Source organism: Amycolatopsis sp. NPDC004169 (assembly GCF_040610315.1).
GTDB lineage: Bacteria > Actinomycetota > Actinomycetes > Mycobacteriales > Pseudonocardiaceae > Amycolatopsis.
Map to the genome: position 1 here is coordinate 57092 of NZ_JBEXMD010000010.1, position 115343 is coordinate 172434.

Sequence of the window (115343 nt, forward strand, 5' to 3'; positions counted from 1 at the left end):
CGCGCGCAGTGACTGTGCGGTGTCGTCCTGCGACACCAGTACCTCGACCACGTCGCGACCCATGCTCCGGAGCCGCGGCCGGACGGCGGGCTCGGACACCGAAGCGCACATGCGCTCCAATGCGTCCGCGATCAGGGTCCGGTCCCGGCGGAACCGGATCCCGGCGGCGACTCGCGCGCCGCCCAGCACCACCAGCGCGGCCGTGACCGTCGCGGCCGCGATCCACTCGAGCTCCTCGGTGTTCCACTCCACAGTCCGGTTTGACGGACGGCTGCCCGTCAGCGTCCGAGGCACGCGAAACCACCCCAGTTCGCGATGTCGGCCGGGTTTTCGAGGTGACTCACCGACAGTCCCGGCTGCGGCAACCTCGCCGGGTCGAGCATCCACAGTTGCGCCCGGCGAAGAGCTCCCGCGGGGTTCGCCGGCTCCATGCGGAGGAAGTGCCGGAACAGCGGGAAAACCATCGAGTCGCCGGCGGTCGGCCACAGTGCACGCACCACCGTGCGCGTGCCCTCGATCAGCAGTGCGCTCGACGGTTCGTGCGCCTCGTCGTAGTCCGATCGGGACAGGTCGTCCGCGTCACCCGGCAGGAACACCGGTTCCCCGTCCCCGACGCCTGCCGGGGCGAGCAGGCGTGCGGACGGGACACTGGTGATTTCGACGTCCTCGACCAGATATCGGCGACCGTCGTCCGTCTCCCGCCAGGCCGCGGCCCAGGACACCCGGCCTGCGGAGCCGGCCGGTACCAGCGCGACGCGCGGAACTCCGGCCGGTCCGGAGGGTTTCGCGGCTTCGGCAGCGGCCAGCACGGCAGCGCCGGCGGCGAGCCACGCCCACCCGCCCACGGCGTCCGGCGCGGCGGACTGGAACCATTGCCCGCTCAGCAGGGGCAGGCGGCGGCAGCAGACCGGGCCCCGGGCCGGAACGACCACCAGCGTGCCGCCGACGGTGGGCTGCCGGGGTATGAGGTACACGAGCGCGTCCAGCTCCGACTCGGTCAGCGCGAGCCGGATTTCTTCCGGTCCCCAAGGCTCGGCAAGGCTCTGCTGGTCCTCAGCGGACAGACGGGCGTGCAGGTCGCGGCGACGCTGGTCTCGGACGTCACCGGTGCTGCTCGCCGTCACCCACTCTTCGGCGAGTCCGGCGCGGCCGGTACCCACCAAGTGACTGCGGACCAGCTCGGTCCCGGCGCCCCGGGCCAGCGCCGCCCCCCGCTCGGTCTCGACGATCCGGACGAGGTCGTCGAGGGCGCCGTCTTCCCGGCACCAGTCGATCGCCAGCCGGGTCAACCGCAGTGCCGAGCGGTCGTCCTCCCGGTTCGACCGGACCAGGGCATACCACGTGTGCTCGGCCAGCACGCGCAAGGCCAGTTGCCTGCTGCGGGCCACGTCTCCCGGGGCGTCGCGCCGGCGGAGGAGCTGGCCGAGCTGCTCGGTGATCTGGATACGGTCCCAGCCTTTGCCGGAGTGTTCCAGCGCGTGTTCCAGGTCGTCGATGGCGAGTTCTGCCTGGTCGTCGTCATGGCCCCCGACGGTCATCTGCGCGGCCAGCACGCCGCGGATGCGCCGGACGAACGGACTCGAGGTCATGTTCTCCGGCAGTTCGTCGCACATCCGGATGATCTTGCGGTAGCCGGCGGACCGCGCTGCGGTGTCGCCGTTTTCCACCAGGCCGGCGGTCTCGGCGATGGCTGCCATGACGGGGATGATGGCGCTCATTCCCGTCTCGGGTGCCAACAGGCCGGTTTCCGTCACCAGTTCCTTGAGCTGCGCTGCCACCGGTTGTCCGTTGGCCGCCATCGCCTGCAGCTCGCCGAGCTGATCCAGCCACTTCAGCAGATCGTCCGCGTCGTCCATGCCCTGCAGGCTCACGTCCTGAAGGGCGGTCTGGAGCTGTTCCGGATCGCGATCGCCCATGAGCACCGGGACCATGTCCTCGAGAACGGTGGCGACGGTGTCGAGTTTGGGCTTCGAGTCCGCGTCCGCGTGATCGCGCACGCGGTGCACGGCATCGGCCATCTCGACGGAGGTGGCTTGCAGCAGGTCCACGTCGAGCGGGAACCGGTCGGCTGTCCACAGGCCGCGGAACCGGGCGATCTGCAACTCCAGTTCCGCCCGGGCGGCGTCCGCACCGGCCAACGCTTCCGCGCGGGCTTCGGCGACGATCGTTTCGACGTCGCACCGGACCGCGACCTCGTTGCCGCCGAATGCCTTCAATGCCGCCTCGAGCCCGGCGACCCGGCAGGCGTGCAGGGGCACGACGACCTCGGGCCCGGGATCGGGCCCGGCCAGTGCGCGGGTCGCCCAGTCGATGGCCGGCCACGCGTGCCGAGGGCCGACGAGGTTGACGAGAAGCTCGTGCAGGCCGGCGAGCACCACCTCCGCTCCTGCTGCCCGTTCCGGGGTCTCCAGAACTTCGACGGCGGCGGTCAGCGCCGGGGCGTCTTCGGCTGTACAGCCCCGGATCTGGAGCAGCAGCCCGTACGAGACGGTTTCGTCGTCGTCCAATCCGAGCGAGGTGCGCTTGGCCGCGTAGGCCGTGACCGCGGTTTCCAGGGTGGCGGTCGCCTTGCCATCGGTGTTCCAGAAGATCTCTTCGGCCAGTTGCGCGACGACGGCGTGGGCTTCGGGCAGCCCCTCGTCGTCCTCCGGCAGCAGTTCGCGCACCTTTTCCGCGGCGGCCAGCGCTTCCTCCAGCAGCTCGTGGTCGCCGCTGTCGAGGTGCAGGTGCTTGAGCAGCATCGCGAGGAGTTCCCACTCGCCGATGCAATCCTGCTCCGCCTCGGGCGGCTTCGGCGCGGCCAGCGCCGGGCGCAGGATGTCCACCGCGCGCCGGATGTCCCCGATGTCGTCGGTCACCGGGTAGGCCCAGCGCAGCGCCCACGCGTGCGCGAAGTCGAAGCTCGTGGCGTCGACCTCCCGCGCCCAGGACAGCGGAATCCCTTCGAGCGCCTCGATCAGCTGTCGCGCCCGCTCGGCGGTGACGGCTTCCATGCGCAGCAGAGCGCCGGTCAGGTACGCGGTCTCGACGGCGGCGTGCTCGGCGACCTCGGCCGGCGCCGCCGGCGCCGATGCGGCGGTGAGCGTGCAGGCGATGGCCTTCTCGAATTCCGCGGCGGAGTCGGTCTCCTCGGCGATCCAGCCGTGCGCGAAGCCCAGCTCGCCCCACCACTCCGGAGCCGAGGGGTGATCGGGCGCGGCCCGCAGGGCGAACCCGATCAGGCCGGTAACGAGGTGTACGGGCTCGAGGCCGGTGTCGGTGTCGAGTTCGTGGAGTAGCGCGATCCCGGTTTCGGCCGCCACCGCCGGGTCGACATTCTCCGGGTTGTCCCGGATCCGCCCGGCCAACCGGCCGGCGTCCTCATGTGCCGTGTGCGCGTCAGCCACGGTTCACCCTTTCGCCTCGCATCTCGAGGATGGTTTGGACACGAGACATCACGTCGTCCATCCCATGGGGGTCGGACAGCAGCGTCTCCGCGCGGCGCCGGGACAGGAAGCCGCGGTCGGCCAAACCCAGCAGCGTCGATCGCAGGACGCCTGCCCAGGCTGCCGGAGACGACTCGGCGAGCAGGTTCACCACCGTGTCGACGACTGCCGAGTCCGGGTCCGGGTCGAATCCGGCGGTCTCCACGGCGGCGAAAGCGGACTGGGCGCTCGGGTCGGCGACGTGGTCGCGGCCCCACAGGGAGGCGTTGTCGTCGGACAGGGAGGTGATCGCCGTGTCCGGCCTTCGTCCCAAGGGACGATCGATGTAGGCGTCGTACCAGGTCACGTACTCCGGGGCGGCCTTGGTGCCGACGTTTACCCGCGCGCCGGCCCGGCACACGCGTTGGATGGTGTTCAGCATCGCGGGCAGCCGTTCGAGGTAGTAGGACACCGGCTTGTCGAATTCGGTCGCGCACCGCTCGGCCAGCCGGCGCACGAGGTAGCCGCCTCCGGGCAGCGGAGCGGAGTAACCCGCCTCGTCGACCAGGTGCCCGAACACCGCACGGTGTTCCTCGTCGGGCATCGCCCGTCCGTAGCGGTTGCCGCGCGCCTGCTTGGGCTTGGCCTGGGCACCACGCGCGCAGCGGTAGGACCGCAACACGTCGTGCACGCGTTTGCGCACGTGGATGCGCGCCGCACCGGGCGGGTTGCTGATCGTGGCGCCGTGCTCCGTCAGGTACGTGGTGACGACGTGCAGTACGTCGGCCAGGAGATCCCGGCACACGCAGTCGCCTGACAGCACCAGCCCGTTGTGGCCCGAAGCGCCGGGCGCGGTCGGGCCGTAACGCAGTTCACGGAGGGCGATGCACAGGTCGCACCGTGAGACCCGGTGGCTCGCGTGCAGCTGGTCGCGCACCTCGCCCAGCTCGGCGAACACCGCACGGACCACTTCGGTGGTCAGTTCGGGGGTGGATTCGGAGGACCGAACGGGGGACGAGGTCGCAACCATGCAGAGCTTCCTACACTAGCAGAGAATTTTATGCCAGCACGTCGCTGAACTGTGATCGATCCACTTGAGGACCGGCTTTTCCAGGAGCTGTGTCACCATGGGGCTAGCGGAAGGTGGAGTGCAGGATGGTGTTGCTGCCCGCAGTGGTGCCCCAGCTGGTCGAGAAAAGATCGGAGCTCGTGCCCGCTCGGTTGGCCCGCAAGGTCGCGCCCCTCTTCGGCGTTCCGTTCGACCACAACCCGTTCCATCCCTTGACCTGGGTCTGCGACTTCACCGCGATCACCGTCTCGGAGATCGCGCGCGGTGCCCCGCTGCCGACCAGGGCAGCTGCGGCCCGGCTACGAGGCGAGCGGCACGACGGCGAATGGTTCGTCCACGATCGCGCTGTGTTACCCGGCGACCGCGGAGCGCTGCCCAACGAGATCGTCGCCGCGACGATCAACCGCTTCGGCCCCGACACCAAGGCCGCCATCGTGCTCACCGCGACGAACGTCCTTCTCGCCCCGGTGGCCGACGCCATCCGGACCGCGCTGGGAATGCTGCGCACCGCGGACGGCGGTGAGCTCGCGCCTGTGCAGTGGATCGCCGCGTGGGCCGCGACCGCGGTAGAGGTCTACCGGTCGCAGCCCGCGCTGGTGTCCGCCGCGCTCACTGCGCGGATGATTCAGCGCGCGTCGCTTTCTGCGCCGCAGTTTCCGTTGGCACCGGGGATCTCGGAGCAGGCGAGAGCTCGGTGCGAGATCGGCGCCGCGCCGGCCGGGCGCGCGTTCGACCCCGTCACCCACCCGAAAGATCTGGAATTCCTCGACGGGATCGCGGCGGCGCGGCTCAACGCCAGTGGCATCCTGCCGGAGAATTCCACCGGTGAACCCGCGGGCTCGGCCGCCGGTGTCGGCGACAGGATGGTCGACCAGCTCATCGGATTGTTCGTGGAAATGGGCACCCGCGACGGCGTGGCCCACATCTGGGTGACCGAACGCGTCCCGGGGCAGGAACTGGTCTGTGCCATGGTCCCGAGTTCCGGGATCGTCCGTGAACTGGTCGAGACGTGGGCGTACGGGCGGGCTTCCCTGCCCCGGCCGGACGAGTTCGGGGACGCATTGGCCGATGCCATGGCGGCGCCGTTCCGGCTGCCCCGGCCTGCCGAACTGGCCGGGGTGCCGCTGCTCGCCCGGCGGGCGTTCGTTCTGGCCGCGATGGGAATCGTCCGGCAGATGGGCCTGCTGGCACCCTCCGCCTGGCTGGCCGGGCCGGAATTCGCCGACTTGGTGACGAGTCTGTCCGATTTGCTCGATCAGGTCTTCGAACCCGAGGACCCGGTGGTGGTGGATACCCGGCTGCGGCTGGCGGTGCAGCGGACCGGCGCCGAGCGGCACGCCGGGCGCTCCACACCGGCTTCCGCGGCGGCGGTGATGGCTGCTGCCGACGCCTGCCTGGAAGCGGGCGCCGCGGACCGGATCGACCCCGGATTGCTCGCCGATCTCCTGGCAGTCGCCTGCATCGAGCTCAACGCATTGCGGTCGGCGGGTTCGGACCGTCCCGAAGTCGGTACGTCCCTGCGCCGGTATTGGGCGGCCTTCGCAAAGGCTGTCGAGGTCGATCTGTTCGCAGGGGACGGCGAGTACGGCGGACTCAGCTTCCAGTTGCACAACTACGCGGCCTTCCTCGGGGCCAACAAGGGCAGTGCCGAGGACCTTCGCGCCGCCTTGCACCTCTTCACGACATCCGTCATTCCCGCCCGGACCCGGTTGTACAACCAGGATCGTGACATCCGGCCACTGGCCCGCAGCTGCTATCTGGCTGCCGACGCCGCCTCCGGCCTCGCTTCCCTGTTGACGGACAGCGGCGAGGACGTCGAGGCCGCACAGTGGGTGCGCCAGGCTCACGCCTGGGTGCGTCGGGTACTGGCGGATCCGCTTTACGAGCCGCGCCGCCTCCGGCCCTCGCTGGACAACTGCATGTTCGCCCTGAGGGCTGCGCCGGTCCTTGTGCAGGCGGTCGAATACGGAGTCGCGGAGAACCCGGCGGAGAACGCGGCCCAAGCCGACGAGCTGGTCCGGTTGGTCGAGCGCTGGTTGAAGGAGACGACGGACGGCGCCGTCGAGCAATCCGGCTACCGGTCCGTGCTCGCCGACCTGCGCACAAGGCTTTCCGCACTCGGCTTTCCGGGCTGAGACCATCCTGTGCTCCTCTCCTGACCAGGTCGGTTGATCCTCGATCGACGATTTCGAAAGCGCGGCGGCGCGGCCGGACCGTCCATGTTCCGGCGGAGGTGATCCGCGATGTCGGGTGGCGGCGGAAACGGCGACGACGGCAATTGATCAGAAAACAATCCTTCGATGGCAGTACGGGTTGATCGTGGGTCGGAGTCGGGAGTGATGTCGGGACGAATCACCCGATTCCGGCCACGCAAGCGTTAATGAACGAAGCGGTCAGGGAGTCGCTCGGAATCCGAGATGTGTTACACCTGCGAGCCATCGGTGAAGTCCCTGCGAAGAGGGGCGGATCGATTGCGATGACTGGTCGCGGTGGAATAATTGCCGTTGGATAACAATCCATTGGTTGTGTACGGTTTCGGCGCCCGATGACGTTATCTCAGGCGCCGTCTGCCCACGGTTCTGTGAGTGGTGGGGAGGGAGTCGGTGTGGCGGGCGTGGAGGGCTGCTCACGCCAGGCTGCGACCGGCGCTGTGACGAGTCGCCGATCGTCGTCGGCTGATCCCGATCTTGAGCACGATCGGATGGTTGTCGACCAGAGCACGGTCGCCTGGACGGGTGAAGCCTTTAGCTACACTCCGATGCCGTGCACCCGTTTCGTCGCCTGAACCGGCGACCCGCTCGTGCCCTTCTCGCCAGCTTTCTGGCCGGGCTGCTGCTCGCGGGCTGCACCGAGGGTTACGCCCAACCACAAGCCGGCGAGCATCCCGTGCAGCAGACCGCCGTCCCGGCGCGGCCCAGCAACGTCAGCCTCGCTTCGGGTTACCCCCGGCAGAGTGGTGGTGTCGTCGCCGCCGGTGGGGCTGATGCCGTCTACAACTACGGGCCCTCCGTCATGGTCGATCGGGGGCAGACCCGGATGTGGTGGTGCAGCCAGTACGGCGGGGCCGGGCCAGCCGGGGACGACATCCTTTACGCGCAGGCGCGGTCGGCGAACGGGCCGTTCACCGGGCCGGGTGGCGGGATCCCGGCCGCCGTCTTCTCCGGGGCGCCCGGGCAGTTCGACGGGATGCACACCTGCGATCCGTCCGTTCTGCGCGTCGGCTCCACCTACTACCTGTACTACACCGGCGCCGCCGGGGATCACGCTCTCGGCAACGCCGTCGGGCTCGCGACCAGCACCGATGGCATCCACTGGACGCGCGCGGCCGGCGGGAAACCGATCCTCGGGCCGTCGCACGACGTGCACCGCGCGAACGTCTACGGGGCCGGGCAGCCGTCCGCGGTCTACCTCGACGGCTGGTTCTACCTGATGTTCACCGACACCACCGGCCGCGCCGCCGGGCCCAACGGTGCCGGTCAATTTCTCCTGCGCTCGCACGACCCGGCCTTCGGGTCCGGGGTGCAGGCGCTGGACGTCGGCGGGTTCGTGCCGGTGGCTTCGACTTCGGCGCCGCGGGCCCGGTCGGTCGTCGACGGGTTCAGCGCCGACCTGATGTGGGTGGGTGCGCTGGCCGCGTTCGTCGTCGCGCACGAGACCGAGGGCGGGACCACCCTGACGTTCTGGACCGCGGACTTCACCGACCACCCCTACCAGCCCGTGGTGATCCCCGGGCCGTGGCGGGAAGGGCCGGGCCTGGTGCGCCGGCCGGACGGGCACGCGCCGCTGTCGGCGGCCGATCCGTGCGACCGGGTGCCGTTCGACCTCGTGCGCGCGACCGGGCTCGGTGGCGCCGGCGCCCCGACCGACCTGCGGCACTTCGGGCTCGACCTGCTGGGCAGCCAGGCCTGCGCGAACCCCGGCCGGGTGGCCGCGACGTTCGACGGCGTGACCGCGCCCTCCCCGGAACGGACGATGGACCTGGTCCGCGCCGGTGGCCGGGTCCGCGTGGACCGCCGCGCGGTGGCGGCGGCGCTGGCCGGCGAGGTCCTCGACCGGACCCCGCCCGCGTTCGCGACGCTCCCGTTGACGACCCGCCTGCGCTCGGGCGCGGAGGCGGTCCAGGCACCGGACCGCGGCTTCGCCTTCGTCCTGGACGGCCACCGCTGGCCGGTCCCCGGCCCGGCGGCCGTCGGCGACAACGGCTCGACCGCCCGCCCGGTGCCGGCACGCCAGTGGGACGGCTACCCGGCGGGTGCCTCCCTGGTGGGCTGAACGAGCGCGGGCAACCGGACCCGGCCCGCGAGCAGCGCGGCCAACCCGCGCCGCCGCCAACGGGCACTGGCCCGCGCCGCCGCTCACGGGCGCTGGCCCGCGCCGCCGCTCACGAGCACTTACCTGCGCCGCCGTCAACGAGCACTAACCCGCGCCGCCGCTCACGAGCGACCGCAGTCGCGCACTCAGCGCTCCCCTTCGGCGCTCGAAGACCGCCCGATCCGGCCGCCGACGAACAACCCCAGCCCCGCCGGGACCAGCACCAGCAGCGCCGAGAACGCCGCTCCGCCGGTGAGAGCGCCGCCCAGTTCCGACACGCCTGTCTGGTCGACGAACACGGCGCGCCCGATCACGTAGAGGATGCCCGAGACCACGCCCGCGACCAGCGCGGCGATGAACCAGGCCCGGCCGCGGTCGGGGACCCCGCGCCACGCGTCCAGCGCGCTCCACAACGCCGCCGCCCCGACCAGGACCGCCAAGGCCAGTGACACCGGGAGCGCCTGGTCCGTCGGGTGGTAGACGGCGTACTTGGCCAGCAGCGTCAGCGCGACGCCGTGCAGCACCGCCATCACCAGTCCGCGAATCACCCAGGCGCTCATCCTGCGGAGTGTAGGCGGCCTACTGGCGAGTCGCTTCCCCCGGCGGGCCCGCACACTAGGGTGGACGGGTGCCTGAAACCCATGGACGACGTCGCGCCGCTCTGCGTGGGCTCCTGACCGGAGCCGGTGTCGATGCGCTGCTGGTCACCGATCTGCTGAACATCCGCTACCTGACCGGGTTCACCGGGTCCAACGCCGCCGTGCTGCTGCACGCCGGCGGGGACGACAAGACGCTCTTCTGCACCGACGGCCGCTACACCACCCAGTCGGCCGTCGAGGTGCCCGACCTGGACACCGTCGTCGACCGGGCCAGCGCCGCCGCGCTCGTGGCCCGGGCCGCCAAGGACACCGCCACCTACGGGCAGGTCGGGTTCGAGAGCCAGCACGTCAGCGTGGAGACCTACGAGGCGCTGCAGCAGCAGGTGCCGCTGAAGCGGACCCCCGGCCTCGTCGAACGGCTGCGCGAGGTCAAGGACGAAGCCGAGATCGAGGCGCTGCGCCAGGCGTGCGCCGCCGCCGACCGGGCGCTCGACGACCTGCTCGCCGCCGGGGGGCTGCGGCCCGGGCGGACCGAGCTGGAAATCGCCCGTGACCTGGAGAACCGGATGCTGGAACACGGCTCGTCCGCGCCCAGCTTCGCCTCCATCGTCGCCGCCGGCGCGCACTCGGCCATCCCGCACCACCAGCCGACGCACGCCGAGCTCCGGCGCGGCGACTTCGTCAAGCTGGACTTCGGCGCGACCGTCGACGGCTACCACTCGGACATGACCCGCACCTTCGTCATCGGCGAGCCGGCGGACTGGCAGCGGGAGGTCTACGACCTCGTGCACGCGGCCCAGGCGGCGGGCGTCGACGCCGTCCGGCCGGGTGCCGAAGTGTCCCATGTGGACGCCGCCGCGCGGGACGTGATCAAGGACGCGGGTCACGGCGAGCACTTCGCGCACGGCCTCGGGCACGGCGTCGGCCTGCAGATCCACGAGGCGCCCAGCTTCGCCGCGACGGGCGTCGGTACACTGGCCGCCGGTATGGCGGTCACCGTCGAGCCCGGCGTGTACCTCGCGGGACGCGGTGGCGTGCGCATCGAGGACACGCTCGTCGTGCGGGCTGGGGAGCCCGAACTCCTCACCCTGAGCACCAAGAACCTCGTGGTCGTCTGACGGCGGCCCCGAACACCGGAAGATCGACACAGGAGACTGCAAGCTCGTGGCCACGACCAACGACCTGAAGAACGGGCTCGTCCTCAACCTGGACGGCCAGCTGTGGACCGTCACCGCGTTCCAGCACGTCAAGCCGGGCAAGGGCGGCGCCTTCGTGCGCACCACCCTCAAGCACGTGCTCACCGGCAAGGTGGTCGACAAGACGTTCAACGCGGGCACGAAGGTCGACACGGCCACGGTGGACCGCCGGAACATGACCTACCTCTACAAGGAGGGTCAGGACTTCGTGTTCATGGACGGTGACACCTACGACCAGATCACCGTCCCGGCCGAGGTCGTCGGCGACAACGCCAACTACATGCTCGAGAACACCGAGGTCCAGGTCGCGGTGCACGAGAACGAGCCGCTGTACGTCGAGCTGCCGACGTCGGTCGAGCTGGTCGTCCAGCACACCGACCCCGGCCTGCAGGGCGACCGCTCCACCGGCGGCACCAAGCCGGCCACGCTGGAGACCGGCGCGGAGATCCAGGTCCCGCTGTTCCTGTCCACCGGCGAGAAGATCAAGGTCGACACCCGCGACGGCCGTTACCTGGGCCGTGTCTCCAGCTGATGCCGACGTCGAAACCCCACCCGAACCGCGGCGGCGCGATCAGCCGCCGTCAGGCACGCCGCCGCGCGGTGGAAATGCTGTACGAGGCCGCGCAGCGCGACACCGACGCGGTGACGCTGCTGGCCGACCGGGTCGGCGCGACGGACGTCGACCCGATCGCGGACTACACGATCAGCCTGGTCGAGGGCGTCACCGGGCGGAAGGCCCGGATCGACGAGCTGCTGGCCGAGCACGCGCAGGGCTGGACCCTGGAGCGGATGCCGAAGGTCGACCTCGCGGTGCTGCGGGTCGGGGTATACGAGCTGCTCTGGGCCGAGGACGTGCCGGACCCGGTCGCGATCGACGAGGCCGTGGGCCTGGCGAAGGAACTGTCCACGGACGACTCGCCGCGGTTCGTCAACGGCGTCCTGGGCCGGATCGGCACGATCGCCGACCGCCTGCGCGCGGTCCTGTAGTTCCCCCGGTCAAGTGACCGGGGAGCGGGCTCGCCCCCGAACGAGCCCCCCGACGAGTCAGTGAGCGTCTCCGGTGCCCCACCGGGGGACGCTCACTGCGTCGGCGTGCCACACCCGGAATCAGTCCTCCTTGGAAGGACGGGCCTCCGGCGGCAGGACGCCCCAGTCGATGAGCTGCTCGGTCAGCTCGCCCGGGGTCATGTCGTAGATGATCGCCAGGGACCGCAGGTCCTCGGTGCGGATCGAGAGCACCTTGCCGTTGTAGTCGCCGCGCTGGCTCTGGATGGTCGCGGCGTAGCGGGCGAGCGGGCCCACCTTTTCGGCGGGCAGCTGCTGCAGGCGCTCGAGGTTGATCACGATCTTGGTGGCGGGCTCGGCACCGGAGGGGACCCGGCCCTCGGGCAGCAGCTCGACCACCGGCACACCGTAGAAGTCGGCCAGCTCGGCCAGCTTCTGAACGGTGACGGCGCGGTCGCCACGCTCGTACGAGCCGACGACGACGGCCTTCCAGCGCCCACCGGACTTCTGCTCGACCCCGTGCAGGGACAGACCCTGCTGCTGGCGGATCCCGCGGAGCTTGGCCCCGAGCGCCTTGGCGTAATCGCCCATCTGGTCGTTCTCCGTTCTTCACCCCCTCCCGGTCGGGGTGACCGGGCCGGGGGACTCGCTGAGTCGAATACTCAGAGTAATGGTTACGCATTGTTGTCACCAGGTCAAGCGCGAGCTTGTCGCGAATCACCTCACACCACCCGGAAGACTGAGCAAAGTGCCTGCTACTGTCGGTGCGAAAGCCCCGACCAGCAGGGGAACAGACGTCCTTTAAGGACCCGTCCGGTGAGGCGGGGAAGGAGTCCGGTTTGTCGTCACGCCCGCGTGACGCGGCTGGTTCGGCTGGGGAGCGCGAGCTCCTGACGGCCGGCGATGTCGCGCGCACGATCGCCCGAATGGCCCATCAGGTCATCGAAAAGACCGCGAACGGTGCGGAGAGCACTACCCCGCCCGTGTTGCTCGGCATCCCGTCCCGGGGCACGCCGCTCGCCGTCCGCCTCGCCGACAAGATCGGCGAGTTCTCCGGGGTCCGCCCGCCGGCCGGCGCCCTCGACGTCACCCTCTACCGGGACGACCTCCGCCGCCGCCCGCCGCGCGCGCTCGAACAGACGCAGCTGCCGACCGACGGCATCGACGACCGCGTCGTGATCCTGGTCGACGACGTCCTCTTCTCCGGCCGGACCATCCGGGCCGCCCTCGATGCCCTGCGTGATCACGGCCGCCCGCGCGCGGTGCAGCTGGCCGTCCTGGTCGACCGCGGTCACCGGGAGCTGCCGATCCGCGCCGACTACGTGGGCAAGAACGTGCCGACGGCCCGCTCCGAGGGCGTGTCGGTCCTGCTGGCCGAGATCGACGGCCGGGACGCGGTCCTGCTGCGTTCGGCCGACACCGCTGCTGGAGAGGACTCGTGAAGCACCTGCTCGCCACCGACGGCCTGGACCCGGCGCTGGCCACGGCCGTGCTCGACACCGCCGACGAGCTCAAGCACACGCTGCTCGGCCGCGAGGTCAAGAAGCTGCCGACGCTGCGCGGCCGCACGGTGATCACCCTGTTCTACGAGAACTCGACCCGCACCCGGGTGTCGTTCGAGATCGCCGGGAAGTGGATGAGCGCCGACGTGATCAACGTCTCCGCGTCCAGCTCCTCGGTCAACAAGGGCGAATCCCTGCGGGACACCGCGCTGACGCTGGCCGCCGCGGGCGCCGACTGCGTGATCGTCCGGCACCCCGCCAGCGGCGCCGCCCAGCGCCTGGCCGGCTGGCTCGCCGAGCCCGGCACGTCGGTCGTCAACGCCGGCGACGGCACCCACGAGCACCCGACGCAGGCGCTGCTCGACGCGGCCACCCTGCGGGAGCGCCTCGGCTCGCTCAAGGACCGGCGGATCGCCATCGTCGGGGACGTCCTGCACAGCCGGGTCGCCCGCTCGAACATCCACCTGCTCTCGGCCCTGGGCGCGGAGGTGGTGCTCGTCGCGCCGCCGACGCTGCTGCCCTACGGCGTCGAGAGCCTCCCGGTCACCGTCTCGCACGACCTGGACGCCGAGCTGCCCGCGGTCGACGCGGTCATGATGCTGCGTGTCCAGGCGGAACGCATGCACGGAGGTTTCTTCCCGTCCGCGCGGGAGTACTCCATCGCGTACGGCCTCTCGGAACGGCGGCAGAAGCTGCTGCCGGACCACGCGGTCGTGCTGCACCCCGGCCCGATGCTGCGCGGGATGGAGATCGCTTCGGCGGTCGCCGATTCCCCGGCCTCGGCCATCACCGAACAGGTCCGCAACGGCGTCCACGTGCGCATGGCGGTCCTCTATCACCTCCTGGCCAGCGAAGGAGCCGCCGCGTGAGCACCGTGATCAAGGGCGCCCGCCCCTACGGCGAGGGCGACCCGGTCGACGTCCTCGTGGAGGACGGCGTGATCACCGCGATCGGCGCCGTCGACGTCCCCGAGGACGCCGAAGTCATCGAAGCGAACGGCCAGGTGCTGCTGCCGGGCTTCGTCGACCTGCACACCCACCTGCGCGAACCCGGCCGCGAGGACACCGAGACGATCGACACCGGCTCGGCCGCGGCGGCGCTCGGCGGCTACACCGCGGTGTTCGCCATGGCCAACACCGACCCGGTCGCCGACAACGCGGTCATCGTCGAGCACGTCTGGCGGCGCGGCCAGGAGGCCGGCCTGGTCGACGTCCACCCGGTCGGCGCGGTCACCGTCGGGCTCAAGGGCGAGAAGCTCGCCGAGCTCGGCACGATGGCGAACTCGCAGGCGCGGGTGAAGGTGTTCTCCGACGACGGCCTCTGCGTCGCCGACCCGCTGCTGATGCGCCGGGCGCTGGAGTACTCGACCGCGCTCGACGTCGTCATCGCCCAGCACGCCGAGGAGCCGCGGCTGACCGTCGGCGCCCAGGCCCACGAGGGCGAGCGCGCGGCCCGGCTCGGCTACACCGGCTGGCCCGCGGCCGCGGAAGAGTCCATCGTGGCCCGCGACTGCCTCCTCGCCTTGCACGCGAACGCCCGGCTGCACGTCTGCCACGTCTCGACCTCGGGCACCGCGGACGTGCTGCGCTGGGCGAAGGACCGCGGCACGAAGGTGTCGGCCGAGGTCACCCCGCACCACCTGCTGCTCACCGACGAGCGCCTGGCCACCTACGACCCGGTCAACAAGGTGAACCCGCCGCTGCGCACCGAGTCCGACGCCGAAAAGCTGCGGGCCGCGCTGGCCGACGGGACCATCGACTGCGTCGCCACCGACCACGCGCCGCACGCGGTCCAGGACAAGGACACCGAGTGGAGCGCGGCCCGGCCGGGCATGCTCGGGCTGCAGACGGCGCTGTCCATCGTGGCCGAGACCATGGTCCGCACCGGCCTGCTCGACTGGCGCGGGGTCGCCCGCGTCATGAGCGAGCGGCCCGCGGAGATCGGGAACCTGGCCGACCACGGCCGTCCGATCGAGGTCGGCGAGCCGGCGAACCTGACCCTGGTGGACCCGGACGCCGAGTGGACCGTCCGGGGCGCGGAGCTGGCCAGCATCGCGGCCAACACCCCGTACGAGGGAATGCGGCTGCCCGGCGTGGTGACCGCGACGCTGCTGCGCGGGCGGATCACCGCGCGGGACGGGAAGATCTGCTGATGGAGCGCTTCTGGCTCGTACTGGCGATCTTCGCCTTCTTCCTGCTCTGCCTCTGGGGCATGTACGTGGGCTGGCGGCGCAAGGCGCGCTCGCAGAGCGTGCAGGTGCCGCCGTTCCCGGCCATCCCGGACGACCCGGGCGAGGTCCTGCTGGCGTCCACCGGCGTCTACCTGGCGACGACGATCGCGGGGGAGTGGCAGAACCGGATCGTCACCCGCGGCGCGGGCCTGCGCACCGGCGCGGTTTGGCGGTTGCACGGCGGGGGTGTCGCGGTCGAACGCGGCGGGGCGCCGGACTTCTGGATCCCGCGGGACGCCGTCACCGGAATCCGGCGCGACACGAAGATCGCCGGGAAGGTGATGGGCACGGACGCGCTGCTGATCGTCACCTGGCGGCTCGGCGACGTCGAGCTCGACACCGGCTTCCGCGGCGACGACCTCGACGACTATCCACAGTGGATCGAACAGCTCAAGATCAAGGGAGGTGCCCAGTGAACGCGCGCGCTCAGGCCGCACTGGTACTCGAAGACGGCCGGGTGTTCCGCGGCGCTGCCTACGGCGCGCAGGGGCGAACCCTCGGCGAAGCGGTGTTCTGCACCGGCATGACCGGTTACCAGGAGACGCTGACCGACCCGTCCTACCACGGCCAGATCGTGGTGCAGACGGCGCCGCAGATCGGCAACACCGGCTGGAACGACGAGGACGACGAGTCCTCGAAGATCTGGGTCAACGGCTACGTGGTGCGCGACCCCGCCCGCACGCCGTCCAACTGGCGCTCGAAGCGCTCGCTCGACGACGAGCTGGTGCGCCAGGGGATCGTCGGCATCGCCGAGGTGGACACCCGGTCGCTGACCCGCCACCTGCGCGAGGTCGGCGCGATGCGCGCCGGGGTGTTCTCCGGCGACGCGCTCGGCAGCGTCGACGACATGGTCGCTTCGGTTTTGGCCAGCCCCAAGATGGAGGGCGCGGACCTGGCGGGCCAGGTGTCCACGCCGAAGCCGTACGTCGTCTCGCCGTCCGGTGAGGTTCGCTTCCGGGTGGCGGCGCTGGACCTGGGCATCAAGTCCAACACCCCGCGCCAGATGATCAAGCGCGGCATCGAGGTGCACGTCCTGCCCTCGACGTCGACCCTGGACGAGCTCCTCGCCATCGAGCCGGACGGTGTGTTCCTGTCCAACGGCCCCGGCGACCCGGCCACGACGACCCACGCCACCGAGCTGACCAAGCAGGTCCTCGGCCGCGAGATCCCGCTGTTCGGCATCTGCTTCGGCAACCAGGTCCTCGGCCGCGCGCTGGGGCTGGGGACGTACAAGATGCGCTACGGCCACCGCGGCATCAACATCCCGGTGATCGACGTGGCGACCAAGTCGGTGGCGATCACCGCGCAGAACCACGGCTTCGCCCTCGAAGGCGAGCCGGGGCAGCGCTTCGAGTCCCCGTTCGGGGCGGCGCAGATCAGCCACTACTGCCCCAACGACGACACGGTCGAGGGCGTCCGCGCGCTGGACGTCCCGGCGTTCTCGGTCCAGTACCACCCCGAAGCCGCGGCCGGCCCGCACGACGCGGCCCCGCTGTTCGACGCATTCGTTTCGCTCATGGAGAAGAAGGCCTGATGCCGAAGAGGACGGACATCCAGCACGTGCTGGTGATCGGCTCCGGGCCGATCGTGATCGGGCAGGCCGCGGAGTTCGACTACTCCGGCACCCAGGCCTGCCGGGTGCTGCGCAGCGAAGGCCTGCGCGTCTCCCTGGTGAACTCGAACCCGGCCACCATCATGACCGACCCCGAGTTCGCCGACGCCACCTACATCGAGCCGGTGACCCCCGACTTCGTCGAGAAGGTCATCGCCGAAGAGCGGCCGGACGCGCTGCTCGCCACCCTCGGCGGGCAGACCGCGCTCAACTGCGCCGTCGCGCTGCACGAGCGCGGCGTGCTCGACAAGTACGGCGTCGAGCTGATCGGCGCCGACATCGACGCCATCCAGCGCGGCGAGGACCGGCAGAAGTTCAAGGACATCGTGCGCTCCATCGGCGCCGAGGTCCCGCGCTCCCGCGTCTGCCACGACATGGCCGAGGTCCGCGACACGGTCAAGGAACTCGGCCTGCCGGTCGTCATCCGGCCGTCCTTCACCATGGGCGGGCTCGGCTCCGGCATGGCGCACACGCCCGAGGACCTCGAGCGGCTCGCCTCCACCGGGCTCGCCGAGTCGCCGGTCACCGAGGTGCTCATCGAGGAGAGCGTGCTCGGCTGGAAGGAGTACGAGCTCGAGCTGATGCGCGACAAGCACGACAACGTCGTGGTCGTCTGCTCGATCGAGAACATCGACGCGATGGGCGTGCACACCGGCGACTCGGTCACCGTCGCGCCCACCATGACCCTCACCGACCGCGAGTACCAGGTGATGCGGGACGTCGGCATCGCCGTGCTGCGCGAGGTCGGCGTCGACACCGGTGGCTGCAACATCCAGTTCGCGATCAACCCGCGCGACGGCCGGATGGTCGTCATCGAGATGAACCCGCGCGTGTCCCGGTCTTCCGCGCTGGCGTCGAAGGCGACCGGCTTCCCGATCGCCAAGATCGCCGCGAAGCTCGCCATCGGCTACACCCTCGACGAAATCCAGAACGACATCACCGGCGAGACGCCGGCCGCGTTCGAGCCCACTTTGGACTACGTGGTCGTCAAGATGCCGCGGTTCGCCTTCGAGAAGTTCCCGGGCGCGGACCCGACGCTGACCACGACGATGAAGAGCGTCGGCGAAGCGATGTCGTTCGGCCGCAGCTTCCCCGAGGCGCTCGGCAAGGTGATGCGGTCGATCGAGACCAAGGCGACCGGCTTCTGGACGCTGCCCGACCCCGAGGGTGCCACCCTGGAGTCCACTTTGGACGAGCTGCGCAACCCGCACGAGGGCCGGCTGTACGAAGTGGAGCGTGCGCTGCGGCTCGGTGCCACCGTCGAGCAGGTGCACGAAGCCAGCGGCATCGACCCGTGGTTCATCGACCAGATCGCGCTGATCGGCGAAGTGGGCGCCGAAGTGCGTGACGCACCGGTGCTGGACGGCGATCTCCTCCGCCGCGCCAAGCGCACCGGGCTCTCGGACCGCCAGATCGCCGCGTTGCGGCCGGAACTGGCGGGCGAGGACGGCGTCCGCGCGCTGCGCCACCGCCTCGGCGTGCGGCCGGTGTTCAAGACCGTCGACACCTGCGCGGCCGAGTTCGCGGCCAAGACGCCGTACCACTACTCGGCTTACGAGTCCGACCCCGACGCCCAGTCCGAAGTGGCCGTCCAGTCCGACAAGCCGAAGGTGCTCATCCTCGGCTCCGGCCCGAACCGGATCGGCCAGGGCATCGAGTTCGACTACTCCTGCGTGCACGCGGCGATCGCGTTGCGGGAGGCCGGGTTCGAGGCCGTCATGGTCAACTGCAACCCGGAAACCGTGTCCACCGACTACGACACGTCCGACCGGCTGTACTTCGAGCCACTGTCCTTCGAGGACGTCCTCGAAGTCGTGCACGCCGAGCAGGCGTCCGGCACGGTCGCCGGTGTCATCGTCCAGCTCGGCGGCCAGACCCCGCTGGGACTGGCGAAGAAGCTCGCCGACGCCGGGGTCCCGGTGGTCGGGACGCCGCCGGAGGCCATCCACCTGGCCGAGGACCGCGGCGCGTTCGGCGAGGTCCTCACCGACGCCGGCCTGCCCGCCCCGCGCTACGGCACGGCGACGTCCTTCGAGGGTGCCAAGCGGATCGCCGACGAGATCGGCTACCCGGTCCTCGTCCGGCCGTCGTACGTCCTCGGCGGACGCGGCATGGAGATCGTCTACGACGAGGAAACCCTCGCGGGCTACATCCGCCGCGCCACCGAGGTCACGCCCGAGCACCCGGTGCTCGTGGACCGCTTCCTCGACGACGCCATCGAAATCGACGTCGACGCGCTGTTCGACGGCGAGGAGCTCTACCTCGGCGGCGTGATGGAACACATCGAAGAAGCCGGCATCCACTCCGGCGACTCCTCGTGCGCGCTGCCGCCGATCACGCTCGGCCACACGGACCTGCAGGCCGTCCGCCGCTCCACCGAGGCGATCGCCCGCGGTGTCGGCGTGCGCGGGCTCCTGAACGTCCAGTACGCGCTCAAGGACGACGTCCTGTACGTCCTGGAGGCCAACCCGCGCGCGTCGCGCACGGTGCCGTTCGTGTCCAAGGCCACGGCGGTGCCACTGGCCAAGGCGGCCGCGCTGATCATGACCGGCTCGACGATCAAGGACCTGCGCGAGAGCGGCGTCCTGCCTGCCGAGGGCGACGGCGGGCAGCTGCCGGCCGACTCGCCGGTCGCGGTGAAGGAAGCCGTGCTGCCCTTCCACCGCTTCCGCACCCCCGAAGGGCACGGCGTCGACTCGCTGCTGGGCCCGGAGATGAAGTCCACCGGCGAGGTGATGGGCGTCGACGTCGACTTCGGCAAGGCGTTCGCGAAGTCGCAGAGCGGCGCGTACGGCTCGCTGCCGACGTCCGGGCGGGTGTTCGTCTCGGTGGCCAACCGCGACAAGCGCTCGCTGGTGTTCCCGGTGAAGCGCCTGGCGGACCTCGGGTTCGAGATCCTCGCCACGTCCGGGACGGCGGAAGTGCTGCGGCGCAACGGGGTCGCGTGCACGGTGGTGCGCAAGCACTACGAGGGTTCGACCGAAGCCGAGCCGAACATCGTGGACGTCATCCTGAACGGCGATGTCGACATGGTGATCAACACGCCCTACGGGAACAGCGGTCCCCGCGTCGACGGCTACGAAATCCGCACCGCGGCGGTGTCCCGCGACATCCCGTGCGTGACCACCGTGCAGGGCGCCGCGGCGGCCGTGCACGGCATCGAAGCCCTCATCCGTGGCGACATCGGGGTCCGCTCGCTGCAGGAGCTGCAGGCGGCCCTGAAGGCGAAGTCGTGAGCGGGCGGGAGCGGTTCGGGGCGCGGCTGGCCAAGGCCGTCGCGGCCCGCGGCCCGCTGTGCGCCGGCATCGACCCCCACCCCGGCCTGCTCGAGGCGTGGGGACTCCCGGTGGACGTTTCGGGCCTGGAACGGTTCGCGCTGTCCGCCACGGAGGTCCTGGCGGCCCGCGCGGCCGTCGTGAAGCCGCAGTCGGCGTTCTTCGAAAGTTTCGGACCGGCCGGTGTCGCCGTGCTGGAACGGGTGGTCGAGACCGCCCGCGAGGCCGGCGCGCTGGTGCTGTTGGACGTCAAGCGCGGCGACATCGGCTCCACGATGGCGGCGTACACGGCGGCGTACGTGGCCGACGGGGCGGCGATCGCGGCCGACGCGATCACCGTTTCGCCGTACCTCGGGTTCGGCTCTTTGGCCCAATGCGCCGAAACGGCGATCTCCGCGGGGCGCGGCATCATCGTGCTCGCGCGGACTTCGAACCCGGAAGCGGCCGCCGTGCAGAACGCGAAGCTGCCCGACGGGCGCACCGTCGCCCAGGCGATCGTCGACTCCGCGGCGGCGTTCAACGACGAAGCGGCGCCGCTCGGCGATGTGGGTGTGGTGGTCGGGGCCACCGTTCCGCCGGGAGAGCTCGATCTCTCGCGGTTGAACGGTCCGGTGCTGGCACCCGGTTTCGGGGCCCAGGGAGCCACTGTGGCCGATTTGCGGGCCCTGTTCGGGACGTCCCTGCCGGGCGTGCTGCCCGCGTCGTCCCGGGACATCCTGAAGCACGGTCCGGAGCAAGCGGCTTTGCGCCAAGCGGTCGAACGGGTCGCCGAACTGCTGGCCGACCCGCAGGAAAACGGCCAATAGCAGGGTCCGGAACCGGGTCCCACCAGGCACCCCCGCATTGTGGCCGGTGCTCACGGGTGGGTACCGTCGCGTCACCCACCCAGTTTTGAGAACTACCGGAGGAAAACGTGGCACTTCCCCAGCTGACAGAGGAACAGCGCGCTGCGGCGCTGGAGAAGGCCGCCGCCGCTCGCAAGATCCGTGCTGAGCTGAAGGAGCGGCTGAAGCGGGGCGGTACCACTCTGGTCGACGTGCTGAAGCAGGCCGAGGAGAACGAAGTCCTCGGCAAGATGAAGGTTTCGGCTCTGCTCGAGGCCCTCCCGGGCGTCGGCAAGGTCCGCGCGCAGCAGACCATGGAACGACTGGAGATCGCCCCCAGCCGTCGCCTTCGCGGCCTCGGCGACCGGCAGCGCAAGGCGCTGCTGGCCGAGTTCAGCGGCGAGTGAACGGCGCCGGTCGTGACTACCCGGTGAACCGGGGCGCCGACCGCGGCAGTGAGCCGGTGACGGGAGACTTCTCCCGGCACCGGCTCACCGTCGTATCAGGGCCATCGGGAGTCGGGAAGTCGAGCGTGGTGGGCGAGCTGCGGAAGCTGGAGCCCGACGTCTGGTTCAGCGTTTCGGTCACCACGCGCAAGCCGCGTCCCGGCGAAGTCGACGGGGCGCACTACCACTTCGTCGACCGCGCGGAGTTCGACGCGATGGTCGCCGACGGCAGGCTGCTGGAGTGGGCCGAGTTCGCCGGCAACTGCTACGGCACCCCGCGCGAGCCGGTCGAGAAGGCCCTCGCCGAGGGCCGCCCGGCCGTCCTGGAGATCGAGCTGCAGGGCGCCCGCCAGGTCCGCGCGGCCATGCCGGAGGCCCGGCTGGTGATGCTGATGCCGCCGTCGTGGGAGGAACTGGTCGGCAGGCTCACCGGGCGCGGCACCGAGAACGAGGCCGCCGTGCAGGCCCGGCTGGCCGAAGCGGAGCGCGAGCTGGCGGCGGCCGGGGAGTTCGACCACCGCGTCGTCAACGCCGACGTGCGGGAGGCCGCCGAGCACTTGCTAAACTTGATTACTGATCAGTCTGCCGAAGATTCGGAGCATCACGCGTGACCACCCAGGTAGCCCTGACCGAAGAGCTCGAAGGCATCACCAACCCGCCGATCGACGACCTGCTCGAGAAGGTCAGCTCGAAGTACGCGCTGGTGATCTACTCGGCCAAGCGCGCCCGCCAGATCAACGACTACTACGCCCAGCTGGGCGAGGGGCTGCTGGAGTACGTCGGCCCGCTCGTCGAGCCGGGCCCGCGCGAGAAGCCGCTCTCGATCGCGCTGCGCGAGATCCACGGCGGCCTGCTCGAGCACACCGAGGGTGAGTAAACCCCGCGTCGTCCTGGGCGTGGGCGGCGGCATCGCCGCCTACAAGGCCTGTGAGGTGCTGCGCGGGCTGACCGAATCCGGTCACGACGTCCGCGTGGTCCCCACCGAAGCCGCGCTGAACTTCGTCGGTGCGGCCACCTTCGAAGCCCTCTCCGGGCACCCGGTGCATACGGGCGTGTTCACCGAGGTGCCGGAGGTCCAGCACGTCCGCGTCGGCAAGGAAGCCGATCTCGTCCTGGTCGTCCCGGCCACGGCGAACCTGCTCGCCAAGGCCGCCCACGGCCTCGCCGACGACCTGCTGACGAACACCCTGCTCACCGCCCGGTGCCCGATCGCCTTCTTCCCGGCGATGCACACGGAGATGTGGGAGCACCCCGCGACCCGCGACAACGTCGCCCTGCTGCGCTCCCGCGGCATGGTCGTCACCGAGCCCGACTCGGGCCGGCTGACGGGTGCCGACACCGGCAAGGGGCGCCTGGCGAACCCGGCCGAGATCGTCGACCTGGCGAAGCTGCTGCTGGCCCGGCCCGACGCCCTCCCGCGCGACCTCGAAGGCGTCCGCGTGGTGATCTCGGCCGGCGGCACCCGCGAGCCCCTCGACCCGGTGCGCTACCTGGGCAACCGCTCGTCCGGCAAGCAGGGCTACGCGCTGGCCCGCGTCGCCGCCCAGCGCGGCGCCGACGTCACCCTGGTCGCCGCGCACACGGTCGCGCTGCCGGATCCGGCGGGCGCGGTCGTCGAGCACGTCTCGACGGCCGAACAGCTGCGGCAGGCGGTGCACGCCGCGGCCCGCTCCGCGGACGTCGTCGTGATGGCCGCCGCGGTCGCCGACTTCCGGCCGGCGAACCGGGCCGAGCACAAGATCAAGAAGTCCGACGACCAGCCGGACCCGGTGATCACCCTCGACCGCAACGCCGACATCCTCGCGGAATTGGTGCAAAACCGGCGGCCGGGACAGGTCGTCGTGGGATTCGCCGCGGAAACCGGCGACGAACACGGCAGCGTGCTCGAGCACGCCCGCGCGAAACTGAAGCGCAAAGGCGCGGATCTGCTGGTCGTCAACGCCGTCGGCGACGGCAAGGCGTTCGGCACCGAGGACAATTCGGGCTGGCTCCTAGGGGCCGATGCCACGGAAAAACCCCTACCTCTCGCGCAGAAGGCTGAACTGGCGTCCACGGTGTGGGACGCTGTTGTGAGCTTCATGAAGCGTTGACCGTCCCCCGAGCGATAGTCAGTACGCTTGCACAGGTAAGGGGTGCCTAACTTTCGGGGCATCCGACGACAAGGTGAGGAAGTGACGGCCACCGTGACCGCGTCTAGCAGCAGATTGTTCACCTCGGAGTCGGTGACCGAAGGGCACCCAGACAAGATTTGCGACGCCATCAGCGACTCGATCCTCGACGGCCTGCTGTCGAAGGACCCCCGCAGCCGCGTCGCCGTCGAGACCCTGATCACCACCGGCCAGGTGCACGTGGCCGGCGAGGTGACCACCGAGGCCTACGCCGACATCCCGACGATCGTCCGCGACGTCATCCTCAAGATCGGCTACGACTCCTCCGCCAAGGGCTTCGACGGCAACTCCTGCGGCGTCAACGTGGCGATCGGCTCGCAGTCGCCCGACATCGCCCAGGGCGTCGACACCGCGTACGAGTCGCGGGTCGAGTCGGACGAGGACGAGATCAACCGCCAGGGCGCCGGCGACCAGGGCCTGATGTTCGGCTACGCCTGCTCGGACACCCCCGAGCTGATGCCGCTGCCGATCGCGCTGGCCCACCGGCTGTCGAAGCGGCTGACCGCGGTCCGCAAGGACGGCGTGCTGCCGTACCTGCGCCCGGACGGCAAGACCCAGGTGACCATCGAGTACGCCGGCGACCAGCCGGTCCGCCTCGACACGGTGGTGGTCTCGTCGCAGCACGCCGACGGCATCGACCTCGAGCGGATGCTCAGCGTCGACGTCAAGGAGCACGTCGTCGGCCCCGAGCTCGCGGAGCTGGGCATCGACACGTCGAACGCGCGCCTGCTGGTCAACCCGACCGGCCGGTTCGTCATCGGCGGCCCGATGGGCGACGCGGGCCTGACCGGCCGCAAGATCATCGTCGACACCTACGGCGGCATGGCCCGCCACGGCGGTGGCGCGTTCTCCGGCAAGGACCCGTCCAAGGTCGACCGTTCGGCCGCGTACGCGATGCGCTGGGTGGCCAAGAACGTCGTCGCCGCGGGCCTGGCCCAGCGGACCGAGGTCCAGGTGGCGTACGCGATCGGCAAGGCGGCCCCGGTCGGCCTGTTCGTCGAGACGTTCGGCACCGAGACGGTCGACCCGTCGAAGATCCAGCAGGCCATCACCGAGGTCTTCGACCTCCGGCCGGCGGCGATCATCCGCGACCTCGAGCTGCTGCGCCCGATCTACGCCCCGACGGCGGCGTACGGCCACTTCGGCCGCCCGGAGCTGAACCTCCCCTGGGAGAGCACGGCCCGCGCCGAGGCCCTCAAGGCCGCGGCCGGCGCCTGACGCACGATCCGGTGAAGGCCACCCCGCGGTTCGCCCGGGGTGGCCTTCCTCGTGTGCCCGGGAATTTCGCGTGATGCCTCGCCAATCACGTGTGATGCCCCGGCAATCACGGGTGATGCCCCTCGGGGCACGCGAGCTGCCTCTCCGGTCCGGCTGTCGGTGGGGTCTGGTAGAGATCACGGCGTGAGCAGTTCCGAGCCCGCCGCCCTCTGGGAGCTCCCGGAGACGCCGCCTTCGCCGAAGGCGGCCCCCTCGCGTGCCCGGAAGAAGCCGGGGGAGAAGCCGAAGGGGGCGCAGTCGCCCGCGGCCGAGCGGCCCGTCGCGCGGGTCGTCGTCGACATCCCGCTGGCCCACCTGGACCGCACCTTCGACTACCTCGTGCCGGAGAAGCTGCACGAGACCGCCGTGCCGGGCTGCCGGGTCCGCGTCCGGTTCGCCGGGCAGCTGGTCGACGGCTACCTGGTCGAGCGCGGCGAAACCAGCGACTACGGCAGCAAGCTGGCCTTCCTCGACCGCGTGACGTCGCCGGAGGCGGTGCTGCCGCCGTCGCTGCACGCGGTGTGCCGCGCGGTCGCGGACCGCTACGGCGGCACGCTGTCCGACGTCCTGCGGCTGGCGATCCCGCCGCGGCACGCCAAGGCCGAAGGCGAGCCGCCGCTGCCGCCCGCGGCCGTCCCGGAGCCGCCGGACACCGCGGCCTGGGCGCGCTACCAGCGTGGCCCGGCGTTCCTGGAGGCCCTCGCCGAGGCCAAGCCCGCGAACGCCGTCTGGCAGGCCCTGCCGGGCGAGGACTGGCCCCGCCGGCTCGCCGAGGCCGCGGGCGCGGTGGCCGCCGCCGGGCGCGGCGCGGTGCTGGTGGTGCCGGACCACCGCGACCTGACCCGGGTGCACGCGGCCTGCGCGGCGGTCGTCGGCGAGGACGCCGTGGTGGCGCTGATCGCCGGCCTCGGGCCCGCCGAGCGGTACCGGCGCTGGCTGGCCGTGCTGCGCGGCGCGGTCCGGGTGGTTGTCGGCACCCGGGCGGCGATGTTCGCGCCGGTCCACGACCCTGGCCTGTTCGTGGTCTGGGACGACGGCGACGACCTGCACCTCGACCAGCACGCGCCGTACCCGCACGTGCGCGACGTCCTGATGGACCGGGCGCACGCCGCGAAGGCGTCGCTGCTGGTCGGCGGGTTCGCCAGGACGGCGGAAGCCCAGCTGCTCGTCGAGTCCGGCTGGGCCGCGCCGGTGCTCGCGGACCGCGCGACCCTGCGCTCGGCCGCCCCGCGCGTGACGCCGGTGGGCGAGGACTTCGACGTCGCCCGCGACGAGGCCGCCCGGGTCGCCCGCCTGCCGGCGGTGGCGTTCGAAGCGGCCCGCCAGGCGTTCGCGGCGGACCTCCCGGCGCTGGTCCAGGTACCGCGGCGCGGGTACGTCCCCGGCCTGGCCTGCGGCAACTGCCGGACCCCCGCGCACTGCCGCCGCTGCGCGGGGCCGCTGGCCCTGCCCGGCGGCTCGCTCGACGGGCAGCCGAAGCCACCGGCGTGCCGCTGGTGCGGCGTCCCGGAAACGGCGTTCCGCTGCACGGCGTGCGGCTCGGTCCGGCTGCGCGCGGTGATCGTCGGCGCGAAGCGGACGGCGGAGGAGCTCGGCCGCGCGTTCCCCGGCGTCCCGGTCCGCACGTCGGGGGCGGCGGAGGTGCTGGAATCGGTGCCGGGCAAACCGGCACTGGTGGTGTGCACGCCGGGAGCGGAACCGGTGGCGGAGGGCGGCTACGGCGCGGCCCTGTTGCTGGACGGCTGGGCGTTGCTGGGCCGCCAGGACCTCCGTGCGGGCGAAGAGGCGTTGCGCCGCTGGATGGCGGCGGCGGCCCTGGTCCGCCCGGCGGCCGCCGGCGGCCGCGTGATCGTCGGCGCCGAGGCCGGCCTGGCGGTGGTCCAGGCCCTGGTCCGCTGGGACCCGGCCTGGCACGCGGGCCAGGAGCTGGCGGAGCGCCGCGAGCTGGGCTTCCCGCCGGCGATGCGGATGGCGAGCGTGGAGGGCAGCCCGGACGCGGTGGCCGCCCTGCTGGAGGACCTGCCGCTGCCACCGTCGGGCGAGGTACTGGGCCCGGTCCCGATCGGCGAGGTCGACGAAGAGGGCAACGCGGACCGCGAGCGGGCACTGGTGCGCGTGTCGCGCGCGGAGGGCAAGGCACTGGCCGCGTCGATCCACGCGGCGGCGGCCCGCCGGGACGCCCGGAAGGCCACCGAACCGATCCGCATCCAGCTGGACCCGCTGGACCTCATCTAGGCCGTGATGCCCCTCCGATCACAGGTGATGCCCCTCCGATCACGCGAGATGCCCTTTGCCGCACAACGGTTCGCGGGCGGAACTCCGCATTCGCGTGACCGGGCGCGCATCTCACGTGGCCGGAGGGGAATCTCGCGTGATCAGAAGGGCATCACGCGTAAGGGCATCAGCGGGGGAGAACCGTGCCCGGGAGGGATTCCATTGCGGCGCGCGGGGATTCCGCGGGGTGCGGCGGGGCGGCCGGAGCCCGCACCCCCTCGGCGGCGGCCGTCACCAGCGAGACCACCTCGCCCGCGATCGCCTGCCGCCGGGCCTCGAAGTCGTTGTCCGTCAACGCTTCCGGAGCTGCCGGCTGGCCCAGCACCGGGGTGTGCAGGTGACCGCCCGGCAGGGTCGTCAGGCCGAGGCCGAGACGCAGCCGATTGCTGCGGTACATCGATTCGTTGGACAGGTAGTTCCCGCCACCGCCCGAAGCCGCGATTTCCCCGGGTGCCGGGGCGTCCGATCGGCACACCGGTGTCCCGGCGCCCGGGTGCGACGCGTCCGGCCACACGCAGAACGCCTGGTTGAAATTGACCGGGTAGGCGCCCGTCACCTCGAGCATCCGCGAATACGGCAACGTCGTCTCGATGAACTGGACGTCCGGCTGCGGCCAGCCCGCCGCCGGCGGGACGCCGCCCGTCACCGAGGCGTTGTTGTTGTCCGGGAAACCGCCGCGCCAGGCACCGGCCCAGCGCTCGATGTCGAACCGCCCCGGACGGCCCTGGCTGATCGTCATGATCACGTCCGGCCGCCGGGCGCGGTCGCGCAACGCCTCGCCGTACGCCGCTTCGACGATGCCTTCGTCGAAATAGCCCCACACCACCGGGAAGTTCACCGCCTGCACCACCGCCGGGCCCGATGGCGTGTCCAGGACGCGCCCGTCCAGCTGCAGGGCGGACGCCCCGGCCGGGTTGGAGATCCGGACGCCGGTGCCGTCGAGCTGGAACGGGTCGAAGCCGCTCACCATGACCCGCCGCGGCTTCCCGAGCGGGAACCGGACGTCGTCGAGGCCGCGCGAACCCCGGTCGAACGCCGTGAGCAGCGCGCCGCGGTCCGGCAGCGCGAACGACGGCCGCCACTGCCGGATCGCGCTGCTCAGCTGCAGCCGCGCCCAGTACAGCGGCCGGTCGTCGAACCGGTCGAGTGTCCCCAGATCCGGACGGCGGCCTTGGGCGCGGTCGACGGCCGTCCGCCACAGCCGGTCACCGGCCTGCGTGACGACGCGTCCGGCGCGACGCGGGGTCCGGGCGGCGCAGAGGTCGCGTTTCACCTCGGCGACGAGCGGGTCGAGCCCGGCCAGCCGGACGAGCTCCGGGCCGACGGCGGGGCCGCCGGCCGGAAGGGAAGCGGTCAGGCGCTGTTCCTCGACGGTCAGCGCGGCGGCGGGGTCGAAGCACCCGGGCGCGGCCGCGCCACCCCGGGGAAGGCGAACAGCGGAACGGCGGCGAGCAGGGGGAGCAGAGCGGACAGGCGCACGGGATTCCCTCCACGTCGTGGGCGACGCGGCCGAGTCTTCCGCCGCCCGCGTCACCCGCGGAACCCGCATAAGTCGGGAAGCCTTCAAAGGGCGGCACTCGCCGTGGCTTCGGCCGGAAGCCGCAGCCACCAGTTCGCGCGGGCCCGGACGCCGGGAGCGTGCGCCCGCAGGAGCCGCAGCCCGTCGCAGTCACCTTTCATCCCGACCGCGTAGAGCACGGCTCGCTGAGTGCTCCCGCCGGCCGGGTGCGCGGTGAGCACGTGGTGCCAGCGCCGCAGGTCCGTCCGCCCTGGGAGGTGGGCCAGCGCCACGGCCGCCGCGTCCCGCACCGTGCCCCGCTGCAGCAGGCTCTCGACGACCGGGCGGTGCCGAAGCTCGCCGAGGCTGCCCAGCAGGTCCACGAGCACGCTGTGGGTCGCCGAGCCGCTCCGCAAATGGCCGCCGGTCAGCGTCGACGAGAGGGTGTCGGCGAGAAGCCCGCGAAACGGCGACGCGTGCAGGACGTTGACGGTGAGGATGCGCAGGTCGCTGTCGGTGCTGGCCAGCGCCTGACGGAGGATCCGCGGGCCGAGCAGATCGTGTTCGTGACGCCGGATCTGTGCTCGGGTCAAGGCGGCGTGCAACTGGCCGAAGGCAGCTTCCCCGGTTCTGTCCAGGGGCGCCGAACGCGCGCTCGTGCGGTGCCGGAACAACGCCGCGAGGAGGTCCGAAGCCGCTTCCCGGACCGGCGGCGAGGTCGACACGCCGGCGCACAGCTCCCGGGAGATCGCTTCAAGACGGCGAACCAGGTCGGCTGCACCGGGCGGCCGGGCCGCCCACGCCAGGAGCGCGCCGAGCTGCTCGGCGTCGTTGCGAGGTTTGCACAGCAGGCGGAGGAGGCGGCGGGAGGCCGCGGGTGCCGGATTCGCCGCGAGCAAGGCGATCGGGTCGATGATCAGCTGGCAGGCCGGTTCGGTGACGAATTCTTCGGTCGCCGCGACGAGTGCGGCGCCTCCTTCCGGGTGCTGGTGCACTCGCTGCAGTGCGGGAAGCCGGAGCAGATATCTCCAGCCGACGGAAAGGCACATCTCGGTGAGCAGGCGGTGGACGAGCGTGTCCCACACCGGCCGGGCGAGTTTGCGTCGCGGCTGGGTCACCGAAACCGTCAGGTCCGCCCATTCCGCCGCGGAGACAGGATCGCGGCCGACGCATTTCTCGAGGATTTCGCCGCACCGCGGCGCGGTCCGGCGACCCGTGGGCCGCTCCCGGCGAAGGGCGGTGACCACGGCCACCAGCTCTCCCGGCAGCAGCTCGAAGAGCCGCTCGTACTGGCGCAGGGCCGGCGTCGGCACGGTGGCGCGGGAGTTCTCCCAGCGGGAAACGGTGGCGTTGTCCACGGGCGGGGTCCGGAGCAAGGTTGCCAGCTGCCGGATGGTCAGGAGGTCGTCATGGCCGTACAGGCGCCACATCTTGAGCAGCCAGGCCGCGAGCTGACCCGGTTCGACCCGCGGCCAGGGATCGGTTTCCCGGTTTTCGCCGAGCGAGGTCCGTCGTCCGCGCGGAGCCGGTGGCATGGCTCGATTTTGACGTTCCGGGCCGGCCGGGAACGCCGCCGATCGGGTGCACCGGTTTCGCAGCAAAACGTTCGAGGGCGATGCTTGCGCCGTACGGTCGGTTTCCTGCCGGGAGAAGGGAAATCCGAACATGGCGGACGGTGTGGTGAGCGGGCGTTTCTATCGCTGCAGGTTCTCCAAGGACTGGTTCACCTCGCAGGCCGGCCACGAGGTGGTCTTCGTCCTGATTTCGCAGGTCAACAAGAGCGTGCAGGAAGCGCTGGTGGCTGGCACGGTCAAGAAGACGCTGAGCGGTTACGCGCCGGATCTCGACCGTGTCTACGTCGTTCCCTGGGACAGGCTTGATGATTTCGATCAGCCCGTCAAGAAAGGGCAGCTTGGCAAAGCAAGGAAAGACCTGGAAAAGAAGCTCAAGAATGCGAAGTGAGTGGGTGGGAGCACGCGAGGCGTGCTCCCATCCCCTGAAGTCAGCCGGTCGCCAGCACCTTCAGGCGCGTGATGTCCGCGCTGAACGTGTCCTGGTCGATCGGCGAGGAGCTGTACTGCCAGAACGTGTAGAAGCCCCAGTTGTACGGCAGTGTCCCCACCGACGACGCGTAGCGCGCCACCCACAGCGGGTTCGTCGAGCTGAAGTCGCCCGTGTTGCCGGTGCACTGGCTCCACCAGCTCGTCGCCGTGTAGATCACCGGCCAGCGGGTCGTCTTCGCGTGGTACTCGTCGCTGAATGCCTTGATCCACGCCACCATCTGGGACGCCGTCTTGCCGTAGCAGGCGTTGTTCGGGCCCCATTCGATGTCGAGCGTGCCCGGCAGCGTCTTGCCGTCCTTCGACCAGCCGCCGCCGTGGGCGACGAAGTAGTCCGCCTGCGCCGCGCCGCCCGAGAGGTCCGGGCGGCCGTAGTGGTACGCGCCGCGGATCATGCCGACGTTGTACGACCCGGTGTACTGCTGGCTGAAGTACGCGTTCTGGTAGCCGGTGCCCTCGGTCGCCTTGACGTAGGCGAACTTCTTGCCCGCGCTCCAGTACGACGCCCAGTTGACGTTGCCCTGGTAAGAGCTCACGTCGATGCCGGGGACGCTCGAGTTCACCGCCGCCGGCGCCAGCCCGGCCGGGGCCACTCCGTCGTGGGCGCGGATCGAGGCACCCATCTCGTGGTTGCCGGTCTCCGGCACGGCGCCGGCGGTGCCGGCGGTCACCACCAGCAGGGCGGTCGAGACCGTGAGCGCGGCGCCGAGCAGGCGGTGCCGGATCCGTCTTGGTGCAGTCATCTTCGGTTGTTCCTTCCGGTTGCCCTCGCGATGCGCGGTGTGCAGGCCGCGCCGCACGATTGTGTTACAGCGAGAACCGGAACGTCACTGCTCCATGTGATTTAATTTCCCGAACCCCTGAATCATGTGAAAAGCTGACAATAGGGGTGTATCGGCCCCCTTGGCGTCTTGTAGCGGGGCGAGGCACGAGGCAGACTCGCCCGCATGCCCGCGCACTGGAGCCGCACCACGCTCGTCCTGGCCGTCGCCGCCGCGCTCACCGCCGGTGCCGCCGTGCCCGCCACCGCCGCCACACCCACGCCGAAGTCGCCGGTCGCCGTCGGCTTCGGGGGTGCCGTGGCCAGCATCGACGCCGATGCCACCGCGATCGGCACGCAGGTCCTGCGCGACGGCGGGAACGCCGTCGACGCGGCCGTCGCGGTCGCCGCCGCGCTCGGCGTCACCGACCCGTTCTCCGCCGGGATCGGCGGCGGCGGGTTCTTCGTCTACTACGACGCCAAGACCCACCGCGTGCACACCCTGGACGGCCGCGAGACCGCGCCGAAGACCGCCGCCGAGAACCTGTTCCTCGAGAACGGCAAGCCGCTCCCGTTCGCCGACGCCGTCACCAGCGGTTTGAGCGTCGGTGTTCCCGGCACGCCCGCGACCTGGGCCGAAGCGCTGCGCAAGTGGGGCACGCGGTCGCTGGCGAAGTCGCTGAAGCCCGCGGAGAAGCTCGCGCGCGACGGCTTCGTCGTCGACCAGACGTTCCAGACGCAGATCGCGAACAACGCGGCGCGCTTCTCGGCGTTCCCGTCGACGCGCTCGCTGTACCTGCCGGGCGGCGCGCCCCCGGTGCCGGGGACGGTGTTCCGGAACCCCGACCTGGCGGGCACGTACGCGCAGCTGGAGCGCAACGGCGTCGACGCCCTGTACCGCGGCCCGATCGGCGCGGACATCGCCAAGACGGTGCAGAAGCCGCCGGTCGACCCGGCGTCGACGCTGAACGTCCGGCCCGGGAAGCTGACCACCGGCGACCTCGCCGCCTACCGCGCCATCGAGCGCGACCCGACCCACGCGCGGTACGAGGGCCTCGACGTCTACGGCATGCCGGCACCGTCGTCGGGCGGGCTGACGGTCGGCGAAGCGCTCAACATCCTCGAGAACTTCGACCTGAAGCACGTTTCGAAGGCCGACTACCTGCAGTACTTCCTGGAGTCGACCCGCTTCGCCTTCGCCGACCGCAACCGCTGGATCGGCGACCCGGCGTTCGTCGACGTCCCGGCGCGCGAGCTGCTGAGCCAGCGGTTCGCCGACTCCCGGGCGTGCCTGATCTCGAAGGACAAGGCGGCGACCAGCCCGGTCGCCCCGGCCGACCCCCGCCACCCGGCGCCGTGCGCTGCCGGTTCCGCGGCGGCGCCGACTCCGTACGAGGGTGAGAACACCACGCACCTGACGGTGGCGGACAAGTGGGGCAACGTCGTCGCCTACACGCTGACGATCGAGCAGGAGGGTGGCAGCGGCATCGTCGTGCCGGGCCGCGGGTTCCTGCTGAACAACGAGCTGACGGACTTCTCGTTCACGCCGGTGACGCCGGGAGTGCCGGACCCGAACCTGCCGGGCCCGGGCAAGCGCCCGCGCTCGTCGATGGCCCCGACGATCGTCCTCGACCACGGCCGCCCGTTCTTCGCGACGGGGTCGCCGGGCGGGGCGTCGATCATCACGACGGTGCTGCAGGTGCTCCTCGGCCGCCTCGACCGCGGGTTGACCTTGGAGAACGCGATCGCGGCCCCGCGGGCATCGCAGCGCAACTCGGCGGCGGCGCAGGTGGAGCAGGCGTTCTTGGACCAGCCGGAGACGGCGGAGCTGAAGGCTCGCGGCCAGGGGTTCTCCACGGCGCCGGCGGAGATCGGAGCGGCGACGGGAGTGGAGCGGCTGCGCGACGGCCGCTGGCTGGCGGCGGCCGAGCCGGTGCGGCGGGGTCAGGGCGCGGCGCAGGTGGTTTGGCCGGCGAACTGGTAGGTGGGCGGCTTGGCCCGCCTTGCCTGGTGTGAGGCGGGCCGGCCGCTCGGACTGTCGCTGACCTGGCCGCGGCTTCCGCCCGCCCGCCTGGCGGGCTGAGCCGCTCGGGTCGGCCCCGGGGGCGCCCCCCGGGTCCAGCGTATCGAGCGCCGCCGACAAAAAGCCGGGAAAGCCCCCGCTGACGGCCGGGTTGTCCACATCGCGATCAAGTCGTGGACAACCCGCCCGAGCTGCCGACCGGCACATCGGGGCACTGGCGCGCCCCGTCGAGGCGGGCCTTCTAGACTCGGCCACGATGTTCCAGCCACCTGAAACCCCGCTTCCGCCGGGGGAGGCCCGATGAAGCTCGTCTTCGCCGGCACTCCCGATCCGGCGGTCCCCGCCCTGCGTGCCCTGCTCGATTCCGGGCGGCACGAGGTCGTCGCCGTCGTCACGCGGCCCGATGCGCAGGCCGGGCGTGGCCGCCGCGTCGTGCGGTCGCCCGTCGGTGCCCTTGCCGATGCACACGGCATCGAGGTCCTCACCCCCGCGCGCGCCGGTGACCCCGCCTTCCTCGCGCGGCTGACCGAGCTCGCGCCGGATGCCTGCCCGGTCGTCGCCTACGGGGCGCTGCTGCCGCAGGCCGCCCTCGACATCCCGCGGCTCGGCTGGGTGAACCTGCACTTCTCGCTGCTGCCCGCGTGGCGGGGCGCCGCGCCCGTGCAGGCCGCGATCCGCGCCGGCGACGAGATCACCGGCGCCTCCACCTTCCGGATCGTCAAGGAACTCGACGCCGGCCCGGTCTTCGGCGTCGTCACCGAGGCGATCGGGGCCACCGACACCGCCGGCGCGCTGCTCGGGCGGCTCGCGGAATCCGGCGCCAAGCTGCTGCTGTCCACCATGGACGGTCTGGCCGACGGCAGCCTCGTCGCGCGCGAGCAGCCCGCCGAAGGCGTCAGCTACGCGCCGAAGGTGACCGTCGACGACGCGCGGGTGTCCTTCGCCGACCCCGCCTCCGCCGTCGACCGGCAGATCCGGTCGGTCAGCCCGGACCCGGGCGCCTGGGCGGAGTTCCGCGGGGAACGCTTCAAGCTCGGCCCGGTCACGGTGCTCGACGAACCCGGCCCGCCGCCGGGCGAGATCGTGGTCGAGCGCAAACGGGTGCTGGTCGGAACGGCGACCAAGCCGCTGCGGCTCGGCGAAGTCCAGGCACCCGGCAAGAAACGGATGGCGGCCACCGACTGGGCGCGCGGTACGAGGATCGACCAGGGAGAGCGCCTCCGGTGAACGACCACAGGGAACGACGCCCGTCACGGCCGCAGCGGGGCCGTCCGGCACCGCGCAAGGAAGGGCCGCGCCGCCCGCCGGAGGTCGATCCGGCCCGGCAGGCCGCGTTCGACGTCCTCGCCGCCGTCCGGACGAAGGACGCCTACGCCAACCTCGTCCTGCCGGACCTGCTGCGCGAGCGGCGGATCACCGGCCGGGACGCGGCGCTGGCCACAGAACTCGCGTACGGCACGTCGCGGGCGCAAGGCCTGCTCGACGCGATCATCGAGTCCTGCGCCGAGCGCCCGCTCAAGCAGACCGACCCGGCGGTGCTCGACGCGCTGCGCCTCGGCGTCTACCAGCTGCTGCGCACGCGCATCCCCGAGCACGCCGCCGTGACGTCCACAGTGGACCTCGTGCGCGCGGAAGCCGGTTCGTGGGCGACGGGTTTCGCGAACGCCATCCTGCGCAAGGTGTCCGAAAAGGACGAAGCGGCGTGGCTCGACGAGCTGGCGCCGGACGAGGCGGCCGACCCGATCGGCGCCTACGCGCTGCGGACCGCGCACCCGCGCTGGATCGCCCGCTCGTTCGCCGAAGCGCTGGGTGACAAGGGCGCCGTCCTCAAGGCCGCGCTGGAAGCCGACGACGCGCGCCCCGAGGTGCACCTGGTCGCCCGTCCGGGCGAGATCAGCGCGGACGAGCTCGCCGCGATCACCGGCGGCGACCCGGCGCCGTACTCGCCCTACGGCGTGCGCCTGCCCGCCGGCGCCGGCGACCCGGCCGACGCCGAGCCGGTCCGCGAGCGGCTGGCCGCGGTCCAGGACGAGGGCAGCCAGCTCTGCGCGATCGCCGCGACGAAGGTGCCGCTCGAGGGCACCGACGAGCGCTGGCTCGACCTGTGCGCCGGCCCCGGCGGCAAGGCGGCGCTGCTCGGCGCGCTGGCCGCGTTGAGCGGGGCGACCGTCGACGCGGTCGAGAAGGCGCCGCACCGCGCGAAGCTCGTCGAGAAGGCCACGAGCGGGTTGCCGGTGAAGGTGCGTGTCGCCGACGGGCGCGAGAGCGGCCTGGAGCCGGGGTACGACCGGATCCTCGTCGACGCGCCGTGCAGCGGCCTCGGCGCGCTGCGGCGGCGGCCGGAAGCGCGCTGGCGCCGTCAGCCGTCCGACGTCGCGGACCTGACGAAGCTGCAGGGCGAGCTGATCGCCGCGGCCTACGAGCTGCTGCGGCCGGGTGGCGTGCTGACGTACGTCGTGTGCTCGCCGCACCTGGCGGAGACCGAGGGCGTGTTCGCGGAATCGGCGCGGCGGCTGAAGGCCGAAGTGCTGGACGCGCGCGAGTTCTTCCCCGGCGTCCCGGAGCTCGGCGACGGGCCGTACGTCCAGCTGTGGCCGCACCGCCACGGCACGGACGCGATGTTCTGCGCCGTGCTCCGCAAACCGTGAGGGACCTCGGGCTGGTGGCCAGCTCGTGCGGCGGGCTGGACGCCCGGTTCGCCGCCGAGCTGGCCCGCCCGGCGGCCGAACGCGGCTGGCGCCCGGCGATCACGCTGACGCCGGCCGCGCACCGCTGGCTCGACGCGACCGGCGGACTCGCCGAGGTGGCCGCCTGCACGGACCTGCCGGTCCGCAGCGTGTCCCGGCTGCCCGGCGAGCCGCGGCCGCACCCGGACCCGGACGTGTTCCTGTTCGCGCCGGCGTCGGCGAACTCGGTCGCCAAGCTCGCCCTCGGCATCGCGGACAACCAGGCGTTGACGGTGCTCGGTGACGTGCTGGGCGCGCCGGGGATCACCGTGGTGGTGGCGTACCAGATCCACGACACCCGTACGCACCACCCGGCGTGGCAGCGCCACCTCGACACGCTCGCGGGCGCCGGGGTGACGCTGCACCGCCTCGACGTCCGGCGGCCGTGGACCGAGGTCCTGGACCTGCTGCCGTGAGGCGCGATTGCGCCGGCTGGGCTTCACCCGGGAGCGCGCTGAATCGGCGCCACGCCCGCGGGGGCGCCCCCCGTCTTCCACGCTACCGGCCACCACCGACAATTTCGGGCCGCCGGCCTACGAACAGACCGCCGCATCCACAGCCGCGATCAGATGCTCGCTCGTGTCGGCCAAGGTCGGGTTCTCGTTCAGCACCACCGTTGCCCTCCGGTCCTTCGGGCCCACCCCCGCGAAGTTCGTGAAGCCGATGATGCCGCCTTCGTGCCCCCACACCACTCCGCACGACAGCGGGATGCTGCCCAGACCCAAGCCGTAGCCCGCGCCCGGGAGGCCGAGGTCCGCCGGGACCGTGCGGCGCATCTCCGCCAGCTCGGCCGGGCGCAGGAGCCGGCCGCCCAGCAGCGCTCCGTAGAACCTGTCCAGGTCCGCCGGGGTCGTGACCAGGCCACCCGCCGCCCCGGCGATCGTGGCGTCGAAGTCGCTGAAGTCCACCAGCTTCCCGTTCACCGGCAGGTAGCCCACCGCGTGCGGGGACGGCAGCTTTTCGTCGCCGCGGCGGGGGAGGTACGTGTCGCGCAGGCCCAGCGGGCGGGTGATGCGGCGGGTGATCTCCGCGTCCAGTGCGTGGCCGGTCACGCGTTCCACGAGCATCCCGGCCACGATGTAGTTCGTGTTCGAGTACGACCAGCGAGCCCCCGGCGGGAACAGCGCCGGGTGCGCCAGCGCCAGCGCCACCAGCTCGGCCGGCTCGGCGCCGCGGTGGCGCAGGGCCTCCGGGTCGGTCAGGTCGAGCGCGTCCGTGTAGTTGTACAGCCCGCTCGTGTGCTGCAGCACCTGCCGGACGGTGATCCGCCCGTCCGGCAGCAGCCCCGGCAGGTAGCGCGAAACCGGCGCGTCCAGGCGGACCCGGCCCTCGGCCACGAGCTGCAGCACGACCGTCGCCACGAACGTCTTGGTGACGCTGCCCGCGCGGAACGATCCGTTGCGCGGGAACGGTTTCCCGGTGGCGACGTCGCCCACGCCGCTGCGGGTGACCTGGGTGCGCCTGCCGTCCTGGACCACCGCCGCCGCCCCCGGTACGCCGTCCTGGGCGGTCAGCACGTCCAGTTTCGCCTGGACCGGGCTCACGGCCGCGAGCGCCGGTGCCGCGGTGGTGGCGGCGAGCAGCGCGACGAGCGTGCCCGCGGTGACCGCCCGCAATGACTTCCGCATGGAAAACCCCCTGGTGTCTCGGTGTTTCCCCACGCTAGGGGGACCGGGCACCAGGGGGTATGGGGTGCACCACCGGGACGGCCCGGGGGTGCACCCCACCACTCAGCGCAGCTTCAGCGCCCGCTTCAGGGTGCCGAACAGGTCGGTCTGGTTGGTCAGGCCGACGATGTTCGCCGCCTGCGGGCCCATGCCCGCGATGCGGACCTGGGTGCCGGTGTGCGACTGCGAGCCGCCCGCCTCCGCCGTGCCGTAGGCCAGGGTCATGTTCGCGCCCTCGTTGGTGACGAGCGTCGCGGTCAGGCCCGGGGTGGCGGTGGGTTCGACGATCTGGCTGCTGTGGCCGTGGTCGGCGGTCACCAGCACCAGGGTGTCGGGGTGGCTGCGGGCGAACGCCTCGCCGGCCGCGATGGCCGCGTCGAAGTCGACCGTCTCGCCGATCTGGCCGCACGGGTCGGCCGCGTGGTCCTGCTTGTCGATGCTGGCGCCCTCGACCTGCAGGAAGAAGCCCTTGTCGCTGCGGCGGTCGTCCAGCAGCTCGAGGGCCTTGCGGGTCTGGTCGGCCAGCTTCGGCTGGGTCGCGGGCACCTTCGCGTTCGGCGTGCAGCGGGACGGCGCGGTGCCGCCGTGCACGGCCGCCGGGCCGGTCCAGTTCACCGGCAGGTTGCCGTCGGCGAACAGGCCGAGGACCGGCTTGCCCTTCTTCGCCGCGGCCAGGTCGGCCGCGGTGTTCACGACGGTGTAGCCGGCCGCCTTGGCCTGGTCCAGGACGGTCTTGCCCTGGAACTTGCCGGCCGTCACGGTCTGGTTGAAGTACTTCGCGCCGCCGCCCAGCAGGACGTCGGGACGGGTCTGAACCAGCTGCTCGGCGATCGAGCCGTTGCCGCCGTTCTCCTTGGCGTTCTTCGCGCACTTCGCGGTCGTCTCGACCGGGCCCTTGCAGTCGCGGCTGACCACGTGCGAGCCGAGCACGGCCGGGGTCGCGTCCTGGACCTCGGCGGTGGTGACGTCGCCCGTGCGCAGGCCGTTGCGCTTGGCGATCTCCAGGATCGTCGGGACATCGTTGCCGTAGGCGTCGACGGAGATGGCGCCGTTGTAGGTCTTGGTGCCGGTGGCCCAGCCGGTGCCGGACGCGGCCGAGTCGGTCACGTACTCGGGCTTGGCCGGGTTGTTCTTCTCGACGGCGTACGTGGTGTAGTCGCCGGTGAGCGGCAGCTCGTCCATGGCGAGCCGGCCGGCGGCGCCGCGCTCGTAGTTGCGGGCGGAGGTGATCTCCGACTGGCCCATGCCATCGCCGATGAACAGGATGACGTTGCGGGCGTGGCCGCCCTGGATCGCGGCGCGGACGTCGGCGGTGCGATCACCGGTGCCGGCGGACGACCGCGCGTCGGCGTTGTCGGAACCGTTGGTGGCCAGTGCGACCGGGGCGGCGGCGACCAGCGCGGCGCCGAGCGCGCCCGCGACCAGCCACCGGCGGCGGCCGGCGAACAGCGAAGCCATGTTTCTCCTCATTCGCGAACTTCGGGGACCTCGGGGGTTACGGCCCGGATTTCGGACACGGGCTATTAGTCCTCCCGCATGTGTGCCGCGGAGGGACTGAAGGTGACCGCCGGGTGGCCGCTGGCCGAACTCACGGCTTCCCGGGGGTGATCGGGAGCACGTCGGTTATTGACCGGCGAGGTGCCCCGGCTTGACGACCCCGGCCTCGTACGCGATGACCACGGCCTGGCTGCGGTTTCCGGCGCCGAGCTTGGTGAAGACGTTGCCGACGTGGGTCTTCACCGTCTCGAGGCTGATCACCAGCGCCGCCGCGATGTCCTGGTTGGACAGTCCGGTGGCGATGAGCCGCAGCACCTCGGCCTCGCGGCGGGTCAGCGTTTTCGCCGCCCGCGCGTGCTTGCCGCCCGCGACCCGGCCGCTCACCAGCCGCCGGATCGCCTCCGGGAACAGCAGCGACTCGCCCGCCGCGACCGTCCGCACGGCGTGCGCGATCTCCTCCTTGCGCGCCCGCTTGAGCAGGAACCCGCTGGCCCCGGCCAGCAGTGCCTCGTGCACGTAGTCGTCGTTGTCGAACGTGGTGACGACCAGGATCTTCGGCGGGTCCGCCAGCGCCCCGAGCACCCGGCGGGTGGCCTCGATGCCGTCCACGCCGGGCATCCGCACGTCCATCAGCACCACGTCCGGCCGCGTCCGCCGCACGGCGTCGAGGACCTCGCCCCCGTCGGCCGCCTCGCCGACCACCGGCAGGCCCTGCTGCTCCAGCAGCGCCCGCAGCCCGGTGCGGACCAGCGGCTCGTCGTCGGCGAGCAGCACCGACGGCGTCACACGCCCGCCCGCAGCGGGATGGTCGCGCGCAGCCGCCACTGCTGCCCGTCCGGGCCGGCGTCGAGCTCGCCGCGCAGGGCCTCGACGCGCTCGGCGAGCCCGGCCAGCCCGCGCCGCCCGGTCCGCGGCCCGTCGCCGGGCAGCGCGTTGACGACGGCGATACCGAGGTGCTCCGGCCCGGCCTCGACCCGGACCTCGACCGCGCCCGGACCGGCGTGGCGCAACGCGTTGGTCAGGCCCTCCTGGACGATCCGGTAGCCCTCCCGCGACACCGTCGCGGGCAGCGCGGCGACCGGGCCGGTGACGGCCAGCCGGACGTCGAGCCCGGCTTCGCGGGCGCGCACGGCGAGGACGTCGACTTCGGCCAGCGTGCGCGTCGGCGCCTTCGCGGCCGGCTCGTCGCGCAGCAGCCCCAGGACGTGGTCGAGGTCCTCCAGCGCGGTCCGGGACGCCTCTTCGATCGTGCCGAGCGCGCGCCGGACCTGCGCGGGATCGACCTCGACCAGGTCGGCCGCGGCCGCCGCCTGGATGGTCGACGTCGTCAGCGTGTGCCCGATCGAGTCGTGCAGCTCGCGGGCCAGCCGGTTGCGCTGGGCGAGCACGGCCGATCGGCGTTCGGCCTGCGCCGCGCGTTCGGTGTCCGACGGGCCGAGCAGCGCCTCCGCGCCGGTCCGGAACCCGCGGGTGGCGCCCGCGGTGAGCACCAGCGCCGCGAAGAGCAGCACGACGCCGAAGGGGACCGTCCACCCGCCGAGCGGGACGTCGTCCCAGAACAGGCTGATGGTGTCCTGGCCGCCGGTCAGCCAGACCGCGGGCACCAGCAGGCCCAGGCCGAGGAAGGCGAGCACGGTGAGCAGGATGCCGCTCAACGCCGTGTGCAGGGCGAGCCACAGTCCCGAACGCAGCCGCGAACCGGCGTCGGGTCGCCCGTCCGGGGCCGGGACGGCCGTGCCGAGCAGGGTGTTCGCCAGGCCGATGCCGAGCCGCCGGACCGGCCCCAGCAGGCCCAGCAGCCCCATCAGCACCGCCATGGCGAGCAGGGCGAGCAGAGCCCGCACGCGGGAATCGGCTTCGACGGAGACCGCCGCGGCGAAGGCGAACGGGGAGATCGGCAGCGTGAGGACGGCACACGCGACGGCGTACGGCAGGCTGCGGTAGCTGCCGATCCGCGCCAGGGACGCCAGGAATCCGGACATGCGGTCGAGGTTAGGGCGACCCGGTGCACCGTGACCTCCCTCTCCGGAGCCAGATCCTGGTCACAACCGGTTAGCGACCGTTAGCGCCGTCCTCCTACACTCGGAACGTGGCAGACCGACCTTTGATCGCACCCAGCATCCTCGCGGCCGACTTCGCCCGGCTCGGCGACGAGATCGCCGCCGTGGCCGGCGCGGGGGAGGCCAGGGCCGACTGGGTCCACGTCGACGTCATGGACGCGCACTTCGTGCCCAACCTGACCCTCGGCCTGCCCGTGGCCAAGGCCCTGATCGACAGCACCGACCTGCCGATCGACTGCCACCTGATGATCGACGACCCGGACCGCTGGGCGGTCGGGTACGCCGAGGCCGGCGCCTACAACGTCACGGTGCACGCCGAAGCCGCGAAGGACCCCGTCGCGCTGGCGAAGAACCTGCGGGCCGCGGGCGCGAAGGCGGGCCTGTCGATCAAGCCGGGCACCGCGCTCGAACCGTGGCTCGACGCGCTCAAGCACTACGACACGCTGCTGGTGATGTCCGTCGAGCCGGGCTTCGGCGGGCAGTCGTTCATCGCCGACGTCCTGGAGAAGGTCCGCACCGCGCGGCGCCTGGTCGACACCGGGCACCTCAAACTGATCGTCGAGATCGACGGCGGCATCAACACCGACACCATCGAGCAGGCCGCCGAGGCCGGTGTCGACTGCTTCGTGGCCGGATCCGCCGTCTACGGCGCCGGTGACCCGGGCAAGGCGGTCGCCGCGCTGCGCGAGCAGGCGGCCCGCGGCCGGGCCGGCTGACCTCGCAGCGGCACCGGAGAAGCCACCGGGCCGCCGCGGGTGTTGGATGGAAGGGACCGGCGCAGGAGTCCGGCTCACGAGGAGGCAGCGCACGTGTTCACCGGCATAGTCGAGGAGATCGGCGAAGTCACCGCGGTCGAGCAGCTGACGAACGCGGCCCGGCTGCGCGTCCGCGGCCCGCTGGTCACCAGCGACGCCGGGCACGGCGACTCGATCGCGGTCAGCGGGGTCTGCCTGACCGTCGTCGAGGTGGCGGGCGGCGAGTTCACCGTCGACGTCGTCAACGAGACGCTGCAGCGCTCCAGCCTGGCCAAGGTCGCGGTCGGCGACCGGGTCAACCTCGAGCGCGCCACCCCGGCAGGCGGCCGGCTCGGCGGGCACATCATGCAGGGTCACGTCGACGGGACCGGCGTGTTCCTCGGCCGCGACGAGAACGGCGTCACGACGTTCGCGCTGCCGGCGCACCTGTCCCGGTACGTGGTCGAGAAGGGCTCGATCGCGGTCGACGGCGTCTCGCTGACGGTGGCGGCGATCAGCGCCGACCAGTTCGCGGTCGCCCTGATCCCCACCACCCTCGAAGTGACCACCCTCGGCCGCCGTGAAGCGGGCGACCTGGTGAACCTCGAGGTCGACGTGGTAGCGAAGTACGTGGAAAAGCTGGCCGAGGCCCACATCCGCGACCAGGTGCAGAATCGGGACAGCGGCGGCGGCACGGAGGAGCGGTCATGAGTGAGACGAGCGCGGCAGAACCCGAAGCGGGCTGGACCCCGTGCGGCAGCGGCGCGGCGTTCGACGCCGACGCCATCGAGCGGGCCATCGCCGACATGGCGGCCGGCCGGCCGGTCGTCGTGGTCGACGACGAGGACCGCGAGAACGAAGGCGACCTCATCTTCGCCGCCGAGAAGGCGACGCCGGAGCTGCTGGCCTTCATGGTCCGCTACACCTCGGGGTACGTCTGCGTGGCGCTGACCGAGTCCGAGGCGGACCGGCTGGACCTGCCGCCGATGTACCACACGAACCAGGACGCGCGCGGTACCGCCTACAGCGTCACGGTCGACGCCGCCGAGGGCATCAGCACCGGCATCTCCGCCGCCGACCGCGCCCACACGATCCGGCTGCTGGCCGACCCGGCGTCCACGGCGAAGGACTTCCGGCGCCCCGGGCACGTCGTGCCGCTGCGCGCCAAGGAAGGCGGCGTGCTGCGCCGGCCCGGGCACACCGAGGCGTCGGTCGACCTGGCCCGGATGGCCGGGCTCGCCCCCGCAGGCGTCCTCTGCGAGATCGTGTCGCAGAAGGACGAAGGCGACATGGCGCGCCGCGACGAGCTCGAGGTCTTCGCCGCCGACCACGACCTGGCGATCATCACCATCGCCGACCTGATCGCCTACCGCCGCCGCACCGAGAAGCAGGTCGAGCGGGTCGCCGAGGCCCGTATCCCGCTGGCCGCGGGCACGTTCCGCGCGGTCGGCTACGACTCGCTGCTGGACGGCATCGAGCACGTCGCGTTCGTCTACGGCGAGATCGGCGACGGCCAGGACATCCTGGTCCGCGTCCACTCCGAGTGCCTGACCGGCGACGTCTTCGGCTCGCTGCGCTGCGACTGCGGCCCCCAGCTGGAGGCGGCACTGGAAGCGGTCGCCGCCGAAGGCCGCGGCGTCGTGCTCTACATCCGCGGTCACGAGGGCCGCGGCATCGGCCTGCTGCACAAGCTGCAGGCCTACCAGCTGCAGGACGACGGCGCGGACACCGTCGACGCGAACCTCGCGCTCGGCGTCCCGGCCGACGCCCGCGACTACGGCACCGGCGCGCAGATCCTCTGCGACCTCGGCGTCCGCACCATGCGGCTGCTGTCGAACAACCCGGCCAAGCGGATCGGCCTGGAGGGCTACGGCCTGCGCGTCACCGGGCGGGTGCCGCTGCCGATCTCGCCGAACCCCGAAAACCTGCGCTACCTGAAGACCAAGCGCGACCGGATGGGTCACGACCTGGCGCAGCTGGAGCACTACGACCAGGTCGGCGTGCGCACCGAACACCCCGACGGAGGAGCACTGTGAGCGGCGAAGGCCGTCCCGACGTCAAGCTGGATCTGTCCGACTGCAAGGCGCTGAAGCTCGGCATCGTCGCCACCCGCTGGAACGCGGACATCACCGACGTCCTGCTGGAGCGGGCGCTGGTCGCGGCGAAGGAAGCGGAGCTGGAGGAGGAACCGACGGTCGTCCACGTCGCCGGCGCGGTCGAGCTGCCGGTGGTGGCGCAGGCGCTGGCCCGCAACCACGACGCGGTGGTCGCGCTGGGCGTGGTCATCCGCGGCGGCACCCCCCACTTCGAGTACGTGTGCGACGCGGTGACGGCGGGCCTGACCCGGGTGGCGCTCGACGAGAGCACCCCGGTGGGCAACGGCGTCCTGACCTGCGACACGCACGAGCAGGCGGTCGACCGTTCGGGCCGGCCCGGCTCGAAGGAGGACAAGGGCTACGAGGCGACGGTGGCGGCACTGGACTCCGCGCACGTGCTGCGGAGCCTGCGCCAGCCGTGGACCGAGCGGGGCTTCCAGTGAGCGTGGCGACTTCGCTGGTGATCCGCCCCCGCCGGGCGATGATCATGTGCAGCGTGCTGGCGGTGGCGCTGCTGGCGGTGTTCGTCGTGGTGGCGATTTTGTTGCGCAACGGCGACACCGGGGTCCGCTTCCAGCGCTCCGACCAGGCGGCGATGGTGGGCATCGGAATCCTGCTGGCGTGCGGGGTGATGCTGTTCGCGATCGCGCGCGTGCGGGCGGACGCCGAGGGCATCGAGGTCCGGAACGTACTGGTGACCCGCCGCTTCGCGTGGAGCGACGTGCTGTCGGTGAGTTTCCCGGACGGAGCGTCGTGGGCGCGGCTGGAGCTGCCGGACGACGAGTACCACGCGGTGATGGCGGTGCAGGCCGTGGACCGGGGCCGCGCGGTGGAGGCGGTGCGGGCACTGAGGAAACTGCACCGCGCAGCCACCGGCGGCTGACGGCCGTCAGAGGTCCAGGTCCACCACGATCGGGGCGTGGTCCGACGGCCCCTTCCCCTTCCGCGCGTTCCGGTCCACATAGGAATCCTTCACCGCGGACGTGAAAGCCTCATTCCCGTACACCAGGTCGATCCGCATCCCCTTGTTGTTCGGGAAGTTCCCGGCCCGGTAGTCCCAGTACGTGAACGGGTGGTCGTACTTCAGCGGCCGCGGGAAGACGTCCGACAGGCCCAGGTCCCGCAGCCGGGCCAAGGCGTCGCGCTCCGGCTTCGTCACGTGGGTCGACTCCGCGAACAGCGTGATGTCCCAGACGTCCGCGTCCGTCGGGGCCACGTTGAAGTCCCCGAGCACCGCGAACGGCCCGGCCGAATTCTCCGAAGCCACCAGCGAGTGCAGCGACGCCAGCCACTCCAGCTTGTACGCGTAGTGCGGGTTGTCCGGCTCGCGCCCGTTGGGCACGTACACCGACCACACCCGCACGCCCCCGCAGGTGGCACCCACCGCGCGCGCTTCCGCGGCACCCTCGAACGTCGGCTCGCCCGGCAGCCCGCGCACCACGTCCGACAGGCCCACCTTCGACAGGATCCCGACGCCGTTCCAGCGCCCCAGCCCGTACGCCGCCACCTCGTAGCCGAGCGCTTCGACCTCGGCCGCCGGGAACGCCTCCGTCGTGTTCTTCAGCTCCTGCAGGCACAGCACGTCCGGTGCCGTCTCCTCCAGGAAGCCCAGGACGCGGGGCAGGCGGGGGACGATGGAGTTCACGTTCCAGGTGGCGATCCGCATGCCGCGAGCATCCCACACACCACCGACAGAACCGGGGCGGCGCCGGAGCGCCGCCCCGGGACAAGGAGAACTCAGACGCCCGCGGTCGTCCGGATCCAGGACCGGCTCGCCGCCACGCTCGCGTAGTTGTTCGTGCCGCGCGTGTTCGACCCGCTCTGGTTCTGGACCGTCGACGCGACGCCGACCTGAACGCCGTTCGCGACCTCGGGGCCGCCCGAGTCGCCCTTCCACGCCGAGCCGTTGACGCCGACGCTCTGGATCGCGCGGCCGCCGTAGGCGTCCGTGGAGCGGCCGGTCACCTGGACGTTCGCCGTCTTCAGCGACGTCGCCGGCGGGCCGGTCGGGGTGGTGCGGCCCCAGCCGTAGATCTGGTTGGTGCTGCCCGTCGCCGGGTCCGAGCTGCCCAGCGAGATCGGCGACGCGCTGGTCGCCGAGGCCAGGTGCAGCAGCGCGATGTCGCCGTTGGGGGACTCGTACTCGTTGTCGACGGCGATCTTCGTGCCCGAGAGCAGCGTGTTGCTGCCGACCCGGACGTACATGCCCGAGCCGTCCTGGTCGAGGCAGTGCACCGCGGTGAGCACCCAGCGGGACGCGATGACCGTGCCGGAGCAGTTGAAGCCCTGGTAGTCGCGCCCGGCGGTGTTGACGTACACCTGGGCACCCCAGGAGACCGTCGGCGCGGTGGTGCCGCCGACGATGTTCGGCTGGACGCCCGCGGAGGCGACCGCGCCACCGGCGAGGGTCAGCGCGACGGCCGCGGCGGAAGCGACGCCGAGGAGACGGAGAGAGCTCACGGTGGTGATCCTTTCGGAGGGGGACCGGACCGGCCGGTCGGAAAGTAACCACCGCGTCACCGAGCGGGACACCGACGAAGGTCGGAAACGGACGAACACCCTACTTCCGATGGGGCAGCAGCGGGGGCGTGCGAGAACTGTCGGTGCCGCCCCATAGTCTTGACAACGTGGCTGACCCGACCACCTACCGTCCCTCGCCGGGGAGCATCCCGGATGCCCCTGGCGTGTACAAGTTCCGCGACGCGACCAAGCGGGTCATCTACGTCGGCAAGGCGAAAAGCCTCCGCAGCAGGCTGAACTCCTACTTCGCCGACCTCTCCGGCCTGCACCCGCGCACCCGGCAGATGGTCACCACGGCCGCGAGCGTCGAATGGACCGTCGTCACCACCGAGGTCGAGGCGCTCCAGCTCGAGTACAACTGGATCAAGGAGTTCGACCCCCGGTTCAACGTCCGCTACCGCGACGACAAGAGCTACCCGGTGCTCGCGGTGACGCTGAACGAGGAGTTCCCCCGGCTGCACGTCTACCGCGGCGCACGCAAGAAGGGCGTCCGGTACTTCGGCCCGTACGCGCACGCGTGGGCCATCCGCGAGACCCTCGACCTGCTGCTGCGCGTCTTCCCGGCCCGCACCTGCTCGGCCGGGGTGTTCCGGCGCCACGGCCAGATCGGCCGCCCGTGCCTGCTCGGCTACATCGACAAGTGCTCGGCGCCGTGCGTGGGCCGCGTCTCGGCCGACGAACACCGGGACATCGTCGAGGACTTCTGCGACTTCCTGGCCGGCAAGACCGACGTCATGATCAAGCGGCTCGAAGCCGAGATGGCCGCCGCCTCCGAGGAGCTCGAGTTCGAGCGCGCCGCCCGGCTGCGCGACGACCTCGGCGCCCTGCGGCGCGCCATGGAGAAGCAGGCCGTGGTGCTCGGCGACGGCACGGACGCCGACGTCGTCGCCTTCGCGCACGACGAGCTCGAAGCCGCCGTCCAGGTCTTCCACGTGCGCGGCGGCCGGGTCCGCGGCCAGCGCGGCTGGGTGATCGACAAGGCCGAGGAGATGGACGTCCCGGCGCTGGTCGACCACTTCCTCACCCAGTTCTACGGCGACGAGGCCGAGCTCGACGCGCGCGACGACGTCGACGCCGGCCCGGTCGTCCCCCGCGAGGTCCTGGTGCCGGAGCTGCCCGCGGACGCCGAGGCGGTGGCGGAGTGGCTCAGCGGGCTGCGCGGCTCGCGCGTGCAGCTGCGGGTGCCGCAGCGCGGTGACAAGAAGGCGCTCGCCGAGACCGTGCAGCGCAACGCGGGCGAGGCGTTCACCCAGCACAAGCTGCGGCGGGCGGGCGACCTGACGGCGCGCTCGGCGGCGCTCACCGAACTGCAGGAGTTCCTCGGCCTCGACACCGCGCCGCTGCGCATCGAGTGCATCGACATCAGCCACATCCAGGGCAGCGACGTCGTCGCGTCGCTCGTCGTGTTCGAGGACGGGCTCGCGCGCAAGTCCGAGTACCGGCGCTTCGCGCTGCGCGAAGCGGCCACCGAGGGTGACGTCGCCTCGATCGCCGAGGTCGTCCGGCGCCGGTTCCACCGCTACCTCAAGGAAACCGCGGAAGAGTCCAGCACGCCCGGGCTCGACCCGGAGACCGGGCGGCCGAAGAAGTTCGCCTACCCGCCGAACCTGCTGGTCGTCGACGGCGCTGGCCCGCAGGCCACCGCGGCCGCCGACGTGCTGGCCGAGCTCGGCATCACCGACATCTCCGTGGTCGGGCTGGCCAAGCGGCTGGAAGAGGTCTGGCTGCCCGCCGACCCCGATCCGGTGATCCTGCCGCGGACGTCGGAGGCGCTGTACCTGCTGCAGCGGCTGCGTGACGAGGCCCACCGCTTCGCCATCGCCTACCACCGCGAGAAGCGCTCCAAGCGGCTGGTGACGTCCGAATTGGACAGTGTGCCCGGGCTGGGGCAGGCTCGGCGCGCCGCCCTGATCAAGCACTTCGGCTCGGTGAAGAAGCTCAAGCAGGCCCGGATCGAGGAGATCGAGGCGGTGCCCGGCTTCGGCAGGCGCACCGCGGAGGCCGTGGTCGCCGCGCTGGCCGGGGAGTCCGGCGCGAGCAACGGCACAGGAGCAGGGGAGTAGGGAAACACAGTGAGTGCGCAAGAGGAGATCCGCGGCTCCGGCATGGAGGTCGCGGTCGTGTCCGGGTTGTCCGGGGCGGGCCGCAGCACGGCGGCCAAGTGCCTGGAGGACCTGGGCTGGTTCGTCGTGGACAACCTGCCCCCGGAGCTGATCGCCACCATGGTCGAGCTCGGGGCGCAGGCCCGCGGCGCGATCACGAAGGTGGCCGTCGTCATGGACGTGCGCTCGCGCGCGTTCACCGACGACCTCGCCTCGGTCATCAAGGACCTGGACGCGCGGGGCTACAAGCCGCGCGTGCTGTTCCTGGAGGCGACCGACGCGGTGCTGGTGCGGCGGTTCGAGGCCGTCCGCCGCGGCCACCCGATGCAGGGCGACGGCCGGCTCGCCGACGGCATCACCGCGGAGCGGACGCTGCTGGAGCCGCTGCGCGAAGAGGCCGACCTGGTGCTCGACACGTCGTCGCTGTCGGTGCACGACCTGCGGGCCAAGATCGAGGACGCGTTCGGCTCCGAGGCGAGCACCCAGACCCGGGTCACCGTGCTGTCCTTCGGCTACAAGTACGGCCTGCCGATGGACGCCGACCTGGTGATGGACGTCCGGTTCCTGCCCAACCCGTTCTGGATCCCGGAGCTGCGCGAGCACACCGGGCTCGACGGCGAGGTCCGCAACTACGTCCTCTCCCAGGAAGGGGCCGAGGAGTTCCTCGACCGCTACCACCAGCTGCTGCGGCTGATCGGCGCCGGCTACAAGCGCGAGGGCAAGCGGTACCTGACCCTGGCCGTCGGCTGCACCGGCGGCAAGCACCGCAGCGTGGCGCTGTCCGAGGAACTCGCCCAGCGTCTGTCCAATGAGGACGGTATGGCCGTGAAGGTGGTGCACCGCGACCTTGGTCGTGAATAACGTGCGCGCGGTCGCCCTCGGGGGCGGCCACGGACTGCACGCGACACTGTCCGCGGTGCGGCGGGTGACCCCCGACGTCACGGCGGTCGTGACCGTGGCCGACGACGGCGGATCGTCCGGCAGGCTGCGGCGCGAACTCGGGCTGCTGCCGCCGGGCGACCTGCGGCAGGCGTTCGCCGCCTTCGCCGCGGAAGACGGCGGCACGCTGTGGGCCGAGGTCTTCCAGCACCGCTTCGGCGGCGACGGCGCACTGGCCGGGCACGCGGTGGGGAACCTGCTGCTGGCCGGGCTGTTCGAGGTGCTCGGCGACCCGGTCGCCGCGCTCGACGAGGCCTGCCGGCTGATGGGCGTCTCGGGCCGCGTGCTGCCGATGTCGCCGGAGCCGCTGGAGATCGTGGGCCTGGTCAGCGGCCTCGACAGCGAGGACCCGGCGGCCCTGCGCACGATCCGCGGCCAGGTCGCGGTGGCGTCGACGCCGGGGCAGGTGCAGCGCGTCAGCCTGCACACGCCCGGGCGGTCGGGGCAGTCGCCGCAGGCGTGCGTGGAGGCCGTCGACGCCGTGCTCGCCGCGGACGTCGTGTTCCTCGGGCCCGGCTCGTGGTTCACCAGTGTGCTGCCGCACCTGCTCGTGCCGGGGCTGCACGACGCGCTCGTGCACACGGCCGCGACGAAGGTGCTCGTGCTCAACCTTGTCCCCCAGCCGGGGGAAACCGCGGGATTCTCTCCGGAGCGGCACCTCGACGTACTCTTCGAGCACGCGCCGGATCTGCGGGTCGACGCGGTGATCGCGGACCGCGATTCCGTGCCCGACCCGGCGAATCTCCGCCGCGCGGCGCAGCGGCTGGGTGCCCGGGCGCACCTGGGGGCGGTGGCCGACCCCGAAGTGGCGGGACGGCATGATCCTGATGCGCTCGCGTTGTGCATGCGGGAGGCTCTCGGTCTCGGCGGGGAGCACGGGGGAGGAGCGAAAGGCAGGGAGGGGCAGTAATGGCGATGACCGCCGCGGTGAAGGACGAGCTGAGCCGGCTGGAGATCACGAAGATCGGGCCGCGCCGGGCGGAGGTCGCGTCGCTGCTTCGCTTCGCCGGCGGGCTGCACATCGTGGCCGGCCGGGTGGTCGTGGAGGCGGAGCTGGACACGGGCTCGGTCGCGCGACGGCTGCGCAAGGAGATCCACGAGCTGTACGGCCACCATTCGGACGTCCACGTCATCACCGCCAGCGGCGGCCTGCGCAAGGGCACCCGGTACGTGGTGCGCGTGGTCAAGGACGGTGAGGGCCTGGCCCGCCAGACGGGCCTGATCGACCAGCGCGGCCGCCCGGTGCGCGGGCTGCCCGCGGCCGTGGTGTCCGGGGGCGTGGCCGACGCGGAAGCGGCGTGGCGGGGTGCGTTCCTCGCGCACGGGTCGCTGACCGAGCCGGGCCGTTCGTCGTCGCTCGAGGTGACCTGCCCCGGTCCGGAGGCGGCGCTGGCGCTGGTGGGCGCGGCGCGCCGGATGGGCATCCAGGCGAAGTCCCGCGAGGTCCGCGGCGCCGACCGCGTGGTGGTCCGCGACGGCGACGCGATCGGCGCCCTGCTGACGCGGCTGGGAGCGCACGCGAGCGTCCTGCAGTGGGAAGAGCGCCGGATGCGCCGCGAGGTCCGCGCGACGGCCAACCGCCTGGCCAACTTCGACGACGCCAACCTCCGCCGCTCGGCCCGTGCGGCCGTGGCGGCGGCGGCCCGGGTGGAGCGCGCGCTGGAGATCCTGGGCGACACGGCCCCGGACCACCTGCTGGCCGCGGGCCGGCTGAGGTTGTCGAACCGGCAGGCGTCCCTGGAGGAGCTGGGCCAGCTGTCGGAGCCGCAGATGACGAAGGACGCGGTGGCCGGCCGCATCCGCCGCCTGCTGGCGATGGCGGACAAGCGGGCGAAGGACCTCAACATCCCGGACACCGAGTCGGCGGTCACCCCGGAAATGCTCGAAGAAGAGGACGCATAGCCGCAGCCGGCCTCCGGCCCGCCGGCGGGTTTTCGAGAGCCGGGGAGCGATTCTCCCAGTGGTTTTGCTCCTGTGCAGCGCGATCTCGCGGCGGGTCGTCGTGTTAACGGGATCGGTGCTGCCGGGCCGATCTCGTAACACCCCGGTAGCACCGGGGAGTGGCCGCCGAAACGCGGGCCCTCGAACCTCGGTCGGGAGGGATACGCCGAACGAGGGAAGGGGTAGGCATGCGCACGAACAACGCGCGGCTTCAGGTGTCACCGGAGGTCGGCACCTGGCTCGCCCGGCGCAGCAGCAAAGCGGGCGACTGGACGGCCGAGGACCTGGTCGCGGCCAAACGAGGCACCACCGTCTCCGTCGTCATCCCGGCCCGGAACGAGGAAGCCACGGTCGGTGCGATCGTCACCGCCATCCGCGAGGAGCTGCAGGAACACCACCGGCTGGTCGACGAGATCCTCGTCGTGGACAGCCACTCGACCGACGCCACCGCGGAGGTGGCGGCCGCGGCCGGAGCTCGCGTGGTCGCGCAGGACGCCGTCTTCCCCGCCCTCGACGGCCTGCAGGGCAAGGGCGAGGCGTTGTGGAAGGGCGTCGCGGCGACGACCGGCGACCTCGTCGTCTTCGTCGACGGCGACCTCTACGACTTCACCACCAGCTACGTCACCGGGCTGCTCGGCCCGCTGCTCACCGACCCGTCCGTGGCCTACGTCAAGGGCTTCTACCACCGCCCCCTCAACGGCGCGGCGGGCAGCGAGCCCGAAGGCGGCGGCCGCGTCACCGAGCTGGTCGCGCGGCCCCTGCTCAACATGTTCTGGCCGGAGCTGTCCGGGTTCGTCCAGCCGCTGGCCGGCGAGTACGCGGGGCGGCGCGAGGTGCTGGAAGGCATCCCGTTCGTCGTGAACTACGGCGTCGAGATCGGGCACCTCATCGACCTGGTGGAGCTGCGCGGCCTCGACGGGATGGCCCAGGTCGACCTCGGCCACCGCGTGCACCGGCACCAGAGCACGCAGGCGCTCGGCCGGATGTCCGGGCAGATCATGCAGACGCTGTTCGACCGCCTGGAGCGCTACGACCGGCTGGTCACGGCCATCCCGCCGGCCACGGTGCTGGCGCAGTTCCAGCGCGGCGCGTCGGCGGACGGCGTCGAGCGCGAACTGGTGCTGACCGACCTGACGTCCCGGCAGCGCCCGCCGCTGGCGAGCCTGCCGGTGACGCTGCGCCCGGAGAACGAGCGGACCCTGCAGGACACCGCGTAGCTACTGGGCGGGCGCGAGCGCGCGAGCCGGCTGCCAGCCCGGCGGCCCGAACACGTATCCCGCGCGCTCGCGCCACGTCCGCGCCCCGCGGAGGTCTCGCAGGATCGAGCCGTACTCGTGGAAGCCGACCTTCAGCAGGTTGTACGTGCCGATGTTCTTCGTCAGCCCGTACGTCGGCCGCTTGCCTTCGGGGACGAAGCTGCCGAACAGCCGATCCCAAAGGATCAGGATTCCGCCGTAGTTGGCGTCCAGGTACTCGGCGTCGCTGCCGTGGTGGACGCGGTGGTGGGACGGGGTGTTGAACACGTACTCGAACCAGCGCGGCAGCTTGCCGACCTTCTCGGTGTGCACGAAGAACTGGTAGACGAGGTCGATCGACAGCCCGGTCAGGATCATCCACGGCGGGATGCCGCCCAGCGCCAGCACCGACCAGAACGGCAGCTGGAAGTACGGTGTCCACTTCTGGCGCAACGCCGTCGAGAAGTTGTAGTGCTCGCTGGAGTGGTGCACCTGGTGGCCGGCCCACAGCAGCCGCACGCGGTGGCTGGCGCGGTGGTAGGCGTAGAACACCAGTTCCTGGCCGAGCAGCATGAGCACCCACGTCCACCAGTCGCGCGGGTCGAACCGGACCGGGGCGAGTTCGAACAGCGCCGCGAACACGACCAGCATCACCAGCCGGAACACCGCGTTGACGCCGACCGCGACCGTGCCCATCAGCATGCTCGTCCGGGTGTCGGCGACGCTGTAGCCGACCACGTTGTCGTCGTGGCCGAGCACGTGCACCGCGACGATTTCGATCGTCACGAACAGCAGGAACACCGGGATCGCGAACAACACGGGGTCGCGCAGGTGCGCCAGGAACTCGGCCACGTCGCCTCCTTTGATCTGACCTCACGGTAACTTACCCTAGGGTCACTTTACGCACGGTAGGCTCTGCCGCGTGACGGAGTCAAGGGCGGTCGGGACCAAGGGGATGCCGCGCGAAGAGCGCGAGGCCCAGCTCGTCGTGGCCGGCACCGAGGAGTTCGGCCGGGCCGGGTACGCGGGCGCGTCGATGGTCGAGATCGCGCGCCGGGTCGGGGTCACGAAGCCGTTGCTGTACCAGTACTTCGGCTCGAAGGACGGGCTCTACCTGGCCTGCCTGCACCGCGCCGGCGGCCGCCTCACCGACGGCGTGGCCGCGACCATGGCGGCCGGCGGCGAGCCCGACCAGATGCCGCTGAAGGTGCTCTCGGCGATCTTCACGACGTTCGACCACGACCGCTACGCCTGGCGCCTCCTGCGCGACGCGACAGTGCCCTCGACCGGTGACATCGCCGCGGCGGCCGCCGACTACCGCCGCCGGCTGGACGCGTTCGCGGTGCTCGGCGCGACGCAGCTGCTGACCTCCCGCGGCCTGGCCGACCCGGCGGACATCGAGGCGGTGGCGCAGGTGTGGACCGGCGTGGTCGACTCGCTGATCAGCTGGTGGATCGACCGCCCCGATGAAGACGCGGCGGCGATGACGGCCCGCTGCGCCCGGATCATGGGTGGCTTGTTCGGCTGGTGAGGCGGGTCAGCTCGCCGTCAGCTCGGCCAAGGCCGCTCGGACCTCGGCCCGGAACCGCGCCCGGTCGTCGCCGTAGGTGTGTTCCGCCGCCGACAGCGCCTGGCCCAGCGCTTCGGCGGAGTCTTCGTGGGCGGCGGCGAAGAGCGCCGGGAACGCCATGGCCTGCTGCAACGCGTTGTCGTGCCGTCCGTCCGGGGTGCGCACCAGCGTCCGCGGCACCTCCGGGTCCGAGAGCAGCCGGTCCCACGCCGCCGTCCAGTCGTCGAACGGGGACGGCAACGGCGCCCCCTCGTCCAGCGCGCGCAGACCGGCGGCGATCCAGCGGACGCCGTCGAGCCGGGCCCGTCCGAAGGCCAGGTGCGCCACCCGGCGGGCTAGTGCGCGCCGGACCTCCGGCCCGGCGGCGATCGCCGCGGCCACCAGTTCGCGGTCGGCCTTGGCGAACTGCCGCAGCGAGCCCGGGGGCAGCTCGAGCACGGCCGGGGGTGGCAGCACGCCACCCCATTCCCGCAGCAGCTGCTCGTGCCGCGCCTTCGCACGCGCCTCCTCCTCGGCCCGGCGTCGCTCCTCCGCCCGCTTCGCGAGCTCCTCGGCGGTCGGCGGTGGCGGCAGCCCTCGCGCGAACCCGTGCCAGTACGCCGCGATCTCGCTCGTTCGGCGGACGACCACGTCGGCGGCCGGAGGTGCGGGCCAGAACTGCAGCAGGTAGCTGTCCTGCCGGGGCTCGCCGCCGAGGCGTGTGTCGCGGGCGCGGCCCGCGTCCATCGCCGTGCCGCTGTAGCGGACGCGGTAGTCGCCCGGAGCCAGCTCCAGGTCCCACCAGTCCTCGCCACCCCAGGTGACCAGCACCGTCCGGCCCTCGGCGCGGAAGGACGCCTCGACGACGTCCTCCGCGCCGCCGTCCGGCGGCTCGGCCGGGTGCACCTCGGCGGTGAAGCCGACCTCGCCGGTGTGCAGCCCGGTGATCAGGAACAGGTGCCCGGGCACCGCGGCGCCGCACAGCCCGTTGCGCTGCCCGGCGAAGCACGCGGCCAGGTCGCCCTCGAACGGCGCGCCCCGCTCGTCGTGGACGTAGATTTGTCCATAGTGGACATGAACGTCGCCGTGGACCACGGTTCGCATGCGGCCAGCATGGCAGAGGTCACCGACAGTTTTCGATTTGCGGCTTATGTCCGCTCTGTCGATACGCAGAGTGCACACCGCAAATTCGTTGCTCGAATGGCGTAGCGAAACCGGCCTGGTCCGCGATTAATCTGGGAAGCCGTCGCGTCGAGAGGTCGCCCCATGCCCGAACCAGCAGCATCCGTCCCGGCCGATCCCCGGCTCGCTGCGCGATTCACCGAGGATCTGCTCGACGGCTGCCGGGTCCTGGCCAAGGATTACGGCTACCGGCCCGCCCAGTTCGAACGCATGGTGCGCGAGCACGGCGGGGTCGAAGCGGCCCGGCTGCTGCTGCGCGGGGCCGGCACCGCGGGCGGGTTCACCGTGCTCTGGGAGAAGAACCAGCTCGGCCGCAGCTCCGAGGCGACCATGCTCCGCGAGGAGTACGCCGAGCTGTTCACCCCCGACGAGCTCCTGCTGGCCCGCCGCCGGCTGGAGGAGCACGGCTTCGACGTCGACGCGCACCTGCGCACGCTCACCGAACAAGGGTGAGGGCGGCAGGGGTGACCGGCGCCGCTCCGGTCACCCCTGCCGCGGCTACTGGGCCGCCGCGCTGGACTTGCCGCGCAGCACCACGTTGGCCGTCGACGCGCCCTTGATCGCCGTCTCGATCTGGGCCATCGTCGAGGACGACGTCAGGCCGGGGACGGTCGCGGTGTTCAGGGCGTAGAGCGTGAACGTGTACGGGTGGCTCGAACCGCCCGGGCAGGGGCCGAAGAACTTCTGCGCGTTCGCCCCGCTGCCCATGGCCTTCTGCTTGGCGCCACCCTGGTTCGGCACGGTGTAGCCCGCGCCGAGCCCCTCCGGCAGCGACTTCGTGGCCGCCGGCACGTCCCAGATCGCCCAGTGCAGCTTGTTGCCGCTGTTGGCGACGTCGGCGAACACGACGGCGTACCCCTTGGCGCCGTCGGCGGCACCCCAGGCCAGCGGCGGCGACGGGTCCTGGCCCGCCGTGCCGTCCCCGGCGCAGGTGTATTTGTCCGGGATGGTCGCGTTGTCGGCGAAGGCGGAGCTGGTCAGCTTGAACCCGCCGGGCGTGCCGCCGCCCGGGAACTTCAGCCGCACGATCACGTTGTCCAGCACCGACGGCGTGCCGCCGTTCTTGTCGTTGTTCGTCGAAGTCAGCCAGAGCCCGCCGTCGGGGGTCTTGGTGACCGAGCGCAGCCGGCCCCAGCGACCCGAGAACAGCGTCGACACCGTGCCGACACCCGTGCCCGCCGCGTTGATCTGGGTGGCGAACAGCTGCTCCCCGGTGACGCCGGCGATGTAGATCCAGTCGTTGACGATCTCCACGCCGCTCGGCCCGGCCTGCGACGTCGACCAGGTCTTCTTCGGGGCGATGAAGCCGCTGCAGCTGCCCTGCGTGCCTTCGCAGCTGGGCCAGCCGAAGTTGCCGCCCTTCTGGATCAGGTTGAGCTCGTCCTGGCTGCTCTCGCCGAACTCCGCCGCCCACAGCTGGCCGCGGGAGTCCCAGGCCAGGCCCTGCGGGTTGCGGTGGCCGTAGCTCCAGACGTACCGGGCGTTGCCGCCGGTGGCGTAGAACGGGTTGTCGCTCGGCGCCGAGCCGTCCGGGTTGAGCCGCAGGATCTTCCCGTTCAGCGAGCTCTTGTTCTGCGCGTTGTCGCTGTTCTTGGCGTCGCCGACGGTGGCGTACAGCTTGCCGTCCGGCCCGAACTTGATCCGGCCGCCGTTGTGGTAGCGGTTCTTCGCGATCCCGGTCAGCACCGGCGTCGACGTCGACGACAGCGTGCTGCCGTCGTAGGTCATCTTCACGATCCGGTTGTCGCCGGAGGCCGTGTGGTACAGGTAGATCGCGTGGTCACTCGACCAGTTCGGCGAGATCGCCAGGCCGAGGAGGCCGCCTTCGCCGTTCGTGCCGACCGCGCCCGGCACCTTGCCCAGCGTGGTCTTCTGGCCCGACGGCGTCACGAGCAGGACCTCGAACCGGTCCCGCTCGGTCACCAGCGCGTTGCCGTTGGGCAGGAAGTCCACCGACCAGCCGAGGTCGACCTTCGCGATGTCCTTGTCGTACTCCGGGATCCCGCCGGCACCGCCCGGGGCGCTGGTCTTCGCGGTGACGGCGTTGCTGGCGGCCGAAGTGTTGCCGTCGGGGTCACGGGCCTTGACGGTGAAGGTGTAGGAGGTGTTGGGGGACAGGTCGGTGACGGTCGTGCTCAGCGAAGTCGTGGTGGCGACCTTCGTGGCGCCCTGGTAGACGTCGTAGCCGGCGATGGTGCCGCCGTTGTCCGTGGACGCGTTCCACGCCAGGGAGACGCTGTTCGCGGTGACGCCGGTGGTGCGCAGGTTGCCGGGCACGCTGGGCGGGGTGGTGTCGTTGCTCGGCGGCGTGGTGAAGGTGACCACGTTGCTCTGCTGCGACGGGTTGCCCGCGGCGTCGAACGCGCCGACCGAGATGTCGTAGGCGGTGTTCGGCGTCAGGTTGTCCACGGTCGCGCTCGTGGTGTTCCCGTCGACGGTCTTGAGGATGTTGCCGCCGCGGTTGATCTCGTAGCGGACGACGCCGACGTTGTCCGTCGCGGCGGTCCAGGAGAAGGTCGCGGCGGTGGGGAGGATGTTGCTCGCCTTGAGGTTCGACGGCGGCGACGGCGGTTCGCCGTCGGTGGGCGCGACGAAGGTGTCGGTGAGCTTGTCGGCGTTCGGGCCGCCGTTGGCGGTGGTCGCGGTGGTGCGGACCTTGTTGACCCCGGCGGTGAGCTGCACGGTCGCGGTGACGGTCTTCCACGTCGTCCAGGCGCCGGTGCCGGGGAAGTCGACGGTGCCCTTGTCGCCGCCGTCGACGACCAGCTTGACCGGGCGGTTGTCGGCGGTTCCGTTGGCGTAGCGGAAGGTCAGGGTGTGCGTGCCGGCCTGGGCCGCGTTCACGGAGTATTCGACGTAGCTGCCGACGACGTTGTCGAAGTTCACGAAGCCGGTACCGGAGTAGCCGGCGTGGTTGGACTCGACCGCGCCCTGGAAGATGGTGGCGTTCTCGGACTCGTAGTCGGTATCGGCCGCGAAAGCGTTTACCGGGCTGACCGCGCTGAGACCGAGCGCCGCGACGGCAGTACCGGCCAGTACCGCGCGCCACGGTGGACGGGGTGCCACTGGGAGCCTCCTGCGTTGTCGGGGGACAGGGGGTGACCGGGGCGGAATGGTCGGCGGACCACCGGCGGCAATAGTTAGGAAAGTTTCCTATCTATGGGTCAGATCACACACCCTGGGGGCGGGCCCTGTCAATACTCGACATGGTGGCTCACGCTGCGTGTCAACGGTTTCCCGCTCAGCGGGGCGGGAACGGCCTTGTGGCCGGTATTGGGCGGCTCCGCCTGGGTGCTGCGGACCGGCCGAGGCTCGCCGGGTTGTGGTACGGGGGATCGGCCGGGCCCGCTGGGGTGCTGTGGTGTGGGGGATCGACCCGGGGCCGCCGAGGTGCTGAGGTGGTGAATCGGCCCGGGCCCGCTGGGGCGTGGAGGACTGACCCGGGGCCGCCGGGACACTGTGGTGCGGTGAACCGACTAGAGCCCGGCCGGCGTCGGCCAGGAGCCGCCCGGGGCGTTGCGATGCGGCGGATGGAGCGGAGCTCGCCGGAGTGCTGCGATGCGGCGAATCGACCCGAGCCCGCCGGGGCGCCCCCCGTTTTCCACTCTACCGGCGAGCACCGACAGTTTCGGCCGCCCAGTCGCGCGGCACCAGGAACGACGCCAGTTCGGCCTCCGCGCTCCCCGGCTCCGGCGTGAACTCCGACTCCCAGCGCGCCAGCGGTGGCAGCGCCGCCAGGATCGCCTCGGCGTCGGCCTGCACCGCCGTGGCCGCGTCGTGGACCAGGGTGAACTCGACGTACCGGCCGCGGCGGAAGAGCTGCCACTGCCGCTCGCGCTCGCCGTGCGGGAGGTCCTTGCGGCGTCGCACGATCGGGGCGTACGCCGGGATGATCGCGGCGATGCCCGCCGCGGTGAAGGCCGCCGAGCGTCGCCAGCCGTCCGGGCCCGGCAGGCTCAGGTGGTCGAAGAGGATGCCGCCGATGCCGCGGGCCTCGTTGCGGTGCGGGAGGCGGAAACGGTCGTCGCACGCCCTCTTCGCCTGCGCGTGGAACGCCGGGTCCAGCGTTGCGCAGTAGCTCTTCAGCACGCGGTGGAAGTGCGTCGCGTCCGAAGCGAAGCCGTAGCAGGGGAGCAGGTCGACGCTGCCGCCGAACCACCACGCGTCCGCGGTTTCGCGGTAGCGGAAGTGGGCCTGGAACGCCGGGACGTACGGGTTGCGCGGGTGCAGCACCACCGAGAGCCCGGCCGCGAAGAACTCGTCGGAAAAGGCCGTGCTGATCACGGCACGTTCGAAGACGTCACCGTTCTCCAGCCGCCGGGTGCGGCCTGTCCGGCCGAAGCGCCCGCCGTCGAGGCGTTCCAGCTCGGCCACCAGCTCCCGCTGGCCCGCGCTGATGATCGCCTTGACGGCGTCCCGTCTGTCCCCTGAAGGCATACCCCCACCCCCGGGGTGCAGATTACCAGCGAACCGGGGTCAGCCGGCGATGTCGGCGCGCGCGATCACCTTGGTGATCTTCGCCCGGACGAGGGATTCTTCGGGCACCGCGTTCCGCTTGCCGTACGCCTCGGCCTGCTCGGCGCCCATGTACCGGCCGCCCAGCTTGGTCGCCCACGCCAGCATGTCGTCCATGTCGTGGGTCAGCCGCGCTTCGGCGGTGAACTGGACGTACGAGTACGGCGGCTTCTGGTCGTCGACGGCGAGGGAGATGCGGCCGTCGCGGGCGATGGCCTTGCCCTTGAGGGTCTCGGTGCCCGTGGTGAAGATCAGCTCGTCGCCGTCCGGGCCCTCGTTCAGCAGGAACCAGATCGGCGTCACGATCGGGGCGCCGTTGGCCCTGACCAGGCCCAGCATGCCCGTGCGGGTGCCTTCGGACGCGAACTGCCACCACTCGTCACGGCTCATCTCACGCATAGGAGCGACGTTAGCCCGTCACCCGCGCGTGCGCAGAGGGTGGCCGACTAGCCTGGCCTGCTGTGCGAGACGACGACACCGGCATGACGGGCCTGGCCGACGAGGGGCTGACGCGCCGCCTCAAGGCGCTGGCCTGCACCGCGCCGCTGCACGACCTCGACGCGCGGAAGGCGAAGCTCGACTGGGCCGACGCCACGATCTACCAGATGGCCGAGATCGCGCTGCACACGATCGACCAGGTCACCATCGCGATGGACTTCGACACCGGCGCCGGCCACGACGAGGTCATCGACCGCCTGCTGCCGTTCATCGCCCAGCAGGCGCCGTCGCGGATGCCCGAAGAGCACGTCCGGGTGGCCAAGTGGGTGCTGGACAACCTCATCAACGTCGGCACCACCGACCGCGGCTTCCGGCGCGTCTACGGCTCGATCGGGCCGGGCGGCTACCAGCGGCGCCAGTTCGACTTCAAGCTGCTGGTCGAGCTGGCCGCCCGCGACGGCGAGGTCTACCTGCGCGCCACCGACGAGGCCATCAACGTCCTGGTCGGCGCGCTCGACACCGACGTCGAATCCGCGCAGATCGCCGCCGAGGTCAAGCTCGAGAACCTGATCAACCGCGGTCGACTGGCCGACGCCAAGCTCGCCGCCGAGCAGGCCCGCTACCGGACCGTCCAGTACGGCGAGACGCTGCGCGCGAAGCTCGACGCGACCCGCCGCGACGTCCGCTCGGTCGACTGGGAACGCGAGGTCCCCGAGCTGCTCGACAGCGCGCTCAGCCACATCGAAGCCCGGTTCCGCGCCGAGAACGCCATCCTCAAGAACATCACCACCGCCCGCGACGAGACCGAGGACCTCGACAAGAAGCGCCGCGCCGCCGAACTGGTCGACATCGTCGGCGACTGCATCCGACGGCACACCCGCCTGCAGTCCCGGCTGGCCGACGCGGGCGCGGTCTTCCGCGCCGAACAGGACCGCCAGCAGTTCTCCGGCCCGCCCCAGCGCGCGACCCTCGACCTCTTCGGCCAGCTCCTCGTCCCGACGCTCGGGCTGCCGCTGGCCGACGCCGTCGCCCCGGCCGAGCACTTCTTCCACGCCGCCGCCGGCATCACCGCACCGGTCGTGCCGTCGCTTTCGTCGCTCGTCTCGCTGCTCCTGCGGCCCGCCCCCGAACGTGACCAGCTGGTCGGCGAAATCCCGGAGCCCGAGCTGATGCCCGCCGAGGTCAGCGACAAGTTCGGCGACGACGTCTGGCGGCGGGCCGACGAACTGCTCGACCTCCCCGAGGTGCCGCGACGGCTGTCCGGCCTGCTCGAAGAAGCCCGCCGCAGCCGCCAGCCCGGGCTCGCCGCCCTGGTCGCGCTGCGCGCGGTGCACGCCTACAGTCCCGGGATCGGCGCGGCCCGCCGCCAGGGCGACCGCTCGGTCCTGCTCGCCGTCGACGACGGCACGCTCTTGGACGACCCGGAGTTCGGCGGTGCCGACCTGCTCCTGTCCACCGCCGCCGTCGAGCGCGCCGATGAAGAAGAGGAGGTCGCGTAATGGCGCTGTCCCACAGCAGCGTGGACGCCGAGGCCGCGGCCCGGCTGGTCGCCTTCGGCATGCGGCCGAAGCAGCTGCCCGCGCGCGACGTCGTCTACGGCGACCTCGTGCGCCGCTACGGCGAGGACAACGCGTTCAAGGCCCTCACGCACGCCGTCGCCGCCGGCCTCGGCCTCATGGTCCTCGAGGTCAACCAGCAGGCCGGCGCGGTACTGGCGGCCACCGACGAGTCCGTCTTCGAGATCAAGATGGACTCCTACGCCCGCCAGGCCAAGATCCGCGAGCGCCGCGACACGGAGAAGGTCCTGCACGGCCTGATCCACCTCGCCACCGCCGCGCTCGGCTACCCGCGCCCGGACGACCTCGCCAACGACACCTACATCGGCCGCGTCAGCGTCGAGCAGGTCGACGCGATGGTCCGCGAAGCCGCGCGGATGCTGGACGAACGCGCCGCGGCGGCCGAGGCCAACAACGACCCCCTGGCCGACGCGCCCGAGCTCGAACAGGCCTGGCGCGCCTACACCCGCCGTCCCGCGGCCGCGGCCACCAAGGACGGGCGGCTGGCCGCCGACACCACCCGCGGCATGGTCAGCCGCGCCCTGCGGTTCCTCGCCGACCAGGGCTTCCTGGTCCCGGTGAGCGACGAGCAGGGCGGCACCTACCGGACCACGCCGCGCTACCAGATCCAGGTCCGCGAACTCGCTGCCGACGCCGCCTTCGACGACCTGCTCGCGCTCGACGTCGTGGCCGTCGCGACCGCCGGGGGCACGCTGCGCGCGGCCGCCTCGGACACGCTCTAAGAGGGGAACCGATGTACGAGCTTTCGCGGGTCCGCCTGCACTCGGTGGGCCCGGCGGGTGCCCGCTACCAGGACGTCGTGCTCGACTTCAGCGGCGTCGGCGCCAAGATCACCGCGCCGCAGCAGGACGCCTTGTTCAGCGCGGGCATCCACGCGACCGGCCCGGCCGAGCTGCGCCGCCCGTCCCCGGCGAGCGTGCTGTTCCTCGAGAACGGCGGCGGCAAGTCCGTGCTGATCAAGCTCATCTTCTCGGTGATGCTGCCCGGCCGCCGCCAGGTCGTCGGCACCACCAGCACCAAGGTGCTGGAGAAGTTCGTCGCCGCCAAGGACGTCTCGCACGTCGTGCTGGAGTGGCTGCACGTCGAGAGCGGCCACCGGATCATCACCGGCAAGGTCTCCGAGTGGCGCGGGCACGTGGTGTCCGCCGACTCCGAGAACCTCGTCGACTCCTGGTACTGCTTCCGCCCGACCGCCGCGCTGGGCCTCGACTCGCTGCCGATGACCCAGGACGGCCGGCTGCTCACCATGTCCGGCTTCCACGACAAGCTCACCGCGGCCCAGCTGGCCGAACCCGAGCTGGAACTGTCCTGGACCCGCCGCCACCACGAGTGGACCGGCCGCCTCGACAGCCTCGGCCTCGACACCGAGCTGTTCCGCTACCAGCGGGCGATGAACGCGGGCGAGGGCGAGGCGGCGGACGCGTTCGCCTTCGGCACCGACGACGCCTTCGTCGAGTTCCTGCTGCGTGCGGTCATCTCGGAGGAGGAGCCGAAGGACCTGGCCGAGGTCGTCGCGACCTACGCGCACAACCTGGCCCAGCGCGGGGATCTCCTGTCCGAGCGCGACTTCGTGGCGGGTGCGCTCGACCTGCTGGGCCCGCTGGCCGCCGAGGAAGGCGTCGCCGCGGAGTCGCGGAAGATCGCGGAGGCCGCGAAGGCCGACATGGCTTCGCTGGCCGGGCGGGTCGTCGCCCGCAACGAACTCGAGAACGCGCGGCTGTCCGGGCTCGAAGACCACGTCACCGAGGTCAAATCCGCCGAAAAGCTGGCCGAGGGCGACCACCGGCGGCTCGCCGCGGCCGTCACGGAACTGCGCCGCCTGGTCGCGGTGCTGCGGCTGGACGAGGCCCAGGAGGTTCGCAAGCGGGTCGACGCCGAATTGGCGGCCGCGAAGACCGAAGCCGAGGCTTGGCGCGAGACGGCGACCGTGCTCAACTCCTTGAACGCGGCGCGCAAGGCGAAGGACCTGCGCGAGCTCGTCGGCAGCCGGGAGGAGAAGGCGCGTCCCGCGTTGAAGGCGCGCAACGACGCTGCTTCGGCGCTCGCGCGCGGGTTGCACGCGCTGGCGCAGGACGCGCAGCGGCAGGCCGACAAGGCCGAAGCGCACGCGGGCGCGTTGCGTGCCGAAGCCGAGAAGGCGCAGACCGAGCGAGACGAGGCCGCGAACCTCGCCGCGGCACGCCGTGCCGAAGCGCGCGGCCTCACCGGGCGGATCACCGAACTGCGCGAAGAGGTCCAAGCCGCCGTCCGCGCCGGGTTGCTGCCTGCGGGCGCCGACGTCGCCGAAGCTTCCCGCGCCGCTCGTGCCGCGGCCGAGCAGGCCACCGCGGAGCTGGCCCGCCGCGAACAGGAACTGGAACGCGTCGCGACGGACCTGCAAGCGGCGCAACGGGCCGTGAACGAGGCCCACCAGCTCGCCGGCACCACGCAGGACCGCCTGGAGCGGGCCACCGAGGACCTCGACCGCGCCCACCGCCGGACCGACGCCCTCGCCGCCGAGGGACGCCTGGTCGAGCTGCTCGGCGCCGACGACGTCAACCTGGAGAGCGACCTTCCGGTGCTGCTGGAACGGCTGCGCGAGGCGAGCGCGGCCGTCGAGAAGGAGCAGACCGCGCTGCGGATGGAGGAGTCCGCCGACGAACGGGCGCTGGCCGCGCTGGGGTCCGGTGGGCTGCTGCCGCCGCCCCAGGACGTCCAGGCCGCTCTGGACGCACTGGAAGAGGCCGGGATCACCGCGTGGTCCGGCTGGCGCTACCTGTCCAAACTGGACGCCGGCCGGCGTGCCGAGGTGCTGGAAAGCCTGCCGCAGCTGGTGTCCGGGGTGCTGCTGAACGACGCCGCGCACGCCGATCGCGCCCGCGAGGTGCTGACGAAGCGGCGGCTGCTGCCGAGCGCGATCATCGCCGTCGGCACCACCGAGGCGCTGCAGGCGGACGTGCCGTCCGCGCCCGGCGTCGAGTTCCTCGTGCCGCCGAACCCGGCGATGTACGACGAAGAAGCCGCCGACGCCGAGCGGGAAGCCGTGGCGCGGCGGCACACCGAGCGGCAGCGGCGGCTCGAAGCGTTGTCCGCCAAGCTGTCCGCGGACGGCGCACTGACCTGGAAGCTCACGACGTGGCGCGAGGACTACCCGCCCGGCGCCGTGGCGACCCTGGCCGAGCAGGCCCAGGCCGCCCGGGCCGCGCGGGAGACCGCCCGCATGGCGCTGGAGCAGGCCGACGCGGACTTCGCCCGGTTGAGCGAGAAAGCCGCTTCGCTGCGCGAGCGCGTCCCCGAGCTGCGGGCGGCTGCCACCGAAGCCGAGGAGCGGGCCCGGCGGCTCGGTGAGCTGGGCGTGCGCAGCGCCCGGATCGCGGAGTGGACCGAGGAGGCCGAGCGGGCGACCGAGATCGCCGAGCGCGCCGACCTGCAGGCGTCCGACGCGGCGGGCAAGGCCGCCCGGCTGCGGGAGCAGGCGGGGGAGGAGCAGCGCACGGCCGACGGCCACCGCCGGACCGCGACCACCGCGCGTGCCGAGCTGGCCGAGGTGCCCGGAGCGGCCGACGCCGCGGAGGGGCCCGCGCCCGCCGAACCGGTCGACGCGCTGCGGCGGACGTACGCGTCGGCGTCCGAGGCGTACGCGAAGGTCGAGGTCGGCAGCGACCTGCGGAGTGAACTGGAACAGGCGGAGTCGGCGGAAGCCGCGGCGGGCTCGGCCGTCGAGTCCCTGGACGAGGCCGTCCGGGCCCGCGCGGCCGAGCTCCTGGAGACCCCCGACGGCTCCGACGCGTCGGCCCGCGCGGCCGCGCTGGCCCGCGCCCGCCGCGTCGTCGACGGCCTCGAAGACGAGCGCACCGAGGCGATCGGGCTGGTCTCGACCCGGCGTGCCGAACTGGACGCGCTGCCGCTGCAGAACGGCGTCAACGGCGAGAAACCGCGGGACATCGAGCACGGCCTGGAGCTGATCGACGCGGCCGGGCTGGAGGCGTCGGCGGCCGCCCGGAAGTGGGAAGAGCTGCAGGAACGCCGGGCCGCGGCGGAAGCGACGCTGGAGTCGGCGCGCAGCTCGGCTTCGGGGTTCGCGCTGCTCGCCGAGTCGATGGCGCACCTGGTGACCGACACGGACGCGGACGCCTACGACGGTGACGTCGACACCGCACGCGCCCAGCACGCCCGGCTGAACGCGACCTTCAACCAGGCCCAGGAAGCCGCCGACGCCGGCGACCGCCGGGTGCGCGCGGCCGCCGACCAGCTCGCGCAGTACGCAACGGAGAAGCGGTTCGAGAAGCTGAGCACGCCGGTGCGCCAGCAGGTCATCTCGGTCAAGCGCGACCAGCTCCCGGCGCACGCCGCCGAGTGGGCCGAGGCCCTGCGGCCGCGGCTGCGGTCGCTGACCGACGACCTCGCCCAGATCGACCGGCACCGCGGCGGCATCATCACCCGCCTGCAGGGCATGGTCGACGGCGCACTCCGGACGTTGCGCTCGGCCCAGCGCGTCTCGCGGCTGCCGGACGGCCTCGGCGACTGGTCCGGGCAGGAGTTCCTCCGCATCCGCTTCACCGAGCTGGAGGACAACGCGCTGACGGAGAAGCTCGGCGAAGTCGTCGACGAGGCCGCCGTCGGCAAGACGGCGGACGGCCGGGACGTCAAGCGCGACGGGCTTTCCCTGGTCCTGCGGGGAGTCCGGGCCGCGGCGCCCAAGGGCTTCCGCGTCGACATGCTCAAGCCGGACTCGGTGCTGCGGACCGAACGCCAGCGCGTCTCGGAGATCCGCGACGTGTTCTCCGGCGGCCAGCAGCTGACCGCGGCGATCATCCTGTACTGCACGCTGGCCGCTCTGCGGGCCAACAACCGCGGCAAGGTCCGCAACCGGCACTCGGGCGTACTGTTCCTGGACAACCCGATCGGCCGCGCGTCGGCCGGGTACCTGCTGGAACTGCAGCGGGCGGTGGCCGAGGCGCTGGGCGTCCAGCTGATCTACACGACCGGCCTGTTCGACGCGGGCGCGCTGTCGGAGTTCCCGCTCATCGTGCGGCTGCGCAACGACGCCGACCTGCGCGCGGGCCGGAAGTACCTGTCGGTGGACTCGACGATCCGCAACTCCCTGGAGGACCTGGGCGAGCCCGACGGCGTCGCGCGGCTGTCGGCGACCCGGATGTTCACGCGGGAGGCCGATTCCGCCGAGGACGAACAACCGGCCTGACGGGAACAACCCGGCACCGTCCGGGGTTGCCGGGCGCATGACGGAACTGGGGCCGATCGGGGCCACCCACAGCGCACTGGACACCGGCACGGACGTGGCGGCCGAGCTGGAGGAGCTGGGCTACGCCACGTTGTGGCTGGCCGGCGGGCAGGGCAACAACCTGCCGCGGATCACCGAGGTGGTCCGCGCGACTTCGCGGATCCAGGTGGCGAGCGGCATCCTGTCGGTCGACCGGGTCCCGTCGGCCGCGGTGGCTTCGGCGTACGCGGAGCTCCCGGCCGGCCGGTTCGTCGTCGGCCTGGGCGGGGCGCACGGCCCGCGCCCGCTGGCGGCGCTGAACGACTACCTCGACGAGGTCGAGGACGTCGTACCGCAGTCCGCGCGGATCCTGTCGGCGCTCGGCCCGCGGATGCTGGAGCTGGCCCGCGACCGCGCGTCGGGCGCGTACCCGTACCTGGTGACGACGGATTACGTCGCTTCGGCGCGGGAGATCCTGGGGGCGGAGCGGCAGCTCGCGGTGCTGCTCAGCGTGGTCGCGGAAACCGACGTGACCCGCGTGCGCGAGGTCGTGCGGGCCGGTTCGCTGGGCTTCCTGGCCGGGATGCCGGGCTACGCGGCCAACTTCCGCCGGATGGGCTTCACCGACGCGGACATCGCGGACCGGTCCGACCGGCTCGTCGACGGCCTCACGGTGTGGGGCGACCTCGACGGCGTCGTCGCGCGGCTGCGGGAGTACCGGGCCGCCGGCGCCGACCAGGTGGTCGTCCCGCTCGACGGCGTGCCCCGCGAGTGGTGGCCGGAACTGGTGAAGGCGCTGGCCTGACCGCGGATCGCCCGCAGGTACGCGGCGGAATACGTCGAGACCGCGCTGGTTGAAGGCGTAGTAGCAGGTTTCGAGGCGGCCGGGGCACGACTGCTCCTGGCGTGTTCGGCGGAGGTCGACGGGATGAGTGGACGACAGTCATCGAACACTGCGCGGGCGCGCGGGCTCTCGCACGTCCCGCCGGGCGAGGTCGCGCTCCAGGACGCCCTGGCCGCGGTCGCCGATCCGGTGCGCCGCAGCATCGTGCGCGAGCTCGCCGCCGTGCCCGAGTGGACGAAGGCGTGCGGCACGTTCGACCTGCCGGTGGCGAAGGCGACGCTCAGCCACCACTTCGGCGTGCTGCGCGCGGCGGGCCTGATCGAACAGCGCGACGAAGGCCCGCGGCGGCTGAACCGCTTGCGGCGCCCCGAATTCGACGCCGCCTTCCCGGGCCTGCTCGACCTGGTGCTCAGTCACCCCGGCCCGTGAAGGCCAGCGTGGTGCCCAGGCCGATCATCACCAGGCCGCCGGTGCCACCGACCATTTCGAGGCGCTTCGGCGAACGCGCGAACCACGCGCGGGCGGTGCCCGCGACCAGCGCCCACGCGCTGTCGGTGGCCAGCGCGATCGCCGGCAGGCACAGCCCGAGGACGAGCATCTGGGCCGGCACCGAGCCGGCTGCGGGGTCGACGAACTGCGGCAGCAGCGCCGCCAGGAACACGATCGACTTCGGGTTCGCGAAGCCGACGACGAAGCCGTCGCGCAGCACGGTCAGCACGCGGCCCGGCGTGGCCCGCACCTGCGCGGCCATCGCGTCGGTCAGCTTCCGGCGGTGGCGCACCGCCTGGATCCCCAGGTACACCAGGTAGACCGCGCCGGCGACCTTGATCGCGGTGAACACCGCCGCGGACGTCGTCACCAGCGCGCCGAGGCCGAACGCGACCGCGACGACCTGCGTGTACACGCCCGCAGCGTTGCCCAGGACGGTGAGCAGCGCGTCCCGCCGCCCGACGGTGAGCGCGCGGCTGATCGTGAAGAGCACGCTCGGCCCGGGGACCACCACCATGAGGAACGTCAGCGCGGCGAAGGCCGCCAAGTGCGTACCGGAGACCATTTCGCGAGGCTATCGCCTGGTCGCCGGGGATGACCAGGCGTTTTTGTCGGTGCCGGGTGGTAGGAAAAACGCGTGCCTCCGAAGATCAGCACCGAGCAGCGCCGGGCCCGCCTCGCCGTCCGGCACCACCTGGCCGCGCCCGCGGCCACGGTGGCCGAAGCCGTCGCCGGGGTCGTGGCGCTGCACGCCACCGACCCGGCGACCGTCCACCTGTCCGCGTCCGCCCGGCTCGACGGCCCGGCAGTTGCCGAGGTCGAGCGTGCGCTCTACGACGAGCGTTCGCTGCTGCGCCTGCTGGGCATGCGCCGCACGGTGTTCGTGACGGACCTGGACACGGCGGCGCTGGTGCAGGCCGGCTGCTCGGCGGACATCCTCGTGAAGCAGCGGAAGCTGCTCGAACAGCACCTCGGGCAGCAGGGGCACCCGGAGAACGTGCCGGAGCCGCAGCTGTGGCTGCAGGAGGTCGAGGCATCGGTCGAGGCGGCCCTGCGTGCTCGCGGTTCGGCGACAGCGCAGCAGCTGAGCGAGGACGAGCCGCGGTTGCGCCAGCAGCTGCTGATGGCGGCGGGCAAGCCGTACGAGGCGATCGGCAACGTGACGAGCCGGGTGCTGTTCCTGCTGGCCGCGGGCGGCCGGATCGCCCGCGGCCGTCCCCGTGGCAGCTGGCTGAGCACGCAGTACGTGTGGCACCCGCTGGACGAGTGGGTCCCGGGTGGGCTGCGGGCGTGGAGCGCGGAGGAGGCCCGCGTCGAGCTGGCCCGGCGGTGGCTGCGCGCGTACGGCCCGGCCCCGGTGGCGGACCTGCGGTGGTGGACGGGCTGGACGGCGGGCCAGGCGAAGAAGGCCCTCGCCGAGCTGGACCCGGTGGAGGTCGACCTGGACGGCGTGCCCGGGGTGGTGCTCGCGGACGACCTCGAGCCGGTGCCGTCGCCACCGCCGTGGGTGGCGTTCCTGCCTGCCCTGGACCCGACCCCGATGGGCTGGCAGGACCGCGACTGGTTCCTCGGCCCGCACCGCGCGGCCCTGTTCGACCGCAGCGGCAACATCGGCCCGACGGTCTGGGCCTCCGGGAAGGTGGTCGGCGGCTGGGCCCAGCGGGCCGGCGGGGAGGTGGTGTTCCGGCTGCTGGAGGACGTGGGTGCCGAGGTCGGCGCGGCGGTCGAGGTGGCGGCGGAAAAGTGCGCGGCGTGGTTCGGCGAAGCCCGGGTGATCCCGCGGTTCCGCACCCCGCTGGAACGGGAGCTGGCCGGATGAGGGGCGCGGATTTCATCCGGACGGGCGGTGGCGTGCCGCGGCGGGGACGGCCCTGCCCCTCGCTGGATCGGTCGAGTCATCGACCTCACGTGCCGTCCCGCGGGAGGCTTCGGCACCCCGTCGGAGCCGGCTGCGGGCTGAATCGTTCAAGTTCGGTTTTCGGGTTTACCCGCGGGCTCGGTGCCGTCCGTCGGACACCCGGCTTGATCAGCCGGAACCGGTCCCGGCGCGCGAACCTGCGGTGCCCGGTGGTCCGCCGTGGTCCACCCGGCCGGAACGCTCCAGAGCGGCTCGGCTTCTTAATCGATTCTTGACCCGTTCGACAAGTGGTGGAAGTCTCGTCAGGGCAGTCAGGGACGCGCATGCCCGCACGCTAGGGTGGCCGCGAGCCCGCAAGTCACGGCCGGAGTGCCGGCCGACCCTCAAAGGAGTGGCAGCAGTGACCGTTCGCGTAGGTGTCAACGGCTTCGGCCGCATCGGCCGCAACTTCTTCCGCGCCGTGCAGGCCAGCGGCCAGGACATCGAGGTCGTCGCCTTCAACGACCTCGGCGACGTCGCCACCATGGCCCACCTGCTGAAGTACGACTCCATCCTGGGCCGGTTCCCGGGTGAGGTCAGCGTCAGCGACGAGGGCATCGTCGTCGACGGCAAGACCATCAAGGCCCTCGCCGAGCGCGACCCGGCCAACCTGCCGTGGGGCGAGCTGAACGTCGACGTCGTCCTCGAGTCGACCGGCTTCTTCACCAACGCCGACGCCGCCAAGGCGCACATCGCCGGTGGGGCCAAGAAGGTCATCATCTCCGCGCCGGCCAAGGGCGAGGACCTGACCATCGTGCTCGGCGTCAACGACGACAAGTACGACGGCTCGCAGGTCATCATCTCGAACGCCTCCTGCACCACCAACTGCCTCGGCCCGCTGGCCAAGGTCCTCAACGACGCCTTCGGCATCGAGCAGGGCCTGATGACCACGGTCCACGCCTACACCCAGGACCAGAACCTGCAGGACGCCCCGCACAAGGACCTGCGCCGCGCCCGCGCCGCCGCCCTGAGCGTCGTCCCGACCTCGACCGGTGCCGCCAAGGCCATCGGCCTCGTCCTGCCGGAGCTGCAGGGCAAGCTCGACGGCTACGCGCTGCGCGTCCCGGTCCCGACCGGCTCGGCCACCGACCTCACCGTCACGCTGTCCAAGGCCGCCACGGTCGAGGAGATCAACGCCGCCTACAAGGCCGCCGCCGAGGGCCCGCTGGCCGGCATCCTGCGCTACAACGAGGACCCGATCGTCTCGGCCGACATCGTCACCGACCCGGCGTCCTGCATCTACGACGCGCCGCTGACCAAGGTCATCGGCAACCAGGTCAAGGTCGTCGGCTGGTACGACAACGAGTGGGGCTACTCCAACCGCCTCGCCGACCTGGTCAAGCTCGTCGGTTCGAAGCTGTCCTGAAGCAGATGAGCGTCAAGAACCTCGACGACCTCCTGGGCGAGGGCGTTCAGGGCCGGTACGTGCTGGTGCGTTCCGACCTGAACGTCCCGCTCGACGGGGACCGCATCACCGACGACGGCCGGGTCCGCGCGGCGCTGCCGACGATCAAGAAGCTCGCTGACGCGGGCGCGAAGGTCGTCGTCACCGCGCACCTGGGCCGCCCGAAGGGCGAGCCGGACCCGAAGTACACCCTCGCGCCCGTCGCGAAGCGGCTCTCCGAACTGCTCGGCGCCGAGGTCTCGCTGGCCGGTGACCTGGTCGGCGAGTCCGCGAAGGCGCTGACCGGCGGCCTGGCCGACGGCGGCGTCGTCCTGCTGGAGAACGTGCGCTTCGACGCGCGCGAGACCAGCAAGGACGCCGCGGACCGCTCCGAGCTGGCCGCCGAGCTGGGCGCGCTCGTCCCGGGCGGCGCGTTCGTCTCCGACGGCTTCGGCGTCGTCCACCGCAAGCAGGCCTCGGTCTACGAGGTCGCGTCGGTGCTGCCGGCGTACGCGGGCGGCCTGGTGCTGGCCGAGCTGGATGTGCTGAAGAAGCTCACCGACGACGTCCGGCGGCCAAACGTGGTCGTGCTCGGCGGCGCGAAGGTGTCCGACAAGCTCGGCGTCATCGCGAACCTGCTGACGAAGGTCGACCGGCTGATCGTCGGCGGCGGCATGGCGTACACGTTCCTCAAGGCCCAGGGCCACGAGGTCGGCCAGTCGCTGCTGCAGGCCGACCAGCTGGAGCAGGTGTCGGGCTTCCTCGCCGAGGCCGAGAAGCGCGGCGTCGAACTGGTGCTGCCGGTGGACGTTCTGGCCGCGACGGAGTTCTCGGCCGACGCCGAGCACGAAGCCGTCGACGCCACCGCGATCCCGGCCGACCGCCAGGGCCTCGACATCGGCCCGCGCAGCCGCGAGCTGTTCGCGAGCAAGCTGGCCGACGCGCAGACGGTGTTCTGGAACGGCCCGATGGGCGTGTTCGAGTTCGAGGCGTTCTCCGGCGGCACCCGCGCGGTGGCCGAGGCGCTGGTGAAGAGCGACGCGTTCACCGTGGTCGGTGGCGGCGACTCGGCGGCCGCGGTGCGGCAGCTGGGCCTGCCCGAGGACGGCTTCTCGCACATCTCCACCGGCGGCGGTGCCTCGCTGGAGTACCTCGAGGGCAAGGAACTGCCGGGCGTCGTGGCTCTGGAGGGGTCGAACTAGTGGCACGCAAGCCGTTCATCGCCGGCAACTGGAAGATGAACCTGAACCACCTCGAGGCGATCGCGCTGGTGCAGAAGATCGCCTTCGCGCTGCCGGAGAAGTACTACGCGAAGGTCGACGTGGCGGTGCTGCCGCCGTTCACCGACATCCGCAGCGTGCAGACCCTGGTCGACGGCGACAAGCTGTCGCTGACCTACGGCGCGCAGGACCTCGCGCCGCAGGACTCGGGCGCCTACACCGGTGACATCTCGGGCGTGATGCTGGCCAAGCTGGGCTGCAAGTTCGTCACGGTCGGCCACTCGGAGCGGCGCGAGTACCACGCCGAGTCCGACGAGCTGGTCAACAAGAAGGTCAAGGCCGCGCTCAAGCACGGCATCACGCCGATCCTCTGCATCGGGGAGAAGCTCGAGGTCCGCGAGGCCGGCGAGCACATCCACCACACCACGACGCAGCTGATCGAGGGTCTGAAGGGCCTCAAGGCCGAGCAGGTCAAAGACGTGGTGGTCGCGTACGAGCCGGTCTGGGCGATCGGCACCGGAAAGGTCGCTTCGTCCGCGGACGCCGAAGAGGTCTGCAAGGCCATCCGGGCGACCCTCCAGGAGAAGTACGGCGACGAGGTCGCTTCGTCCGTCCGGGTGCTCTACGGGGGATCGGTCAAATCGGGCAACATCGGCGAGCTGGTGGCGTGCGAGAACATCGACGGTGCCCTGGTCGGCGGAGCGAGCCTCGACGGCGAGGAGTTCACGAAACTCTGCGCACTCGCCGCGGGCGGGCCGCTGCCCTGATCGAGGCCACGACCGGGTAGCCTGTGTATCCGGTCCGTCACACAGCAGTGGACGAGTCCAGGGGTACGGTGGTGGTCGGAAACGACCATGCCGTACCCCTGCATTCTCCTAGAGCCCAGAGGATGACATGAAGCTGTTCCTGCAAATCCTGTTGATCGTCTCCAGCGTCCTGCTGGTGGTCGCCGTGCTGCTGCACCGTGGCCGGGGCGGTGGCCTGTCGTCGCTGTTCGGCGGTGGGATGCAGTCGAGCCTGGCCGGGTCGAGCGTGGCCGAGAAGAACCTCGACCGGATCACCCTGCTGCTGGGCGCGGTCTGGCTGATCAGCATCGTGGGCCTGGGTCTGCTGCTCAAGGTGTGAGGCGTCCGGCGCTCCGTCCGTCGGCCGCGACCGGGTCGAGACGGCGGGGCGCAGCGATTCGGCGTGCCTATTGGGGGGCGCGCCGCCGATTCCTAGGTGTGAGGATTCATGGTTGGCGGTAACGCGATTCGAGGCACCCGGGTGGGTGCCGGTCCTACGGGCGAATCGGAACGGGGTGAGTCGGCGCCGCGCCGCCGGATCTCCTACTGGTGTGCCAACGGGCACGAGGCCCGGCCGTCGTTCGCGCTCGACGCGGAGATCCCCGACGAGTGGGACTGCCCCCGCTGCGGGCTCCCGGGTGGGCAGGACGAGAAGAACCCGCCGGCCGCGCCCCGGACCGAGCCGTACAAGACCCACCTCGCGTACGTGAAGGAGCGGCGCAGCGACGCCGACGGCGAGGCCATCCTGGCGGAGGCGCTCGACCGCCTGCGCAAGCGCCGGGAAATCCTCTAAGGGTTTTCAGCCGATCGCCACCCCGGGCCCCCTCGGGGTGGCTTTTCGTGCGCTCACGCGTGTCCAGAACGGCATCACGCGTGACTGCCGAGGCATCACGCGTGACTGCCGAGGCATCATGCGTGACTGGCCGGGCATCGCGCTGATGGCCGTTGATCACGCGAGATGCCCGCCGAATCGCACGTGATGCCCGCTCAATCACGCATGATGCCCGCCGAATCACACGTGAGGCCCGCTCAGACACGCGTGATGCCTGCTCAATCACGCGCAAGACCATTTCGGCCACGCGAGAGGCCCTCCCGATCACGCGAGAGGACCGCCCGCACGGTGAGATGCCGGCCAGACTCACGTGATACCCGGCCAGGCCCGCGCGATGCCCGCCCCAACACGCGGAAGTTCTTTCCCGCCCGGCGTGATTGCCGGGCGGTTGCGCGGCAATCTGCCTGAGCAGCCCCCGATTTCCACGCTACCGGCGAGGACCGACATTTCCGGGGCCGGAAGCCTCGCGAACGGAGGATTCCGGCCGTTTCCGTCCGAAATCCTCCGTTCGCGGCCCGAGACGGCCCGGAATCGTCGGTGCCCACCGGTAAACTGGATACCGGGGGCCGGAGGTCAGCGGTCCAGCGGATACCGCGCCCGCACGCGGAAGCCGCCGTCCTCCGTTCCCGATGTCTCGAAGCTTCCGCCCAGCAAGCGGGCTCGCTCGGCCAGGCCCGTCAACCCGTGGCCGCCCGAAGGCAGGCCCTCCGTCGGGCGGCTTGCGCGCTCGTTGCGGACCTCGATCTTGAGCGCTCCGTGCTCACCCTGGATGCGGATCGTCGCCGTCGCGCCCGGGGCGTGCTTGTGGACGTTTGTGAGGCACTCCTGCACCGTCCGGTACGCCGCCGCCGAGACCTGGTTGGGCAGGGCCTCCGGGAGGTGCTCCACCGACAGGTGCACCGGCACCTCCGACGTGCGGATCAGCCGGTCGAGGTCGTTGATGCCGGGGCGCGGGCCGTCGTCGTCCGGGCCCGCGCGCAGCACGCTGAGCAGGGACCGCAGCTCCTCGAGGGTCCGCTTCGACAGCGTGCGGATGACCTGCGCGGTCTCCTGCGCGCGGTCGTCGGTCGTCTGGGCCTGGAGCGCGCCGGCCTGCATGGCGATCAGCGTGATCTGGTGGGAGACGACGTCGTGCATCTCGCGGGCCAGCCGGGCGCGCTCCTCGGCGCGGACGGCGTCGGCGTGGAAGCGGCGCTCGCGGTCGCGGCTCGTGGCCAGCTCGGCGAGCTTGTTCGAGACTTCCGTGCGGGCGCCGATGAGCAGGCCGATCGCGATCGGCATGCCGGCGACCAGGACCCCGTAGATGCCGTCGAGGATGTGCTCGCGCCAGCTCAGCTCGGCGAAGTCCTCCAGCGGCCACTGCACGAACCGGCACATCCACACCAGCGCCGCGCCGACCCACGTCTGCCAGTGCAGCTGCCGGCGGGTGGCGAGCATGCCGAGGGTGATCATCGACGCGAGCTGCGCCCAGCCGGCCAGGAAGCCGGGGACCGCGACGAGCACGGCGAGGAACGGGAACTTCCGGCGGAACACCACCGCGAGGCAGGCCGCGCCGGAGAGCCAGATCGAATACGGCTGGGCCTTCTCGGGGATCACCAGCCAGACGTCGAGCACGGCCAGGATGACGGCGGCCGCCTCGATGGCGAACATGACGATGGCCGGGCGCGGTACCGAGCCGAACGCGCTCAGCCCCCGCTTCCGCACCCGCTCGGCGGCCGACGGCCCCGAGCTCGCGATCGAGATGCCTGGAATCGAGAGTCCCTCTGTACTCATCGCTGGCGACCCCATTCGTCTTGTGGACTTGTTGGTGAGAGGCGCTCAGGGCCCGATCGGGACGCGTGGCGGCAGACAAATGTGCGGATGCTAACGAGGTCGCGTACGGAGACGGTTAGTTTCACCCGCCGTCGATGCTCCGGCGTCCGGATTCCGTAATCGGCTGGGCCGTCCGGGGGATAGCCGCCCCACGGTGCTACCCAGGGTGGGAGCTCTGTCTCCCAGCGTGCACCTGGACGACCACATTGTGGGAATCATGTTACCCACGTGTGGTCGCCCGGCGGAAGTTCTCAGGCGGCCATCGAGCGGAGGTCGTCGCTCAGCAGGCCGTGCAGCCCGGACGCGCAGGCTTTCGCCGTCTCGATCGACCGCGGCAGCATGCCCGCTTCGTACCGCCGGACCGCTTCTTCGACGCTGTTCGCCGTGGCCAGCGCGGTCGCCAGTTCGGTGCCGTCGAGGAGGGCGAGGTTCGCGCCGACGCCGAGCGGCGGCATCAGGTGCGCGGCGTCGCCGAGGAGGGTGAGCCGGGGCGTGGTGGTCCAGGCGTGGGGGACCGGCAGGACGTGCAGCGGCCGGTGCGTGAACTCGCCGTCGTGCTCGCGTACGTACGCGAGCAGGTCGGGGTGCCAGCCGGCGTAGCGCTCGAGGAGGTGGTCGCGCACCGCGTCCGCGACGGCGAAGTCGAGGCCGGCGGCCCAGTTCTCGGGCGCGTAGAAGGTCGCGTAGCAGCGGATGTGGCCGGTGCTGGTGCGCTGGGCGAAGAGCGCCTTGCCGCCGGCCTTCGTCATCATCGACCCCCGGCCGGTCAGCGCGGCCAGTGCCGGGTGGCGGCGGTCGGCGTCGTCGAGGCCGAACTCGACGAAGGTGACGCCGCTGTACTCGGGACGGACGCCGGTGAGGGCGCGCCGGACGCGGGACCACGCGCCGTCCGCGCCGACGATCAGGTCGAACTCCGCGGACGTGCCGTCGGCGAACGTGAGCCGGCCGGCCTCGGTGACGTCGGCGACCGGGCGTCCCCACTGGACGGTGCCGGGGGAGAGGGCGTCCAGCAGGATGCCGCGGAGCTGGCCGCGGTCGATCTCGGGCCGGGAGTCGTCGCCTTCGACGGGGAGTTCGTCCAAGACGGCTTCGGCGGTGTGCGGGTCGAGGCCGCGCATCTGCTGGCCCTCGGGGCGGGCCAGGGCGCGGAACCGGTCGTGCAGGCCCGCGGTGCGGAGGGCGACCTGGCCGGTGTCGGCGTGCATGTCGAGGGTGCCGCCCTGCGGCCGGGCGCCGGCCGCGGCTTCCTGCTCGAAGACGGTGACGTCGAGGCCGTGGAGCTGCAGGACGCGCGCACAGGCGAGCCCGCCGAGACCGGCGCCGGCGATCGCGATACGGGGAAAGGTCATGTCACTAAGAAAGCACGGTCACTCAGAAAGTGCAATGACTCAACTTTTGAAGTGAGTTAGACTTTGGTGCATGACGGAAGTGATCGGACGCCGCGAGCGCAAGAAGGCGCAGACCCGCAAAGCCCTCGCCGACGCCGCGCTCGAGCTGTTCCTCCAGCGCGGCTACGACCAGGTCGGGGTGAAGGAGATCGCGGACGCGGCGGATGTCTCGGTGACGACGCTGTTCAAGTACTTCCCGAGCAAGGAAGCCCTGGTGTTCGACCAGGACGAGGACGTCGAGGCGGCCCTGATCACGGCGGTCGTCGGGCGGCCGCCGGGGTTCTCGGTGGTCGACGCGCTGCGCGAGCACCTCCTGCGCTCGGTGAAGAAGGGCCCGAGCGACGAGTTCCTGCACTTGATCGAGAGCGAGCCACCGCTGCGCGACTACGCGAGGCGGATGTGGATGCGCCACGAGAAGGCGCTGGCCAGGGCGATCGCGCAGGAGATGGGGGCGCCGGAGGACGACGTGGCGTGCGCGGCACTGGCCCGGTTCGCACTGGCGTCGCGCGAGCTGATCCTGGCCCACGAGCACCCCCGCCGGGCGGCGGAGGAGATTTTCGCCCGCCTGCAGCGCGGCTGGCGCACGGAGTAGCTCACTGCGGCGATGCTCTTGCGTGGTGAAGATCTGAGCTTTCGGCCGGCGGCGAGGTGTGGGTTGTGCCTTCACATCACCCAGCGGCGGAACCCGCCCTCGGCATTGATCACCTGCCCGGTGATCCACCGGCTCTCCTCCGACGCCAGCCACCTCACCAAACGCGCCACCTCGCGCGGGCTGCACCACCGCCCCGCCGGCAGCGCACGTCCGACGCGTTCGGCGAGATCCGGCTCCGCCCACCCCGTGTCGACCGGCCCCGGGTTGAGCGCGTTCACCGTGATCCCCCGGTCCACCAGCGCGTCGGACAAGCTGAGCGTCATCTGGTGGACCGCACCCTTGCTGATCGCGTACGGCAGCTCGTCGCTCATCGGCGCCAGGTGCTGCCCGGAGGTGAACAGGATGACCCGCCCGCCCGGTCGCGTGTCGTCGTGGGCGGCGGCGTACGACTGGGTCAGCAGGACACTCGCGCGGGCGTTCACCGCCCACGTCAGGTCCAGCTCGGCCGCCGTGACCTCCGCCAACCCCTGGTTCGAACTCCGGGCGTGGTTGGCGACCACCACGTCGACCGCGCCGAACGCCGCCACCGCGGCCGCCACCACCCGTGCGGGCGCTTCGGGGTCGGCGAAGTCGGCCGCGATGTGCTGGAGGCGGGGCCCGGCTCCTCCGAGCAGTTCCACGATTCCGGCGTCGCCCGCCGGATCGGTGCCCCACGGCTGCTCCGCGTCGTGCGGGGACCACGAATGCACCAGCACCGAAGCCCCCGCGGCCAGCAGCTCCTCGGCCACCGCGAAACCGATCCCCGCCCGGCGGCTGACGCCGGTCACCACCGCCACCCGGCCCGCCATCTCCACACCTCGACCCTAACCGGCGAAACGAATGAAGGCCCCCTGCCGAGGCAGAGGGCCTTCACCGAGCCGACACGAAACTCACGCCGTCGGCGGCTGGTACACCTTCGTCAGCTTCCCCGCCGCGGCCCGGTCCAGCAGCCACAACGTCCGCCGGTGCCCGCGGGCCCCGGCCACCGGCAGCTGGACCTCCCCGGCTCCGGCCAACGCCAGCGCCACCGCGTCGGCCTTCGCCTCACCGGCCGTCATCAGCCACACGTCCCGCGCCCGCCGGATCGCCGGCAGCGTCAACGAAATCCGGGTCGGCGGCGGCTTGGGGCAGTTGCGCACCGCCACCACCGTCCGGTCCGTCTCGTACACCGCCGGGGACTCCGGGAACACCGAGGCCGTGTGCCCTTCACCGCCGAGGCCCAGCAACATGATGTCGAACGACGGGACGTCACCGTGGTCTTCCGGCCCGGCCTGGGACGCCAGCACCGAGGCATAAGCCGCCGCCGCTGCGTCCACATCGGACCCGAACTCGCCGTCCGACGCGGCCATCGGGTGGACGCGCTTCGGGTCCAGCGGGACGTGGTCCAGCAGCGCCTCGCGGGCCTGCTTCTCGTTCCGCTCGTCCGAATCCGCCGGCACGAACCGCTCGTCGCCCCAGTAGACGTCCAGCCGTGACCAGTCGATCGCGTCACGGGCCGAGGAGGCGCGCAGCTCCGACAGCACCGCGATCCCGGTACCGCCGCCGGTCAGCACCACCGAGGCCGACCCCTTGGCCGCCTGGACGTCCACCAGCCGGGTCACCAGGCGGGCCGCCGCCGCGGCGGCCAGGAGGTCCTGGTTCGCGTAGACGACGACTTCCGTCTTGCTCATTTGGCGGCACCCGAAGCAGCCGAGCCCGCCGCCGCGGCCGGGGACGTCACGTCCGCCTTCGGCGGCGTCCCCGGCTTGCCGTTCGAGCCCGACGTGATCTTGCCAAGGCCGTGCAGGGCCGCTTCGTAGACCTCGTCCGGGTCGAGCCGGCGCAGCTCCTCGACCAGGCAGTCCTGCGTGCTGCGCCGCTGCAGGGCGATCCGGCGGGTCGGCTGGCCCGGCTGGGTCAGCGTGCCCACGCGGCCGTCCGGGCGGTGCAGTTCCACCGGGCCCGACTTCCGGTCGAGCCGCACCGAGATGATCCCCGCCGCGCCCGAGCTCTTGACCCGCTTGACCGGCACCTTCAGGTACTCGGCCAGCCAGGCGGCCAGCAGCTCGGTCGACGGCGAGTCGGCCTCGCCGGTCACCGTCGCACCGGTGATCTTCTCGTACGGCGGCAGGTCCAGGGCCGAGACGAGCTGGGCGCGCCAGTGCGTCAGGCGCGTCCAGGCCAGGTCGGTGTCACCTTCGGTGTACGCCTTCGCCCGCGTGGTCAGCGCCTTGACCGGGCTCTTCTCCGCGGCCGAGTCGGTGATCCGGCGCTGGGCCAGCTCGCCGAGCGGGTCCTTGTCCGGGTCCTTCGGGCCGGCACCGGGCCACCAGCACACGATCGGCGCGTCCGGCAGCAGCAGCGGCACCACGGCACTCTGCCCCTGGCCGGCCAGCGGGCCGTACAGGCGCAGCACGATGACCTCGCTCGCGCCGGCGTCGCCGCCGACCCGGATCTGGCCGTCGATGCGCGGGGCCGCCGTGCGGGCGCCCTTGGCCACCACGATCACCCGCGACGGGTGCTCGCGGCTCGCGCCGTTGGCCGCCTCGATGGCTTCCTCGAGCTTGGCGTCGTCGTCGGCCACGATCACCAGCGTCAGCACCCGCCCGAGCGCGACTTGCCCGCCCTGTTCGCGGATCTCCACCAGCTTCTTGTTGAGTGCCGAAGTCGTGGTGGACGGCAGGTCGATGATCACGGGCGCCTCCATTTCCGGCCGGTGCGCTCCAGCATTTCGTCGGCGGACCGCGGGCCCCAGGTACCCGGCGGGTACTGCTCCGGCGCGCCTTCCTTCGCCCAGTGCTCCAGGATCGGGTCGAGGATCTTCCAGGAGAGCTCGACCTCTTCGTTCACCGGGAACAGCGACGGTTCGCCGAGCAGGACGTCCAGGATCAGCCGCTCGTAGGCCTCCGGGGAGGATTCGGTGAACGCGTGCCCGTACCCGAAGTCCATCGTGACGTCGCGGACCTCCATCGTGGTCCCCGGCACCTTCGAGCCGAACCGCAGCGTGATGCCCTCGTCCGGCTGGACCCGGATGACCAGGGCGTTCTGGCCGAGCTCCTCGGTCGAGGTCGAGTCGAACGGCAGGTGCGGCGCCCGCTTGAACACCACGGCGATCTCGGTGACGCGGCGGCCGAGCCGCTTGCCGGTGCGCAGGTAGAACGGCACCCCGGCCCAGCGGCGGCTCTGCACTTCGAGGGTCACCGCGGCGTAGGTCTCGGTCTTCGAGTCCTTCGCGAAGCCCTCTTCCTGCAGCAGGCCGGGCACCTTCATGCCGCCCTGCCAGCCGCCCGCGTACTGACCGCGCGCGGTGGTCTTGTCGAACGGCTCGACCGGTTTGGTGCCCGAGAGCACCTTGATCTTCTCCGCGCGCAGGGCCCGCGGCTCGAACGACAGCGGCTCCTCCATCGCGGTGAAGGCGAGCAGTTGCAGCAGGTGGTTCTGGATGACGTCGCGGGCCGCGCCGATGCCGTCGTAGTACCCCGCGCGGCCGCCGAGGCCGATGTCCTCGGCCATGGTGATCTGCACGTGGTCGACGTAGTTGGCGTTCCAGATCGGCTCGAACAGCTGGTTGGCGAAGCGCAGCGCCAGGATGTTCTGCACCGTCTCCTTGCCGAGGTAGTGGTCGATGCGGAACACCGACTCCTCGGGGAAGACGTCGTTGACGATCGCGTTCAGCTCTTCGGCGCTCTTCAGGTCGTGCCCGAAGGGCTTCTCGATGACCACGCGCCGCCAGGTGTTCTCGTCGGCGTTCGCCAGCCCGGAGCGGGCCAGCTGCTTGGTCACCACCGGGAACGCGCCGGGCGGGATCGACAGGTAGAACGCGGTGTTGCCGCCGGTGCCGCGTTCGGCGTCGAGGTCGCGGATGGTCTTCGCGAGCCGGTCGAAGGCTTCGTCGTCGTCGAAGGTGCCCTGGACGAACCGGATGCCTTCGGCGAGCCGGTTCCACACCGACTCCTTGAACGGCGTCCGCGCGTGCTCCTTGACCGAGTCGTGCACGAGCTCGCCGAAGTCCTGGTGCTCCCAGTCGCGGCGGGCGAACCCGACGAGCGAGAAGCCCGCGGGCAGCAGCCCGCGGTTGGCCAGGTCGTAGATGGCGGGCATCAGCTTCTTGCGGGCCAGGTCACCGGTGACCCCGAAGATCACCAGGCTGGAGGGCCCGGCGATCCGCGGGAGCCGCTTGTCCCGAGGATCGCGCAGCGGGTTCTTCCACGTCATGCGGAAACCTCCTGTACCGCGCGGGCGACGGCCGCAAGGCCCGCGGCCCGGTCGGTCAGGTGCAGGCGCAGCACCGGGCGGCCGTGCTCGGCCAGCACCTGGCCGTCGCCGAGGGCCTGGGCGTGCTGCAGCTGCCCCAGCGTGTACGGCCGGTCCGGCACGTCGAGGTCCTGCTCGACGGCGCCGGTGAGCTGCAGGAACACGCCGTTCTGGTGCCCGCCCTTGTGGTACTGGCCGGTGGAGTGCAGGAACCGCGGGCCCCAGCCGAACGTCGTCTGCAGCCCGGTGCGCTTGGCGATTTCGCCGCGCAGCACCGCCGTCGACGCGTCTTCGAGCCGGTCGAGGTACGCCTGCACCGCGATGTAGCCCGCTTCCGGCGCCGAAGCGAAGAACGCGCGCAGCACGTCGGTCAGGCTGCCCTCGGTGGAGACCCCGTCGCTGCCGAAGATCTCGACCGGACCGTCCACGTTGGACGGCTCCTCGCCGCCCTTCAGCTTCTCCGGGTCGTCCAGCAGTGCGCGGGCCGCCTTCTTCGCGGCTTCCACGTCCGGCTGGTCGAACGGGTTGATCCCGAGCAGCCGGCCGGCCAGCGCGGTCGCGAACTCCCACAGCAGGAACTGCGCGCCGAGCGAGCCGGTGACGGAGATCTTCGCCGCACCCTGCGGGCCGCCGACCGCGGTCGGCGTGGCGTCGGACTTCGCGTCCACGAAGCCGGGCGCCTCCGCGCCCTCGACCGCGACCGGCAGGAGACCGGTGCCCTGCTTGCCGGTGGATTCCGCGATGAGCTGCTCGGCCCAGTCCGGGAAGCCCTTGATGCCGGAACCGGTGTCGGCGAGGACGACCTTCTCGGCGCCGGCCTCGTGCGCGGCGGCCCAGGCGGCGGCGAGCTTGACCGCCGGGTTGTCCGCCGAGTCCGCGGCGAGCTGCTCGGCCACCGAAGCGGCCTGGTCGAGCAGCCGGGCGACGTCCGCGCCGGCCAGGCCGGCCGGGACGAGCCCGAACGCGGTCAGCGCCGAGTAGCGGCCGCCGACGTGCGGGTCGGCGAGGAAGGTCTTGCGGTAACCCTCCTTTTCGGACAGTTCCTGGAACGGCGAGCCCGGGTCGGTGACGACCACGATCCGCCGGGCCGCGTCGATCCCCGCGTCGGCGAACGCTTTCGCGAAGATGCGCCGGTGGCTGTCGGTCTCGACGGTGCCGCCCGACTTCGACGACACCACGATCACCGTGCGCTCGAGGTCGCCGGCGAGCGCGTCGGCGACCTGGCCCGGGTCGGTGGTGTCGAGGACGGTCAGCGCGACGCCGTCGGTCGCGGTGATCACCTCCGGCGCCAGCGACGAGCCGCCCATGCCGGCCAGCACCACGCGGTCGACGCCCTCACCGCGCAGCTCGGTCCGCAGCTGCTCGATCTCGCCGATCAGCGGCCGCGACGACTTGTGCAGCGTCGTCCACGACAGCCGGATCGACGCCTCGGATTCGGCGTCCGGTCCCCAGAGCGTCGCGTCCTGCGCCGCCAGCTTCGAGGCGACCTGGTCCTTGACCAGCTGCTCGGCCAGCGGAGCGGCGCGCTCCGCCAGTGCGGCGTCCACGATCTCGACGCCGGTCGTTTCCCCTGTCGTCATGTCGTGCGTCAGCCCTTCGCCTGCTCGAGCTGCCCGTTGACGGTCTCCAGGAGCTCGGTCCACGACTTCTCGAACTTCTCGACGCCCTCGTTCTCCAGCACGAGGAACACGTCGCGGATGTCGATGCCGACGGCTTCGAGCTTGTCGAAGACCTCCTGCGCCTCGGCGGCGCGCCCGCTGACCTGGTCACCGGTGATCTGCGCGTGCTCGGCCACCGCGTCCAGAGTCTTCTCCGGCATCGTGTTGACCGTGTCCTTCACGACGAGCTGGTCGACGTAGAGGGTGGGGGAGTAGTCCGGGTTCTTCACGCCGGTCGACGCCCACAGCGGACGCTGCGCGTTGGCGCCGTCGGCCGCGAGGGCCTTCCAGCGGTCGGTGCCGGACAGCTCCTGGAAGGCCGCGTAGGCGAGGCGGGCGTTGGCGACGGCGGCCTTGCCGCGCAGGGCCAGAGCCTCGTCGGTGCCGATGGCCTCCAGGCGCTTGTCGATCTCGGTGTCCACGCGCGAGACGAAGAACGACGCCACCGAGTGGATGCCGCGCAGGTCGTGGCCGTTGGCCTTCGCCTGCTCCAGGCCGGCGAAGTAGGCCTCGATGACCTTCTTGTACCGCTCGACGGAGAAGATCAGCGTGACGTTGACGCTGATGCCCTCGGCCAGTGTCTTCGTGATGGCGGGCAGGCCCTCTTCGGTGGCCGGGATCTTGATCAGCACGTTCGGCCGGTCCACGGTCTTCCACAGGTCCTGCGCCTCGACGACCGTCTTGTCGGAGTCCTTGGCCAGGCGCGGGTCGACCTCGATCGACACGCGGCCGTCGACCCCGTTCGTGGCGGTGTAGACGTCGCGGAACAGGTCCGCGGCGTTGCGCACGTCGGTCGTGGTCAGGTCGCGGATGGTCGCCTCGACGTCGGCGCCCTGGGCCGCGAGCTCCCGCGTCCGCTCGTCGTAGGCGTCGCCCTTCGACATCGCGTTGGCGAAGATCGTCGGGTTGGTCGTCACGCCCACGACGTGCTTGTTGCGGATCAGGGCGGCCAGGTTGCCGGTGTTCAGGCGTTCACGCGAAAGGTCGTCGAGCCAGATCGAGACACCGGCTTCGGACAACGCGGCGAGCTTGTCGTTGCTCATTACTGTCATCCCCTTCAGGAATTCTTGGTGTTCTGGATCGAGCGGCGCGCGGCCTCGACGACTGCTTCCGCGGTGAAACCGAACTCACGGAACAGTGTGGCGGCATCGGCGGAGGCGCCGAAGTGCTCGATCGAAACGTTCACCCCGGCGTCACCGGTGAAGCGGTGCCACGACTGGGCGATGCCCGCCTCGACGGACACGCGGGCCTTCACACCGGCCGGGATGACGGATTCGCGGTAGGCCGCGTCCTGCGCGTCGAACCACTCGACGCACGGCATGGACACGACGCGCGCCTTGACGCCGTCGGCGTCCAGGGTCTTCTTGGCCTCGACCGCCAGCTGGACCTCGGAGCCGGTGGCGATGAGGACCACGTCCGGGGTGCCTTCGCTGTCGGCGAGGACGTACCCGCCCTTCGCCACGCCCTCCGCGCTGGTGCCCTCGAGCACCGGCACGTTCTGGCGGGTCAGGGCCAGGCCGGACGGGTGGTGGATGTCCTCCAGGACCGCCTTCCACGCGTACGCGGTCTCGTTGGCGTCCGCCGGGCGGACGACGTTGAGGCCAGGGATCGCGCGCAGCGCGGAGAGCTGCTCGATCGGCTGGTGCGTCGGGCCGTCCTCGCCGAGGCCGATCGAGTCGTGCGTCCAGACGTAGGTGACCGGCGCCTTCATCAGCGCGGCCAGCCGGACCGGCGGGCGCATGTAGTCGGAGAAGATGAGGAACGTCGCGCCGTACGGGCGGGTGCCGCCGTGCAGCGCGATCCCGTTGAGGATCGAGCCCATGGCGTGCTCGCGGACGCCGAAGTGCAGCGTCCGGCCGTACGGGTTGGCCTGCCACATCTCGGTGGCGGCCTTCTCGGGACCGAACGAGTCGGCGCCCTTCATCGTCGTGTTGTTGCTCTCGGCCAGGTCGGCCGACCCGCCCCACAGCTCCGGCAGCGGCTCGGCGAGGGCGTTGAGCACCTCACCGGAGGCCTTGCGGGTCGCGATGCCCTTGGCGTCCGGCTCCCAGTGCGGCAGGTTGTCGGCGAAGCCCTCCGGCAGCGTGCGGGTGGCCAGCCGGTCGGCCAGCTTCTTGCGCTCCGGGTTGGCCTTGCCCCAGGCCTCGAACTTCTCCTGCCACTCGGCGTGGGCGGCCTTGCCGCGCTCGAGCGCCTGGCGGGTGTGCTTGAGCACGTCGTCCTCGACCACGAACGACTGGTTCGGGTCGAAGCCGAGGATCTCCTTGACCGCGGCGACCTCTTCGGCGCCCAGCGCGGCGCCGTGCGCCTTGCCGGTGCCCATCTTCTTCGGGGCCGGGTAGCCGATGACGGTCCGCAGCGCGATGAACGACGGCCGCTGCGTCTCGGCCTTGGCGGCCTTGATGGCCTCCTCGATCGCGACGACGTCCTCGCCGCCCTCGACGACCTGGGTGTGCCACCCGTAGGCCTCGTAGCGCTTCACGGTGTCCTCGGACAGCGCGATGTTGGTGTCGTCCTCGATCGAGATCTTGTTGTCGTCGTAGAAGACGATCAGGTTGCCCAGTTCCTGGCGGCCCGCGATGGACGAGGCCTCGGAGGTGACGCCCTCTTCGATGTCGCCGTCGGAGGCGATCACGTAGATGTGGTGGTCGAAGATGCTCTCGCCGGGCGCGGCGTCCGGGTCGAGCAGGCCGCGCTCGCGGCGGGCGGCCATCGCCATGCCCACGGCGTTGGCCAGGCCCTGGCCCAGCGGGCCGGTGGTGGTCTCGACGCCGTCGGTGTGGCGGTACTCCGGGTGACCCGGGGTCTTCGAGCCCCACTTGCGCAGCTGCTTGAGGTCCTCGAGCTCGAGGCCGTAGCCGGCGAGGAACAGCTGGATGTAGAGGGTCAGGCTGGAGTGCCCGGCCGAGAGGACGAAGCGGTCACGGCCCGGCCAGTGCTGGTCGTTCGGGTCGTGACGCAGCGTGCGCTGGAACAGCGTGTAGGCCAGCGGCGCCAGGCTCATCGCCGTGCCGGGGTGGCCACTGCCACAGTTTTCGACCGCGTCGGCGGCCAGGACCCGGACGGTGTCCACGGCGCGGGTGTCGGTGTCGGTCCAGTCGGCGGGCACGTTGCGCCGGAGGAGTGGGTTGTTCTCGCTGGTAGTGGCGGTTTCGGACACTGAACTCCAACTCCCGGTCATGATGGTTGCGGCTGGTCTTCCTCGTTCCGGTTACCCGTGCGCGCGGCTACCTATCTCAATCGATCCCGAAGGGACGATATTCCTGCTCGCGGCCATGCGCAGGGGCAATCGCGGCCCGTCGCGGCCAGCCTAGTGCTTCGGCCGGTCGAGGACCCGCGATCACCCACGGGATTCACCACGTCTAACATCGTTCGAGGGTTCAGTAGGGCTGGTTCTTCGGCTACCCGGACTGGTCCCGCCCGAACCTGACGCAGGGAGTGAAATGTCGCCGGTGAACGCTGCGCACGGACGCAGTGAAGACACCAGCGCCGTGCACCCGACCGGTGAGCGACCGCACGGTGACCGGCGAAGCCTCCGCCGGGTCGTCGGCGCCTACGCGGCGCTCGCGAAGCCCCGGGTCATCGAGCTCCTCCTGGTGACCACCATCCCGGCGATGTTCCTCGCCGGCCGTCAGATCCCCTCGCCGTGGCTGGTGCTGGCCACGCTGGTGGGCGGGACGATGGCCGCGGGCAGCGCGAACGCGCTCAACTGCGTGATCGACGCGGACATCGACAAGGTGATGAACCGCACGAAGCGCCGCCCGCTGGTCAAGGACTCGGTGCCCCGCCGCGGCGCGCTGGTCTTCGGCCTGGTGCTGGGGGTCGCCTCGTTCGTCGTGCTCTACTTCACGGTGAACCTGCTCTCGGCCCTGCTGGCCGTGGCGACGATCCTGTTCTACATCTTCGTCTACACGCTCGGCCTCAAGCGGCGCACGTCGCAGAACGTGGTCTGGGGCGGCGCGGCGGGCTGCATGCCGGTGGTCATCGGCTGGGCGGCCGTCACCGGCACGGTGCAGTGGCCGGCGTTCGTGATGTTCGGCGTGATCTTCTTCTGGACCCCGCCGCACACGTGGGCGCTGGGCATGAAGTACCGCGAGGACTACGAGCGGGCCGGCGTCCCGATGCTGCCGGTGGTCGCCACCGCCCAGCACGTCGCCCGCCAGATCGTCATCTACTCGTGGGTGATGGTGGCCTGGACGCTGCTGCTGCTCCCGGTGACGTCGTGGCTGTACGGCACGTTCGCGATCCTCGCGGGCGGCTGGTTCCTCTTCTACGCGCACAGCCTGCAGGCGGCGGTGCGGCGCGGCGAGGAGACCAAGCCGATGGCCCTGTTCCACCGGTCGAACACGTACCTGATGATCGTGTTCGTGGCCTTGGCCGTCGACTCGGCCATCGGCCTGCCGACCCTCGGCCTGCCGTTCTGACTCCGGCTCTGAGACGGATCGGGACGGCGGCCACCGCGGTCGTCGTCCTGGGCCTGCTGGTCCTCCTCGGCCGCGGGAACCTCCCCGCACTGGACGAGTCGCTGCTCACCGGCGGCTGCACCATCCCGAAGCGGATCACCGCCGTCCCCGGGCCCGCGCCCGACGGCGGTGCCGTCCGCGTCGCCGAGCAGGGCCCGGGTGCCGCGGTGCTGGAGAACACCAGCACCCTCGCCGCCTACCGGATCACGGTGACGTCCGGCTCCCGGACCGTCGAGGTCCCCGTTCTCCTGCCCGGCGGGCGGAGCGGTGTCGCGCTCGACCACCCCGCGGTCGGTCCGGTGATCTGGATCGCACCCGAGGCGCTAGGCGGCTTCACCCCGGTGACCGCCGACGTCGTCCCCGGCGGGGTCCGCTACCGCTCCGGCAACTGCCGTCCGCTGACCAGCCGCGGCGCCGCGGTGCTGTTCCGCGCCCCGGACGGGCGAATCACCGGGGGTGAGCAGCTGCCGGCGGCGAGCGTGTCGTGCGCGCCGGGGGAGCGGGTGCTGCCCGGGGCCGCCGCGGGTGCCGAGGTCTTCCCCTACTGCGACCTGCGGACGGAATGATCGCGCGCCGGGCGCCGTTACACTTCGTTGGCTCTTTTCCTTGAGGCGAAAGCAGGATCCTTGTCTTCGGACGACTTTTCCGCCGAGCTCGCCCGCGAGCAGGCGTACGTCACCACCCTCTACGCGAAGCTCGACGCCGAGCGCCTCGAAGCCCAGCGCCGCCTCGACGAGACGCTGCGGCAGACCGGCGGCACCCCGCAGGCCCGCACCGAGCGGGACGTCGCCACCACCCTCTACACCGACCGGCTCGCCCAGCTCGGCTCGGTCGAGCAGGGCCTCGCCTTCGGGCGGCTCGACTTCCTCCCCGAGAGCGCCGAGGAGACCACCTACATCGGCAGGCTCGGGCTGTTCGACGAAGACGACGACTACCGGCCGCTGCTGGTCGACTGGCGGGCGCCGGTCGCGCGGCCGTTCTACCTGGCCACCGCCGCGTCACCCGAAGGGGTGCGGCGGCGACGGCACCTGCGGTCGCTGAGCCGCAAGGTCACCGGGTTCGACGACGAAATCCTCGACCTCACCGCCGCCGACCAGGGCCAGGACCTCGGCCTGGCCGGCGAAGCCGCGCTGCTGGCCGCGCTGGAGCAGCGGCGCACCGGCGAGATGAGCGACATCGTCGCGACCATCCAGGCCGAGCAGGACCGCATCATCCGCGCCCCGCTCGGCGGCGTCATGGTCGTGCAGGGCGGCCCCGGCACGGGCAAGACCGCCGTGGCGCTGCACCGCGCGGCCTACCTGCTCTACACGCACCGCCAGCAGCTCACCACCCGCGGCGTGCTCGTCGTCGGCCCGAACAGCACGTTCCTGCGCTACATCGGCCAGGTGCTGCCGTCGCTGGGCGAGACCGGCGTGCTGCTCGCCACCATCGGCCGGCTCTACCCCGGCCTGGACGCCGACGGCACGGAACCCCGCGCGACCACCGAGGTCAAGGGCCGGCTGGTGATGGCGGAGGTGCTGGCCAACGCCGTCCGCGACCGCCAGCGCGTGCCCGAGCCGGTGCTGGAGATCGAGTACGAGCACGACGTCCTGCGGCTGGACCGCAAGACGTGCACCGACGCCCGCACCCGCGCCCGCCGGTCGCGGCGCCCGCACAACCCGGCGCGGCGCCTGTTCGTCTCCGACGTGCTCGACGCGCTGACCCGCCAGGCCGCCCGCAAGCTGGGGGAGGACCTCTTGGACGGGCAGGACCTGGCCGACATCCGCGCCGAGCTGGCCGCCGACGACCAGGTCGCCGCCGCGCTGGATTCCCTGTGGCCCGTGCTGAGCCCGGAAGGCGTGCTGGACGACCTGTTCGCCGACCGCGAACGGCTCGACAGCGCCGCCCGCAAGCTGCTTTCGCCCGAAGAGCGGGCCCTCCTGGAGAGCGGCCGGGACGCCCGCTGGACCCCGGCCGACGTGCCGCTGCTCGACGAGCTGGCGGAGCTGATCGGCGTCGACGACACCGAGGCCCGCGTCGAGCGCAAACGCCGTGAGCGTGAGGAACGCGCGTACGCCGAGGGCGTGCTCGACATCCTCGAGCAGGACGAAGAGATCATCGACGAGGAGCTGCTGCGCGTCTCCGACGTCCTCGACGCCGAGCTGTTCGCCGAACGCCAGCAGGAGCGCAGCGAGCTGACCGCCGCCCAGCGGGCCGCGCAGGACCGGACCTGGACGTTCGGGCACGTGATCGTCGACGAGGCCCAGGAGCTCTCGGCGATGGACTGGCGGCTGCTGATGCGGCGCACGCCGAACCGGTCGATGACGCTGGTCGGCGACGTCGCCCAGACCGGCGCGGCGGGCGGGGCCCGGTCGTGGGGCGAGGTGCTCTCGCCGTACGTCGAGGACCGCTGGCGGCTGGAGCAGCTGACCGTGAACTACCGCACGCCTGCCGAGATCATGGCGGTCGCGGCGCGGGTGCTCGCCGAGGTGTCGCCGGAGCTGTCGGCGCCGTCGTCGGTGCGGGAGACCGGGGTGCCGCCGTGGTCGGTGCGCCCGGTGTCCCTCGAGGCGGAGCTGCCCGGCCTGGTGACCCGCGAGCTGTCCGAAGTGGACGGCGGCACGGTGGCGGTGCTGGTGCCCGCCGGCCGGTTCGCCGAGGTGTCGGCGCTGCTCGGCTCGCACGACGAACGGCTGAGCGTGCTGACGGTCGAGCGGTCGAAGGGCCTGGAGTTCGACTCGGTGGTGCTGGTCGCGCCGGACGAGGTCGTCGCGGGCTCGCCGCGGGGGCTCAACGACCTGTACGTGGCCCTGACGCGGGCGACCCGGCGGCTCGGCGTGGTCCGGACCGGTGACGAGGTGCCGGCACTCTCCGTGCTTGGCTAGGGTGCCCGGCATGCAGAACATCGGGAAGATCGTGGTCGTCGCCGCGGCGGCGCTGTCGCTGGCCGCGTGCGGACAGCAGGACAAGACCCAGACGGCCGCCCCGGCGGGACCGCAGGTCCCGTCGTCGACCGCCGCTCAGGCGCCCCAGAGCAAGGGCCGCGAGTGCACCGCGGACGACGTCAAGACGACGGGCAAGTTCGGCGAGGTGCCGACGATCACCATCCCGGACGACTGCGACCCGCCGAAGAAGCTGATCACGAAGGACCTGTCCGATGGCACCGGCGAGCCGGCCAAGGCCGGGCAGAAGCTCAGCATGAACTACCTGCTGGTGACCTGGTCGGACAAGCAGAAGCTGGACAGCTCCTTCGACCGCGGCAAGACGTTCGACCTGAACCTGGGCGCGGGCGAGGTCATCCCGGGCTGGGACCAGGGCCTGACGGGCATCAAGCAGGGCGGCCGCCGGCTGCTGATCATCCCGCCGGACCTCGCCTACCGCGAGGGCGGCAACGGCATCAAGCCGAACGAGACGCTGGTGTTCGTCACCGACGCGGTGGCGGTCGGCGCGGCCTGACGAGCGCGGAAGAAGGCCGCCCGGGGATGCTCCGGGCGGCCTTCGCGCGTGTCAGGGGATGAGCAGCACCTTGCCGGTGGTGCGGCGGCCCTGCAGGTCCTCGTGGGCCTTGCGGGCGTCGGCCAGCGGGTAGGTGCCGCCGATGCGGACGGTGAGCTCGCCCGCGAGGATGGCGTCGAACAGCTCCTTCGACCGCCAGTCGATCTCCTCGCGCGTGCGCGTGTAGTGCACGGACGTCGGGCGGGTCAGGTAGAGCGAGCCGCCGGAGTTGAGGCGCTGCGGGTCCAGGGGCGGCACCGGGCCGCTGGCGGCGCCGAAGAGCGCGAGCAGGCCGCGGACCTTCAGGCTGGCCAGGCTGCCGTCGACGGTGTCCTTGCCGACGCCGTCGTAGACGACGTCGACGCCTTCGCCGTCCGTCAGCTCGCGGGTGAGCTTGGCGAAGTCGTCCCGGTCGTACCGGATGACCTCGTCGGCGCCGGCTTCGCGGGCGAGCTTCGCCTTCTCCTCGGTCGACACGGTGCCGATCACCCGGGCGCCGCGCGCCTTCGCCAGCTGCACCAGGAGCAGGCCGACCCCGCCGGCGGCCGCGTGCACCAGCACGTCGTGGCCCGGCTTGACCTCGAAGGTGGACGCGACCAGGTAGTGCGCGGTGATGCCCTGCAGCATGGTCGCGGCGGCGGTCTCGAGCGAGACGCCTTCGGGAACCCGCACCGCGACCGACGCCGGGAGGAGCTTCCGGGCCGCGTAGCTGCCGATCGACCCCTGCCAGGCGACCCGGTCGCCGGGCGCGAAGCCGGTGTCCGCGCCCGCTTCGACGACGGTGCCGGCGCCTTCGAGGCCGGGCACGAACGGCAGCTCCATCGGGTAGATGCCCTGGCGCTGGTAGGTGTCGATGTAGTTGACCCCGGCCGCGGCGACGTCGACCAGCAGTTCGCCGGCCCCCGGGGCGCGGACGTCCACTTCGGCCGGTTCGAGCACTTCCGGGCCGCCGGTCTTCGTCACCTGCACTGCGGTGGGCATGGGTCCTCCTCGGGTCGCGGTTCTCCCGGTGCAACTATGGCCGAGGCCACGCTGTTCCGCGTTCCGGCCGGTTCTTGGTTATCGTGCTGTCCGTGGCTGAAAACGAAGAGACCGTCGTCCCGCCGTCCGGCGCGCAGCTGGCCGCGGCCCGCAAGTTCGTGAAGGCGCACGGCAAGCCGTCCCGAGCGGTGGTGGAGAACATCGGCCGCGCGGGCGCCCGGGTGGTCCTGGTCGGAGCCGACGGAGCCCTCGGCGACGTGGTGGTGCCCTCGGTGGCCACGGGCGAGGCGCTGGTCGAGGCGACCGAGGACCTGACCCCGGCGACGTGGGACGCGGAGACGGTGCGAGCGACGAAGATCGGCCCGGAGCACCGCCGCAAGATGGCGGGCAAGTGAGCCCCACGGCGGTCCTGGTCAGCTGCGCCGAGCTCCCGTCGGGCGACGGCGACGACGACGTGCTGCTGCCGGCGTTGTCTTCGCTGGGTTTTTCGGTCTCGTGGGCACCGTGGGATTCGTCGTTCGACTTTTCGTCGGCGGACGCGGTGATCCTGCGGGCGACCTGGGATTACGCGTCCCGTCGGCCGGAGTTCCTGTCGTGGTGTTCGTCGGTGCCGTCGCTGTTCAACTCCGGCGACGTGGTGCGGTGGAACACGGACAAGTCGTACCTGGTGGAGCTGTCGGACGCGGGTGTGGCGGTGGTGCGGACATCGCTGGTCCCACCGGGTTCTGAGCCTGCGTTTCCGTCGTCGGAGTTCGTGGTGAAGCCGTCGGTGGGGGCGGGCTCGCGGGGTGCGGGCCGCTTCGCGGCATCGGCGGTGGCTGCGGCTTCCGCGCACGTGGCCGGCCTGCACGCCGAGGGGCAGACGGCGTTGATCCAGCCGTACCAGTCCAGTGTGGACGCCTCGGGTGAGCTGGCTCTGGTGTACGTCGGGGGAATTTATTCCCATGCGTTCACGAAGGGCGCGATGCTGGGGTCCACAATGGATCCTTCGGGGCTGTACCTGACGGAGAAGCTGGCCCCGGCTTCGCCGCCGGCTGATGCGGTGGCGCTGGCTGAGGATGTCCTCGATGCGGCTTCGGCGTTGTTGGGGATTCTGCGGGCTGAGCTGTTGTACGCGCGGGTGGATCTGGTGCGCGGGGTGGATGGGAAGCCGTTGCTGCTGGAGCTGGAGCTGACGGAGCCGTCGCTGGGGTTCCGGCAGGCGGACCCGGAGGCCCCGGTGAGGTTCGCCTCGGCGGTGCGGCAGCAGCTGGCGTAGTCACCGGGCGGCTCGAAGGGCCACCAGAGCCAGCGCGACGACCGCGCCCATGGCGGTTACGGCCAGCGAGCCGGTGACCATGTAGAGCCCACCGATCCCGGCGAAGCCGGCTTTGATCAGTTCACGCAAACTGCGGCCGTCGTCCTGCCGGGGCGACGGCGTTCCTGATCTGCCGTCGACGTCCTTGGCCATTGTTCTACCCCTCTTGATGGTGTACTAGTACGCCTAGGGCAATGGTGACCGGTGACCGGCCGGACCGGAAATGATCTTTTGTTTTCGGGGCGAGTTTCTCGTCGTCGAACGGCTGCCGATACTCGGTTCGCCGTTGTCCGGGCTTGCCGGGGAATTGTCGATCATTGTCGGTGGAGGATTCCGTGACCATCCCGACGGACCGAGAGCGCGTCGCCGAGGTGGCTTCACCCGCGGAGGTCGAAGACGCGCTGCGGTGGCTGGCGATCCGCAAAGACGGAGAGCCCCTGCGGTTTCTCCGCTACGCGATCGAAGAGCCGGGGAGCAAGTCGGCCGCCACACTCCGCTCTCTGGTGGCTCCAGTCGCGGTGTTGTCCGCTGAGCCACCCGAATCGCGCGCGTTCGCCGTGCTGGGGCTGATCGCCGACGAGATCGGCAAGCTCGGCTCCGCGGGGGATTCCCGTCGCCGCAACACGCTGATGGCGGCGTTCCGGATCCCGCCGGCCCCCGGCGAGACCACTTGGAAGCCGACGCTGGACGATCGTTTCAAGCAGTTGATGCGGCTGCGCGGTGTCTTCGGCGATCCGCCGCCCAGCACGACCACCCCGATGCACAAGGCCTGGCGGCGGGCTGTCGGTGACCTGGCCGGGTGCCTCGCGGAGAAATTGGCTTCGCTGGACGAGCCGGGCTGGCGGTTCTACATCGACATCGGACGCGCGGTGCGGCAGGTCGCGAGCGACCAGCGCGTCGGCTGGCGGGCGCGGGCAGCCTCCAAGGGCGCGCAGCCGGTATTCGTGGAACGCATGATCGTCACGGTGGTGATGCACCGCAAAACGGCCCAGCGCCGGATAACCGAGCGTGACATAGTCGCCTGCGAGGACGGCGTCGACGGCTATCACGTGCACGCACTGACCGGCTGGTCACACGAGCCGGAAGAGATCCCGGTGACGGCTCTGTGGGCGTGTCGGCTGGTCACTTCACCCGGAGTGCATCCTGGTGACCCTGTGCAGGTCTGTCTGCGCTTCCGCAGGCCGCTTCGCCGGGGCGAGCGGTACACCTTCGTGTCGGAGGCGCTCGACGGCGAACTGGCCGAGCAGCGTGAGTGGATCAACGTCGACGTCGATCACCACGGTATTGCACCCGGCATGTGCGCTCGGGATGGCAGGCCGATCGCCGGTCTGACGATGCAGATCGCCTTCGATGAGAAATGCATACCCGAGGCTTGCTGGTGGTACGCGGAGCAGACTGAATACGAACGGAGGTGCCGACCTCCTGACGGTGACCCGCACTTGCTGCCCGTCGAAGATGGATTTGTGCGGCACACCTTTATCGAAGGGTGTCACCCGCGAGAGACCTACGGGATCGCATTCCGGTGGAAGCCCTCGTAACCAAAGTGGTTCACCCTAGTTACGAGGTTCCGTTGTCTGTAGTGAGTTGATCAGTTACCGGTGTTGCCGCCGCCACCACGTGGTTTGACCGGATTGGTGGTGTCCGGGATCGGCGTGGCCTCGATCGGTGCGCCCTTGGGAAGGGGGACAGGCGACGCGATGGTCGGTGTCTTGATGGGTGCTGGCTTGGGGACCGAAGTCGCGAATTCCTGCGCCAATTTCGCTGGTGCCGCGTAGGCCGCTACCGCTGGTGTGGGTGCTGCATTGGCGGGGTTCGGCGAGAGGATTGCCGCTATCGCTGATAGGGTCAGCACAAAAGCCGCCGCACGCATTTTCCTTTTTTTCAACCAGTGGCTGAATTTTTTATACATGGGCTCACGCTAGAGGTGAGGTGGTCGACACGATCGAGAGCTCCGCCTCTCATTCGTGTCAGCGGCGCAGCATTAAGATGTTTCTGGCGATCTCTATGGCTAAGCGCTTGCCTGCGCCCGCTTCGCGGCCAGCCGATCCATCCGCGGCCACCGCACGTCCTTCGCCCACCCGAACCGCTCGAACGCCCAGATCACCCGAGCCGAAACATCCACCTGCCCCCGCAACACCCCGTGCCGCGCACAAGTCGGGTCAGCGTGGTGCGAGTTGTGCCAAGACTCACCCATCGACAACAACGCCAACGGCCAGAAGTTCGCCGCCTTGTCGCGGCTGGCGAAAGGCCGTTCCCCGATCAGGTGGCACACCGAATTCACCGACCACGTCACGTGGTGCAGGAACGCGATCCGCACCAGCCCCGCCCAGAAGAACGCCGTCACCACGCCCCACCACGACCACGAAATCAGCCCGCCCAGCACCGCCGGCAGGGCCAAGCTCAACGTGATCCACAGCCAGAAATACCGGTTCACCCAGCGCACGTCCGCGTCCGCCACCAGGTCCGGGGCGAACCGGTCCGCGTTGGTCACCTCGCGGCCGAACATCCACCCCATGTGCGCGTGCCAGAAGCCGCGCAGCAGTGCCGATGGGGATGTGCCGAACAGCCACGGCGAGTGCGGGTCGCCCTCTCGGTCGGCGAAGGCGTGGTGGCGGCGGTGGCTCGCCACCCAGAAGATCACCGAACCCTGGACCGCCATGCTGCCCGCGATCGCCAGCACCACGCGCAGCGGCCGGGACGCCTTGAACGCGCCGTGGGTGAAGTAGCGGTGGAAACCGACCGTCACGCCGAGCGTGGCGAACACGTAGAACCCCGCCGCGAGGATCAGGTCGATCCACGTCATGCCCCAGCCCCACACCAGGGGGACCGCGATCAGGAGCGCCGCGAACGGCACCAGCAGGAAGGTCTTGAGCACGATCATCTCGCCGGTGCCGCGTCGGTGGGAGATGAGCGGCTTGGGCGCGGTGCGCGACGTCATGGCGCGAACAGTAGCTCACGCACCGGACGGCCACGCCGACGCGGAGTTAAGGCCGCGTAGCCGTCAGGCGGCCGTGAGCTCCTTCGGCGCCGCCGTCAGCGACGTCACCGGGCCGCGGTCGCGGCTGCCCGTCCACAGCGACGCCGTCGCGATGATGACCGCCATCGCGCCCAACACGTGGAACGACACCATCGCCTCCGGCACGCCCAGCGCGTACTGCAGCGAACCGAGCCCGCCCTGCGCGACGGCGACCACCCAGACCACCGTGTAGCGCCGCCAGAGGCCCTTCGGGGCGCCGATGCGCAGCAGCTGCAGGCCGAACACCGCCAGCAGCAGCAGGTAGAGCACCAGCAGTCCGCCGTGGACCTGGGCCAGCGCCTCCACCGGGGCGTCGAGGCGGTGCGTGTTGATGTCACCGCTGTGCGGGCCCGCGCCGGTCACCGTGGTGCCCGCCGCCAGCACCAGCCACATGACGGCGGCGAGCAGGACCAGGATCGTGCGGCCGGCCGGCGGGACCAGCAGGCGCGGGGGCTCGTCGCCTTCGCGGAACGCGCGCAGCAGCAGGACGGCCAGCCAGACGAGCGGGGTCGTCGCGAGGAAGTGGATCGCGACCGTCCACCACTCCAGCTTCGCGAGCACCGTGAGGCCGCCGACGACGGCCTGCAGCACGACGCCGCCGGGCATCGTCCAGGCCAGCTTGACCAGGCGCTTGCGCTCCGGGTGGTCGATCTGCACGCGCCACGCCGTGATGACCGCGACGGCGGCGACCAGGACGACGACGAAGGTCAGCAGCCGGTTGCCGAACTCGATCCACTGGTTGAGCGCGTCGATCCCGGAGTCGTGCTTAGGCACCAGGCTGCCGGCCACGCACTGCGGCCAGGTCGGGCAGCCGAGCCCGGACCCGGTGACGCGCACGATGGACCCGGTGACGCCGATCAGCGCCTGCGCGACGACGGCGGCGATCCCGACGGCCCGCTGCACGGCGGCGGAGGGAAACGGCAGGCGGGCGACGAGGCTGGTGAACGGCACGGCATCGATGGTAGAGCGCGCGGAAATCACGCTTCCGGCAGGTCCGGACGCTCAGAGTGCGGGGACGGCCGCAAGGGACCTAGGTCACTTGGTTGCCGGGATCCCGGACGGTCTCTCGAGGGATCGCCGAGATCTGGCGGTGGAAAGGCTCAGGTGAGCTTCGTCGTCCGCGAAGCCACCGCGCCCGCAATCGCCGCCCACACCGCCAAGACCACCATCGGCCCCGGAGCGAACGAACCGTCCACCAACGCCGTCCGCATCCCCTCCGCCAGCGCCCCCGACGGCAGCAGCTCCACCACGCGCGCCAGCCCCGACGGCAACGAAGACGGCGCCAGCAGGATGCCGCCCGCCAGCAGGAGCACGAACCACACGATGTTCGCCAGGGCCAGCACCGCCTCGGCGCGCAACGCCCCGCCCAGCAGAACGCCCAGTGCTCCGAACGCCAACGTCCCCAGCACCAGCAGCAACACCGCCGAGACCAGTCCCGCGAGGGAAGGCGACCACCCCAGGAACGCCGCCACCACGCCGATGATCACCGACTGCAGGACCACGACCACCAGCGCCGCCGCCAGGCGGCCCGCCACCAGCAGCCACCGCGGCAACGCCGTTGCCGACAAGCGCTTCAACACCCCGTAACGCCGGTCGAAGCCCAGCGCGATCGCCTGGCCGGTGAACGCCGACGACATCACCGCCAGCGCCAGGATCCGGGGCGTGATCCAGTCCACCCGGGGAACCGCGCCCAGCGAAGACGCCGGCAGGATGTCCAAAAGGGACAGCCCGATCAGCAGCGCCAGCGGGATCAGCAGGGTCAGCAGCACCTGCTCTCCGTGGCGCAGCGTCAAACTCACCTCGACGCGGGCGTGCGTGCGCAGCATCCGGCCCAGTGAGCCGCGGCCGGGGGCCGGCGTGAAAGTGCCGGGAGCGAATGTCATGCCCGCAGCTCCCGTCCGGTCAGCTCCAGGAAGACCTCTTCCAGCGTCCGCTTGCCCACCTGCAGCTCCTCCGGCAGCACGCCCTGCTGCGCGCACCACGCCGTCACCGTCGACACCACCTGGGGGTCGACCGAGCCCACCACCACGTACGTCCCCGGCGCCGACTCGCGCACCGCGTAACCCTCCGGCAGCGCCGCCGCCAGCAAAGCCGTGTCGAGCCGGGTTCTGGCCTTGAAGCGCAGGCCCGCGTTGCCCGTCTCGTCCACCGTCAACGTCTGCGGCGCGCCCGACACCACCACCTTGCCGTGGTCGACGATCACCACCGTGTCGGCCAGTGCCTCGGCCTCCTCCATCAGGTGCGTGGTCAGCAGCACCGAGACGCCGTCGCGGCGCAACGCCGACAGCAGGTCCCACACCAGGCGCCGGGCCTGGGGGTCCATGCCCGCCGTCGGCTCGTCGAGGAACACCAGTTCGGGCCGCCCGACCAGGGCGCACGCCAGCGACAGCCGCTGCTGCTGGCCGCCGGAGAGGCGCTTGAACGGGGTGCGGCGGACCGGGGCCAGCCCGAGGACGTCCAGCAGCCACGCCGGGTCGAGCGGGGTCGCCGCGCAGGAGGCCACCAGGCCCAGCATCTCGTCGGCGCGGACACCCGGGTACGCGCCGCCGCCCTGGGGCATGATGCCGACGCGGGGACGCAGCGCCGCGGACTCGCGGACCGGGTCGAGGCCGAGCACGCGCACCGAACCCGCGTCAGGTTTCGAGAACCCTTCGCAGACCTCGACGGTGGTGGTCTTGCCGGCCCCGTTCGGGCCGAGCAGGGCGAGCAGGCTGCCGCGCTCCATCCGCAGGTCGAGGCCGTCGACCGCGCGGGTGGAGCCGTAGCTTTTGACCAGCCCGCTGATCTCGACGGCAGGGACACTCACATCGGGTCACGATACGGCGTCGACCGGCTCGGGCACCCGCGGGGACGGCTTGGCGAGCAACACGGGAGCGAGCCGCCGCACGACCAGCATTCCCGCGCCGCAGACGACGATCGCCGCGACGTAGGCGAACGGCAGCACGTACGGGCGCCCGTCGAAGGTGCTGCCGGTCGGCGGCAGCAGGAACGGCAGGGCGGCCGACAGCACCGCCGCCGCCACCCGGAACCGCGACGTCCCGGCCGCGGCGGCGAGCGGGATCACCGCCCAGAGCACGTACCAGGGCTGCAGGTTGATCTGCAGGATCATCACCGCCCCCATGGAGACCCCGAGCCCGATGATCGGCCGGTAGCGCCACTTGAAGCTGTCCCAGAGGAACTTGAAGGTGATCCCGACGGCGACCAGGTAGCCCAGCGCGCCGAGGATCGGGACCAGCGCGTTCGTGTGGTTGCCCAGGCCCAGCGCGATGCCGAGGACGCCGGAGAGGTTGGCCAGCTCCGCGGTGGGGGAGATCCAGGACCGGACCAGCCCGGGCGTGTTGAACGTCGCCCCGACCCAGCCGAAGCCGAGCCCGGTGCCGAAGCAGACGGCGACCAGCACCACGCCGAACCACACCGCCATCGGCGCGCCGGCCAGGAACAGGTCCTTCAGCCGCCCGTGCCAGCGCCGCGCCACCATCACCGCGAAGAACGGCAGCGCGAACACCGCGGGCAGCTTCACCGCCACGCCCAGGGTGATGATCGCGACGCCCAGCCCGATGTAGAGCAGTTCCCCGCGGGCCAGCGGGGGCGGGGTGTCGCCCTTCACCCGGATCGGCAGCCGCCGGATGCCGATCTCCAGCCCGGCGAGCATCAGGCCGACGGCCAGCGAGTCGTTGTGGGCGCCGGCCACGAAGTGGAAGATCAGCAGCGGGTTCAGGGCGCCGAGCCACAGCGCCGTCGCCGGCTGCACGCCGAAGCGGCGGGCCAGCCGGGGCAGCGCCCAGACGATGAGGATGACGCCGGCGAGCGCGAGCAGCCGCTGCAGCAGCACGCCGACGGCGATGCTGTTGCCCGCCAGGGGCGCCAGCCAGCCGCCCAGGCGCAGCACCAGCGGTCCGTACGGGGCCGGCGTCTCGCGCCACATGTTCGACACGCCCGCGGTGAACGGGTCCGCGACGCCGAGCGCCTGCGCCGGGCCGAGGACGTACGGGTCCATGCCGCGGTGCACGATCTCGCTCTGCGCGAGGTAGCTGTAGACGTCGCGGGAGAACAGCGGCGGGATGACCAGCAGGGGCAGCACCCACAGCGCCGTGGTGCGCGCGAGCTGGCCCTGCGAGGCCAGCCGCTCCCGGCTGGGCTGGGCGAACCGGCCGAGCATCAGCCAGCTGAGCACCAGGATGCCCATCCCGGAGATGGCGATGGCCAGCGAGACCGTCGGGATCCGGGTGAACAGCCGCAGGACCGGGATCTCCTGCACCGGGTTGATCACCGGGGCGGCGCCGGCGCCGAGGGAGCCGAGGGCGAGGAACAGCGAGCCGACCGTGCCGAAGCGCCGGACCACGTTCAGGCCGCGCTGCTCGGCGGGCTCGAGGGGGAGCGGTTCGCGGGGGCGGACGGGCGAGAGCGTCACGGGGTGGGCACTGCCGGTTTCGAGCCGTGCCACTTGCTGCTCCTGTTCACCCACTGCCACGCGTGCAGGGTATCGGTCCCCCTGGCGAGTGAGTCGGATCACTGCCGGACACCCCGCCTTTGCGGGTCACCCGGAAATAAGACACACTTGTGTTGTGAAAAAGACGGAGGCGGGTGACCAGGCGGGCGGCGACATGCCCCGCGCCACCCACCCGCACGTCCCGTCGCAGGTCAGCGCCGAGGGCAAGACCCGTCAGGAGGTCGCCCGGCTGCTGCTCGAACAGGGTCCCATGACCGCCGTCGTGGTCGCCGAGCAGCTCGGGATCAGCCCCACCGCCGTCCGGCGGCACCTCGACGCCCTTCTCGCGGACGGCGAAGCCGAGACGCGGGACGCGCCGCGCCGCGGACCCCGGGGCCGGGGTCGTCCCGCGAAGCTCTTCCTGCTGACCGAGCCCGGCCGCGCCCGCTTCGGGCACGCCTACGACGACCTGGCCGTCTCCGCGATCCGTTTCCTGGCCGAGCACGCCGGGGAGGACGCCGTCCGCGCCTTCGCCGAGCAGCGCATCGAGAAGCTCGTCGGCCCGCACCGCTCCGCGATCACCGCACCGGGTGATCCGGCGGCGCGCGCGGAGGCCCTCGCGGCCGCCCTGAGCAGGGAAGGCTACGCTGCGTCGACCCGCCAGGTCGGGGCTCCGGCCCCCGGTCAGAACGTGGGCGCGCAGCTCTGCCAGCACCACTGTCCGGTCGCCCACGTCGCCGCGGAGTTCCCGCAGCTGTGCGAGGCCGAGACGGAGGCGTTCGCGCAGCTGCTGGGCACCCACGTCCAGCGGCTGGCGACCATCGCACGCGGGGACTCCGCGTGCACCACCCACGTACCCGTCACGGCGGGTCAGCCGGCCCATCCCGAGCCGGTGAGAACGGCGTCCCCCGAGGGACGCACAGCACGGATCCCGAATGGAGGGAAACCCGCATGACTGCCGCTGCCGAGCAGCGCACTCCCACCACCGCGCCACTGAGCCAGGAAGAGACCATCGAGTCCCTTGGCAAGTACGCGTTCGGCTGGGCCGACTCCGACGAGGCGGGCGCCAGCGCCCGTCGCGGGCTGAACGAGGACGTCGTCACCGACATCTCCTCGAAGAAGTCCGAGCCGGAGTGGATGCGCGAAGCGCGACTGAAGGCGCTCAAGCTCTTCGAGAAGAAGCCCATGCCCAACTGGGGGGCCGACCTCTCCGGGATCGACTTCGAGAACATCAAGTACTTCGTGCGGTCCACGGAGAAGCAGGCCACCTCCTGGGAGGAACTGCCCGAGGACATCAAGAACACCTACGACAAGCTCGGCATCCCCGAGGCGGAGAAGCAGCGCCTCGTCGCCGGTGTCGCCGCGCAGTACGAGTCCGAGGTCGTCTACCACCAGATCCGCGAGGACCTGGAGGAGCAGGGCGTCCTGTTCCTGGACACCGACTCCGCGCTCAAGGAGCACCCGGAGCTGTTCCAGGAGTACTTCGGCTCGGTCATCCCGGCCGGTGACAACAAGTTCTCCGCGCTGAACACGGCGGTGTGGTCCGGCGGCTCGTTCATCTACGTGCCGAAGGGCGTGCACGTCGAGATCCCGCTGCAGGCCTACTTCCGGATCAACACCGAGAACATGGGCCAGTTCGAGCGCACCCTGATCATCGTCGACGAAGGTGCGTACGTGCACTACGTCGAGGGCTGCACGGCGCCGATCTACCAGTCCGACTCGCTGCACTCGGCGGTCGTGGAGATCATCGTCAAGAAGGGCGCCCGCTGCCGCTACACGACCATCCAGAACTGGTCGAACAACGTCTACAACCTGGTCACCAAGCGCGCCAAGTGCGAAGAGGGCGCGACCATGGAATGGATCGACGGCAACATCGGTTCCAAGGTGACGATGAAGTACCCGTCGGTGTTCCTCATGGGCGAGCACGCCAAGGGCGAGGTCCTGTCGGTCGCGTTCGCGGGCGAGGGCCAGCACCAGGACGCGGGCGCCAAGATGGAGCACCTCGCGCCGTACACGTCCTCGACCATCGTGTCGAAGTCGGTGGCGCGCGGCGGCGGCCGCACCTCCTACCGCGGCCTGGTCCGCGTGGCCAAGCGGGCGCACCACTCGCGCTCCAGCGTGGTCTGCGACGCGCTGCTGGTGGACACGATCTCGCGTTCGGACACGTACCCGTACGTGGACATCCGCAACGACGAGGTGTCCATGGGCCACGAGGCCACGGTGTCCAAGGTCAGCGAGGACCAGCTGTTCTACCTGATGTCGCGCGGCCTCGACGAGGCCGAGGCGATGGCGATGATCGTGCGCGGCTTCGTCGAGCCGATCGCCCGTGAGCTGCCGATGGAGTACGCGCTCGAGCTGAACCGCCTGATCGAGCTCCAGATGGAAGGGTCCGTCGGCTAGTCATGTCGGTCACTGAGAACAACGTTTCGGAAGCTCTTCGCGAGGGCGCGGTCATCCCGGCCGCGTCCCGCGCGGAGCGCTTCACCTCCTACGACGTCGAGGCCTTCGAGGTCCCGGGCGGTCGTGAGGAGAACTGGCGCTTCACGCCGATGAAGCGTCTGCGCGGCCTGCACGACGGCAGTGCCGTCGCCACCGGCGAGATCACCCTCGAAACCGAGGCCGCGCCCGAGCTGAAGATCGAGTCGGTCGGCCGGGACGACGAGCGGCTGGGCGCCGCCGGTGTCCCGAGCGACCGGATCGCCGCGCAGGCGTACTCGTCCTTCGCCCACGCCACCGTCGTGACGGTGCCGAAGGAGACGAAGGCGTCGAAGCCGTCCGTGCTGCGGATCCACGGCCCGGGCGAGGGCCAGGTCGCCTACGGGCACCTGCAGGTCCGCGCCGAGGCGTTCGCCGAAGCCGTGATCGTGCTCGACCACGTCGGCTCCGGCACCTACGCCGACAACGTCGAGTTCGTCATCGGCGACGGCGCCAAGGTCACCGTGGTCAGCGTCCAGGACTGGGCCGACGACGCCGTGCACGTCTCCGAGCAGCACCTGAAGCTGGGCCGCGACGCCGCGCTGCGGCACACCGTGATCACCCTGGGCGGTGACCTGGTCCGCGTCTCCCCGACGGCGACCTTCGCCGACAAGGGCGGCGACGTCGAGATGCTCGGCGTCTACTTCGCGGACAAGGGCCAGCACCAGGAGCACCGCCTCTTCGTCGACCACGCGGTCCCGAACTGCAAGTCGCGCGTGATGTACAAGGGCGCGCTGCAGGGCAGTTCAGGAGAAGGGCCTGACGCGCACACCGTATGGATTGGCGACGTCCTGATCCGCGCGGCCGCCGAGGCCACCGACACCTACGAGCTCAACCGCAACCTGGTGCTCACGCCGGGTGCGCGCGCGGACTCGGTGCCGAACCTCGAGATCGAGACCGGCGAGATCGAAGGCGCCGGCCACGCGAGCGCGACGGGAAGGTTCGACGACGAGCAGTTGTTCTACCTGCAGTCGCGCGGGATCGCCGAAGAAGCCGCGCGGCGCCTAGTCGTGCGCGGGTTCTTCCACGAGATCCTGGTCAAGATCGACGTCCCCGAGGTGCGCGAGCGCCTCGAAGCGGCGATCGAAGCCGAACTCGAAGCCGTCGGTGCCTGACCGCCCTCTCTGACTTAGGAAACGAAGAAATGGCTACGCTGGAAATCAAGGACCTCCACGCCTCGGTCACGACCGAAGAGGGCGCCAAGGAGATCCTCAAGGGCGTCAACCTGACCATCAAGTCGGGCGAGACGCACGCGATCATGGGCCCGAACGGCTCGGGCAAGTCCACGCTGTCCTACGCCATCGCCGGCCACCCGAAGTACGAGGTCACCTCGGGTGAGGTGCTGCTCGACGGCGAGAACGTGCTCGAGATGAGCGTCGACGAGCGCGCGCGGGCCGGCCTGTTCCTGGCCATGCAGTACCCGGTCGAGGTGCCGGGCGTGTCGATGTCCAACTTCCTCCGCACCGCGGCCACCGCGGTCCGTGGCGAGGCCCCCAAGCTGCGCCACTGGGTCAAGGAGGTCAAGGAGGAGATGGGCAAGCTCGAGATCTCGCAGGAGTTCGCCGAGCGCTCGGTCAACGAGGGCTTCTCCGGCGGCGAGAAGAAGCGCCACGAGATCCTGCAGCTGGCGCTGCTCAAGCCGAAGTTCGCCATCCTCGACGAGACCGACTCCGGCCTCGACGTCGACGCGCTGCGGATCGTCTCCGAAGGCGTCAACCAGTACAAGGCCGACAGCGAGGTCGGCGTCATGCTGATCACGCACTACACCCGGATCCTGCGGCACATCACGCCGGACTTCGTGCACGTCTTCGCCGGCGGCAAGATCGTCGAGTCGGGCGGCAAGGAGCTGGCGGACGAGCTCGAGGAGAACGGGTACGTCAAGTACACCGGCAAGACCGAGCCCGCCGCGGTCTGACACGTCTCACTACACCGAGAAGAGAGGAGTCGGCCCGATGACCACCACCTCGGCCGGTTCTGTGCCACTCGACGTGGCGGCCCTGAGGGCCGACTTCCCCATCCTGTCGCGCACGGTTCGTGACGGGAAACCCTTGGTGTACCTGGACTCCGGGGCGACGTCGCAACGCCCGCAAGCGGTGTTCGAGGCCGAGCGCGAGTACGTCTTCACCTCGAACGCCGCCGTGCACCGCGGTGCGCACCAGCTGTCCGAAGAGGCGACGGACGCGTACGAGTCCGCGCGGGCGAAGATCGCCGAGTTCGTCGGCGCCGACCCCGAAGAGCTGGTGTTCACCAAGAACGCCACTGAGGGCATCAACCTCGTCGCGTACTCGATGAGCAACGCCGCCACCGCCGGTCCCGAGGCCGCGCGGTTCGTGGTCGGCCCGGGTGACGAGATCGTCGTCACCGAGATGGAGCACCACGCGAACCTCGTGCCGTGGCAGCAGCTGTGCCAGCGCACCGGCGCGACGCTGAAGTGGTTCAAGGTGACCGGAAACGGCCGCCTCGACCTGTCCGATGTGGACGAGCTGATCACCCCGCGCACGAAGGTGGTCGCGTTCGCGCACCAGTCCAACGTGCTCGGCACGGTCAACCCGGTCTCGCTGCTGGTCGAGAAGGCCAAGGCGGTCGGCGCGCTCACCGTGCTCGACGCCTGCCAGTCGGTGCCCCACTTCGCCGTGGACTTCCACGCGCTGGGCGTCGACTTCGCGGTGTTCTCCGGGCACAAGATGCTGGGCCCGTCGGGCATCGGTGTGCTGTACGGCCGCACCGAGCTGCTCGAAGCGATGCCGCCGTTCCTGACCGGCGGGTCGATGATCGAGATGGTCCGCATGGAGGGCTCGACCTTCGCGCCGCCGCCGCAGCGGTTCGAGGCCGGCGTGCCGATGACGTCGCAGGCCATCGGCCTCGGCGCGGCCGTCGACTACCTCTCGGCGATCGGCATGGACCGCGTCGCCGCGCACGAGCACCAGCTCGCCGCGGCGGCGATCGAGGGCATCGGCGCCATCCCCGGCGTCCGGATCATCGGGCCGACGGACCTCGAGGACCGCGGCGCGACCGTGTCGTTCGTGATCGACGGCGTGCACCCGCACGACGCCGGCCAGGTGCTCGACAGCCTCGGCATCGCCGTCCGCGTCGGCCACCACTGCGCCTGGCCGCTGCACCGGGCCTGCAACGCGCAGGCGACCGTGCGCGCGTCCTTCTACCTGTACAACGAGCTGTCCGAAGTGGACGCGCTCGTCGCGGGCATCCGGGAGGCCCAGAAGTTCTTCGGGGTGGCGCAGTGAACCTGGAGAGCATGTACCAGGAGATCATCCTGGACCACTACAAGAACCCGCACGGGCGCGGCCTCCGGGACCCGTTCGACGCCGAGTCGTTCCAGGTCAACCCGACCTGCGGCGACGAGGTGACGCTGCGGGTCAAGCTCGACGACGGGAAGGTCGCCGACGTCTCCTACGAGGGCCAGGGCTGCTCGATCAGCCAGGCTTCGACGTCGGTCTTGACGGATCTCGTCGTCGGCCACACGATCGACGAGGCGTTCACCACCATGGACGCCTTCGTGGAACTGATGCAGGGCAAGGGAAAGGTCGAGCCGGACGAGGACGTGCTGGAGGACGGGGTCGCCTTCGCGGGCGTCGCCAAGTACCCGGCCCGCGTGAAGTGCGCCCTCCTCGGCTGGATGGCTTTCAAGGACGCCGTCGCCCGGACGACCAGTGGAGCTGAAAAGGCATGACCGAAGACACCGCCACCGACGCTCGGGAAGGCCGGACCGCCGCCGACCTCGACGCCGAGACCACCGCGAAGCAGGACCTCGACCTGGCGAAGATCGAGGACGTCGAAGAAGCCATGCGTGACGTGGTCGACCCGGAGCTCGGCATCAACGTCGTCGACCTCGGCCTGGTCTACGACATCCGCGTCGAGCCGGACAACACCGCGACCCTCGACATGACGCTGACCTCGGCGGCCTGCCCGCTGACCGACGTCATCGAGGACCAGACGAACGCCGCGCTCACCAGCGGCGGCCTGGTCAAGGACTTCCGGATCAACTGGGTCTGGATGCCGCCGTGGGGCCCGGAGAAGATCACCGAGGACGGCCGCGAGCAGCTGCGCGCCCTCGGCTTCACCGTCTGAGTTCTTCTTCGCAAAACGGGTCACCCTTCCGGGTGGCCCGTTTTGCGTATAACGACATATACCAGGCGAGGGCGTAAAGCCCGAGCGCGGCGAAGAACCCGCTGACGGCACCGGTGACGGCGAGGTAGGTGGCGTTGCCGAAGACGCCGGCGTGGGTCATCGGGTCGTGCTCGGCCAGGAACGGCAGGGTTTCGGCGAGCATGCCGGTCACGACGCCGGCGGCGAGGAAGGCCGTGGCGGCCTTGGGGTACCGGCTGCGCGGTGGTGCGGGCCGGGTCGGGGCGAGGCGGTACCAGCGGACCAGCCACCAGGCCAGGACAACCGCCCCGGCGATCGTGCTGACCAGCTGGATCAGGCGTCCGACGTCGACGCCGGTGACGAGCGGGATCCGCAGGAAGGCTAACCCGCCGCTCTCGTGCGTGAAGGCGTCCCAGCCGACGTGCGTGAGGGCGCCGAGGACGAGCGACAGCGCGATCCAGCCGGGCCGTCGCCAGCTGAACTGGCGGGGGAGCCGCTCGGCGAGCGGTTGCGGGGCCAGCGCCAGGAGCGGCCGCTTGAGCAGGACGTGGAACAGGGCCAGCAGGAGCAGGGCGATGAGCGGATCGAGCCAGAGGGCCGAGGCGAATTCGTGGGTCTTGCTCAGGCCGACGTCGGGCACCGGCCGCGGGACGAACCAGAAGACGTCCGGCGCGACGGACCCGGCGACGAGCGCCGAGGGCACCAGCGGCCGTCTCGCCAGGGGCAGCACGGCGGCGGGATGACTGAGCGTGAACGGCACGGCAGCTAGTATCCCGGGGTGGTCCTCCGGTCGATCATCCTGTTCCTCGCGGCGGCGGTGTGCGAGATCGGCGGAGCGTGGCTGGTCTGGCAGGGCGTCCGCGAACACCGTGGCTGGCTGTGGATCGGCGGGGGAGTGCTGGCCCTGGGCGTGTACGGGTTCGTGGCGACGCTCCAGCCGGACGCCCACTTCGGCCGCATCCTCGCCGCGTACGGCGGCGTGTTCGTGGCCGGGTCGCTGGCCTGGGGGATGGTGGCGGACGGTTACCGGCCGGACCGCTACGACGTGCTCGGCGCGCTGCTGTGCCTCGCGGGGGTGGCGGTGATCATGTACGGGCCGCGCGGCGGGTAACGCCGACTTTCGGCCGTGGCCACCCTGGTGGTGACCTTCTAACCTGATCGCGCGAAACACGGTGAAGTGCTCTCTGAATCCGACAAAGGAGACACGATGAACGGACGCGTGCTCGGCCGGATCGTGGCGGTGGCCACGGCTGTCGCAGCCCCGCTGGCCCTGGCTCCGGTTGCTTCGGCGGCCGCCGTCACGACGCTGTACTACAGCTCGTCGGGTGCTCCGGACTACCTGGCGCAGATCGACCAGGGCGCGGCCAACTGGAACGCGGCGGTCACCGACGTGAAGCTCGTCAAGCGCAGCACGGGCGCGACGATCGTGTTCCAGGAGATCCACAGCGGCGGCTCGTACACGAACACGAACGGCCACGGCCGCGGCCAGATCTACCTGGACACGAGCCAGGTCGCGGAGGGCTTCGACCCGACCCGCATCGCGGCCCACGAGCTGGGCCACAACCTCGGGCTGCCGGACCACTACAGCGGCCCGTGCACGGAACTGATGTCGGGCCACGGCCCGGGAACGGCGTGCAAGAACGCGAAGCCGTCGTCTGCCGAGGCCGCGAAGGTGCAGTCGTTGTGGGTCAACGGCTTGACGGCGGCGGCCGAGATGCGCACCGCGCGCTGAGCCGGCCCGGGCGCGGCCTCCGGCGCCGGAGACCGCGCCCGGGTCCACCGCCCGAGGGAGGCGCCGACCGCGCGGACAGTCCATTGTGGAGGGACTCGTGGCACGGGCGCGCCGGTTCGGGCACCATGGGCCGCATGACTGCCGCCTACGACGAGTTCGCCTCGGCCTACACCGCCGAAAACGAAGCCAGCCTGATGAACGCCTACTACGAGCGGCCCGCGACCCTCGCGCTCGCCGGGGACGTGGCCGGCCGGCGGATCCTCGACGCCGGCTGCGGCTCGGGGCCGCTGTTCGCGCAGCTGCGGGCGAACGGCGCACTCGTCAGCGGGTTCGACCAGAGCCCCGGCATGCTGGCGCACGCGAAAACGCTGCTCGGCGAGGACGCGGACCTGCGGGTGGCCGACCTGGCCGATCCGCTGCCCTACCCCGACGCCGAATTCGACGACGTCGTCGCGTCGCTGGTGCTGCACTACCTGCGCGACTGGGACCCGGTGCTCGCCGAGTTCCGGCGCGTGCTGAAGCCCGGCGGCCGGCTGATCGCCTCGGTCAACCACCCGATGATGGTCAACCTCACGCACCGCCAGGAAGGGCCGCGGCCGGACTACTTCGCGCAGTACACCTGGACCGACGAATTCGAGCTCCACGGCGAAAAAGCGCGGATGACGTTCTGGAACAAGCCGCTGCACGCGATGACCGACGCCTTCACCGCGGCCGGCTTCCGGATCGCCGTGATCAGCGAACCGCACCCGGTGCCTGCCGCCCGGGAGCTGTTCCCCGGCGACTTCGAAATCCTCGACACCTTCCCGAGCTTCCTCTTCTTCGTCCTGGAAGCGGAGTAGGGGTCAGTCGAGGCAGAACTCGTTGCCCTCGATGTCCTGCATGTTCTGGCACGACTCGTTTTCCTCGTCGGCGAGCAGGAGCTGCCCGCGGACCGCGCCGAGCTTCTCCAGCCGCGCGCACTCGGCCTCGAGCGCCGCCAGCCGCTCTTCGCCGACGAGGCCGGTGCCGACCCGGACGTCGAGGTGCACGCGGTTCTTGACGACCTTGCCTTCGGGCACGCGCTGGAAGTACAGCCGCGGGCCCACGCCGGTGGGGTCGCTGCAGGCGGTGCCCGCCAGCTCGTACCCCAGCACCTCGGACCAGAACCGGGCGACCCGCTGGGGGTCCGCGCAGTCGAAGGTGACCTGAACCTGCCTGACCGACGTCATGCCGCCCACCCTAGGAGGCGCGGGCAAGCGAATTTCAGCCGAGGTCGTCGAGCAGCGCCTGGACCGCGGCCGCCATCGCCGCCGGAGCGCGATGGCTGCGGTTACTCGGCTGTTCAAGCTCGGGGATTCGCAGACCCGCACCTCAGGGGGTGCTTCGTCAACACGGACCGCCGGCCGGCAACGCAAGGCAACCAACAACGTCACCAGACCTCCCCCGCCCTGCCGAGCGTTCACCCTGCCTCGGCAGCTGCCGAGTCTGCCGCGGCTTCAAGACAAAAGCGTCCTCGCCGGACGGGCAGGCTCTGGGATGACCACGGCTGCCGCTGTCTGCTCGGCTTGTGGAGGTGGGCCGCGGGGTGGTCATCCCGTCGCCTGATTGAGGCCTATCACTTTGAGCCGGGCCCGCAAGCCCGCGCTGTCTCCTCGCGTTGCGCTGTGGGTTGCGGGCCCGGCTCAAAGTGATTTTGACGGCCTCAGGCGACGGGATGACCACCCAGCTCCGTGATGTGAGGGGGCATCACCGGCCACCAACCGAGTCACGCACTACTCGCCGAGGTCGTCGAGCAGCGCCTGGACCGCGGCCGCCATCGCCGCCGGGTCGCCGTCGCCCGGGCGCAGCACCAGGTCGGGTGACGACGGGCGCTCGTACGGCGCTTCGATGCCCGTGAAACCCTTGATCTCCCCGGCGCGCGCCTTCGCGTACATCCCCTTCGGGTCACGCGCCTCGCACACCTCCAGCGGCGTGTCGACGAAGACCTCGACGAACGGCAGCCCGTCGTGGATCGCCCGCGCCCGCGCCCGATCTTCCGCGTACGGGCTGATCAGCGACGCGATCGCCACCACACCCGCGTCCGCGAACAGGCGCGCCACCTCCGCCACCCGCCGGACGTTCTCCGCGCGGTCCTCGGGGCTGAACCCCAGCCCGGCGTTCAGCCCGTGCCGCAGGTTGTCGCCGTCGAGCAGGTACGCCGGGCGGCCCGCCGCGACCAGCCGGCGCTCCAGCTCGACCGCCACCGACGACTTGCCCGACGCCGACAGCCCGGTCAGCCACACCGTCGCGCCGCGGGTCGGGCGGTCCTCGCGCCGGACCGCCGCGGTGTGCCAGACGACCGGGGCGGCGACCGCGCCGGTGATCATGCCCGCCGCCACCGTGTCGCCGGTGTGCTCGTCGACCAGCAGGAAGCCGCCGGTGGCCCGGTTGCGGCGGTAGGGGTCGAACAGCAGCGGCGAGCGCGTGCGCAGCCGGATGCGGCCGATGTCGTTCAGGGACAGCGCTTCCGCCGTCTCGTCGCGGTGCAGCGTGGTGACGTCGAGGCGGTACTCCAGCCGCTCGACCGTGCCCCGCGTCTCGGTCGTCGTGTGCCGGACCGCGTAGGACGCCCCGGGGGCCAGCGACGCGCGCTCGGAGAACCAGCAGACCAGCGCGTCGACCTCGCGGGCCGACTCCGCGCGGTTGCCGGGGCGGCACAGCATGGCCCCGCGCCCGAGGTCGAGGTCGTCGGCCAGCTCCACGGCCACCGCCTGCCCGGTGAACGCTTCTTCGAGGGGCTGCCCGCCCGGTCCCCAGACCGCGCGCACCTTCGACGTGAACCCCGACGGCAGCGCCACGACCTCGTCACCCGGCTTGAACACCCCACCGGCGATGGTGCCCGCGTAGCCGCGGAAGTCGGACCGGCGGATGACGTACTGCACCGGGAACCGGGCGTCGATCAGGTTGCGGTCGGAAGCGACGTGCACCTCCTCCAGCTGGTGCAGCAGCGAAGTGCCCTCGTACCACGGCATGCTCGCGCTGCGGTGGACGACGTTGTCGCCGTGCAGCGCCGAAACCGGCACGAACGTCAGGTCGGCGACGTCGAGTTTCATCGCGAACCGGCGGAAGTCCTCGCGGATCTCGTCGAACCGCTCCTGCGACCACTCGACCAGATCCATCTTGTTGACGCAGACCACGAGGTGCCCGATCCCCAGCAGGGACGCCAGGAACGCGTGCCGCCGCGACTGCTCCAGCACCCCCTTGCGCGCGTCGACCAGGATCAGCGCCAGGTCGGCGGTGGACGCGCCGGTCACCATGTTCCGCGTGTACTGCAGGTGCCCCGGCGTGTCCGCAATGATGAACTTGCGCCGCGGCGTGGCGAAGTAGCGGTGGGCGACGTCGATGGTGATGCCCTGCTCGCGCTCGGCGCGCAGGCCGTCGGTGAGCAGCGCGAGGTCCGGGTAGTCCTCGCCGCGGTCGCGGCTGGCGCGCTCGACGGCCGCGAGCTGGTCGGTGAAGATCGCCTTCGAGTCGAACAGCAACCGGCCGATCAACGTCGACTTGCCGTCGTCGACGCTCCCGGCGGTGGCGATCCGCAGCAGCTGCATCAGAAGTAGCCCTCTCGCTTGCGGTCTTCCATGCCGGCCTCGGAAATCCGGTCGTCGGCCCGCGTGGCGCCGCGTTCGGTGACGCGGGTGGCGGCCACCTCGGCGACCACTTCGGACGGGGTCGCCGCCGAGGACTCGACGCAGCCGGTGCAGGTGGCGTCCCCGACGGTCCGGAAGCGCACGGTCGCCTCGTACGGCATCTCGCCGTCCACAAGGGACAGGAAGCGGGTGGCCGCGAGCAGCATGCCGTCGCGCTGGACCACCGGCCGCCGGTGCGCGTAGTACAGCGGCGGCAGCGCGATCCGCTCGTCCCGGATGTACTGCCAGATGTCCAGCTCGGTCCAGTTCGACAGCGGGAAGACGCGGATGTGCTCACCGCGGCGGTGCCGTCCGTTGTAGAGGTTCCACAGCTCCGGGCGCTGCGCCCGCGGGTCCCACTGGCCGTGCTCGTCGCGGAAGCTGAACACGCGCTCCTTCGCGCGGGCCTTCTCCTCGTCGCGGCGGGCGCCGCCGAACACGGCGTCGAAGCCGCCCTCGCGGATCGCCCGCAGCAGCCTCACCGTCTGCAGCCGGTTGCGGCTGGCCCGCGGCCCGGTCTCTTCGACGACGCGGCCGGCGTCGATGTCGTCCTGCACGCGCGCGACCTCCAGGCGCAGGCCGAGCGCGGCGACGGTCTCGTCGCGGAACCGGATGACCTCGTCGAAGTTGTGGCCGGTGTCGACGTGCAGCACGGGGAACGGCAGCGGCGCGGGCCAGAACGCCTTCGCCGCGGCGTGCAGCATCACGACCGAGTCCTTGCCGCCGGAGAAGAGCAGGACCGGGCGCTCGAAGGTCGCCGCGACTTCGCGGAAGACGTGCACGGCCTCCGCTTCGAGCGCGGCCAGGTGCGAGAGCTCGTACGAGGTCACGGACACCGGAAAAAAGTAGAACATGTTCTTGTCTTTGGTCAAGCGGTGCGGGACGCTGTAGGACATGGACCTGGGCGTGCTCGAAGAGATCAAGCGGGTGAAGTACCGGTACCTGCGCGGGGTGGACCTGAAGCTGTGGGACGAGGTGGCCGACACCTTCACCGTCGACGCCACGGCCGACTACGGCACCCGCGCGGTCGGGAGCGGGGGCAAGCGGTTCGAGGGCCGCGACGC

Annotated in this window: 106 protein-coding genes (2 of these 106 running past the window's edge); 65 read left to right on the plus strand and 41 right to left on the minus strand. The window is 71.4% G+C overall.

Annotated elements, in window-relative coordinates:
- The 3 genes in view from ABZX11_RS15930 to ABZX11_RS15940 are tightly spaced (at most 26 nt apart) and all read right to left on the minus strand, a layout consistent with a single transcriptional unit that may run on beyond the window.
- Positions 1-252: the start of a hypothetical protein gene (locus tag ABZX11_RS15930; protein WP_354913588.1), read on the minus strand. Its footprint begins 525 nt before the window's first position; 252 of the gene's 777 nt are visible here — the first part of the coding sequence; the start codon lies at positions 250-252; its stop codon lies off the left edge, out of view.
- Between the two features lie 26 nt (positions 253-278).
- Positions 279-3386: a CHAT domain-containing protein gene (locus ABZX11_RS15935; RefSeq protein WP_354913590.1), complete on the minus strand. Its 3108-nt coding sequence runs from the start codon at positions 3384-3386 to the stop codon at positions 279-281.
- Positions 3379-4434 (minus strand): hypothetical protein, encoded by a 1056-nt coding sequence (locus tag ABZX11_RS15940; RefSeq protein WP_354913592.1) that lies wholly within the window; start codon positions 4432-4434, stop codon positions 3379-3381. The genes ABZX11_RS15935 and ABZX11_RS15940 overlap by 8 nt, the downstream gene beginning before the upstream one ends.
- 125 nt (positions 4435-4559) lie before the next feature.
- Here ABZX11_RS15940 and ABZX11_RS15945 point away from each other — a divergent pair, with 125 nt between their 5' ends.
- Positions 4560-6608 (plus strand): hypothetical protein, encoded by a 2049-nt coding sequence (locus ABZX11_RS15945; protein WP_354913594.1) that lies wholly within the window; start codon positions 4560-4562, stop codon positions 6606-6608.
- A 628-nt stretch (positions 6609-7236) separates the two neighbouring features.
- Positions 7237-8745 (plus strand): beta-xylosidase, encoded by a 1509-nt coding sequence (locus ABZX11_RS15950; protein ID WP_354913596.1) that lies wholly within the window; start codon positions 7237-7239, stop codon positions 8743-8745.
- A 185-nt stretch (positions 8746-8930) separates the two neighbouring features.
- On the opposite strand, the gene ABZX11_RS15955 is transcribed toward ABZX11_RS15950, so the two are convergent.
- On the minus strand, positions 8931-9344 hold the full coding sequence (locus tag ABZX11_RS15955; protein ID WP_176176224.1) for a B-4DMT family transporter: 414 nt from the start codon (positions 9342-9344) through the stop codon (positions 8931-8933).
- Positions 9345-9412: 68 nt separating this feature from the next.
- Between ABZX11_RS15955 and ABZX11_RS15960 the strand changes: the two genes are divergently transcribed.
- From ABZX11_RS15960 to nusB, 3 genes are read left to right on the plus strand one after another with little or no spacing between them, the layout of a single operon-like run.
- A complete protein-coding gene (locus ABZX11_RS15960) occupies positions 9413-10501 on the plus strand; it encodes a Xaa-Pro peptidase family protein (protein WP_354913598.1) in 1089 nt (362 codons plus the stop codon).
- A 46-nt stretch (positions 10502-10547) separates the two neighbouring features.
- Positions 10548-11111 carry an elongation factor P gene (gene efp / locus ABZX11_RS15965; protein ID WP_176176226.1) on the plus strand — a complete coding sequence of 188 codons (564 nt, stop codon included), beginning with the start codon at positions 10548-10550 and terminating at the stop codon, positions 11109-11111.
- A complete protein-coding gene (gene nusB / locus ABZX11_RS15970) occupies positions 11111-11566 on the plus strand; it encodes a transcription antitermination factor NusB (protein ID WP_003096361.1) in 456 nt (151 codons plus the stop codon). Before efp ends, nusB begins: the two co-directional genes overlap by 1 nt.
- Positions 11567-11686: 120 nt before the next feature.
- On the opposite strand, the gene ABZX11_RS15975 is transcribed toward nusB, so the two are convergent.
- Positions 11687-12175 (minus strand): helix-turn-helix domain-containing protein, encoded by a 489-nt coding sequence (locus tag ABZX11_RS15975; protein ID WP_003096372.1) that lies wholly within the window; start codon positions 12173-12175, stop codon positions 11687-11689.
- Positions 12176-12423: 248 nt separating this feature from the next.
- On the opposite strand from ABZX11_RS15975, the gene pyrR reads away from it, so the two are divergent.
- From pyrR to ABZX11_RS16040, 13 genes are all read left to right on the plus strand, one after another.
- Positions 12424-13026 (plus strand): bifunctional pyr operon transcriptional regulator/uracil phosphoribosyltransferase PyrR, encoded by a 603-nt coding sequence (pyrR, locus tag ABZX11_RS15980; protein WP_176176228.1) that lies wholly within the window; start codon positions 12424-12426, stop codon positions 13024-13026.
- Positions 13023-13955, plus strand: a complete 933-nt coding sequence (locus ABZX11_RS15985; RefSeq protein WP_176176229.1) for an aspartate carbamoyltransferase catalytic subunit — start codon at positions 13023-13025, stop codon at positions 13953-13955. The genes pyrR and ABZX11_RS15985 overlap by 4 nt, the downstream gene beginning before the upstream one ends.
- On the plus strand, positions 13952-15238 hold the full coding sequence (locus ABZX11_RS15990; RefSeq protein WP_354913601.1) for a dihydroorotase: 1287 nt from the start codon (positions 13952-13954) through the stop codon (positions 15236-15238). The genes ABZX11_RS15985 and ABZX11_RS15990 overlap by 4 nt, the downstream gene beginning before the upstream one ends.
- Positions 15238-15732 carry a transporter gene (locus tag ABZX11_RS15995; protein ID WP_354913603.1) on the plus strand — a complete coding sequence of 165 codons (495 nt, stop codon included), beginning with the start codon at positions 15238-15240 and terminating at the stop codon, positions 15730-15732. Before ABZX11_RS15990 ends, ABZX11_RS15995 begins: the two co-directional genes overlap by 1 nt.
- Positions 15729-16850 carry a glutamine-hydrolyzing carbamoyl-phosphate synthase small subunit gene (gene carA / locus ABZX11_RS16000; protein ID WP_176176232.1) on the plus strand — a complete coding sequence of 374 codons (1122 nt, stop codon included), beginning with the start codon at positions 15729-15731 and terminating at the stop codon, positions 16848-16850. Before ABZX11_RS15995 ends, carA begins: the two co-directional genes overlap by 4 nt.
- On the plus strand, positions 16850-20164 hold the full coding sequence (gene carB / locus ABZX11_RS16005) for a carbamoyl-phosphate synthase large subunit (protein ID WP_176176233.1): 3315 nt from the start codon (positions 16850-16852) through the stop codon (positions 20162-20164). Before carA ends, carB begins: the two co-directional genes overlap by 1 nt.
- Positions 20161-21009 carry an orotidine-5'-phosphate decarboxylase gene (gene pyrF / locus ABZX11_RS16010; RefSeq protein WP_354913606.1) on the plus strand — a complete coding sequence of 283 codons (849 nt, stop codon included), beginning with the start codon at positions 20161-20163 and terminating at the stop codon, positions 21007-21009. Before carB ends, pyrF begins: the two co-directional genes overlap by 4 nt.
- A gap of 107 nt (positions 21010-21116) precedes the next feature.
- Positions 21117-21434, plus strand: coding sequence for an integration host factor, actinobacterial type (gene mihF, locus ABZX11_RS16015; protein WP_013224622.1), 318 nt, complete (start codon positions 21117-21119; stop codon positions 21432-21434).
- Between the two features lie 56 nt (positions 21435-21490).
- On the plus strand, positions 21491-22084 hold the full coding sequence (gene gmk / locus ABZX11_RS16020) for a guanylate kinase (RefSeq protein WP_254897254.1): 594 nt from the start codon (positions 21491-21493) through the stop codon (positions 22082-22084).
- Complete coding sequence (gene rpoZ / locus ABZX11_RS16025; protein WP_013224624.1) at positions 22081-22350, plus strand: DNA-directed RNA polymerase subunit omega; 270 nt, start codon at positions 22081-22083, stop codon at positions 22348-22350. The genes gmk and rpoZ overlap by 4 nt, the downstream gene beginning before the upstream one ends.
- Positions 22343-23563 (plus strand): bifunctional phosphopantothenoylcysteine decarboxylase/phosphopantothenate--cysteine ligase CoaBC, encoded by a 1221-nt coding sequence (gene coaBC / locus ABZX11_RS16030; protein WP_176176236.1) that lies wholly within the window; start codon positions 22343-22345, stop codon positions 23561-23563. The genes rpoZ and coaBC overlap by 8 nt, the downstream gene beginning before the upstream one ends.
- A gap of 93 nt (positions 23564-23656) precedes the next feature.
- Positions 23657-24859 (plus strand): methionine adenosyltransferase, encoded by a 1203-nt coding sequence (gene metK, locus ABZX11_RS16035; protein ID WP_176178286.1) that lies wholly within the window; start codon positions 23657-23659, stop codon positions 24857-24859.
- A gap of 183 nt (positions 24860-25042) precedes the next feature.
- Entirely contained in the window at positions 25043-27133 is a 2091-nt protein-coding gene (locus ABZX11_RS16040; RefSeq protein WP_176176237.1) for a primosomal protein N', read from the plus strand.
- Positions 27134-27299: 166 nt separating this feature from the next.
- On the opposite strand, the gene ABZX11_RS16045 is transcribed toward ABZX11_RS16040, so the two are convergent.
- Both ABZX11_RS16045 and ABZX11_RS16050 read right to left on the minus strand, forming a co-directional pair.
- Positions 27300-28706: a hypothetical protein gene (locus tag ABZX11_RS16045; protein ID WP_354913609.1), complete on the minus strand. Its 1407-nt coding sequence runs from the start codon at positions 28704-28706 to the stop codon at positions 27300-27302.
- 29 nt (positions 28707-28735) lie between these two features.
- Complete coding sequence (locus ABZX11_RS16050; protein ID WP_354913611.1) at positions 28736-30205, minus strand: hypothetical protein; 1470 nt, start codon at positions 30203-30205, stop codon at positions 28736-28738.
- 130 nt (positions 30206-30335) lie between these two features.
- Here ABZX11_RS16050 and ABZX11_RS16055 point away from each other — a divergent pair, with 130 nt between their 5' ends.
- Positions 30336-30632 carry a hypothetical protein gene (locus tag ABZX11_RS16055; RefSeq protein ID WP_354913613.1) on the plus strand — a complete coding sequence of 99 codons (297 nt, stop codon included), beginning with the start codon at positions 30336-30338 and terminating at the stop codon, positions 30630-30632.
- 40 nt (positions 30633-30672) lie between these two features.
- Here ABZX11_RS16055 and ABZX11_RS16060 read toward each other — a convergent pair whose 3' ends face one another.
- Positions 30673-31473: a lysozyme gene (locus tag ABZX11_RS16060; protein ID WP_354913615.1), complete on the minus strand. Its 801-nt coding sequence runs from the start codon at positions 31471-31473 to the stop codon at positions 30673-30675.
- Positions 31474-31677: 204 nt separating this feature from the next.
- Here ABZX11_RS16060 and ggt point away from each other — a divergent pair, with 204 nt between their 5' ends.
- The 4 genes from ggt to ABZX11_RS16080 all read left to right on the plus strand — a co-directional run bounded on the left by ggt (position 31678) and on the right by ABZX11_RS16080 (position 36655).
- Positions 31678-33474, plus strand: coding sequence for a gamma-glutamyltransferase (ggt, locus tag ABZX11_RS16065; protein ID WP_354913617.1), 1797 nt, complete (start codon positions 31678-31680; stop codon positions 33472-33474).
- A gap of 339 nt (positions 33475-33813) precedes the next feature.
- A complete protein-coding gene (fmt, locus tag ABZX11_RS16070; protein WP_176176244.1) occupies positions 33814-34740 on the plus strand; it encodes a methionyl-tRNA formyltransferase in 927 nt (308 codons plus the stop codon).
- Positions 34737-36161, plus strand: a complete 1425-nt coding sequence (locus tag ABZX11_RS16075; RefSeq protein WP_176176245.1) for a transcription antitermination factor NusB — start codon at positions 34737-34739, stop codon at positions 36159-36161. The genes fmt and ABZX11_RS16075 overlap by 4 nt, the downstream gene beginning before the upstream one ends.
- The gene (locus tag ABZX11_RS16080) at positions 36158-36655 is read left to right on the plus strand and encodes a flavoprotein (protein ID WP_176176246.1); all 498 of its coding nucleotides are present in this window, start codon (positions 36158-36160) and stop codon (positions 36653-36655) included. The genes ABZX11_RS16075 and ABZX11_RS16080 overlap by 4 nt, the downstream gene beginning before the upstream one ends.
- Before the next feature lie 117 nt (positions 36656-36772).
- Here ABZX11_RS16080 and ABZX11_RS16085 read toward each other — a convergent pair whose 3' ends face one another.
- From ABZX11_RS16085 to ABZX11_RS16100, 4 genes are all read right to left on the minus strand, one after another.
- Complete coding sequence (locus ABZX11_RS16085; RefSeq protein ID WP_254897255.1) at positions 36773-37867, minus strand: serine hydrolase domain-containing protein; 1095 nt, start codon at positions 37865-37867, stop codon at positions 36773-36775.
- Between the two features lie 102 nt (positions 37868-37969).
- On the minus strand, positions 37970-39364 hold the full coding sequence (gene phoA, locus ABZX11_RS16090; RefSeq protein ID WP_354913620.1) for an alkaline phosphatase: 1395 nt from the start codon (positions 39362-39364) through the stop codon (positions 37970-37972).
- Positions 39365-39529: 165 nt separating this feature from the next.
- Entirely contained in the window at positions 39530-40189 is a 660-nt protein-coding gene (locus ABZX11_RS16095; RefSeq protein ID WP_176176248.1) for a response regulator transcription factor, read from the minus strand.
- Positions 40186-41385 carry a histidine kinase gene (locus ABZX11_RS16100; protein ID WP_176176249.1) on the minus strand — a complete coding sequence of 400 codons (1200 nt, stop codon included), beginning with the start codon at positions 41383-41385 and terminating at the stop codon, positions 40186-40188. Before ABZX11_RS16100 ends, ABZX11_RS16095 begins: the two co-directional genes overlap by 4 nt.
- Before the next feature lie 122 nt (positions 41386-41507).
- On the opposite strand from ABZX11_RS16100, the gene rpe reads away from it, so the two are divergent.
- The 5 genes from rpe to ABZX11_RS16125 all read left to right on the plus strand — a co-directional run bounded on the left by rpe (position 41508) and on the right by ABZX11_RS16125 (position 45176).
- Positions 41508-42179 (plus strand): ribulose-phosphate 3-epimerase, encoded by a 672-nt coding sequence (rpe, locus tag ABZX11_RS16105; protein WP_176178288.1) that lies wholly within the window; start codon positions 41508-41510, stop codon positions 42177-42179.
- 93 nt (positions 42180-42272) lie between these two features.
- Positions 42273-42908, plus strand: coding sequence for a riboflavin synthase (locus ABZX11_RS16110; protein WP_176176250.1), 636 nt, complete (start codon positions 42273-42275; stop codon positions 42906-42908).
- Positions 42905-44233, plus strand: a complete 1329-nt coding sequence (locus ABZX11_RS16115) for a bifunctional 3,4-dihydroxy-2-butanone-4-phosphate synthase/GTP cyclohydrolase II (protein ID WP_354913623.1) — start codon at positions 42905-42907, stop codon at positions 44231-44233. Before ABZX11_RS16110 ends, ABZX11_RS16115 begins: the two co-directional genes overlap by 4 nt.
- A complete protein-coding gene (ribH, locus tag ABZX11_RS16120) occupies positions 44230-44736 on the plus strand; it encodes a 6,7-dimethyl-8-ribityllumazine synthase (protein ID WP_176176252.1) in 507 nt (168 codons plus the stop codon). The genes ABZX11_RS16115 and ribH overlap by 4 nt, the downstream gene beginning before the upstream one ends.
- Positions 44733-45176, plus strand: a complete 444-nt coding sequence (locus ABZX11_RS16125) for a PH domain-containing protein (RefSeq protein ID WP_354913626.1) — start codon at positions 44733-44735, stop codon at positions 45174-45176. Before ribH ends, ABZX11_RS16125 begins: the two co-directional genes overlap by 4 nt.
- A gap of 6 nt (positions 45177-45182) precedes the next feature.
- Here the strand turns inward: ABZX11_RS16125 and ABZX11_RS16130 are convergent, their stop codons facing one another.
- On the minus strand, positions 45183-45959 hold the full coding sequence (locus tag ABZX11_RS16130) for an exodeoxyribonuclease III (protein ID WP_354913628.1): 777 nt from the start codon (positions 45957-45959) through the stop codon (positions 45183-45185).
- 71 nt (positions 45960-46030) lie between these two features.
- Complete coding sequence (locus ABZX11_RS16135; RefSeq protein WP_176176255.1) at positions 46031-46753, minus strand: trypsin-like serine protease; 723 nt, start codon at positions 46751-46753, stop codon at positions 46031-46033.
- Positions 46754-46920: 167 nt separating this feature from the next.
- On the opposite strand from ABZX11_RS16135, the gene uvrC reads away from it, so the two are divergent.
- From uvrC to ABZX11_RS16160, 5 genes are all read left to right on the plus strand, one after another.
- Positions 46921-48876: an excinuclease ABC subunit UvrC gene (uvrC, locus tag ABZX11_RS16140; protein WP_176176256.1), complete on the plus strand. Its 1956-nt coding sequence runs from the start codon at positions 46921-46923 to the stop codon at positions 48874-48876.
- Positions 48877-48918: 42 nt separating this feature from the next.
- On the plus strand, positions 48919-49776 hold the full coding sequence (gene rapZ / locus ABZX11_RS16145) for an RNase adapter RapZ (RefSeq protein ID WP_176178290.1): 858 nt from the start codon (positions 48919-48921) through the stop codon (positions 49774-49776).
- Position 49777: 1 nt separating this feature from the next.
- Complete coding sequence (gene yvcK / locus ABZX11_RS16150; protein WP_354913825.1) at positions 49778-50764, plus strand: uridine diphosphate-N-acetylglucosamine-binding protein YvcK; 987 nt, start codon at positions 49778-49780, stop codon at positions 50762-50764.
- Positions 50764-51756, plus strand: coding sequence for a DNA-binding protein WhiA (gene whiA / locus ABZX11_RS16155; RefSeq protein ID WP_176176257.1), 993 nt, complete (start codon positions 50764-50766; stop codon positions 51754-51756). The genes yvcK and whiA overlap by 1 nt, the downstream gene beginning before the upstream one ends.
- Positions 51757-51983: 227 nt before the next feature.
- Positions 51984-53012: a glucosyl-3-phosphoglycerate synthase gene (locus ABZX11_RS16160; RefSeq protein ID WP_176176258.1), complete on the plus strand. Its 1029-nt coding sequence runs from the start codon at positions 51984-51986 to the stop codon at positions 53010-53012.
- On the opposite strand, the gene ABZX11_RS16165 is transcribed toward ABZX11_RS16160, so the two are convergent.
- Entirely contained in the window at positions 53013-53882 is an 870-nt protein-coding gene (locus ABZX11_RS16165; protein ID WP_176176259.1) for a sterol desaturase family protein, read from the minus strand.
- Positions 53883-53952: 70 nt separating this feature from the next.
- Between ABZX11_RS16165 and ABZX11_RS16170 the strand changes: the two genes are divergently transcribed.
- Entirely contained in the window at positions 53953-54561 is a 609-nt protein-coding gene (locus ABZX11_RS16170) for a TetR/AcrR family transcriptional regulator (RefSeq protein ID WP_254897256.1), read from the plus strand.
- Positions 54562-54567: 6 nt separating this feature from the next.
- Here ABZX11_RS16170 and ABZX11_RS16175 read toward each other — a convergent pair whose 3' ends face one another.
- Complete coding sequence (locus ABZX11_RS16175; protein ID WP_354913632.1) at positions 54568-55683, minus strand: hypothetical protein; 1116 nt, start codon at positions 55681-55683, stop codon at positions 54568-54570.
- Positions 55684-55845: 162 nt separating this feature from the next.
- Here ABZX11_RS16175 and ABZX11_RS16180 point away from each other — a divergent pair, with 162 nt between their 5' ends.
- Positions 55846-56214 carry a hypothetical protein gene (locus ABZX11_RS16180; protein WP_176176261.1) on the plus strand — a complete coding sequence of 123 codons (369 nt, stop codon included), beginning with the start codon at positions 55846-55848 and terminating at the stop codon, positions 56212-56214.
- A 45-nt stretch (positions 56215-56259) separates the two neighbouring features.
- Here ABZX11_RS16180 and ABZX11_RS16185 read toward each other — a convergent pair whose 3' ends face one another.
- From ABZX11_RS16185 to ABZX11_RS16195, 3 genes are all read right to left on the minus strand, one after another.
- Complete coding sequence (locus ABZX11_RS16185) at positions 56260-58827, minus strand: PQQ-dependent sugar dehydrogenase (protein ID WP_176176262.1); 2568 nt, start codon at positions 58825-58827, stop codon at positions 56260-56262.
- Between the two features lie 540 nt (positions 58828-59367).
- A complete protein-coding gene (locus tag ABZX11_RS16190) occupies positions 59368-60198 on the minus strand; it encodes a coproporphyrinogen III oxidase (RefSeq protein ID WP_176176263.1) in 831 nt (276 codons plus the stop codon).
- A gap of 39 nt (positions 60199-60237) precedes the next feature.
- A complete protein-coding gene (locus ABZX11_RS16195; protein WP_354913635.1) occupies positions 60238-60675 on the minus strand; it encodes a PPOX class F420-dependent oxidoreductase in 438 nt (145 codons plus the stop codon).
- 83 nt (positions 60676-60758) lie between these two features.
- Here ABZX11_RS16195 and ABZX11_RS16200 point away from each other — a divergent pair, with 83 nt between their 5' ends.
- The 5 genes from ABZX11_RS16200 to ABZX11_RS16220 all read left to right on the plus strand — a co-directional run bounded on the left by ABZX11_RS16200 (position 60759) and on the right by ABZX11_RS16220 (position 68764).
- Complete coding sequence (locus ABZX11_RS16200; protein WP_176178292.1) at positions 60759-62213, plus strand: hypothetical protein; 1455 nt, start codon at positions 60759-60761, stop codon at positions 62211-62213.
- Positions 62213-63013, plus strand: a complete 801-nt coding sequence (locus ABZX11_RS16205; protein WP_176176265.1) for a hypothetical protein — start codon at positions 62213-62215, stop codon at positions 63011-63013. Before ABZX11_RS16200 ends, ABZX11_RS16205 begins: the two co-directional genes overlap by 1 nt.
- Before the next feature lie 11 nt (positions 63014-63024).
- Positions 63025-67473, plus strand: a complete 4449-nt coding sequence (locus ABZX11_RS16210; protein ID WP_354913637.1) for a hypothetical protein — start codon at positions 63025-63027, stop codon at positions 67471-67473.
- A 37-nt stretch (positions 67474-67510) separates the two neighbouring features.
- Positions 67511-68296, plus strand: coding sequence for a TIGR03620 family F420-dependent LLM class oxidoreductase (locus tag ABZX11_RS16215; protein WP_354913639.1), 786 nt, complete (start codon positions 67511-67513; stop codon positions 68294-68296).
- A 123-nt stretch (positions 68297-68419) separates the two neighbouring features.
- Complete coding sequence (locus ABZX11_RS16220) at positions 68420-68764, plus strand: helix-turn-helix domain-containing protein (RefSeq protein ID WP_176176268.1); 345 nt, start codon at positions 68420-68422, stop codon at positions 68762-68764.
- Here the strand turns inward: ABZX11_RS16220 and ABZX11_RS16225 are convergent.
- Positions 68745-69389: a LysE family translocator gene (locus ABZX11_RS16225; protein WP_176176269.1), complete on the minus strand. Its 645-nt coding sequence runs from the start codon at positions 69387-69389 to the stop codon at positions 68745-68747. The two genes, ABZX11_RS16220 and ABZX11_RS16225, sit on opposite strands and share 20 nt — an antisense overlap.
- A gap of 72 nt (positions 69390-69461) precedes the next feature.
- Here ABZX11_RS16225 and ABZX11_RS16230 point away from each other — a divergent pair, with 72 nt between their 5' ends.
- The 6 genes from ABZX11_RS16230 (at position 69462) to ABZX11_RS16255 (ending at position 74903) form a co-directional block, all read left to right on the plus strand.
- Complete coding sequence (locus ABZX11_RS16230; RefSeq protein WP_354913642.1) at positions 69462-70643, plus strand: winged helix DNA-binding domain-containing protein; 1182 nt, start codon at positions 69462-69464, stop codon at positions 70641-70643.
- A gap of 439 nt (positions 70644-71082) precedes the next feature.
- Positions 71083-72087 carry a type I glyceraldehyde-3-phosphate dehydrogenase gene (gene gap / locus ABZX11_RS16235; protein WP_176176271.1) on the plus strand — a complete coding sequence of 335 codons (1005 nt, stop codon included), beginning with the start codon at positions 71083-71085 and terminating at the stop codon, positions 72085-72087.
- A 5-nt stretch (positions 72088-72092) separates the two neighbouring features.
- Positions 72093-73307, plus strand: coding sequence for a phosphoglycerate kinase (locus ABZX11_RS16240; protein WP_354913644.1), 1215 nt, complete (start codon positions 72093-72095; stop codon positions 73305-73307).
- A complete protein-coding gene (gene tpiA / locus ABZX11_RS16245) occupies positions 73307-74092 on the plus strand; it encodes a triose-phosphate isomerase (protein WP_354913646.1) in 786 nt (261 codons plus the stop codon). Before ABZX11_RS16240 ends, tpiA begins: the two co-directional genes overlap by 1 nt.
- Positions 74093-74219: 127 nt before the next feature.
- The gene (gene secG, locus ABZX11_RS16250) at positions 74220-74450 is read left to right on the plus strand and encodes a preprotein translocase subunit SecG (protein ID WP_003071471.1); all 231 of its coding nucleotides are present in this window, start codon (positions 74220-74222) and stop codon (positions 74448-74450) included.
- Positions 74451-74558: 108 nt separating this feature from the next.
- Positions 74559-74903, plus strand: a complete 345-nt coding sequence (locus ABZX11_RS16255; RefSeq protein ID WP_043788280.1) for an RNA polymerase-binding protein RbpA — start codon at positions 74559-74561, stop codon at positions 74901-74903.
- A 612-nt stretch (positions 74904-75515) separates the two neighbouring features.
- Here the strand turns inward: ABZX11_RS16255 and ABZX11_RS16260 are convergent.
- Positions 75516-76715, minus strand: coding sequence for a histidine kinase (locus ABZX11_RS16260; protein ID WP_176176274.1), 1200 nt, complete (start codon positions 76713-76715; stop codon positions 75516-75518).
- Between the two features lie 290 nt (positions 76716-77005).
- A complete protein-coding gene (locus ABZX11_RS16265; protein ID WP_354913648.1) occupies positions 77006-78103 on the minus strand; it encodes an NAD(P)/FAD-dependent oxidoreductase in 1098 nt (365 codons plus the stop codon).
- A 70-nt stretch (positions 78104-78173) separates the two neighbouring features.
- On the opposite strand from ABZX11_RS16265, the gene ABZX11_RS16270 reads away from it, so the two are divergent.
- On the plus strand, positions 78174-78734 hold the full coding sequence (locus ABZX11_RS16270) for a TetR/AcrR family transcriptional regulator (protein WP_176176276.1): 561 nt from the start codon (positions 78174-78176) through the stop codon (positions 78732-78734).
- A 71-nt stretch (positions 78735-78805) separates the two neighbouring features.
- Here the strand turns inward: ABZX11_RS16270 and ABZX11_RS16275 are convergent, their stop codons facing one another.
- The 7 genes from ABZX11_RS16275 to tkt form a co-directional block, all read right to left on the minus strand.
- Entirely contained in the window at positions 78806-79582 is a 777-nt protein-coding gene (locus ABZX11_RS16275; protein ID WP_176176277.1) for an SDR family oxidoreductase, read from the minus strand.
- Between the two features lie 81 nt (positions 79583-79663).
- Complete coding sequence (gene pgl / locus ABZX11_RS16280; RefSeq protein ID WP_176176278.1) at positions 79664-80443, minus strand: 6-phosphogluconolactonase; 780 nt, start codon at positions 80441-80443, stop codon at positions 79664-79666.
- Positions 80440-81447, minus strand: coding sequence for a glucose-6-phosphate dehydrogenase assembly protein OpcA (gene opcA / locus ABZX11_RS16285; protein ID WP_176176279.1), 1008 nt, complete (start codon positions 81445-81447; stop codon positions 80440-80442). Before opcA ends, pgl begins: the two co-directional genes overlap by 4 nt.
- Positions 81444-82967: a glucose-6-phosphate dehydrogenase gene (zwf, locus tag ABZX11_RS16290; RefSeq protein ID WP_176176280.1), complete on the minus strand. Its 1524-nt coding sequence runs from the start codon at positions 82965-82967 to the stop codon at positions 81444-81446. The genes opcA and zwf overlap by 4 nt, the downstream gene beginning before the upstream one ends.
- The gene (locus ABZX11_RS16295) at positions 82964-84586 is read right to left on the minus strand and encodes a glucose-6-phosphate isomerase (RefSeq protein WP_176176281.1); all 1623 of its coding nucleotides are present in this window, start codon (positions 84584-84586) and stop codon (positions 82964-82966) included. Before ABZX11_RS16295 ends, zwf begins: the two co-directional genes overlap by 4 nt.
- Before the next feature lie 8 nt (positions 84587-84594).
- Entirely contained in the window at positions 84595-85707 is a 1113-nt protein-coding gene (tal, locus tag ABZX11_RS16300; protein WP_354913652.1) for a transaldolase, read from the minus strand.
- A gap of 14 nt (positions 85708-85721) precedes the next feature.
- Positions 85722-87824, minus strand: coding sequence for a transketolase (tkt, locus tag ABZX11_RS16305; RefSeq protein ID WP_354913654.1), 2103 nt, complete (start codon positions 87822-87824; stop codon positions 85722-85724).
- Between the two features lie 283 nt (positions 87825-88107).
- Between tkt and ABZX11_RS16310 the strand changes: the two genes are divergently transcribed.
- From ABZX11_RS16310 to ABZX11_RS16325, 4 genes are all read left to right on the plus strand, one after another.
- Positions 88108-89088: a heme o synthase gene (locus tag ABZX11_RS16310; RefSeq protein ID WP_176176284.1), complete on the plus strand. Its 981-nt coding sequence runs from the start codon at positions 88108-88110 to the stop codon at positions 89086-89088.
- Between the two features lie 206 nt (positions 89089-89294).
- The gene (locus tag ABZX11_RS16315) at positions 89295-89693 is read left to right on the plus strand and encodes a hypothetical protein (RefSeq protein ID WP_354913656.1); all 399 of its coding nucleotides are present in this window, start codon (positions 89295-89297) and stop codon (positions 89691-89693) included.
- A gap of 60 nt (positions 89694-89753) precedes the next feature.
- Positions 89754-91991 carry an AAA family ATPase gene (locus ABZX11_RS16320; protein ID WP_354913658.1) on the plus strand — a complete coding sequence of 746 codons (2238 nt, stop codon included), beginning with the start codon at positions 89754-89756 and terminating at the stop codon, positions 91989-91991.
- Positions 91992-92001: 10 nt separating this feature from the next.
- Positions 92002-92562: an FKBP-type peptidyl-prolyl cis-trans isomerase gene (locus ABZX11_RS16325; protein ID WP_176176287.1), complete on the plus strand. Its 561-nt coding sequence runs from the start codon at positions 92002-92004 to the stop codon at positions 92560-92562.
- Positions 92563-92613: 51 nt separating this feature from the next.
- Here ABZX11_RS16325 and ABZX11_RS16330 read toward each other — a convergent pair whose 3' ends face one another.
- On the minus strand, positions 92614-93582 hold the full coding sequence (locus ABZX11_RS16330; RefSeq protein ID WP_176176288.1) for a quinone oxidoreductase: 969 nt from the start codon (positions 93580-93582) through the stop codon (positions 92614-92616).
- Between the two features lie 86 nt (positions 93583-93668).
- On the opposite strand from ABZX11_RS16330, the gene ABZX11_RS16335 reads away from it, so the two are divergent.
- Positions 93669-93977 (plus strand): hypothetical protein, encoded by a 309-nt coding sequence (locus ABZX11_RS16335; RefSeq protein ID WP_176178294.1) that lies wholly within the window; start codon positions 93669-93671, stop codon positions 93975-93977.
- Positions 93974-94840, plus strand: a complete 867-nt coding sequence (locus ABZX11_RS16340) for a hypothetical protein (protein ID WP_354913661.1) — start codon at positions 93974-93976, stop codon at positions 94838-94840. The genes ABZX11_RS16335 and ABZX11_RS16340 overlap by 4 nt, the downstream gene beginning before the upstream one ends.
- Here ABZX11_RS16340 and ABZX11_RS16345 read toward each other — a convergent pair whose 3' ends face one another.
- Complete coding sequence (locus ABZX11_RS16345; RefSeq protein WP_354913663.1) at positions 94841-95032, minus strand: hypothetical protein; 192 nt, start codon at positions 95030-95032, stop codon at positions 94841-94843.
- Between the two features lie 182 nt (positions 95033-95214).
- On the opposite strand from ABZX11_RS16345, the gene ABZX11_RS16350 reads away from it, so the two are divergent.
- On the plus strand, positions 95215-96417 hold the full coding sequence (locus tag ABZX11_RS16350) for a hypothetical protein (protein ID WP_354913665.1): 1203 nt from the start codon (positions 95215-95217) through the stop codon (positions 96415-96417).
- A gap of 50 nt (positions 96418-96467) precedes the next feature.
- Here ABZX11_RS16350 and ABZX11_RS16355 read toward each other — a convergent pair whose 3' ends face one another.
- The 6 genes from ABZX11_RS16355 to mptB form a co-directional block, all read right to left on the minus strand.
- A complete protein-coding gene (locus ABZX11_RS16355; protein WP_354913667.1) occupies positions 96468-96788 on the minus strand; it encodes a hypothetical protein in 321 nt (106 codons plus the stop codon).
- A 99-nt stretch (positions 96789-96887) separates the two neighbouring features.
- Positions 96888-97817, minus strand: coding sequence for an acyl-CoA desaturase (locus ABZX11_RS16360; RefSeq protein ID WP_354913669.1), 930 nt, complete (start codon positions 97815-97817; stop codon positions 96888-96890).
- A 63-nt stretch (positions 97818-97880) separates the two neighbouring features.
- Positions 97881-98846 carry a COX15/CtaA family protein gene (locus ABZX11_RS16365; protein ID WP_176176293.1) on the minus strand — a complete coding sequence of 322 codons (966 nt, stop codon included), beginning with the start codon at positions 98844-98846 and terminating at the stop codon, positions 97881-97883.
- Between the two features lie 149 nt (positions 98847-98995).
- Positions 98996-99778 (minus strand): ABC transporter permease, encoded by a 783-nt coding sequence (locus ABZX11_RS16370; protein ID WP_354913671.1) that lies wholly within the window; start codon positions 99776-99778, stop codon positions 98996-98998.
- Entirely contained in the window at positions 99775-100701 is a 927-nt protein-coding gene (locus ABZX11_RS16375; protein ID WP_176176296.1) for an ABC transporter ATP-binding protein, read from the minus strand. The genes ABZX11_RS16370 and ABZX11_RS16375 overlap by 4 nt, the downstream gene beginning before the upstream one ends.
- A gap of 6 nt (positions 100702-100707) precedes the next feature.
- Positions 100708-102339: a polyprenol phosphomannose-dependent alpha 1,6 mannosyltransferase MptB gene (gene mptB / locus ABZX11_RS16380; RefSeq protein ID WP_176176297.1), complete on the minus strand. Its 1632-nt coding sequence runs from the start codon at positions 102337-102339 to the stop codon at positions 100708-100710.
- A gap of 160 nt (positions 102340-102499) precedes the next feature.
- Here mptB and ABZX11_RS16385 point away from each other — a divergent pair, with 160 nt between their 5' ends.
- The 7 genes from ABZX11_RS16385 to ABZX11_RS16415 are packed head-to-tail and all read left to right on the plus strand — an operon-like array spanning position 102500 to position 108885.
- Positions 102500-103279, plus strand: coding sequence for a metalloregulator ArsR/SmtB family transcription factor (locus tag ABZX11_RS16385; RefSeq protein WP_176178295.1), 780 nt, complete (start codon positions 102500-102502; stop codon positions 103277-103279).
- The gene (gene sufB / locus ABZX11_RS16390) at positions 103276-104724 is read left to right on the plus strand and encodes a Fe-S cluster assembly protein SufB (RefSeq protein WP_354913674.1); all 1449 of its coding nucleotides are present in this window, start codon (positions 103276-103278) and stop codon (positions 104722-104724) included. The genes ABZX11_RS16385 and sufB overlap by 4 nt, the downstream gene beginning before the upstream one ends.
- Positions 104725-104726: 2 nt before the next feature.
- Positions 104727-105914, plus strand: a complete 1188-nt coding sequence (gene sufD / locus ABZX11_RS16395; RefSeq protein ID WP_354913676.1) for a Fe-S cluster assembly protein SufD — start codon at positions 104727-104729, stop codon at positions 105912-105914.
- Positions 105915-105943: 29 nt separating this feature from the next.
- Positions 105944-106714 carry a Fe-S cluster assembly ATPase SufC gene (sufC, locus tag ABZX11_RS16400; RefSeq protein WP_176176300.1) on the plus strand — a complete coding sequence of 257 codons (771 nt, stop codon included), beginning with the start codon at positions 105944-105946 and terminating at the stop codon, positions 106712-106714.
- 37 nt (positions 106715-106751) lie between these two features.
- Positions 106752-108041, plus strand: a complete 1290-nt coding sequence (locus ABZX11_RS16405) for a cysteine desulfurase (protein ID WP_354913678.1) — start codon at positions 106752-106754, stop codon at positions 108039-108041.
- Entirely contained in the window at positions 108038-108487 is a 450-nt protein-coding gene (sufU, locus tag ABZX11_RS16410) for a Fe-S cluster assembly sulfur transfer protein SufU (protein ID WP_354913680.1), read from the plus strand. The genes ABZX11_RS16405 and sufU overlap by 4 nt, the downstream gene beginning before the upstream one ends.
- Complete coding sequence (locus tag ABZX11_RS16415) at positions 108484-108885, plus strand: metal-sulfur cluster assembly factor (RefSeq protein ID WP_086677997.1); 402 nt, start codon at positions 108484-108486, stop codon at positions 108883-108885. Before sufU ends, ABZX11_RS16415 begins: the two co-directional genes overlap by 4 nt.
- Here ABZX11_RS16415 and ABZX11_RS16420 read toward each other — a convergent pair.
- Positions 108875-109663, minus strand: coding sequence for a DUF4184 family protein (locus tag ABZX11_RS16420; protein WP_354913682.1), 789 nt, complete (start codon positions 109661-109663; stop codon positions 108875-108877). The two genes, ABZX11_RS16415 and ABZX11_RS16420, sit on opposite strands and share 11 nt — an antisense overlap.
- Positions 109664-109681: 18 nt before the next feature.
- On the opposite strand from ABZX11_RS16420, the gene ABZX11_RS16425 reads away from it, so the two are divergent.
- The 3 genes from ABZX11_RS16425 to ABZX11_RS16435 all read left to right on the plus strand — a co-directional run bounded on the left by ABZX11_RS16425 (position 109682) and on the right by ABZX11_RS16435 (position 111474).
- The gene (locus ABZX11_RS16425; RefSeq protein ID WP_354913684.1) at positions 109682-110014 is read left to right on the plus strand and encodes a YnfA family protein; all 333 of its coding nucleotides are present in this window, start codon (positions 109682-109684) and stop codon (positions 110012-110014) included.
- A 96-nt stretch (positions 110015-110110) separates the two neighbouring features.
- Entirely contained in the window at positions 110111-110635 is a 525-nt protein-coding gene (locus tag ABZX11_RS16430) for a snapalysin family zinc-dependent metalloprotease (RefSeq protein WP_354913686.1), read from the plus strand.
- Positions 110636-110769: 134 nt separating this feature from the next.
- Positions 110770-111474: a class I SAM-dependent methyltransferase gene (locus ABZX11_RS16435; protein ID WP_354913688.1), complete on the plus strand. Its 705-nt coding sequence runs from the start codon at positions 110770-110772 to the stop codon at positions 111472-111474.
- Between the two features lie 3 nt (positions 111475-111477).
- On the opposite strand, the gene ABZX11_RS16440 is transcribed toward ABZX11_RS16435, so the two are convergent.
- The 3 genes from ABZX11_RS16440 to cysD all read right to left on the minus strand — a co-directional run bounded on the left by ABZX11_RS16440 (position 111478) and on the right by cysD (position 115133).
- On the minus strand, positions 111478-111843 hold the full coding sequence (locus ABZX11_RS16440) for a VOC family protein (protein ID WP_354913690.1): 366 nt from the start codon (positions 111841-111843) through the stop codon (positions 111478-111480).
- Positions 111844-112386: 543 nt separating this feature from the next.
- Positions 112387-114201, minus strand: a complete 1815-nt coding sequence (cysC, locus tag ABZX11_RS16445) for an adenylyl-sulfate kinase (protein WP_354913692.1) — start codon at positions 114199-114201, stop codon at positions 112387-112389.
- Positions 114201-115133: a sulfate adenylyltransferase subunit CysD gene (gene cysD, locus ABZX11_RS16450; protein ID WP_354913694.1), complete on the minus strand. Its 933-nt coding sequence runs from the start codon at positions 115131-115133 to the stop codon at positions 114201-114203. The genes cysC and cysD overlap by 1 nt, the downstream gene beginning before the upstream one ends.
- Before the next feature lie 40 nt (positions 115134-115173).
- Between cysD and ABZX11_RS16455 the strand changes: the two genes are divergently transcribed.
- Positions 115174-115343, plus strand: the 5' portion of a protein-coding gene (locus ABZX11_RS16455) for a nuclear transport factor 2 family protein (RefSeq protein ID WP_354913696.1). Its footprint extends 310 nt past the window's final position; 170 of the gene's 480 nt are visible here — the first part of the coding sequence; the start codon lies at positions 115174-115176; its stop codon lies beyond the right edge, outside the window.

Coding starts and splice junctions, on each gene's coding strand:
- phoA (WP_354913620.1), bottom strand. CDS start 39,364: ATGGCTTCGCTGTTCGCCGGCCGCCGCCGGTGGCTGGTCGCGGGCGCG.
- ABZX11_RS16240 (WP_354913644.1), top strand. CDS start 72,093: ATGAGCGTCAAGAACCTCGACGACCTCCTGGGCGAGGGCGTTCAGGGC.
- cysC (WP_354913692.1), bottom strand. CDS start 114,201: ATGCAGCTGCTGCGGATCGCCACCGCCGGGAGCGTCGACGACGGCAAG.
- sufD (WP_354913676.1), top strand. CDS start 104,727: ATGTCGGTCACTGAGAACAACGTTTCGGAAGCTCTTCGCGAGGGCGCG.
- ABZX11_RS16405 (WP_354913678.1), top strand. CDS start 106,752: ATGACCACCACCTCGGCCGGTTCTGTGCCACTCGACGTGGCGGCCCTG.
- ABZX11_RS16205 (WP_176176265.1), top strand. CDS start 62,213: ATGGCGCTGTCCCACAGCAGCGTGGACGCCGAGGCCGCGGCCCGGCTG.
- ABZX11_RS16060 (WP_354913615.1), bottom strand. CDS start 31,473: ATGACTGCACCAAGACGGATCCGGCACCGCCTGCTCGGCGCCGCGCTC.
- cysD (WP_354913694.1), bottom strand. CDS start 115,133: ATGTTCTACTTTTTTCCGGTGTCCGTGACCTCGTACGAGCTCTCGCAC.
- ABZX11_RS16435 (WP_354913688.1), top strand. CDS start 110,770: ATGACTGCCGCCTACGACGAGTTCGCCTCGGCCTACACCGCCGAAAAC.
- carB (WP_176176233.1), top strand. CDS start 16,850: ATGCCGAAGAGGACGGACATCCAGCACGTGCTGGTGATCGGCTCCGGG.
- ABZX11_RS16325 (WP_176176287.1), top strand. CDS start 92,002: ATGCAGAACATCGGGAAGATCGTGGTCGTCGCCGCGGCGGCGCTGTCG.
- ABZX11_RS16355 (WP_354913667.1), bottom strand. CDS start 96,788: ATGTATAAAAAATTCAGCCACTGGTTGAAAAAAAGGAAAATGCGTGCG.
- ABZX11_RS16255 (WP_043788280.1), top strand. CDS start 74,559: ATGGTTGGCGGTAACGCGATTCGAGGCACCCGGGTGGGTGCCGGTCCT.
- ABZX11_RS16175 (WP_354913632.1), bottom strand. CDS start 55,683: ATGCGAACCGTGGTCCACGGCGACGTTCATGTCCACTATGGACAAATC.
- ABZX11_RS16055 (WP_354913613.1), top strand. CDS start 30,336: ATGGCGGACGGTGTGGTGAGCGGGCGTTTCTATCGCTGCAGGTTCTCC.
- tal (WP_354913652.1), bottom strand. CDS start 85,707: ATGAGCAACGACAAGCTCGCCGCGTTGTCCGAAGCCGGTGTCTCGATC.
- fmt (WP_176176244.1), top strand. CDS start 33,814: ATGAAGCTCGTCTTCGCCGGCACTCCCGATCCGGCGGTCCCCGCCCTG.
- ABZX11_RS16200 (WP_176178292.1), top strand. CDS start 60,759: ATGACGGGCCTGGCCGACGAGGGGCTGACGCGCCGCCTCAAGGCGCTG.
- ABZX11_RS15940 (WP_354913592.1), bottom strand. CDS start 4,434: ATGGTTGCGACCTCGTCCCCCGTTCGGTCCTCCGAATCCACCCCCGAA.
- sufC (WP_176176300.1), top strand. CDS start 105,944: ATGGCTACGCTGGAAATCAAGGACCTCCACGCCTCGGTCACGACCGAA.
- ABZX11_RS15955 (WP_176176224.1), bottom strand. CDS start 9,344: ATGAGCGCCTGGGTGATTCGCGGACTGGTGATGGCGGTGCTGCACGGC.
- ABZX11_RS16260 (WP_176176274.1), bottom strand. CDS start 76,715: ATGAGTACAGAGGGACTCTCGATTCCAGGCATCTCGATCGCGAGCTCG.
- ABZX11_RS16160 (WP_176176258.1), top strand. CDS start 51,984: ATGCGCACGAACAACGCGCGGCTTCAGGTGTCACCGGAGGTCGGCACC.
- rapZ (WP_176178290.1), top strand. CDS start 48,919: ATGGAGGTCGCGGTCGTGTCCGGGTTGTCCGGGGCGGGCCGCAGCACG.
- ABZX11_RS16330 (WP_176176288.1), bottom strand. CDS start 93,582: ATGCCCACCGCAGTGCAGGTGACGAAGACCGGCGGCCCGGAAGTGCTC.
- ABZX11_RS16385 (WP_176178295.1), top strand. CDS start 102,500: ATGCCCCGCGCCACCCACCCGCACGTCCCGTCGCAGGTCAGCGCCGAG.
- ABZX11_RS16345 (WP_354913663.1), bottom strand. CDS start 95,032: ATGGCCAAGGACGTCGACGGCAGATCAGGAACGCCGTCGCCCCGGCAG.
- ggt (WP_354913617.1), top strand. CDS start 31,678: ATGCCCGCGCACTGGAGCCGCACCACGCTCGTCCTGGCCGTCGCCGCC.
- ABZX11_RS16210 (WP_354913637.1), top strand. CDS start 63,025: ATGTACGAGCTTTCGCGGGTCCGCCTGCACTCGGTGGGCCCGGCGGGT.
- ABZX11_RS16195 (WP_354913635.1), bottom strand. CDS start 60,675: ATGCGTGAGATGAGCCGTGACGAGTGGTGGCAGTTCGCGTCCGAAGGC.
- ABZX11_RS16370 (WP_354913671.1), bottom strand. CDS start 99,778: ATGACATTCGCTCCCGGCACTTTCACGCCGGCCCCCGGCCGCGGCTCA.
- secG (WP_003071471.1), top strand. CDS start 74,220: ATGAAGCTGTTCCTGCAAATCCTGTTGATCGTCTCCAGCGTCCTGCTG.
- pgl (WP_176176278.1), bottom strand. CDS start 80,443: ATGAGCAAGACGGAAGTCGTCGTCTACGCGAACCAGGACCTCCTGGCC.
- ABZX11_RS16220 (WP_176176268.1), top strand. CDS start 68,420: ATGAGTGGACGACAGTCATCGAACACTGCGCGGGCGCGCGGGCTCTCG.
- ABZX11_RS16190 (WP_176176263.1), bottom strand. CDS start 60,198: ATGCCTTCAGGGGACAGACGGGACGCCGTCAAGGCGATCATCAGCGCG.
- sufB (WP_354913674.1), top strand. CDS start 103,276: ATGACTGCCGCTGCCGAGCAGCGCACTCCCACCACCGCGCCACTGAGC.
- ABZX11_RS15975 (WP_003096372.1), bottom strand. CDS start 12,175: ATGGGCGATTACGCCAAGGCGCTCGGGGCCAAGCTCCGCGGGATCCGC.
- ABZX11_RS16295 (WP_176176281.1), bottom strand. CDS start 84,586: ATGACGACAGGGGAAACGACCGGCGTCGAGATCGTGGACGCCGCACTG.
- ABZX11_RS16265 (WP_354913648.1), bottom strand. CDS start 78,103: ATGACCTTTCCCCGTATCGCGATCGCCGGCGCCGGTCTCGGCGGGCTC.
- ABZX11_RS16275 (WP_176176277.1), bottom strand. CDS start 79,582: ATGGCGGGCCGGGTGGCGGTGGTGACCGGCGTCAGCCGCCGGGCGGGG.
- ABZX11_RS16415 (WP_086677997.1), top strand. CDS start 108,484: ATGACCGAAGACACCGCCACCGACGCTCGGGAAGGCCGGACCGCCGCC.
- ABZX11_RS15995 (WP_354913603.1), top strand. CDS start 15,238: ATGGAGCGCTTCTGGCTCGTACTGGCGATCTTCGCCTTCTTCCTGCTC.
- ABZX11_RS16085 (WP_254897255.1), bottom strand. CDS start 37,867: ATGCGGAAGTCATTGCGGGCGGTCACCGCGGGCACGCTCGTCGCGCTG.
- ABZX11_RS16130 (WP_354913628.1), bottom strand. CDS start 45,959: ATGCGGATCGCCACCTGGAACGTGAACTCCATCGTCCCCCGCCTGCCC.
- ABZX11_RS16360 (WP_354913669.1), bottom strand. CDS start 97,817: ATGACGTCGCGCACCGCGCCCAAGCCGCTCATCTCCCACCGACGCGGC.
- ABZX11_RS16430 (WP_354913686.1), top strand. CDS start 110,111: ATGAACGGACGCGTGCTCGGCCGGATCGTGGCGGTGGCCACGGCTGTC.
- ABZX11_RS16270 (WP_176176276.1), top strand. CDS start 78,174: ATGACGGAAGTGATCGGACGCCGCGAGCGCAAGAAGGCGCAGACCCGC.
- ABZX11_RS16115 (WP_354913623.1), top strand. CDS start 42,905: ATGAGTGAGACGAGCGCGGCAGAACCCGAAGCGGGCTGGACCCCGTGC.
- ABZX11_RS16310 (WP_176176284.1), top strand. CDS start 88,108: ATGTCGCCGGTGAACGCTGCGCACGGACGCAGTGAAGACACCAGCGCC.
- zwf (WP_176176280.1), bottom strand. CDS start 82,967: ATGACGTGGAAGAACCCGCTGCGCGATCCTCGGGACAAGCGGCTCCCG.
- nusB (WP_003096361.1), top strand. CDS start 11,111: ATGCCGACGTCGAAACCCCACCCGAACCGCGGCGGCGCGATCAGCCGC.
- ABZX11_RS16180 (WP_176176261.1), top strand. CDS start 55,846: ATGCCCGAACCAGCAGCATCCGTCCCGGCCGATCCCCGGCTCGCTGCG.
- ABZX11_RS16100 (WP_176176249.1), bottom strand. CDS start 41,385: ATGTCCGGATTCCTGGCGTCCCTGGCGCGGATCGGCAGCTACCGCAGC.
- ABZX11_RS16225 (WP_176176269.1), bottom strand. CDS start 69,389: ATGGTCTCCGGTACGCACTTGGCGGCCTTCGCCGCGCTGACGTTCCTC.
- ABZX11_RS16440 (WP_354913690.1), bottom strand. CDS start 111,843: ATGACGTCGGTCAGGCAGGTTCAGGTCACCTTCGACTGCGCGGACCCC.
- ABZX11_RS16050 (WP_354913611.1), bottom strand. CDS start 30,205: ATGCCACCGGCTCCGCGCGGACGACGGACCTCGCTCGGCGAAAACCGG.
- ABZX11_RS15945 (WP_354913594.1), top strand. CDS start 4,560: ATGGTGTTGCTGCCCGCAGTGGTGCCCCAGCTGGTCGAGAAAAGATCG.
- whiA (WP_176176257.1), top strand. CDS start 50,764: ATGGCGATGACCGCCGCGGTGAAGGACGAGCTGAGCCGGCTGGAGATC.
- ABZX11_RS16215 (WP_354913639.1), top strand. CDS start 67,511: ATGACGGAACTGGGGCCGATCGGGGCCACCCACAGCGCACTGGACACC.